The sequence below is a fragment of the Paraburkholderia phenoliruptrix genome (assembly GCF_047325075.1).
Taxonomy (GTDB): domain Bacteria; phylum Pseudomonadota; class Gammaproteobacteria; order Burkholderiales; family Burkholderiaceae; genus Paraburkholderia; species Paraburkholderia phenoliruptrix.
In genome coordinates this window covers 3143050-3256578 of the sequence record NZ_CP168531.1, presented here as the reverse complement: position 1 = coordinate 3256578, position 113529 = coordinate 3143050, and the positions used below count along the sequence as shown (strand labels likewise).

Genomic DNA, 113529 nt, shown 5'->3' with positions numbered 1-113529 from the left:
CGAGCAGTACAAGCAGTTCTATCAGCATCTGTCGCACGATCACCAGGACCCGCTCACGTGGACGCATAACCGCGTGGAAGGCCGCAGCGAGTACACGCAGTTGCTGTACGTGCCGAGTCACGCGCCGTTCGACCTGTGGAATCGCGATCACCGCGGCGGCCTCAAGCTGTATGTGAAGCGCGTGTTCATCATGGACGACGCGGAGCAATTGCTGCCGTCGTATCTGCGTTTCGTGAAGGGCGTGGTCGATTCGAGCGACCTGCCGCTCAACGTGTCCCGCGAAATTCTGCAGGAAAGCCGCGACGTCAAGGCGATCCGCGAGGGCGTGACCAAGCGCGCGCTGTCGATGCTGGAAGAATTGGCCAACTCCGAGAACGAAGCCGACCGCGAGAAGTACGCCGGCTTCTGGAAAGAGTTCGGCCAGGTGCTGAAGGAAGGCATCGGCGAAGATTTCGCGAACCGCGAGCGGATTGCGAAGCTCGTGCGCTTTGCTTCCACGCATACTGAAACGCCCGAGCAGAACGTGTCGCTGTCGGACTACGTCGCGCGCATGAAGCCCGAGCAGACGAAGATCTATTACGTGACCGCCGACACGTGGCAGGCGGCAACGCACAGCCCGCATCTCGAAGTGTTCCGCAAGAAGGGCGTGGAAGTGCTGCTGCTGACCGATCGCGTGGACGAATGGATGCTGTCGTTCCTGAACGAATTCGACGGCAAGCCGTTGCAAAGCGTGGCGCGCGGCGACCTCGATCTCGGCGCGCTGAACGATGAGGAAAAAAAGGCGCAGGAAAAGGTCAGCGAAGAGCTGAAGCCGCTCGTCGAGAAGATGAAGGAAGCGCTGAAGGACAAGGCAAAGGACGTGCGCCTCACGTTCCGCCTGACCGATTCGCCTTCCTGCCTCGTTGCCGACGACGGCGAAATGAGCGGCTACCTGCAGCGCATGCTGAAGGCGGCGGGTCAGCAGGCGCCCTCGTTCCATCCGATTCTCGAAGTGAATCCGGAGCACGCGCTCGTGAAGGGCTTGCATGCCGACAGTGCCAACTTCGACGACTGGTGCCACCTGCTGTTCGACCAGGCGTTGCTGGCTGAAGGCGGCGCGCTGGACGATCCGGCGAGCTTCGTGAAGCGCACCAACGCTTTGTTGCTCGCGCGCGCGAACTGAGCGCGATTGCGCAGCGTCGGCAGACGCGCCATGCAACAACTGAAAATGCGCTGCTTCGGCAGCGCATTTTTTTTGCCTTGCAGTGCCCGCAACCGTATCACCCAGCGGGTAAAGTCGGGCTTCGTCTTACGGCTTGCGTTATGTGCTACACCATCAGCCCATGCAAATGCCGCACTTGTGCAAGTACGCTGCCGGCCAGCTCCTTCGCCTCAAAACTCGAGTGCGGATCGCCCAGTACTTTCGCCGCAAGGCTCCCAATTCCCGCACTGGTTTGCTTTGAGGTGTGGTGCTGCGCGAGTGCGGATCCGGCCAGCTCTTTCTCGATATGCGTGGCGCCCGGACGACGCAAGATGACCGAAGCAAGATGCGCAATGCGGTCAGATGTTTCCTTCACGTTAGTCGTATTCAACCTGATCCCTGCTGATAATTGTTGATTTGCTGGATGCCGCGAGCGCTTTTTCGCACGGGGCGTAAATCATTATGGTTAACTAACTAAAACTTATCAACGACCATAAATTGAGATTGATTTATGAGACGCGGCGCGCGGCATTATCTTGAGAAATCCCGCTTTGAACTGGAGACGTGAGAACCACGCGGGTTCTTTACGTCGGTTTTTGTATAAGCTGCGTGCGCCGAAGTGGTGAGTGGTTAAAACGCGCTCACTCGCTCACTCACACGCGCGCCGCGGCATCTTCTGAATGTTTATGTCCGATTTCGCTCTGGCTGACTCCCCCGTTGTGGTCACTGTGACAACGCCTCGGGAGACGGTGTATCTTCTGTGGTCGATCCTGCGTGAGGAGGGCTTCGAGGCGGCCGTTTCGCGTGCCGCCGAACTGGCCGCCGCGGGCGTCACGCCGCAGTTGCACGCGGACCTGCATGCGAGCGCGGGGCACTTCGAGCAGGCGTACCACAGCGCCTCGCAGGCACAAGCCGAGGCGAATGGCGCGCGCCATGCCCGTCTTGCGTTGTTCGCCGACGCGTCGGGCCGCGGCGAGGTCGCGCGACATCACAGTGATATGGCGGTCGCCGCGCAGCCGCCCGCCGCGACGCTCGAATGGATCGTCTGGCTGATCAACCACTGCGGCGCGCATTCGGCAGCGGCGCACATGCTGCGCGCCTATCAGCGGCGCGAGCCCCGGGACGCACGCGGGCCGTGGTGGCTCGCCATCTCACTTGGCGCGCTGGACGGGCCCGGCGTCCGCGATGAGCGCCGCACGGCGCTCGCCCGCGCGCATGCGCTTGACCCTGCCGTCGCTCCCGCGTTGCCGCTCCAGCTTGCTCTGGCATTGCGCGAGGCGCGCGACTGGCCCGCGCTCGAGCAGGTTTGCCGCGAAGCGCTGGCGCGCAACCCGGCGGACGCGGAAATGGCGTGGCAGCTCAGTCACGCGCAATGGCAACGCAACGACGCGCCCGCGGCAGAGGCGACCATGCGTGCCGCCCACGCTGCGTCGCCGGGCAATGCGGACGTGCTGGCGGCCATCGGTTTCTACTTGTGCGAGCAGGCGCGCTATGAAGACAGCGAGGCCATGCTGCGTGAAGCGCTCTCAGTCAATCCGAACGCGGTGACGCCAGCAGTCGATCTCGCGGATCTCGAACTGCGGCGTGGCGCGTGGACAAGCGGCTGGAAGCGTTTCGAGGCGCGCCTCGCGCGCGACGACCGCGAGCCGAACAACATCGTTTCGGTCATGACGCGCCTGTGTCCGCGCTGGCAAGGCGAGACGCTCGCGGGCAAGACGCTCGTCGTGCACAGCGAACTAGGCAACGGCGACGACATCCATATGGTGCGCTATGTGCCGCAGCTCGCTGCACGTGTGCACGAGCAGGGCGGCAGACTGGTGCTGTGTGTGAGGAAGTCGTTGCACGCGCTGCTCAAGCGCTTCTACGAGGACTGCGTGTCGATCGAGGACGGGCCCCTCGGCGCCCCGAATTTCAGCTTGCCGATGATGAGCCTGCCGCTGGTGCTGGATCTGCAGCCGCAGCAGGTACGCGGCGATGCCTACCTGCACGCCGATCCCGGCAAGGTCGCCGTGTGGCGCGAGCGGCTGCACGGGCAGCAGCCGCAGGCAAAGTTGCACGTCGGGCTGGTGTGGGCCGGCAGCCCGACGCATCGTCGTGACGACAGGCGCTCCATTGCCCGCACAGCGCTTGAACCGCTGCTGTCGCTCGCCGACGTTGCGTTCTATTCGCTCACGCCGGGACGAGCGGCCGACGTGGCTGTCATGAACGCACAGGGCTATTCCGTCTGCGACATGACAGCGGATTACCCGACAGGATTTGACGACGTCGCGGCGCATCTCTGCGCGCTCGATGCGCTTGTCACGATTGACAGTGCGCCGCTGCATTTGGGCGGCGCGCTCGGGCGCCCCGTGTTCGGAATGCTCGATCACGTGTCGCATTGGGCTTGGGGCAATGACGAGACGCAAGCGTGGTACGACTCGCTCGAATTTTTCCGGCAGCCGGAGCCTGGGCAATGGGCTCCGGTGGTCGAGCGAGTCACGGCGCGTCTGAAGGCGCTGATGGCTGCGGGCGCAGGCAACGTCAGTCCGGACTCGCCGGCGCATCCCGTCGTGAACGGTTAGCGGCGGCACAGCCATGATCGATCAAAGCTTATCAGGTTCGTCCGGCCATTCATCCAGCGATGCGTCCACCCATGCATGCAGCAATCAGGCACTGCCGAATGATGCAGACGCACTGCATCAGCTCGGCCTTGCCTATTTTCGTGAGGGCGCTATCGACCGCGCGTGCGAGCAGCTCGATCAGGCACTGCATGCCGCGCCGCAGCGTGCGGATTTCTGGGAGCACCGCGGCTTGCTTGCCGCGTTAAGCGGCGAGCGGATCGCGGCGGAGGCGTACTACTATCGGGCGTTGAGCATCAGCGGGGGCAGTGCCAGCCTGCATCGGAATCTGGCGGATTGCCTGAAGCTTTCCGGTCGACTCGACGAGGCGCGTCGGCACTATTTGAACGCACTCGGTTTCGAACCGGCGTTGCACCATGCCGTTCGCGCGCTCGCGCAGATCTGTACGGAGCAGGCGCGGCATGCCGAAGCGGCCGACTTCTGGCTGCGTGCATGGGCGCTCGACACCTCGAGCATCGCGGACGCGTTTGCGCTGATTGCGGCGTTGTCAAAGGCCGCGCGCGATGCCGAGCTCGACGCCCTGTTGCCTGCACTGCGCGCCCGCTGCGCCGCAGACGCCGCCGCGCTCCAGCAGCTTGCCTTTGCTCTGAACAGCGCCCAGCGTTTTGCCGACGCGCTCAGTGTCGCGAGACAAGGGCTTGCAGTCGATCGGCAGGACGCATGGTTGCATCACAATGCATCGTTCGCGCTCAATATGCTCGGCGAATTCGAAGACATGCATATGCACGCCGCCGAGGGCGCGCGTCTTCTGCCGGGCAACGCGCTGATGCAGTTCAATCTCGCCGCGGCGCAACTGCGCGCGGGCGATTTCGAGCGAGGCTGGGTGCAGTACCGCTGGCATGACGCATTGCCCGAAAACCACGACCTCGTTCGCCCGGATTATCCCGAATGGCAAGGCGAGCGGGTGTTCGGCTGCCGGTTCCTGCTGATCGGGGAGCAGGGGCTGGGCGATCAGATCCAGTTTCTGCGCATGGCCCACTGGCTGCATCGGCGTGGCGCCCAGGTAGACGTGTGGGTCGAGGAGCCGCTGGGCGAGGTCGCGCGCCATGCTGCCGGCGTGCACGCGGCGTGGACTACGGCGCCGCCAGGTCCCTACGACTTCTGGTGCCGCATGCTGCGCATGCCCGCACAGATGAATCTCCAGCTGTCCATGTTGCCGCTCGCCACGGCATATTTGCGCGCCGAGCCTTCGAACGTGCAGCGTTGGCGTAGCCGTTTGGAGGCGCGCGGCACCGGGCCGGCGCAGTATGCGTCCGAAAAGCGCGTCGGCATTGTGTGGGCAGGCAACCCGGCATATGGGCTGGATCGTTATCGGTCTATTCCGCTCGCGCAATGGCGGGGGCTTTTTGACCAGGCCGGCGTGCGTTGGTTTTCGCTACAGAAGGGCGATGCGCAACTGGACGCCGCAGCATCGTTCGACCATATCGACATGCGGTGCCTTGGCCCCGAGATTCACGACTTTGCTGATACGCTCGCGATCATTCAATCGCTCGATCTGGTGATTACGGTGGACACCGCCGTTGCGCATCTGGCGGGCGCATGCGGCACGCCGGTCTGGGTGCTGGTGCCGACATTCACGGATTGGCGCTGGATGGTCGCGCGCGACGATAGTCCGTGGTATCCGTCAATGCGTCTTTTCAGGCAGCGCGAGTTGAACCAATGGAGACCGGTGCTGGCTGACGTCGCAAAGGCGCTCAAGGAGTACGTTGAACGGTGAACCGGATGTGTGAGGCTCATCCGGCTTCAAAGGTCGATGCGGGCCGGAGCCGACCCAGCCTGGGCTTGGCCTGGCTTGGCCTGGCCAAGCGGCGGTCTTTACTTCTTACCCATCAAGGTGTCCATCGTCTCCCCACGCACGACGATTTCCGTGCGACGGTTGAGCGCACGTCCCTCGGGCGTGTCGTTGCTCGCCACCGGATTGTTGTACGCGTTGCCCTTCGTGCGGATACGCTCCATCGGCACGCCGCGTGCGACGAGCGCGTAGCCCACGGCGACCGCGCGCGCTTCGGAGAGCTGCTGGTTGTATTCGAGCGTGCCGACGTTGTCCGTATAGCCTTCAACGATGATCGGTTTCTTGCTGCGCTTGAGCAGCACGGCGGAGCGGTCGACCACCGCGCTCGCGTCGGGGCGCACTTCCGACTTGTTGAAATCGAACAGCGCTGTTTCGGGCAGCTTGACGGCGACGCCGTTCGCGACGGGCGCGACCTCGATGCCCGCGGCCTTGTTCAACGACATCTCCGTATCGCGGTTGAGCGGCGCCGTGCAGCCCGCCATGAACAGCACCGACATTGCGAAGGCGCTGGTAGCCAGAAGTTTTTTCATGTTTGTCCTCTCGTTCGTATGCGGATGGGAAGGCGAGCCCATCGACAGCGGGCCATCGCCGGTTCGTAAAGCACGGAGGTTTTATCGCGCGCGGCGGTGGGCGGAGAATCGGACCTTTCCGAAAGAGGCGGCTTCGCGCTGGCTTTTGATAGCGATCAGGCGGTCATCGTCCAATGCCGGAAAAGGCGCCCGTGGGCGTGGCAATGGTCTGACAGGCGCGCCGTTATAATCCGATCCCATGCCTATCCGTTTCGATGCCGCCGACGCGCACTGGCGCGTCGCTCCCTTGCCCGGTTTGAGCGCCCCGCAGAAAGACTGGTTGACCCGCGGCGGTTCCTTGACCGCGCATCTGCGCGTGCTCGGCGCGGTCGCCGTGCGCGTCACGCGTGAAGCCGTGGCGTTGCCTTGGGCTGACGAGCATGCGGCGCTCGGTCTTCACGCGCGCGCGCCGGTGTGGGTGCGCGAGGTCGTGCTGTCCGTCGACGGGGTGCCGTTTGTCGCCGCGCACAGCGTTGCGCCTCTCGCCGCAAGCGTCGGCGTGTGGCAGGCTACGCGGCGCTTGCGCACGCGCCCGCTTGCCGAGCTGCTGTATAGCGACAGCAGCGTCGCGCGTTCGGCACTGGTCAGCCGCCGCGTGACCGGACGGCATCCGCTGCACAGGCTGGCCGCGCGTGAGGTTGGCGGAACGCCGCCGCATGCGATGGTTGCCCGCCGCTCGGTGTTCGAGCGGCATGGCGCACCGCTGATGGTCACCGAATGCTTTTTGCCGGCGCTATGGGTGCATCCCGCGTCGCGGTCGCCGGCGGCGGGCGAAGTGGGTAGTCCGGCTGCCGCCGAGACCGCCCATTGCGCCGATCCTGCGCATGCAGTGCACCCGCGCCATCGCGAGCACGGTCGCCCGCTGGAGCACAGGGCTTCTCGCGCGCATTTCACGGCGCATTCCACGGGGCATCCCGCCGCCCCTGCCGCCGGCGAACGGAGCCGCTGATGTTGCGCGGTTTCCCGCCTGTCGTCGCCGCCGACACGCATACGCTCGTTCTCGGCAGCTTTCCCGGTGAGGCGTCGCTCGCGGCGACGCAGTACTATGCGCATCCGCGAAACCAGTTCTGGCGGCTTCTCGGCGCGGTGCTCGACGAGCCGCTCGCCGAACTCGTCTACGAAGAGCGGCTGCGGCGGCTCCTGTCGCACGGCATCGGCGTGTGGGACGTGCTGGCTGCCTGCCATCGCGAGGGCAGTCTCGATGCGGCGATCCGCAATGCCCAGCCGAACGACTTCGCGTCCTTGCGGGACCACGCGCCGTTGCTCAGAAAGGTCTGCTTCAACGGCAAGACGGCGGGCCGCTTCGCGCCGGTGATCGGCGCGGCGGGCTATACGACGCTCGTCTTGCCTTCGTCGAGTCCGGCCAATGCTATGCTCTCGTTCGATCAAAAATTGCGCCTGTGGCGCGACATCCTTACATGACGAAACTCATCAAGCGCGCTTCGGCTGAAGCGCGTGCATTCCGCAATCGCACCGCCGACGGCGCGGGCAAACGGGGAGCGGTGCGCAACAGCCATCGCGCGGCGCGCGAGGACGACCTGCACGACGCGCCGCAAATCGACACGCCACGCAAGCCGCGTTTTGCGCCCGTCACCTTCTCGGAAGAGGGCGGCGTGCGCTATCTGCATTTCGGCACGGAATGGGTGCAAGGCGCGATGCGCCTGCGCAAGCCGGATCACATCGAACTCGAATACGCGCAGCAGATGATGGCCTGGCTGCTCTTCATCGAAACGCCGAGGCGCATCGTGCAGCTCGGTCTCGGCGCCGCGGCGCTGACCAAGTTCGCGCACCGCTTTCTGAAGCGCGCGAAGGTCGAGGCGGTCGAGGTCAACCCGGCCGTCGTGGTGGCCGCGCGCACCATGTTCGAGTTGCCGCCGGACGACGCGCGCCTCACGGTGCATGAGACCGACGCGTGGGACTTCGTCAACGACCGCGCGAACCATGGCACGATCGGCGCATTGCAAATCGACATTTACGACGCGACGGCGCGCGGCCCGGTGCTCGACAGCGTGGGCTTTTATCGCGCGGCGCGCGCGTGTCTGACGGACGCGGGCGTGGTCACGGTGAATCTGTTCGGCGATCACCCGAGCTTCGTGCGCAACATGAAGCGTCTGAACGAAGCGTTCGACGGCCGTGTGCTCGCGCTGCCCGAAGTGCATGACGGCAACCGCATTGCCATCGCGTTCTCGGGCCCCGCGCTCGAGGTGCCTTTTACGGCACTGCAGGCGCGCGCCAAACTGATCGAAAGCGAGCTCGGCTTGCCGGCACGCAAGTGGATCAAGGGACTGCAGGAGTCGACGGGACAGACGGGCGCGTCGTTCGTCATCTGATCGAGGCGCGCATCGAGCGGCCGGGCAGCCATGGCCCGGCCTGATGCAGGAAGCCGCTAAGCGGAAATCGTGAAGCCAGAACCGTCGCATCCACGCGACGGCACACCACGTCCTGATCCATCTCGCATCGAGGCGGTGATGCGCGCTTTCGCCGTCTCCTTCGAAGGCCGCCAAGGCCATGAAAGAAGGCGCTCGCGCGCTGGCTACCGCGCCGTGCGGCAGCATACGCCGCGCCACCTCTTCCCGAAACACGCTCCGCTGAAACGCCGTGCGGCCGGCTTCAGCAGCCGCGCCGCCGCCTCGGGTCGTCCCTGCTTGACCGCACGTTCGCGGCTCCTATACTCTTTCGAAGCTTTCGGGGCACTCGTGTCCCATGCGGGGCGATCCTCCGCGGGCGTGCTACCGCGAGGCGGCTCTCCGCTTTGGGGGTTCACCACCCGTCGAACACGGGCCAACATTTCAATAATAGGGAAGAGGAGACGTCATGGCTCACGACGCCGACGCGAACAAAGCCAGCAAGCACTGGCTCTGGTTGTTGCTGTTGCCCTGGATCGCCATGGTCTGGGTGCCGTCGTATAACAAGGTCGAACCGGTGCTGTTCGACTTTCCGTTCTTCTACTGGTATCAGCTCCTGTGGGTGCTGATCAGCGCGGTCATCACGGCGATCGTGTACTTCAAGACCAGGACGCGCTCGTCGGGCCGTCCGCAGGGGGACGCACGATAATGAACGCCATCGCAACTTTCGTCTTCGTTCTGTTTTTCATCGGCGTCACGATTCTCGGCTTCATCGCGGCGCACTGGCGGCGCGGCGACCTCGCCCATCTCGAGGAGTGGGGCCTCGGCGGCCGGCGCTTCGGCACCATCGTGACGTGGTTTCTGCTGGGCGGCGATCTCTATACGGCCTACACGTTCATTGCCGTGCCGGCGCTCGTATTCGGTGCGGGCGCAACGGGTTTCTTCGCACTGCCGTACACGATCCTGATCTATCCGTTCGCGTTCGTCGTGTTTCCGAAGCTGTGGAGCATCGCGAAGCGTCAGGGCTATGTGACCTCGGCGGACTTCGTGTCGGCTCGCTACGGCAGCCGCATGCTCGCGCTCGCCATCGCCGTGACCGGCATCGTCGCGACGATGCCCTACATCGCGCTGCAACTCGTCGGCATCGAAGTGGTGATCGGCGCGCTCGGCTTCGACACCAAGGGCTTTGTCGGCGACCTGCCGCTCATCATTGCATTTGCGATTCTTGCGGCCTACACCTACACGTCGGGTCTGCGCGCGCCGGCCATGATTGCCGTGGTCAAGGACATCCTGATCTACATCACGATCTTCGCCGCGATCATTGTGATTCCGCCGCAACTGGGCGGCTTCGGCCACATCTTCGGCGCCGTGCCGCCAGCCAAGCTGCTGCTGAAGGCGCCGGACGTATCGAGTTTGAACGGCTACAGCGCGTATGCGACGCTCGCGGTCGGTTCGGCGCTTGCGCTCTTCCTGTATCCGCACTCGATCACGGCGGTGCTGTCGTCGAAATCGGGTAACACGATCCGCCGCAATATGGCGATGCTGCCGGCTTATTCGCTCGTGCTCGGCCTGCTCGCGCTGCTCGGCTTCATGGCGCTCGCTTCGGGCGTGAAGGACATGCCGGAATTCGCGCCGTACTTCAAGGCCTTTGGCCCGAACTTCGCGGTGCCTGCCCTGTTCCTGCACTTCTTCCCGTCCTGGTTCGTAGGCGTGGCGTTCGCGGCGATCGGCATCGGCGCGCTGGTGCCGGCGGCGATCATGTCGATCGCGGCAGCCAACCTGTACACGCGCAACATCCATAAGGAGTTCGTCAACCGCAACATGACGCACGACCAGGAGACCAACGTCGCGAAGCTGGTCTCGCTGATCGTGAAAGTTGGCGCGGTGGCGTTCATTCTGGGCTTGCCGCTCACGTATGCCATTCAGTTGCAGTTGCTGGGCGGTATCTGGATCATTCAGACGCTGCCGGCTATCGTGCTCGGACTCTACACGCGCGTGCTCGACTATCGCGGCCTGTTGCTCGGCTGGGCGGCCGGCATCGCGACGGGCACGTGGATGGCGATTTCGCTCAAACTCGCCGGCTCGATCTTTACGATTCACCTGTTCGGCATGGCCATTCCGGGTTATGCCGCAGTGTGGTCGCTGATCGTGAACCTGGTCGTGGCGGTCGTGGTGAGCCTGCTGGTGCGTGCGTTCGGCATGCAGCGCGCCGAAGACCGGACGCGTCCCGAAGACTATCTGGACGTGGTCGAAAGCTAAAAGGCAGTGCAATAAGACAAACGCCCGCGGACGAAAACTCCGCGGGCGTTTGTATTTCATGCGCACTCCAGGGCACGATAGCGGAACTTCCTACGAACGCGTTGCCCGCTCCCGCCATGGCTTCTGCCGATTCCCGCCCCGTCGTTGCTCGCCGTTCGGCGGCGAGCCGCATGGTTCGCGCGGTCACGTCGCCGTATTACCGCTATCGGCACGCAAAAGTCCTGCACAGTCTGCGCGTCGGCGTTGCCATGCTGTTCTCGATTCTGGCGACCACCGGTATCGACATTCCGCACGGCATCTGGTCTTCCGTGACGTTGCTGGTTGTGATCGGCGGCTTGCAGCATCACGGCAATATCCGCAAGAAAGCGGCGGAGCGGGCGGTGGGCACGCTGCTGGGTGCCTCGATCGGGCTGCTGCTGATTGTGCAGCAGAATTTCATCGGCTCGCTGCCGCTCACCTACGTGCTGATGTCTGTCGTTGCGGCGATCTGCGGATGGTTCGCGATCGGCGCATCCGGGTATATCGGGCTCCTGACGGCTATCACCATGTGTATCGTCGCGGGGCACGGCGACAATCTGATCGACGTCGGCCTCTGGCGCACGCTGAACGTGCTGATCGGCATTGTGATTGCGCTCGCGTTTTCCTTCGCGTTGCCGTTGCACGCCACTTATTCGTGGCGTTACGGGCTCGCCGCCAATCTGCGCGAATGCGCGCGCATCTACACGCGTTTGCTGGAAGGCGAGACGATCAGCGAAGAGGAGCAGGTGAAGCGCTTTCTCGAGATCAACCGGCGGCTTGTGCAGCTGCGCTCGCTGATGCCTTCGGTGGCGAAGGAAATCGACGTGCCGCAGGCGAAGCTCGAGGAGATCCAGCGCTTGCATCGTTCGGTGCTCAGTTCGTTGGAATTGCTGGCGACGGGCCCGCTGATGCAGGCCGACGCCGCCGCCCGCACCGCCTACGCGCACCAATGCGGCGCCGAGGTGCGGGAAGTCCGCGGAATTTTGCTGGCGATTGCGCGCGGCCTGCGCTTTGGGCGCGCGACGCATTTCGGGATTCCGGCGGGTGAGGCGGTGGGGGCGGGCGCGGCAGGTGCGGCGGCGAGTGTTCCGGTGGGCGGCCTGCCGACGACGGGCGCTCCCGCAGCGAACGCTCTGCCAGCTTCAGTTTCGGAGCCGGGCATTCCAGCCGTGCCGCCGCCCGCGCCCGCTGACACCACCCTAACGCTGCCGCCTCATCTGCAAGGACCGTACTGGCTCGGGCAGCGCCTCGCTGAGCAGGTGGAGCGCTTGCGCGCGGCGCTTCTCGAAACCGAGCCTAACTGGAATATCGAGCGGCACTCGCGGGTCTTGCAGAAGGTTTAGGCGGCTCTGCCGCTCACCGACGTCTCACCAGGCGGCAGCGTCACCATCCACATCAGGCCGAAGCGGTCTACCACCATGCCGAAACCCTTGCTCCAGAAGGTTTCGCCCCACGGCATGACGATCTGGCCGCCGTCGGCGAGCGCGTTGAAGTATTTTTGCGCCGACGCCGTGTCGTCTGCTGTCAGCGAGAGACTGAAGCCGTTCAGCGGCTTCGCGTCCTGATCGCAGTGGCCGTCGGACGCCATCCATTGGGTGGAGCCCATCTGCACGTTCGCGTGCATGATTTTCTCTTCGACGCCGGCACGCGGCGGGTTCTGCGCATCGGGCGGCGCGTCCTTGAAACGCATCATGAACGTGACCTCGGCGCCGAGGTGCTGGCGGTAATAATCGAGCGCTTCTTCGCAACGCCCGTTGAAGAATACGTACGGTTGAACTTCCATCGTCGTCTCCCGAAATATGGATCTGGAACGCCCTATGCCGGACGGCAAGACAAACAGCGGGCGTGCAGACCATTTTAGGCAACGGCGTTCGGGCGATTGTGACTTTGTGTCGTTGAGAAAAGACGGACAGCGAGAGAGTGTGGCGCGACAAGCTGAGGCGAAGCGCTGGTGTGACGAGCTGGCGAAATTCAGTGGCTGAGCCGCGAAGCAAACGCTCACGGACGCGCACCGACGCGCACACACGGTAAACGGCGGGTAAACGGCGGGTAAACGGCGCGCGGCCCCGATCTACACGATTCGGGGCCGCGTGTTGCGCTCGCACCGCGGCTATGTGCCATCGCGGCCATGGTCGCCGCAAGCAGCGGCAACAGGAAGCGCCTACGCGCCTTAACGCAGCGCTTCGATCAGCTTTTCCAGCTTGATTGCGTCGGCGGCAAATGCGCGGATGCCTTCCGCAAGCTTTTCCGTTGCCATGGCCTCGTCGTTGACGAGGAAGCGGAACGACGGCTCGTCGACCGGCACGCGCTCGATGTTCGCGTCTTTCGAGCTGTCCGGCGAGAGCTTGCGCTCGACCTTGTCCGTGCTTTCATGCAGCTTTTGCAGCAGGTCCGGGCTGATGGTCAGCAGATCGCAGCCGGCCAGTTCCAGAATCTGACCGGTGCTGCGGAAGCTCGCGCCCATCACCTCCGTCTTGTAGCCGAACTTCTTGTAGTACGCGTAGATGCGGCGCACCGACTGCACGCCCGGGTCGTTCGCGCCGCCGTCTTTCGCTTCGTCCCACGCGCTGCCGGCATTTTTCTTATACCAGTCGTAAATACGGCCTACGAACGGCGAGATCAGCTTCGCGCCTGCCTCCGCGCACGCCGCGGCCTGAGCGAGCGAGAACAGCAGCGTCATATTGCAGTTGATGCCTTCCTTTTGCAGCACTTCGGCGGCGCGCACGCCTTCCCACGTGGAAGCCAGCTTGATCAGCACGCGCTCGCGGTCGATGCCGTGATCCTTGTAGAGCGCAATCAGTTCGCGGCCCTTGGCGATCGAGCCCTGCACGTCGAACGAGAGACGCGCATCGACTTCCGTCGACACACGCCCCGGGATGATCTTCAGAATCTCGGTGCCGAATGCGATCAGCAACTGGTCGATGATCGCGCCCAACGGCTTGGATGCATGATCTTTCACCGTCTTTTCGAGCAGCGGACGGTAGTCGTCCTTTTGCACGGCCTTCAGAATGAGCGACGGATTGGTGGTCGCGTCCTGCGGCTTGTACTGCGCGAGCTGCTGGAAGTCGCCGGTATCGGCCACGACCGTGGTGTATTGCTTGAGTTGATCGAGTGCGGTTGTCATATTCGTGCCTTCAGGGCGCATGCGCCATGGTTCAGGAGAATGAGTTGCCGCCGGACTGAAAGACCGCTTCAGATCCGGTGGCCGCGAGTTACGCTGCAGCGCCTGCCCGGGTTGCCGCGGGCTCGGCATGATCTTGCCGGGAAACGCTGCCGGATGCTTCTATTTTATGGCGGATCGCCTGATGCAGTATTGACAGCGTGCGCTGCCGATCCGTTCACGCTATTTCAGGCAGGGGCGGCGGCAGTCCAGCTGGGCGGCCAGTCCTGCAGTCCGGCAGTCCGGCAGTCCGGCAGTCCGGCAGTCCGCGCGGCCCGGCCGCGCCGCCTCATGCTCGCCGCGCGTTCAGCACCACTTGTGTCACCACGCCCGCAACCAGCCCCCAGAATGCCGAGCCGATGGACAGCAGCGTGAGTCCGGACGCCGTCACCATGAAGGTGACGAGCGCCGCTTCGCGCTGCCGCGCGTCCTGCATCGCGTTGGTCAGGCCACTCATGATTGAGCCGAACAGCGCGAGCGCCGCCACCGAGACGACCAGTTCGCGCGGGAACGCCGCGAACAGCGCCGCAATCGTCGCGCCGAACACGCCCGCGATCAGATAGAAAATGCCGCACCACACGGCAGCCGTGTAGCGCTTGTCGCGGTTGGGGTGCGCTTCGGGCCCGGTGCAGATCGCCGCCGTGATCGCGGCAAGATTGATGCCGTGCGAGCCGAACGGCGCGAGCAGCAGCGACGCGAGGCCGGTCGTCGAAATCAGCGGAGCCGACGGCGTGGTGTAGCCGTCCGCGCGCAGCACCGCGATGCCAGGCACGTTCTGCGACGCCATCGCGACGACGAAGAGCGGAATGCCGATGCTGATGCTGGCGGCAAGCGAAAACGCCGGCATCGTGAACACCGGATGCGCAATCGCCACCTGGAAGTGGCTGAAGTCGAGTAATCCGAGTGCGCCCGCGGCGAGGGTGCCGGCAATCAGCGTCAGCGGAATCGCGTAGCGCGGCGCGATGCGTTTGCCGACCAGATAGGTCACAAACATCGTCAGCACGAGCGCGGTCTGGAACTGCGCGGCGCGAAATATCTCAATGCCGATCTCGAACAGGATGCCAGCCAGCAAGGCGGCGGCGATGCCTGCCGGAATTTTCTTCATCAGCGTGTCGAACCAGCCTGTCAGGCCGACAACCGTCAGCAGCAGCGCGCAGACGATAAACGCGCCGATCACCTCCGCGTACGGCACGTGCGGCAGCGACGAGACGAGGAGCGCCGCGCCGGGCGTCGACCACGCGATCACGATGGGCGCGCGAAACCGCAGCGAGAGACCGATCGTGCAGAGCGCCATGCCGATCGACAACGCCCAGATCCACGACGAAATCTGTGCATTCGTCAGATGCGCGGCCTGACCGGCCTGAAACATCAGCACGAGAGAACTGGTGTAGCCCGTCATCATTGCGACGAAGCCGGCGACGATAGCGGACAGCGAGGTGTCGGCGAGTGGATTGAAGCGGCCGGGCGGAATGCCGGCGGTGGCCAGTTCAGGCGATGACGAGCGGCGCATGCAAATACTTCTTGTCGTTGACGGTGGAGCGGGGAGGGCTATTTGCTCAGCATGCGCATGGCGGCCTCGAGGCCGGCGAGCGTGAGCGGGTACATGCGGTGGCCGAGCACTTCGCGAATCGCGCTGACCGACTGACGATAGGCCCACAGGCCTTCCGGTTCGGGATTGAGCCACGCATGATGCGGAAAATGGTCCGCGAGGCGGCGCAGCCACACGGCGCCCGCCTCCGCGTTGTTGTATTCGACCGAGCCGCCGGGCTGCAACACTTCATACGGGCTCATGGTTGCGTCGCCGACGAATATGAGCTTGTAGTCCGGCGTGAACTTGTGCAGCACGTCCCACGTCGGCGTGCGCTCGGCGTGACGGCGGCGATTGTTCTTCCACAGGAAGTCGTACACGCAGTTGTGGAAGTAGTAGAACTCGAGGTGCTTGAACTCGGCCTTCGCGGCGGAGAAGAGTTCTTCCGTGCGCTTGATGTGATCGTCCATCGAGCCGCCTACGTCGAGCAGCATCAGCACCTTCACATTGTTGTGGCGCTCGGGCACCATCTTCAGGTCGAGCCAGCCGGCGTTCGCGGCGGTGCTGCGGATCGTGTCGGGCAGATCGAGCTCTTCCGCCGCGCCTTCGCGCGCGAAGCGCCGCAGGCGGCGCAGCGCGACCTTGATGTTGCGCGTGCCGATTTCCACCTGGTCGTCGTAATCGCGGTAGGCGCGCGCTTCCCACACCTTGACGGCCGTGCGGTTGCCGGCCGAGTCGCCGCCGATGCGCACGCCCTCCGGGTTATAGCCGCCATTGCCGAAGGGCGAGGTGCCGCCGGTGCCGATCCACTTATTGCCGCCTTCGTGCCGCTCTTTCTGTTCGTCGAACAGTTGCTTCAAACGTTCCATGAGCTTGTCGATGCCACCCATGGCCTCGATCTGCGCTTTTTCTTCCGGCGACAGATCGCGTTGCAGCTTTTTCTTCAGCCAGTCGAGCGGCACCTCGAAGGCGAGTTCCGAGGTTTGGGCGACGCCGTTGAAATAGGCGCCGAACGCCTGGTCGAACTTGTCGAAATACTGCTCGTCCTTCACGAGCGTCATGCGCGCGAGGTAGTAGAAGTCGTCGAGCGACGGCGCGATCACCTTCGCCTTGAGCGCCTCGAGCAGCGTCAGATATTCCTTCACCGACACGGGCAGCTTCGCGGCGCGCAGCGAGTAGAAGAAGTCGATCAGCATGCTGGGTCCTCTGCGGCGCGAGCACTCAATGGGAAGTCAACGGTTGTTGCGGTTCATGAAGATGAGCCGCTCGAACAGGCTCACGTCCTGCTCGTTCTTCAACAGCGCGCCGGCAAGCGGCGGAATGATCTGCTTCTGGTCCTCCGAGCGCAGCGCTTCAGGCGGAATGTCTTCGGCGAGCAGCAGCTTGAGCCAGTCGAGCAGTTCGGACGTGGACGGCTTCTTTTTCAGCCCCGCCACGTTGCGCAATTCGAAGAAGCTCTGCATGGCGGCGGCCAGCAGTTCCTTCTTGATGCCGGGGTAATGCACCTCGACGATCTGCTGCATCGTGGCCGGGTCGGGGAACTTGATGTAATGGAAAAAGCAGCGGCGCAAAAACGCGTCGGGCAGCTCTTTCTCGTTGTTCGAGGTGATGATGACGAGCGGCCGCTGCTTTGCGCGCACGAGTTCGCGCGTTTCGTACACGTAGAACTCCATGCGGTCGAGTTCGCGCAGCAGGTCGTTCGGAAATTCGATGTCGGCCTTGTCGATTTCGTCGATCAGGAGCACGGTTTGCTCCTCCGACTCGAACGCCTGCCACAGCACGCCCTTGACGATGTAGTTGCGGATGTCCTTGACGCGCTCGTCGCCGAGCTGCGAATCGCGCAGGCGCGACACCGCGTCATATTCGTAGAGGCCCTGCTGTGCCTTGGTGGTGGACTTGATATGCCACTGCAGAAGCGGCATGCCGAGCGCCGCGGCGACTTCTTCGGCCAGCATGGTCTTCCCGGTGCCGGGCTCGCCTTTGATGAGGAGCGGGCGCTTGAGCGTCATCGCGGCGTTGACCGCGAGCTTGAGGTCGTGGGTGGCGACGTATTGCGATGAGCCTTCGAAACGCATGGCGAGGTGCTCTCTGGCGAGGGAAAAAACCCAGTATAAGTCAGAAGCCCTGTTGGCCTGAAACGGGCTCGCGTAAGGTTGCAGCCGCGTTGGCTGCGTTGCTGTCCGTCGGCTGCCGGCGCTGCTGCGCTGGTGGCGCGCCGCCCGCGCGCAGGCGGCGCGCGAGTGGCGGACATGGGGTACGCAAGCGGCGCCGCACGCGGCCGCTCGCGGCGGGCCGGCGCCCACGCCCCGCGCGGTGGACGTTCGGCGCGGCGACGCGGTACAATTAGCCCGATTTTTTTGGCCTGCGTGGCTCCCTATAAGAAAAACGGCGCGGGCCGTTGCCTTTTTGGGCGCCCGTTTCCCCTCAAGCCAGGTTACATGCTATGAACAAATTCGTCGGCAAACACGTCGTGATCGCAGCGCTGTCGGTGCTCGCGGGCTATGCGGCCAGTGCGCAGGCAGCGGATGTCGTCGGCAACGCGAAAGCGGGCCAAGGCAAGGTCGCGATGTGTATTGGCTGCCACGGCATCCCTGAATATCGCACGGCTTACCCTGAGGTGTACCGCGTGCCCATGCTGGGCGGCCAGAATCAGGCGTACCTCGAAAATGCCCTGCGCGGCTACAAGAAGGGCGACCGCCACTTCGAAACGATGCACGCCATCACCGCGTCGCTATCGGATCAGGACATCGCCGACATCGCTGCTTACTACGCAGCGCAAAATTCCTCGTCGAAGAGCAATCCCGACAAGTAACCGGCTGCGGTTATCGAACCAGTCAACGGCTACTCATTTCGCGGGACAGGAGAATTCATGAATAAGCCCCAACAGGCACTCCACACGGTGTTCAAGGCTGCATGCGCGTCGGCGGCAGTATTCGGTCTGGTTGCAGCGAGCGTCGCCCATGCGGCCGACGCCGGCAACGGCAAGGTGCTGTCCGAGAGCCACAATTGCGCGGCATGTCACGGCCCGAACCTGAACAAGCCGGTGAGCCCGGAATATCCGAAGCTCGCGGGTCAGCATTCCGACTACGTCTACTGGGCGCTGCGTCAATATCAGATGGGTAACGGCAACCCGCACATGGGCCGCAATAACGCGATCATGCAAGCCCAGGTGCAAAGCCTGTCGCAAAGCGACATGAAGGACCTGGCAGCTTATATCGAGTCGCTGAAGGGCGATCTCGTGCAGAAGAAGTAGGCGCGCCGCGTACCGTCCACATTGACCGCGCGGCTGCGCGGTTGCGCCGGCCATTGCAAACACCCCGCTTAGTGCGGGGTGTTTTGCTTTGAGGCGCGGCTTTTATGTCTGGCGCTTTTATACCTCTGGATGTCGCGCGATCCGGCTAGTCCCGCGTCGCGCGGCGCTCGATCCGTTGCAGATAGGCGTCCGTGTCCGGCGGCAGGCCCGTGCGCTGCGCTTCCCAGATGGTTTCGCCGAGGCACTCCATGATCGCGTGCTGTGCGTCGTGCGTCGAACCGAGCCGGGCGGCGAGGCGCTCGTGCGCGGCGCGGATGCCGGGCGGCTGGTCGATCGACAACTGTTCGCTGATGGCGAGGTGCATCGACAGATGCAGGAACGGATTGGTCTGCCCGCGCTCGGGCGAGTAGTCTTGCGCCTGGGCCGCCTCGGCGTCGGTCAGCTCGGCGTGATACTCGGGATGCTCGCTGATCCAGTCGGCGGCGATCGCTTCGAGCGGCGTCAGGATCTCGCCCTGGCGCTGCTTGCGCCAGGTCTCGGTGAAGAATTGACGGACTTCGTCGCGGCTGGGATTGAACATCGTGGGATCGGTGTCTTGAGTGGAGAGTGAAAGCATGCCGCGCACGCGGGCCACGGCGAGCCGCCAGGGCGATGCAGTCAACCGGCGCCGCTCGCGAGGCCCGCTGCTTCAGGCGCAGCGCACCATTTTACGCGCCGCTGCGGCGGCCCGCTGAGGGTGCTTGCGCTCAAAGATCGGGCGGCGGCGTCTTCGGCCGGAATTCGCACAGCGGCTCGATCACGCAATGCCAGCACTCGGGCCGGCGCGCCTTGCACACATAGCGGCCGTGCAGGATCAGCCAGTGATGCGCGTCCTGTTTGAACTCGGCGGGCGTGAATTTTTCGAGCGCGGCTTCGACCGCGCGGACGTCCTTGCCGGGCGCCAGTCCCGTTCGATTCGCAACCCGAAAGATATGCGTGTCGACGGCGATAGTCGGATGCCCGAACGCGGTGTTCAGAATCACGTTGGCCGTCTTGCGTCCCACGCCCGGCAGGCTTTCGAGCGCCTCGCGGTCCTCCGGCACCTCGCCGCCGTACTGGTCGAGCAGAATGCGGCAAGTGGCGATCACGTTCTTTGCCTTGTTGCGGTACAGGCCGATCGTCTTGATGTAGTTCGCGACGCCTTCCTCGCCGAGTTCGAGCACCTTCTGCGGCGTGTTCGCGACCGGGAACATCTTGCGCATCGCTTTGTTGACCGACACGTCCGTGGCCTGCGCGGACAGCAGCACGGCAATCAGCAGCTCGAAGGGCGTGGTGTACTCGAGCTCCGTGGTGGGATGCGGATTGAGACTCTGAAGCGTTTCGTAGATGGCGCGGCGTTTGTTCGCGTTCATGCTGAGCGGGCGAAGACGGTTGCGGTTAGCGCGGGTTGCGCGTGTCAGCCGGGGCCGGCGGCGTAGAAGCGTTGACGGTGTCAGTGGTGTCTGCAGCTTCGGGGCTGTCGTTGCGCGCAAGGCCCAGACGGCGGCGGCGGGCTTCGGCGGCGTCGATCTGCGCCTGCACGTCGGCGCTGACATGCTCGGTATTCAGCGGCCCCTGGCCCTTGGCTGCCAGTTCTTCCTTCTTCTTGCGCGCACGTTGGAGTGCAGCCTGAATGATCGCGCGTTTCTTCGCCTCGGCGTCGTTGGCGGCAGGCGCAGCCGGGGCGGGCGATGCCGCCGAGCTTGCCGCATTGCCGGGCTGAATATCCACAGCGGCACTGGCCGCGGCAGCGCTGCTTCGCCGCGCCGCAACACGCGCTTCGGCGGCTTCGCGCTCGCGCGCGAGACGCGCCTCGCGCCGGTTATGCCGCTCGCGCGCGGCCTCGGCCTGGGCCTCGCTCCACGCGTCCCACCCGGTCGCCTCGCCGGTGACGGGCGGCATGGAAATGCAATCGACCGGGCAGGGCGGCACGCACAGGTCGCAACCCGTGCACAGTTCGGCGACGACCGTGTGCATGTGTTTCGGTGCCCCAACTATTGCGTCGACCGGACAGGCCTGCATGCACAGCGTGCAGCCGATGCAGATCTGTTCGTCGATAACCGCCAGTGGACGCGGCCGTTCGACGCCATTGGCAGGGTTAAGCGCAATCACCGGCTTGCCGAGCACGGCCGCCAGGCGCGCGACGCCTTGCTGACCGCCCGGCGGGCACTGGTTGTAGTTGGCTTCGCCGCGTGCGACGGCCTCCGCATACGGACGACAGGCCGGATAACCGCACTTGGTGCATTGCGTCTGGGGAAGCAGATCTTCGATGCGATCTGCGAGTGTCTTGATCTGGATCACGGTCACGATGTGGGGCCAGGCGGGACTCGGCGGGCGGCCGCACAGCTTGAACTAAATAGCACATTATCGCCGATTTCCCCAATTGCCATCGGCAATCCATGTGCCATAATCGAAGCGCCTTTTTCGAAAGACCGCAGAAGGGTTTTCCCCCAACCAGCCCGTCCAGTGCTGTCGGTGCAAGGCCCGAGGAGAGGCCGGCGGTGCGATCCGGATAACGCGGCTCACGAAGACCATGCCACCATGAATCAGCCGAAAATCAAAAGAGATCCTGAAGGCACCCGGCGTCGCATTCTGCTTGCGGCCGCCGAAGAGTTTGCAAATGGTGGGCTATTCGGCGCGCGCGTCGATCAGATCGCCCGCCGCGCGGAGACGAATGAACGCATGCTCTACTACTACTTCGGTAGTAAGGAGCAGCTATTCACGGCGGTACTTGAGCACGCGTTCAGCGCGCTCAACGAAGCGGAGCGCACGCTCGAGCTGAACGGCATTGCACCCGTGGAAGCCGTCACGCGCCTTGCGCATTTCGTGTGGGACTACTACCGCGATCATCCCGAGCTGCTGCGTCTCGTCAACAACGAGAATCTGCACGAGGCGCGTTATATGCAGAAGTCGACGCGCATCCGCGAAATGATTTCGCCGATCGTCGCCACGCTCGGCGGCATTCTCGAGCGAGGCCAGCGCGCCGGTCTGTTCCGTACCAATGTCGATCCACTGCGTCTATACGTGACGCTTTCGGGCATGGGCTACTACATCGTGTCCAACCGCTACACGCTCGAAGCCACGCTCGGCCGCGATTTCAGCAGTCCGGCCGAACGCAGCGAAGTGATCCAGATGAACACGGAGCTGCTGCTCGCGTATCTGTTGCGAAAGTAGCAGGAACGCCGGTGCCGGCTTCGCGCAGGTGAGCGCACTGCCTGGCAGCGAGGCGTTGCCGCTCGCCCTCCAGGCGCTCGACCTGTGTGCGCGACGTAGAGGCGTCCGACGTGAAAAAACGGCCTCCGTATGGAGGCCGTTTTGTTGTTATCGGCTGCTTCGGCTTGTGGGTTGCGCGTGAGGTTGCGGGTGAGGAGCGCGCGGCTCGCACGCGAACCGGCCGCTCATACCTCGGCCTTTTCCTTCACCGCCCTGGTCGCCTTGTTGTGTTCGAGGATGAAGTCACGCAACTGCGGATAGATGATCGTGCGCCAGCGGCGGCCCGAAAAAATGCCGTAGTGGCCGCACTTTTCCGCAGTGAAGTGACGTTTGTTCTTCTCCGGAATGCCCGTGCACAGTTCGTGTGCGGCATAGGTCTGGCCGTCGCCGGAAATATCGTCCAGCTCGCCTTCGATCGTGAAGAGCGCCGTTCGGGTAATGTCCTGCGGCCGCACGCGTTCGCCGGCCACATCCCACGTGCCTTCCGCCAAACTGAACTCCTGGAATACGACGCGGATCGTGTCGAGGTAGTAATCGGCGTCCATGTCGAGCACCGCGTTGTACTCGTCGTAGAAGCGGCGATGCGCTTCCGCGTCGTCTTCGTCGCCGCGCAGCAGGCTTTGATAGAAGTCCCAGTGCGACGCTGCGTGACGCTCCGGATTCATCGCGACGAAACCGGTGTGCTGCAGGAAGCCCGGATAGACCTTGCGGCCCACGCCCGGATAGTTCGGCGGCACCGTGAAGATCACGTTGTTCTCGAACCACTCGTAGGAGTGCTGCGTGGCAAGCGAATTCACCGACGTTGGGCTCTTGCGTGCGTCGATGGGGCCGCCCATCATCGTCATGGTGCGCGGCGTGTCTTCGCCGCGGCTCGCCAGCAGCGAAATGGCCGCGAGCACCGGCACGGTCGGCTGGCAGACCGAGATCACGTGCAGATTCTTTGCACCAATATGGCGGATGAATTCCTGAATGTACGCAACGTAGTCGTCCAGATGAAACTCGCCGTCTTCGAGCGGCACCATGCGCGCGTCGATCCAGTCGGTCAGGTAGACCTTGTGGTCCTGCAACAACGTGCGCACTGTGTCACGCAGCAGCGTGGCATGGTGGCCCGACAACGGCGCGCACACCAGCACGACCGGCTCGTCTTTCAGCTGGCTTACGGCCTCGCTGTCGTCCGCGAAACGCTTGAAGCGCAGCAGGCGGCAAAACGGCTTTTCGATAATCGTTTGCTCGATGATCGGAATGTTGTGGCCGTCCTTGACGATCTGATGCAGGTTGAACTCCGGCTTCTCATAGTCCTTGCCGAGCCGGTAGAGCAGTTCGTAACCGGCCGAAAGGCGTGTGGCGCCGGGCACATAGGCCAACGGGCTCGCGGGATTCGCGAACGATTTGGACGCGGCCTGAGCCCAGGCGGTAAGCGGGCTCAGCATAGCCCGCTGGAATTCGTGCAGTTGATAGAGCATGGGTGCTCCGTTTTAAGCGGTTCGCATGGGGCTTCGCAAACACGCGTGTGGCGTTGCGGCAGGCCATATTGGTTGTTGGCACATTGTTATCGGCCGACAGACGGTTCGATCATATAGAAACAAGTGGAATTGTGCAATGCAGCAATTGTGCGATGTCGATCCGTAAAAGTGTCATGGAATCATGCTACTGGCGATGCTGCCGTGCCGCTATCCGGGCTTGCCGCAGCCTTAAGTTCAGCATGATCCGTGCCGTTATGGGAAGGCTGCCCCGTCGCCCGCGCCATCGCCTGCTCGTGCTTCATCAGGTTGAGGCCCGTGTTGACGAGCGCCACGTGCGAGAACGCCTGCGGGAAATTGCCGACGAGGCGCTTATGCGCCGGGTCGTATTCCTCCGCGAGGAGCCCCACGTCGTTGCAGAGGCCGAGCAGCCGCTCGTACATGGCGATAGCCTCGTCGAGGCGGCCCTGCAACGCCAGGTTATCCACCATCCAGAACGAACAAGCGAGAAACGTGCCTTCCCCGGGCGGCAGGCCGTCGTCGAATTCGGTGGTGCGGTAGCGCATCACAAAGCCGTCGTGCATCAAGTCCCGCTCGATCGCCTCCACGGTGCCCTTGACGCGCGGATCGTGCGGCGGCAGGAAGCCGACGAGCGGCAGCAGCAGCACGCTGGCGTCGAGCTGGTCGCTGCCGTAGGCCTGAGAAAACGCACGACGCGAAGGATTCCACGCCTTCTCGCAGACTTCCGCGTGGATCTGCGCGCGGATGGCGCGCCATTCGTCGAGCGGCCCTTCCAGATTGAACATTTCCGCCGATGCCAGCGCGCGGTCGAACGCGACCCACGCCATGACCTTCGAGAAAGTGAAATGCTGCCGGCCGCCGCGCGTTTCCCAGATGCCTTCGTCGGGTTGCTGCCAGATGGTAGCGAGGTGGCGCAGCAACTCGCGTTGCACGTTCCACGCCGTGTCGTCCGCCTGCAGGCCGCCCACCCGCGCGAGATGCAGCGCGTTCATCACTTCGCCGTAGACGTCCAGCTGGCGCTGGCCGACCGCATTGTTGCCGATGCGCACCGGCTTTGCGCCGCAATAGCCCGGCAGCCAGTCCACCTCGGACTCGGGCAGGCGCCGCTCGCCGGCGAGCCCATACATGATCTGCAACTGGTCGGGCGCGCCCGCCATCACGCGGCCGAGCCAGCTGCGCCAGGCGCGCGCCTCGTCGTAGTAACCGCCGCGCATCAGCGCGAGGAGCGTGATGGTGGCGTCGCGCAGCCAGCAGTAGCGGTAGTCCCAGTTGCGCGTGCCGCCCAGCTGTTCCGGCAGCGACGTGGTGGGCGCGGCGACGATGCCGCCCGTCGGCTCATACGCGAGCGCCCGCAGCGTGATCAGAGAGCGGCGGATCGGCTCCGCCCATCTTCCTTCGATGGTGCCGCGCGCTGTCCATTCGAGCCAGTGATTCTCCGTGCGCGCGAGCGCCGTGTGCGGATCGCGCGCGGGCGGCAGCCGCAGATGCGAGGCCGCGTAAGCAAGCGAAAAGGGCACGCGCTCGCCTTCGCTGACAGTGAATTCGGCGACCGTTTTCATGTTCTCGCCGCGCAGTTCCACAGGGGTGCGCAGCACGGCGTTATCCGGACCGACGATCGCGCGGATGCCGCTCTCGTGTTTCAGCCGGTCCACCCAGGGAATGGAAAAGCCGTAATCGAAGCGCAGCACCAGCTCCATTTTCATGCGCACGGTGCCGCGCTTGCCGAGCACAATGCGCACCATTTCCGACCAGCCGTTGCCCGGCGGCATGAAGTCGACGAGCGTGACGGCGCCGTCCGCCGTCTCGAAGTCCGTTTCAAGGATCAGCGTTTCGCCGCGATAACGGCGCGTGATTCTGGCGGGCGTGTCCGTGTCGGGGCAGATCAGCCAGCGGCCGTGCTCCGGCGTGCCGAGCAGCGCGGCAAAGCAGGCGCCGGAGTCGAAGCGCGGCCAGCAGAGCCAGTCGACGGAACCTTCGCGGGAGACGAGCGCGGCCGTGTGGCCGTCGCCGATGAGCGCATAGTCTTCGATGAGTGCGGGCATGGCCGTGCGTATCAATACCTGAAGGACATTTCGGTAGCGGGCTCGGCGAAATCCGCCAGGCCCCATTGGTTGTTCTGTCGGGACTCGCGCGATGCCGTTTGGTTCACCACCACACAATGCGGCAAAACGCGGGTTGTAATTGTCAAATTGGTGCCTACAATCAGTAATCCAGCCGACGCCTAAAACTTCCGGGTTTGCGAACCCGGCTCGCTCATCGCGCATGCACACGCCGTTTGGAGGACGAAAGCCATGCTGAATCCGTCAAAATCCGACTGCATCACGATTCTCTCCGCCGCGAGCGAACTCGCGGACGACTCCATGCTTCCGCTCGATCATGGGCGCCTCGGTCTCACGCTCAACGGCATGCAGGCGGCCGCGAGCTTTCTGATCGAACGCGCATGCTTCCGGCGCTATCAGGAAGGTGACGGCCATTATGCCGTCGGTGCGCTCTCGTTGCAGGGGCGTTGGCGCCTGGAACAGCTTTCGAACGGCTGACCCCGGCGCTTGCCGCAAGGGCGTGCGTGTCCGGGGCCGAGCCCGGATGCGATGTGCCGTCCGAACCTATGGTATCTCTCGCGAACGCGCAGCAATGACCGGCACGCTTGTGCCGGCGAGCATCTGCGTGCGAGTTCTTTCGTCCATCCCTTCTTCACTGCCGGCGCACTTCGCGCGCCGCGGCGCACCTGCGGCAAGCTGATCCGCAGCATTCACGCCTCGTTACCGACGACCCAACGCCGACCCAACGCCGACGGCAGCCGGGCCGTCCCGCGCCCGGCCGCCGTCGTCAGAAGTGCGACGAGCCCATGCCGAAAATGCCGATGATCCCGATGATGATCAGATAAAGCGCGACGATGTAATTCAACAGCCGCGGCATGACGAGAATCAGAATGCCGGCAATCAACGAAACCAGCGGACCCAGGCTGAGTGTGATGTTCATGAAGACTCCGTAGTGTGGTGAGACGCGGTGAGAAAAGTGCAGGCAGGGCTGCTTATTGCTATCAAGGTTGCTACCAGGGCAACTGCCATGCCGCCGGCCGGCTGTCGCGCGACCGGCTCGCTGCCGCAGCACCGCCTGCTTCACTGCATGATCCGTTGCAACGCTTTTATACTTGCCCGACAAGAACAACGCTCGAGCGCCGCGCGGCAGACCAGAGGCACGATTACAACCGCTTTACGCCATTTATCCCTGTAGAGGAGGTCGTATGCTTCGTCGTCACCGGGCCGCTGTGCATGCCGCGCGAGGTTTTAACCGGTCTTCTTCGTATTTCGACGCTGATTCCATTTCACGGCGTGCGCGCATGGTCATTCGCATGCACGCCGCCCGCTCGATCATAAAAGGTTTCGCGCTCATGGTCTCGATTGTCGCTTCGCCCGCGTTTGCGCAAGATGCCGGTGCCGTTCCCGCCGACGGCGTCTACGACATGCTGGTCGGCACGTATACCGGCGGCAAGAGCGAAGGCTTGTACGTCTATCGCTTCGACACGAAGACGGGCGACGCCACGCGCGTGTCGGTCGCGCAGACGGTGAACCCGTCGTACCTGGTGGTGAGCCGCGACCGCCGCTTCGTCTACGCGGTCAACGAGTTGCCCGGCGACAACGGGCCGGCCAGCCAGCGCGGCGGCGTCAGCGCATTCCGCTTCGATGCCGCGAGCGGCCAGTTGAGCTTCCTCAACAAGGTTTCCGCCGACGGCAACGACCCGTGCTACCTGAGCCTTTCGCCGGACGGCAAATATCTGCTCGTCGCGAATTATTCGGTGGCGGCCGATCCCGGCGGCAGCTTCGCCGTGCTTCCCGTGCAGGGCGACGGCCAGTTGGGCGCGTCGGTGCTGACCGTGCATCACGAGGGCGGCGGCCCGGTGAAAGAGCGTCAGGACAATTCGCACGTGCACTCCACCGTGTTTTCACCGGACGGGCACTATCTCTTCGCGCAGGATCTCGGGGCCGACAAGCTGTACTCGTACCGCTATACGCCAGACGGCAGCCGCGGCCTGTTCGGCCCGACCGACTGGCGCTACACCCAGGAGAAGCCGGGCACGGGCCCGCGGCACCTCGTGTTCGGCGCCGACGGCAAACACGCCTATCTCACGAGCGAACTCGCCGCAACCGTCAGCACGTTTGACTACGCCGACGGCAAGCTCACGCAGGTCCAGACCATTTCGCTGACCGAGCCCGGCTTCAAGGGCAAGGTGGGCGCGGCGGCGATTCATCTGTCGCCGGACGGGCGGTTTCTCTACGCCACGAATCGCGGCGACGCGAACGAGATCGTGATCTTTTCCGTCGATCCCGCCAATGGGCATCTCCGGAAGATCGGGCATCAATCGAGTCTCGGCAAAGCGCCGCGCGAGTTTGCGATCGATCCGACCGGCAAGTGGCTGATCGTCGGCAATCAGAACAGCGATTCGGTGTATGTGTTCAGGCGCAACGAGCAGAGCGGTCTGCTCGAAGCGAATCCGAAGCGCATCGAGATCGGCTCGCCAGTGGACTTCAAGCTGGTGTCGCCGTCGTAAGCGAGGGTTGCGCTTGCCGAATGAAAAAGGGGCCGCGTTTTGCGGCCCGTTTTTCGTGGTTGCGTGGTTGCGTGGCTGGCGAAGCTGGTGGGGTCGGCTCGCGTGGCTGGCGTGGTGAGTGAGGCTGTTGCGCTTCGCCTGCCTCGCGTGCTGAATGCGACGAGTGCTGCGCCGGCACGCGAGTCGACCTGAACGCGCGTCGAGCCGCATGTCGAGCCTGCCCGCAGACTATTCCGCAGGCCCAGGCGCCAGCACCTCGCGGCTGCCGTTAATCCCCATTGCCGACACGAGCCCCGCCGTCTCCATCTGCTCGACGAGACGCGCCGCGCGGTTATAGCCGATGCGCAACTGCCGCTGCACCGACGAGATCGACGCGCGCCGCGTGCGCACCACAAACGCCACGGCTTCGTCGTAAAGCGGATCGGCTTCGGCATCGGGCGAGTCGCCGAACAGATCCTGCGCGGCGCTGCCCTCGGCGGCCGGACCGTCGAGGATGCCTTCCTCGTATTGCGGTTCGCCGAACTGCTTCAGATACTCGACGATCGCGTGCACTTCCTCGTCCGCGACGAACGCGCCGTGCACGCGCTGCGGGTAGCCCGTGCCGGGCGGCAGGAACAGCATGTCGCCCTGGCCGAGCAGCGACTCGGCGCCCATCTGGTCGAGAATCGTGCGCGAGTCGATTTTCGACGATACCTGGAAGGCGACGCGCGTCGGAATATTGGCCTTGATGAGCCCGGTGATCACGTCCACCGAGGGCCGCTGCGTCGCCAGAATCAGGTGAATGCCGGCCGCGCGCGCCTTCTGCGCGAGCCGCGCGATCAGTTCCTCGATCTTCTTGCCGGCCACCATCATCAGGTCGGCCAGTTCGTCGATCACGACGACGATGAGCGGCAGTGGCGCGAGCGGCTCGGGCGCTTCCGGCGTCAGAGAAAACGGATTGCCCAGCTTCTTGCCTTTCGCTTCCGTATCCCGAATTTTCTGATTGAAGCCTGCGAGATTGCGCACGCCGACGGCGGACATCAGCCGATAGCGCTTTTCCATTTCGCCGACGCACCAGTTGAGCGCATTCGCGGCGAGCTTCATGTCCGTGACGACGGGCGCAAGCAGGTGCGGAATGCCCTCGTAGACCGACAGCTCGAGCATTTTCGGGTCGATCATGATGAGGCGCACTTCCTCGGGCGTCGCCTTGAAGAGCAGCGAGCAGATCATCGCATTGATCGCCACCGACTTGCCCGAACCGGTCGTGCCCGCGACCAGCATATGCGGCGCCTTGGCGAGGTCGGCGACAACCGGATGACCGGTGATGTCCTTGCCCATCGCCAGGGTCAATTGCGAATGCGAGTTCTGATAGACGCTCGCCTCCAGAATTTCGGAGAGGCGAATGGTCTGGCGCTTCGCGTTCGGCAATTCGAGACCCATGCAGGTCTTGCCGGGAATCGTTTCGACGACGCGGATCGACGTAAGGCCGAGGCCGCGCGACAGATCCTTCATCAGGCCGACGATCTGGCTGCCGCGCACGCCCAGCGCCGGTTCCACTTCGAAGCGGGTGATGACCGGACCGGCCGACGCGCCGACCACCGTCACCGGAACCTTGAACTCCTGCAGCCGCTGTTCGATCAGGAGGCCGGTTTCGATCAGCTTTTCCTCGGAGACCGGCTCGACATGGGTGTCCGCGGGGGCGAGCAGATCGAGCGTGGGCAGTTCCACCATGGAAGCCGCCGGCGCATGAAACTCGAAGCCGTTGGTCGGGCCGTGACCGCGCAGCGGCGCGCGCTGCGCGGCGGGTTCGGGCGCTGGGTCGGATTGGGGCTCGGGATTCGATGGTGCGCAAGCCTCAGCCGGCGAGACTGGAAGCGCTGCGGGTGCAACCGGGGGCGGTTGGACGGGGGAAACCGTCGGCGCAGCAGGGAAGTCGGCTTGCTCGCGCGGTTCGGCATGGCCCGGCGCGTGCGCTTGCGGCCCGAGACCCGGGAAACGGACCACGTTCGATGACGCCGGCGGCGTGGCGCCTCGCGTCGGCGCGGCCGCGAGACCGGCCGCCGCGGGGCCGTCGCTGTCGGCGGACGGCGCTTCGGCATCCGCGAGGGCAGGCAGCAGCGGCGGCTTGCTATTGGCCGGCAATGACGACGCGGCTGCGCTTGCGGCCGCAGTTGTGTTGGCGCCGGCGGCGTGGGACATCGGCGGGTCGTTATCCGATGCTGTGAACTGCCGCTCGTCCACGGGCGGCGCGGCTGATATTTCGGCTTGCGGATCGCGGCGCAAAATGCCATCGGGGGCAGCGCTTGCGACATCGCGCTCGTCTTCTTGCGGCTCTTCCGACCATGCAGCCCCATCTTCTTCCCACGGCCGTGTCTGCGACGGCGCGTCCGTTTGCTCAAACCGGCTCGCGAAGATTCCGAACGGGGTGCGAGCCAATGTCGGTGGGGCGCCGTGCACCGTTGCACTGGCCGGCGATGTGACCGTCGGTGCGGGCACCGACGCGGGCTCGGACGCACCGGCTGCGGTCGCTTCCGTGGTGTCGGTCACCGTTTGTGCAGCGGGCGCAATCATGACCGGTGCTGCGGGAGTCGGCGCGCCGGGGGTCGCATGAGTTGCAGCTGTATCCGTCAACGCGCCGGTCGGCGGTTGAATCAGGGGCGGCTCCATCGGCCATTGGGCAACGGGTTCCGCACGGCTTGCCGCTGACGGCTGTGGCTCGCTCACCAACGCCGTGTGATCTGGTGTTTCGACAGCCGTTTGCGGCGACGTTCCGCCCGGCGCTGAAGGCGCAGATTCAACAGTCGGCGCAACCGGAGCGTAAGCGGCATCATGGCCCACGGCTTGATGCTTCGCCGTTCCGTCAGCCGCCGCATTCATGTCTGGCGACGGCGCCGCGACCGCGCCGCCTGGCCAGGCCATCTCGCTGGCAACGCCGGCCGCGTCCGATGGCGCCACGCTCACGCCCGCGATCTTCCCGCCTTCCGCGCTGGTGCTGCGCGCGAGGCTGACACCGGCGATATCCGTCCAACGCGCAGCGTTTTCCGCAATGCTGCGCAGCGTTTCCTGCACGCTGGCAGGCGGCGTGACTTTCTCCGCGGCGGCCATAGGCCGCGTATAACTTGGCGCCGGCGAGGACGGACGACGGGCGCCCGAGGTCATCGCGGTCGCGTCGTTTGCACCCGAAGCAGACGGCAAGCCCTGTGCGGACGATGCCGCGCGATTGAAGGGCATCGCAGCACGGTTGGCTGCAGGACGTCCATGAACGGCCGCGCCCGCGGGCATCGTGCCAGTCGCCGCGCCGGCGCCGCTTCCTGACGCGGCATGAGCCGCTTTAGCGCCCGTTCCCACAGCACCGGCAGCGACTCCCGCAGCGCTCAGAGCAATGCCCGCCGATCCACCGTGGCCTCGCTCACGAGTCGCGCGGCCGACAGCGGGCAAGCCGGCTCCGCCAGCACCGGCTTTCGCTGACGCCCGCGCGGGGGACACGCCCGTCCGCGGATTCGTCTCGCGCAGCCATCCCGCCGGTGCGACGGGCTCGGCCGGCGCCCATGTCGATTTGCCGGCGGCGGACCCATGCATAGGGGGAGGCGGCGGTGTCTGCCGCACGGGCGTCGCGCTACCCGTGCGCAAAACCGGCTCGACCTGCGAAGGCCGGGCGCGCGTCGCACCCCGCCCGGCGTGCCAGCCTTGCGCCGCCGCCCGGGTTGCGGTATCGCGGGCCGCCGCATCGCGGGGCGCCGTATCGCGGGCCGCCGTCTCGTGGCCGGCAGCCGCTGCCGCCGCGCCGCCGAAACCCGCACTCAGCCCAGCGCCGTGATTGGCGCCCGCACCAGCACCACCCGCAGCGCGTCCTTTGACAGGCGGCCGCCAGACAGTCGGCCGCGCATAGCGACCCTTGCGTTTGGGCGCCATCGTGTTGATCGGGCCGGACATGCGCGGCGGCGCGCCGTCATCGACGCTGCGATGGCGGCGTGCCTCGTCGTCGCGTTTGGCCAGACCGCGCGAAGCCAGTCCGAGACCGAACGCGCCGTCGGCCCACAGCAGAAATTCGCGCCAGCGAAAGCCGATCAGCCACGGCAGGCTGACGACGAAGAGCGCGAGCGCCGCGAGCGGCGTGCCGATAGGGCCGAGCAGATGGCCGAGCGCCGCCGCGAGCGCGTGGCCGATTGCGTTGCCGCCGCCGGCCGCGCCGGTCAGCGACGCCTCGAGCGTGCAGCTTGCCAGCATCGCGCAGACGAAGCCGAGCCACAGCCGGATGGTGCCCGGACCGCGCAAACCGGCGCCGCCCGGCAGCATCGACTTGATGAGCCGCCAGAGGAGAGGAATGAACCAGACGGCCGACCCGCCGAACCAGCCGAAAACTACCGTGTGCATACTAGACATCGACGAATGACGGATTGGCGAAAACGCAATCCGTCGAGTTTAAACCGGCGAAGCCAAAGGCTTCGAAGGCGGGCGCAAGTATGCCTGCGACCTCGTGCAAAGCGTGCCGGCGCGCCGGACCATCCGTGTGCCGTTGCGCCTCGCCGCTTGTTTGCGACTCATTCACCACTCATGACCGCTCTTTGACAACCGTTTGACCGCTCACTTGCCACTGTCGCCGCTGCGCTCGAACACGAGCGTATCGCCGTTGTCGAGCACGAGCTGCATCTGCTGCGGCGCGCGCATCTGCACGCCGGTGCGTTCGATATGCGTGAGCGCATTCAGATAGGCGCTCTCGATCTGTCCGCCCGCCGTCGCGCAGGCCATGCGCGTGCCGCCCAGTGTGCCGAAGGAGAGCTTGCCGTCCTTCAGCGCGTACGAGCCCATGTAGCGGTTGCAGCCGGAAAAACCGCTCGCGTGACGCTGGCCGCCGGCCGTCGACAGCGTGAGCGTGATCGGCGCGCCGAGGTTCGCGAACGGAACCGTGCGCACCTTGCCGTCCGCCTGTTTCCATGCGGTGAGCGTCCAGCTGGTGTCGTCGAGCAATTGGGTGGCGGCCGGGTTGAACGGGTCGGGCGCGGGTGCTTCCGAGTCCGGATGTTTCGGCATCGCGCAGGCGCCGACGAGCACCGCGACGCCGAGCGCGGCGAGGGCCGTGCGCGCGTGGGGGGCGAGGCGCGCAAGACGTCGCGTGGACAAGCGTGGTTGCATGGCGTCGTTCCTCTTCAAACTGGCAAAGGCGTAAGGGTAACGCACTCGGCACCCCGCGCGCGAGCCGCGGCGAGGGGCACGCATGTTAACATCGTGCTCTATCCAATCCCACCCTCATCCGACTTTTATCTGGAGACCCCATGCAGATCGGCCAACGGATCGGCACGCCCCTTTCTGAATCCGCCACGCGCGTCATGCTGCTCGGCGCGGGCGAACTCGGCAAGGAAGTGATCATCGCGCTGCAGCGGCTGGGCGTCGAAGTGATCGCCGTCGACCGTTATCCGAATGCGCCGGGGCACCAGGTCGCGCATCGCTCGCATGTGATCGACATGACCGACCGCGCCGCGCTGCGCGCGCTCGTCGAACAGGAACGTCCGCATCTGATCGTTCCGGAAATCGAGGCCATTGCCACGGACGCGCTGGCCGCAATAGAAAGCGACGGCATCGCCGAAGTGATCCCGACCGCGCGCGCCACGCAGCTCACCATGAACCGCGAGGGCATCCGCCGCCTCGCCGCCGAGGAGCTGGGTTTGCCGACTTCGCCGTACGCATTCGCCGATTCGCTCGACGAACTGCGCGCCGGCATCGCCCAAGTCGGCTACCCGTGCGTGGTGAAGCCGGTCATGTCGTCCTCGGGCAAGGGGCAGTCGGTGCTGCGCAGCGAGGCCGACGTCGAGCCGGCCTGGCAATACGCCATGGCGGGCGGCCGCGTGAATCATGGCCGCGTGATCGTCGAGGGTTTTATCGACTTCGAATACGAGATCACGCAGTTGACAGTGCGCGCGGTCGCGCCGTCGACCGGCGAGGTCGCCACGTACTTCTGCGATCCGATCGGCCACGTGCAGGTGGCGGGCGACTACGTCGAGTCGTGGCAGCCGCAGCCGATGAGCCCGCTCGCGCTCGAACGCTCACGCGAAGTCGCCCACAAGGTGACGGCCGCGCTCGGCGGGCGGGGGCTCTTCGGCGTGGAACTTTTCGTGCGCGGCGATGACGTATGGTTCTCGGAAGTGAGCCCGCGTCCGCACGACACGGGTCTCGTCACGCTGTGCTCGCAGCGCTTTTCGGAATTCGAACTGCACGCGCGCGCGATTCTCGGCTTGCCGGTGGATACGTCGCTGCGGGCGCCTGGTGCGTCGGCCGTGATTTACGGCGGGCTCGAAGAGACCGGCATTGCGTTCGAAGGCGTTGCCGCGGCGCTCGCCGTGCCGAATGCGGATCTGCGGCTTTTCGGCAAGCCGGAGAGCTTCGTCAAGCGGCGCATGGGCGTAGCGCTCGCCACCGGCGCGAATATCGACGAAGCGCGCTCGCGCGCGAAAGAGGCCGCGGCGGCGGTGCGTCCCGTGTCGGGGAAATCGGCGTCGTGATGTGGGTGGCGTTTGCCGGCGAGGCGCGCAGTCGGAATGATTCGAGCCCGTCGAACAGACCGCGGGCTCATTGAAGTCGAGGTAGGTATGGTGCAGGAATCGCGTAACGAAGCGCGGCGCAGTGCAAGGTGGCGCGCCGCGGCCGGCCCGCTGCGCACGCTTCGCGCGCTCGGCCTCATGTTCGCGCTCGGTGCGGGATTGACCGGCTGCGGGCTCGCGGCCGCGCCATGCCGCATTGCGTCGGCGGGCCTGAAGATCGTGCCGGTGGTCGGGCACGTGGCCGCCGCGCCGACCGATGCCTGTGCCGACGTCATCGACCCTTGATCCGCCACGAGCGAGGCATTCCATGAAGAAATGGCTGCTTGCAGCGAGCCTCGCGGCGATCTGCGGCGGGGCGTTCGCCGCGCCCTTGCATCTCGACGACGTCCAGACCAAGAATCGCCAAATACGCAAGTACACCTGCGCGACCGGCAGAATTCTGCATGTCACTTACTGGAACACGGCCAACGGCCAGAGCTTCGCGCTCGTGCCGGTGAAGGGTAAGCAACTGCTGTTCGTCAATACGATCGCGGCGTCCGGCGCGAAATATCAGGCCGGCAGCTATACGTGGTGGACCAAGGGCCCGCGCGCCGATCTCTACGACGCCACCGCCGGCGAGAATGCGCCGCCGATGCTGTCCGACTGCATCACGCTCAATCGCTGAGTGCCGCGCGGCGGCTTCCTGACTGCCGCGAGTTTCCTCTCCCGCCGCGCGGTAGGGTCAAGCTGCGCGCATCATTTCCCCCCGAGTAGTAAGCTGTCCGCAGTGGCTTAAGGCCAGCCGCCGCGAGCGTCGCCTGCCGCTACTGCCGTCTTTGCTGTCGTTGCTGTGTCCCTGCTGGTTCTGTCGTCCGTTTCGGCTCACCGCACGGCAAGGCTGTGCGCCCGCGTCCGTCCCATCAAGCGAGACCCTCCATGAAAGCATCCGACCTGTTCGTCAAATCGCTGGAAGCCGAAGGTGTCGAGTATGTGTTCGGCATCCCCGGTGAAGAAAATCTCGATCTGCTCGAATCGCTGCGCCGCTCGAAAATCCGCCTGATCCTGACGCGTCACGAACAGGCGGCGGGCTTCATGGCCGCGACCTACGGACGCCTGACGGGCCGCACGGGCGTGTGTCTCGCGACGCTCGGCCCGGGCGCCACCAACTTCGTGACGGCCGCCGCCTACGCGCAGCTGGGCGGCATGCCGATGCTGATGGTGACCGGCCAGAAGCCGATCAAGTCGAGCAAGCAGGGCCATTTCCAGATCGTCGACGTGGTGAGGATGATGGAACCGCTCACCAAGTACACGCGCCAGATCGTGTCGATCGCGAATATCCCGGCAGCCGTGCGCGAGGCCGTGCGGCAGGCGGAAGAAGAACGCCCCGGCGCCACGCATCTGGAGCTGCCCGAGGACGTCGCGCACGAGGAAGGCGACGGCAAGCCGATTCCGAAGAGCTACAGCCGCCGCCCGATCGCGGAGGAAAAGGCGGTGGCGCGCGCCGTGGAGGCGATCACGCGCGCGAAGCATCCGCTCCTCATGATCGGCGCGGGCGGCAATCGCAAGACCACGACGAAGATGCTGCGCGAGTTCGTCGACCAGATCGGCATTCCCTTTTTCACCACGCAGATGGGCAAGGGCGTGATCGACGAATCGCATCCCATGTGGCTCGGCAACGCGACTTTGTCCGACGGCGACTTCGTGCACCGCGCGATCGATCACGCCGACTGCATCATCAATGTCGGGCACGACGTCATCGAAAAGCCGCCGTTTTTCATGCGCAGCGGCGACGCCGAGAAGACGGTGATTCATGTGAACTTCCTCGGCGCGGAGGTCGACACGGTTTATTTCCCGCAGATCGAAGTGGTCGGCGACATTGCCAACGCGGTCTGGCAACTGAAGGAAAGTCTGAAGGAGCGCCAGGAGCATTGGGACTTCGCGCGTTTCAAGGAGATCAAGGAGCATTTCGAAGCGCACCTCGTAAAAGGCCAGCACGACGACCGCTTTCCGATGTATCCCGTGCGCCTTGTCAACGACGTGTACGAGACCACGCCCGCGGACGGCATCGTGTGTCTGGACAACGGCATGTACAAGATCTGGTTCGCCCGCTACTACCGCGCGCACGAGCCGAATTCGCTGCTGCTCGACAACGCGCTGGCTTCGATGGGCGCCGGTTTGCCGTCAGCGATCGCCACCAAGATCGTGCACCCGGACCGCAAGGTCATGGCCGTGTGCGGCGACGGCGGCTTCATGATGAACTCGCAGGAACTCGAAACGGCGGTGCGCCTGAAGCTCGATCTCGTGATCCTGATCTTGCGCGACGACGCGTTCGGCATGATCCGCTGGAAGCAGGAGAACATGAACTTCCCCGACTACGGCATGACGCTCGCGAACCCGGATTTCGTCGCGTATGCGCAAAGCTACGGCGCGAAGGGGCATCGGATCGGCTCGGCGGCGGAATTTGCGCCGCTCGTGCGCGAATGTTTTGCGACGCCCGGCGTGCACGTGATCGACGTGCCCATCGACTATTCGGATAACGAGCGCGTGCTGAATCGCGAGATCAAGCGGCTCTCCGCGCAATTGTGAGCGGCGTGTGAGCGGCGTGGGCTCGCGTGCGGGCCGGCTGCTGCTGTCATCTATCGGAAGGAGAACGCGTCATGCTGAACCAGACCTACCCGTACTACCTGGCGAACGAAGCGGTGGCTGCAAACACGGATCTCGAAGTCACCGACAAATTCAGCGGCGAAGTGGCGACGCGCGTCGCGATGGCCGACGCGGCCGCCATCGACAAGGCGATTGGCTTCGCGGTGGACGCGCTGCCCGCACTGCGCGCGTTTCCGCCGTTCAAGCGCCAGGCGGTGCTCGAACATTGCGTGAAGCGCTTTCGCGAACGTTACGACGAACTGGCGCTCGCGCTGTGCATCGAGGCGGGCAAGCCGATCAACGACTCGAAGGGCGAAGTCACGCGGCTGATCGACACGTTCAAGGTGGCGGCGGAGGAGGCGGTGCGCATCGACGGCGAGATTGTGAATCTGGAAATTTCGCCGCGCGCGAAGGGCTACCACGGCTATGTGAAGCGCGTGCCGATCGGGCCGTGCTCGTTCATCTCGCCGTTCAATTTTCCGCTGAACCTGACCGCGCACAAGGTCGCGCCGGCGATCGCGGCGGGCGTGCCCTTCGTGCTCAAGCCGGCGAGCCGCACGCCGGTCGGGGCGCTGATCATGGGCGAGATTCTGGCGGAAACCGATCTGCCGAAGGGCGCGTTCTCCATTCTGCCCGCGCATCGCGACGGCGCGGACCTCTTCACCACCGACGAGCGCTTCAAGCTGCTGTCGTTCACGGGCTCGCCGGCAGTGGGCTGGGAGCTGAAGAAGAAGGCCGGCAAGAAGAAGGTGATTCTCGAACTCGGCGGCAACGCGGCGGCCATCGTCGACGGCGATCAGGGCGGCAAGCTCGACTACGTGGTCGACCGCCTCGCGTTCGGCGCGTTCTATCAGTCGGGGCAAAGCTGTATCGGCGTGCAGCGCATTCTCGTGCACGCCAGTCTCTACGATGCGCTGCGCGAGAAACTGATCGCCAAAACGAAGTCGCTCGTGATGGGCGATCCGAAGGACGAAAAAACGTTCGTCGGGCCCATGATCTCGGAATCGGAGTCGAAACGCCTCGCCGGCTGGATGGAGAGCGCCGTGCAGGCGGGCGCGCAGATTATCGCGGGCGGCAAGGTGGAGGGCGCGATGTTCGAGGCCACGCTGCTCGAAGGCGTGAAGCGCGACACGGACCTGTATCGCAAGGAAGCCTTCGGCCCGGTCGCCATACTGGAACGTTTCGCCGATTTCGACGAGGCGCTCGCCGCCGTCAACGACAGCGATTTCGGCCTGCAGGCGGGCGTGTTCACCGATTCGCTCGCACATGCGCACCGCGCGTGGGACGAACTGGAAGTCGGCGGCGTGGTGATCAACGACGTGCCGTCGTTCCGCGTGGACAATATGCCGTACGGCGGCGTGAAGGAATCCGGTCTGGGGCGCGAAGGTGTGCGCTACGCGATCGAGGACATGACCGAGCTGCGGCTCATGGTCATGCGCGAGACGTGGTGAGGCAGGGCGCGACGCCGTCTGCGTCCGCAGGGTCGGCAGCACCCGGCCGCGCAAAAATGGCGCGTGCTGGCTTTGTCATGCACCTGTCGTTTGCGCTCAGTACGCTCGCACCAGATCGCGCAGGTTCGCGGGGCGATTCGGCCGGTGCCGTGGGGCGAACGGCTGCCACGATGGCCGCCCAGGCAGAAAGCCCGTGCATGCGCCATGAGTGTTTTTGCTGAAGTGCTACAATACCGGCCTTTCCGGCGGATGTTTCCGCCGGCCGGAGCCGGCCGCATCCTTTCCCGCAATAGCAACGGGTCCGTGCGGAACGCCGTGGCTCCGCCTTCATCCTGATGCCTTCGGCGGTTCCAACCGCTGCCGCGCGCACGCGCCAAGCGCAACGCGCCGACGCATTTTTAGCGAAAGCCACCATGTCCGACACAGCCGTCACGCCCAGCACTGCGACTTTTGATCAATTCGGTCTCGCGCCCGACATCCTGAAAGCGGTCAAGGAATCGGGCTACACCACGCCCACGCCGATCCAGGCACAGGCGATTCCTGTCGTGCTGGCGGGCCGCGACGTGATGGGCGCCGCGCAAACCGGCACCGGCAAGACGGCGAGCTTTTCGCTGCCGATCATCCAGCGCCTGTTGCCGCACGCGAGCACGAGCGCTTCGCCCGCCCGCCACCCGGTGCGCGCGCTGATTCTCACGCCGACCCGGGAGCTGGCCGATCAGGTTGCCGCGAACGTGCAGTCGTATGCAAAGCACACGGCGCTGCGCAGCGCCGTGGTGTTCGGCGGCGTCGACATGAATCCGCAGTCCGACCAGTTGCGCCGCGGCGTCGAAATTCTGATTGCCACGCCGGGCCGCCTGCTCGATCACGTGCAACAGAAAACTGCCAACCTGGGTCAGGTGCAGATTCTCGTGCTCGACGAAGCGGACCGGATGCTCGACATGGGCTTCCTGCCGGACCTGCAGCGCATTCTGAATCTGTTGCCGAAAGAGCGCCAAACGCTGCTGTTTTCGGCCACGTTTTCGGGCGAAATCAAGAAGCTCGCCGCCACCTACCTGCGCAATCCGCAAACCATTGAAGTCGCGCGCAGCAACTCCACGGCGACCAACGTCACGCAGATCGTCTATGAAGTGGCCGAGGGCGACAAGACCGGTGCCGTCGTCCAGCTGATTCGCGAGCGCAATCTGAAGCAGGTGATCGTGTTCTGCAACAGCAAGATAGGCGCGAGCCGCCTTGCGCGCAGTCTGGAGCGCGACGGTGTGGTCGCGACGGCGATCCACGGCGACCGCTCGCAAAACGAGCGCATGCAGGCGCTGGACGCCTTCAAGCGCGGCGAGATCGAGGCGCTGGTCGCGACAGACGTGGCGGCGCGCGGTCTCGACATTGCCGAGTTGCCGGCCGTGATCAATTTCGATCTGCCCTTCAACGCGGAAGACTATGTGCACCGTATTGGCCGTACCGGCCGCGCGGGCGCTTCCGGCGACGCGCTGTCCCTCTTCAGCCCGAACGAGAAAAAGCAGCTGGCGGATATCGAGAAGCTGATCAAACGTCCGCTCGAGGTGCAGCGCCTGACCGTGGATACGCCGGTGCGTCATCATCACGAAGAACGCGCGCCGCGGCGCGAACGCAGCGAGGGCCGCGACGAACGCGGCGGCCGCCGCCGCGCGGGCGCGCCGTCGGGTTCGTTCGACCGGCCGCATCATCACCGCGCGCAGCCCGTGGACGATTTCTTCCTGAAGCCGTATGAACCGTCGCCCGCTTCGGTTCGCAAGGTGGAAGAGGCGGAGGCCGCCCGCTCGGCGCCGCAGAAGCCGTCTTCGAAGCAGCCGCTCGCCGCGTTGCTGGGCGGCTTCGGCATGCCGCGCAAGTCGTCGTAAGTGTCTGTCTGTTGCGGGCTTTGCGTGGTGCTCGCCTGCCTCAGGATGGCGAGCCAAGTGGCTTTGAGGCTGGCTGGACGCTCATTCAGGTGCGGTGATCTTGACTGAGCCGCTCGGTGCCACAATCACGTGCTCAGGCGTATCTTTTTAGACCATGCCGCCGTGGCCGCGGCGTAGAAATCGTCCAGCGTAGTGGGTGCCAAGCCGCTCCCGCTGGTCTCCTCGAGGTTCAATCCCAAGTGCCGTGCCGCTGCCATCAGCGCTTGAAGCGGCTCCTGGCAGTCAAGCGCCGTTGCACCGGTCTGCTTGCTCAATTTTTCGCCCTGCTCGTTTGTCACCACCGGCACATGCAGATAGCGGGGCGTCGGCACGCCGAGACACCGCTGCAGACAGATTTGCCGCGCGGTCGAGTCGAGCAGATCCGCGCCGCGCACAATGTGCGTGATACCCGCATCGGCGTCGTCCACCACCACCGCCAGTTGATACGCCCATTGGTCGTCCGCGCGTCTCAGCACGAAATCGCCCACTTCGGTCGCGAGGTTCTGCGTTTGCTTGCCCTGCCAGCGGTCTTCGAAACCGACGACGGCCGCCTCGCCGTCCGGCACACGTAGGCGCCACGCCCGCGCCGGCTTGCCGTGCAGGCCGTTGCGGCACGTGCCAGGATAGGCGAGTGTGGTGTTGCGCGCATGCGCATGCAGGAGCGAGTCGGCGATTTCCTTGCGCGTGCAGCCGCACGGATAGACGAAGCCGGCGGCCTTCAGCTGTTCCAGCGCTTCCTGATAACGCGCGATGCGCGTGCTTTGCCAGACGGGCGGCTCGTCGGCGCGCATGCCGAAGCGCTCCAGCGTGGCGAGAATGTCTTGCGCGGCGCCCGGCACCGTGCGCGGTCCGTCGATGTCTTCCACGCGAACGAGCCAGGTGCCCCCATGCGCGCGCGCGTCGAGCCAGCTTGCGAGCGCGCTCACGAGCGAGCCGACATGCAGCGGGCCGGTAGGCGACGGCGCGAAGCGTCCGCGATAGTTCATGAATCGATGCGTTGGAGGTTTATTCGCATTGAGCCGCGACGGGCTCCGGCCACAACCTGCCACAACTCGTCGCGAGAGTCAGGCCGCGCGAGCCGCCTTGTTGTCCGGATGACAGTGCGGGCAGGTCTTGCCGGCTACATACATTGGCGACTTCTGCTCCTCAGGCGTCACGACCGCGCGGCAGCCGAAACACTGCACGGTGGCCGTCGGCTGAAGCTGCGGATTCAGCGCGGTGCGGTAGTCGAAGACAAAGCAGTCGCCGTGATAATGGGCGCCGCCCACTTCCTCGAAATACTTGAGGATGCCGCCTTCGAGTTGATAGACGTTCTCGATCCCCACGTCTTTCATGTGGATCGCGGCCTTCTCGCAGCGAATGCCGCCCGTGCAGAAGGAGACGACCGTCTTGCCTTCGAGGTCGGCGCGGTTCTGCTCGATCACTTCCGGAAACTCGCTGAATTTGGTGATGCGGTAGTCGAGCGCGTTGTCGAACGTGCCGACGTCCACTTCGAACGCGTTACGCGTGTCGAGCATGACGACGGGGCGGCCTTCGTCGTCGTGACCGCGGTCGAGCCACGCTTTGAGCGTGGGAGCGTCGACGAACGGCGCACGGCCCAATTCCGGACGAATGGCCGGCTTCTTCATGGTGATGATTTCGCGCTTGAGCTTGACGAGCATGCGCGTGAACGGCTGCTTCTCCGACAGGCTCTCCTTGAATTGCAGGTTCGCGAATTTCCCCTCGAAGAGCGGATCGTGACGGATGTAGTCGATGAAAGCGTCGGTGTTCTCGCGCGTGCCGGCGACGAACAGATTGATGCCTTCGGGCGCGAGCAGCACGGTGCCGCGCAGGCCGAGCGCGTTGCAGCGTTCGGTGACGTGCGGGCGCCAGGCGGCGGTGTCTTCGATGGTCGCGAAATGATACGCGGCGAGATTGACGATACTCATGGATGCAAAGCGGTAATAAGTGGCGGCTTGGGGCGGGCCCGGCCGGATTGCGGCGCGGATTCCGCCGCCGCAGGGGCGCAAGCCCGAGGTTTCTTCTGGCCTGAGGGCATTCCGATGCCTCCAACGCCCGTTCTGCCGCCCCTTGGGATTCGGCGAAACCGCTATTATCCCTCAACCCGGCGGTTTCCTTGAGTCGGCCGAATGGCCAGTCGGTTGCGCTAGCGCAAAGGGCGACAGAATTTCAGCGGATCTTTTCCGTACGCGGCCAACAAAATTCGAAAAATTGCCGTGGATGCGGCGCAGCGCGGCGGCGTCCTAAGCCGGACGGCCAGGCGGGTGTTTTGCGCTGAAATCTGCGGGAGGGTGGAGTTACAATGTCGCCCATGTCAGATCCCCGCTTCGTCCATCTCCGCCTCCACTCCGAATTTTCGATCGCCGACGGCATCGTGCGTCTTGACGACGTCGTCAAGGCGGCCGCCAAAGACGGTCAAGGGGCACTCGCCCTGACCGACCTCGGCAACGCGTTCGGCCTCGTCCGTTTCTACAAGGAAGCGCGCGGCAAAGGGGTCAAACCCATTGCCGGCTGCGACGTCTGGATCACCAATCCGGACGACCGCGACAAACCTTCGCGCCTGTTGCTGCTGGTGAAGGACCGGCGCGGCTATCTGAACCTCTGCGAGTTGCTGAGCAAGGCCTCGCTCACGAACCAGTATCGGGGCCGTGCGGAAGTCGAGGCCGGCTGGCTCGAGTCGGGGCTCGGCGAAGGCCTGCTCGCGTTGTCGGGCGCCCAGCAGGGCGACATCGGCCTTGCGCTGGCCGCGGGCAACGAGGAGGCGGCGAAGCGCAACGCGCTGCATTGGGCGAAGGTGTTTCCGGGCGGCTTCTATATCGAGTTGCAGCGTTGCGGTCAGCCGGGCGGCGAGCAGTACGTGCAGCAGGCGGTGGCGCTCGCGGCGTCGTTGAAACTGCCGGTGGTCGCCACGCACCCCATGCAGTTCATGACGCCCGACGACTTCACCGCGCACGAAGCGCGCGTGTGCATTTCCGAAGGCGACATTCTTGCGAATCCGCGGCGCCAGAAGCGGTTTACGCCTGAGCAATATTTCCGCACGCAGGACGAGATGGCCGCGCTTTTTGCGGATATTCCGTCGGCGCTCGCCAACTCGGTCGAAATCGCGAAACGCTGCAATCTCACGCTCGAACTGGGTAAGCCGAAGCTGCCGCTCTTTCCGACGCCCGACGGCATGTCGCTCGACGACTACCTCGTGCATCTGTCGAAAGAGGGCCTGGAAAAACGCCTCGAACAGTTGTATCCAGACGAAGCGGAGCGCGCCGCGCAGCGCGAGACCTATTACCAGCGCCTCGAATTCGAGTGCGGCACGATCATCAAGATGGGCTTTCCGGGCTACTTCCTGATCGTCGCGGACTTTATCAACTGGGCGAAGAACAACGGCGTGCCGGTGGGGCCGGGCCGGGGCTCGGGCGCGGGCTCGCTCGTCGCCTATGCGCTTGGCGTGACCGACCTCGATCCGCTGCGCTACAACCTGCTGTTCGAGCGTTTCCTGAATCCCGAACGCGTGTCGATGCCAGACTTCGACATCGACTTTTGCCAGCACGGCCGCGACCGCGTGATCCAGTACGTGAAGGAAAAGTACGGCGCCGACGCCGTCTCGCAAATCGCGACCTTCGGCACGATGGCGGCGAAGGCGGCGGTGCGCGACATCGGTCGCGTGCTCGATCTTGGCTACATGTTCACGGACGGCATTGCGAAGCTGATTCCGTTCAAGCCCGGCAAGCATGTCACGATTGCCGACGCGATGAAGGAAGAGCCGCTCCTGCAGGAGCGCTTCGACAACGAAGACGAAGTGCACCAGCTGCTCGAACTCGCGCAGCGCGTGGAAGGCCTGACGCGTAACGTCGGCATGCACGCGGGCGGCGTGCTGATCGCGCCGGGCAAGCTGACCGATTTCTGCCCGCTCTACACGCAAGGCGACGAGAGCGGCGTGGTGAGCCAGTACGACAAGGACGACGTCGAAGCCGTCGGTCTCGTCAAGTTCGACTTTCTGGGTCTAACCACGCTCACCATCCTCGACTGGGCCGAGCGTTATATCCGCCGTCTCGATCCGTCGAAGAAAGACTGGTCGCTCGGGCAGGTGCCGCTCGACGACCCGGCGTCGTTCTCGATCCTCAAGAAAGCGAACACCGTCGCCGTGTTTCAGCTGGAAAGCCGCGGCATGCAAGGCATGCTGAAGGACGCGCAGCCCGACCGCTTTGAAGACATCATCGCGCTCGTCGCGTTGTATCGTCCGGGGCCGATGGACCTGATCCCGAGCTTCTGCGCGCGTAAGCACGGCCGCGAAGTGGTCGAGTATCCGGACCCGCGTGTCGAACCTGTTCTGAAAGAGACCTACGGCATCATGGTCTACCAGGAGCAGGTGATGCAGATGGCGCAGATCATCGGCGGCTATTCGCTGGGCGGCGCCGACTTGCTGCGCCGGGCCATGGGTAAGAAAAAGCCCGAAGAAATGGCCCAGCACCGCGAGCTTTTTGCGGAAGGCGCGGCAAAAAACGGTCTGACGCGCGAGAAGTCCGACGAAATCTTCGACTTGATGGAGAAGTTCGCGGGCTATGGCTTCAACAAGTCGCACGCGGCCGCTTACGCGCTGCTTGCGTACTACACCGCGTGGCTGAAGGCGCACCATCCGGCGGAATTCATGGCGGCGAATATGTCGCTCGCCATGGACGACACGGACAAGGTGAAGATCCTGTTCGAAGACTGCATCGTCAACAAGATGGCCGTGCTGCCGCCGGACATCAATCTGTCGGCGTATCGCTTCGAGCCGGTCGCGGAGGCGGACGGCAAGCGCTCGAGGACCATTCGCTACGGCCTCGGCGCGATCAAGGGCAGCGGTCAGAACGCGATTGAAGAAATCCTGCGGGCGCGCGAAGACGGCCCGTTTATCGACATCTTCGATTTCTGCAACCGGATTGACCGCCGCGTCGTCAATCGCCGCACGATTGAAGCGTTGATCCGCGCGGGCGCGTTCGACAGCTTGCATCAGAACCGCGCGCAGCTCATCGCCTCGGTGTCGCTCGCCATGGAAGCCGCCGAGCAGGCGAGCGCCAATGCATTGCAGGCGGGCCTCTTCGATATGGGCGACGCGCCTTCGCAAGGGCACGAACTGGTGGACGAACCGGAGTGGCCCGAAAAGAAGAAGCTTCAGGAAGAAAAGGCCGCGCTCGGTTTCTACCTGTCGGGCCACCTGTTCGACGCCTACAAGGACGAGGTGCGCCGCTTCGTGCGCCAGAAGATCGGCGAGCTGAAAGAAGGGCGCGACAAACTGGTGGCGGGCATCATCGCATCGCTGCGCACGCAGATGACTCAACGCGGCAAGATGCTCATCGCGCTGCTCGACGACGGCACCGGTCAATGCGAAGTGACGGTGTTCAACGAAATCTTCGAGGCGAACAAGCAGTTGTTCAAGGAAGACGAGCTGCTTGTCGTGCAAGGCCAGGCGCGTAACGACGCGTTCACGGGCGGCATCCGCTTCACGGTGGAAACGGTCATGGATCTGGGCCGCGCGCGCTGCCGCTATGCCGAGGCCGTGAAGGTGAAGATGAACGGCAACGCGGACGCGCAGGCGTTACGGCGCGTCCTCGAAGCGCACAGCGCGGGCAAGGACGAGCCTCAAGCAGCGCCGGCGCCTGCCGCTGCCGCGCGCGGCAACGGCGGCGGTCGCAATGGTGGTCAGGGCGGCGGCTTTGGCGGCTACGGCGACAACAATGGCCGTCAGCGTCAGCCGGTGCATATTCCGAATGGGCTCGCGGTTCAGGTCGTGTACCGCAGCGAGAATGCCGAGGGCGAAATGCGTCTTGGCGACGCGTGGCGCGTCAAGCCGACCGACGAACTGCTCGCCGACCTGCGCGGCCAATTCGCCGGCAGCGCGATTGAGATTGTCTATTGAGCAGTGGCCGGAGCAGCGGGCACGGGGGCCGTGCCGCTGTTAATCGGACTTGACCGCGGGACTTGAAACGCGACTTCAAACGCAACTTCAAACGCAACTTCAAACACGATTCCAAACACGACTCGGAGCGCGCCTTCTAGCCCTACTTCGAGCGCGACGCTTCCGCGAGTCGCGCAAGCTTCAAAAACCGGTAGTACACGGTTTCAGCGTTGAATACGGCGATCATGAAACCGGCGCGGCCGTCGAGAAAACCTCGTCGCAGCAAATAAGTTCGCACGAACGCCCAGGCACCGCGAAGCAGCGCCTTGCCGAAGCTGCCGCGTTGGCCTGCCGCATGACGCTGCAGCGCGCCGGCGGTCGAATAGGCATCGAGCTTGCGCAGTACCCCCTCGAAGTTCTCATACGAGTAGTGCATCAGCTTGCCGGTCAGGCGTTGGGCGGGAGTGTCGAAAACAAGCCGTTCGTGAACGAGGTCGTCGGAAAAACGTGCGGCGCCACGTTTGAAGAGGCGCGGAATCCAGTCCGGATACCAGCCGCTGTGATGAATCCAGTGTCCGCAAAAACTCGACAGCCGGTCCACCGCATAAACATCTGCCGTGGGTGCCGCGAGCGCCGCGCGAATGGCGGCCGCCAGTTCCGGCGAGACGATCTCGTCGGCGTCGAGCGACAGAATCCAGCTTGTGGTGAGCGCGTCCACTGCGCGGTTCTTTTGCGGACCGAAACCCGGCCAGTCGCTCTGCTCGATGACGAGAGCGCCGTGCGCGCGGGCAATGTCGGCGGTGCCGTCGGTACTGCCGCCGTCGATCACGACAATCTGGTCGGCAAAGGCCACCGACTGCAGGCATTCGGCCAGCCGCGCCGCCGCGTTTTTAGTGATGATGGCGACGCCGAGGGTGGTGGATTGCATACCTGAAGGGCTGATTGCGAATGGCGTGAAGGTGAAGAGGGAACGACCTGGCGAAGCGCGCCACCAAGCGCGCGACCAAGCGCCGCGGGTCGCGCAAGTATACACACACGGCGCACTCTTTCCGCGTACCCCGAAGCCGTCGCCAAAACGTCAGCCGGCCATCAACGTCAACCGTTTACAATGCTTCTTTTCGATCTTCGCGCCGCGGGGCAGCCGGTCGCCGGCGCGAATCTCGTCCCGCATTTCCAGAGGATTCCTTGAGCGCGAAGCCAACGTTAAGCAAACCCATCGGTGGAGGTGAGGCGTCGTCGCCCTCCGTCGTTTTCCGGCGCCTGTGGCCGTTCGTCAAGCCGCTCCTGTGGGTGATCGTCGGGGCCGTTATCGCGATGGCGGCCAGCGCGGCCACGGACGCCGCCATCCCCGCGCTGCTCAAGCCGCTCCTCGACAAGGGTTTCGGCGCCCATGCGAGCGACAACGCGAAATGGTTCGTGCCCGTCGCCGTGATCGGCCTCGCACTGATCCGCGGCGTGGCGCAATACGCGTCCGGCTATCTGCTCGCCTATGTCTCCAACAAGATCCTGCTCGAATTGCGGCTACGCATGTTCGACCGCATGATTCACACGAGCGTCGCCTTTTTCCAGCGCGAAACAGCGAGCACGGTCATCAACGCGATTGTCTTCGAGGTCAATCAGATCCTCAACGTGCTGCTGAGCGTCATGGTTACGCTGGTGCGCGACTCGCTCACTGTGATCTTTCTGCTCGGCTATCTGTTCTATCTGAACTGGCGCCTGACGCTGATCGTTGCCGTGCTGCTGCCGGGTATCGGCTGGCTGGTCGGCAAGATCAATCGCCGGCTGCGGCGGCTTAACCGCGAGCATCAGCTGTTGACGAACGAGCTGTCCTATATCGTCGAGGAGACCGTGGGCGGCTACAAGGTCGTCAAGGTTCATAACGGCGAGAAGTACGAGATCGACCGCTTCACGTCGATGAGCAAGCGCCTGCGCGGTTACGCGATGCGCATGACGGTTTCCGGCGGCCTTGCCCAGCCGTTGACGCAGTTCCTCGCGTCGATCGCGCTCGCGGTTGTGATCACGATCGCGGTGGTGCAGTCGTCGTCGGATCAGACCACGGTCGGCGGTTTTGTCGCTTTCGTCACGTCCATGCTGCTCATCATTTCGCCGCTCAAGCACCTGATGGACGTGAACCAGCCGCTGCAGCGGGGCATGACGGCGGCCGAGCTTATCTTCGGTCTGATCGACGAACCGGCGGAGCCCGCGGGCGGCGGCAAGCCGCTCGAGCGCGCGCGCGGCGAAGTCGAGTTCCGCAACGTCTCCTTCACGTACAGCACCAACGCCACGCACAATCGCCATACGCTCGACCAGGTGTCGTTCAGGGTGGCGCCGGGTGAAATGGTGGCGCTCGCGGGCCCGTCGGGCAGCGGCAAGACCACCCTCGTGAACCTGCTGCCGCGCTTTTTCGATCCGACCGGCGGGGAGATTCTCGTCGACGGCGTCGCGCTGACCGAATACGATCTGCACGCGTTGCGCAGCCAGATCGCGATGGTGAGCCAGGACGTCGTGCTCTTCAACGACACGGTGGCCAACAACGTCGCATACGGTCAGACCGCGGATCGCGACCGGGTGGAGGCGGCGCTGCGTGCGGCCAACCTGTGGGACACGGTGGCCGCCATGCCCAACGGCATCGACACGCTCGTGGGCGACAACGGCATGATGCTGTCGGGCGGGCAACGGCAGCGTCTCGCGATCGCGCGTGCCATCTACAAGGACGCGCCTATCCTGATTCTCGACGAAGCCACGTCGGCGCTGGATTCCGAGTCTGAGCGCCACGTGCAGGCCGCGCTCGAAACGCTGATGAAGGGCCGCACCACGCTCGTCATCGCGCACCGGCTGTCGACCATCGAGCGCGCGAACCGCATCCTTGTGATGGAGGCGGGGCGTATCGTCGAGCGCGGCAGCCATCGCGAGTTGCTGGCGCAGAACGGGCTGTATGCGCATCTGCATCGCATTCAGTTTCAGCAGAACGCCGCGTGATGGGACGGCGCGCCGGCCGCCGTGCCGCAGCCGGAACGGGGCTGTGCGCCGGTTGCGCCTGCGCGACACGCCGATGCAGCGAAAGCCGCCGAGCGCCATCCGGGCTTTGCGCCTCGCTAACTAAAATCTGCGGCCCGGATGCGGGGGCGGGGCGAGCCCGGGCACGGCGCGGCTCGACAGCAAGCAGCACCGGCCGCCCACACGCGCTTACGGATTTCGCCATCGCGCCCCTTGCGCCCCTCGTACGCCTTTCCCGCCGAATTCCCCGCTGAACTCCCTTACCGCCTCTTGTCAAACCGTCATTTAGTCGGTTTTTCGGTACAGTGTTGTGTTTTTGAAGCGTTTTGTTTGCGCTTTTCTCACATTGGCCGCATCCTGACGGCCTTGCACCGTCCCGCGCCGCGGAGATTCCTTTTTACATGCATCACGACGACAACCTAAACGAGCCGCTGGTTTCCATAGCGCTCGCGACGTACAACGGCCGCACCTATCTCCCGGAGCTGCTCGCTTCGCTCGAGGCGCAAAGCTGGCCGAATCTCGAAGTGGTGGTTTCCGACGACGCTTCCACCGACGGCACGCCCGAACTTCTCGCCGCCTACGCCGGGCGCATTCCGGTGCGCCTCGTGGCGAGCGGCGAACGGGTCGGCATTGTGCGCAATTTCGAGCGGGCGCTGGCCGCTTGCCGCGGCGACTACGTTGCGCTCGCCGATCAGGACGACGTGTGGGCGCCGGAAAAGATCGCCGACCTGATGCGCGAGGTCCGCGAGGCCGAGCAGGCGCGCGGCCGGGCCACGCCGGCGCTGGCCTTCTGCGACATCGAGCTGGTGGACGCGAAGCTGTGCTGCGTGTCGACGTCGCTTTTCGACATCACCGCAAAATCGCGCCGCGCCGAGCGTCTGCGCGATTTCCTGCTGAGCAACCACGTGCCGGGCTGCGCGATGCTCGTCAATCGCGCGACGCTCGAACGCGCGTTGCCTTTCCCGGCGGGCATCGTCATGCATGACTGGTGGCTGGCGATGGTCGTCGCGGCATTCGGCGAGATCCGTCACGTGGCGGCGCCTCATCTGAAATATCGTCAACACGACGGCAATGCGGTCGGCGCGAGCGCGACCAATCAGCGACCGACGAGCGCCGCACGCGGCGAATGCAGCGCCGCGGCAGCACAGCGGCGAGGCGCGAGCAGGCGGCGCCAGATCGACGGCATCGCGGATCAGATCCGCCTCTTTGCGCGGCGCTTCGGCGCGGAACTGCCGGCCCACGCCCGCGAAGACATGAATGCCTTTTCGCGCGGCATCGAAAACTGGCGCGGCGCGGTCGAATTCGTGCTGATCAGCCACACCGGCGAGAGCTTCCTGCGCGCACTAAAGATGATGCGGCGCTTGCGCAAGAGCGTGCTGAGCTTCGGCGTGGAGGCGCACTGTCCGCCTTTCGCGCAGCGCTTGCGGCGCCGGCGCAGCGCGTCCTGACGGCGGGCGCGAAGGCGCCGCCTATTCCAGGGTCTCCGACAGAACGCGGCGCTGCTGAGATGCGGCGCCAGGCCTTATCCCCGCCGCTTGCGCAAGGTCCGCTTCAGCCACAATCCGGGCGCATAAACTGCCGGACAGCTGGCATATAGAAACATCCGGATGCGCAGCCCGAGTTTGACGCCCGGGCTCCGCGCGAGCAGCCCGGCGCGCTCGGCGAGACTTCCCGCCTCGAACATCGCGCGAATGAACTGCTCGCGCGCGAGCTTCGGCGCCATGGCCGTGCGCATGCGCTCGCCGACGCCGGCAATCTCCGCGTCGCGCTGCAACTGCGCGAGTTCCGCGAGTCCATAGCGGTTGCTTTGCCGCATGCGGGCGATGAGTTCATCCACCGATCCATAACGGCGCTTGCGCGAGAGCCCGCCGCGCCGGTAGCGCACGAGCGGCTCGCGCAGGCTCAGCGCGCCGCCGGACAGGATCGCGCGCAGCACCATGATCTGATCTTCGGCGGCGGCGCCCGGCAACATCGGCCCGAAGCGCTCGAAGAGCCGCCGCGACCACGCATGCGCCGCGCCGATGAGCCACGGGCGCGCGTTCAGCCAGTCGTCGAAGCTGCGATAGCCGTCCAGTTCCGTGGGACTCATGCGCTCGTGAATATTTCCGGCTTCGTCCATGTCGGCGAGGTCGGTCGCGATCAGATCCGGCCGCCGGTCGTGCGCGAGCCAGAAGTCGACCACCCGCTCGCAGCGGTCGGGTGCCGAGATGTCGTCTCCGGCCGCGACGAACAGCAGCTCGCCGTTCGCCATCTGCGCGAGTTGCGAGAGGTGCGCGCTGATGCCCTGATTCGCCTCATTGCGGCGCACGACGACGCGGTGCGGTCCCTTGTAACCGGCCACGGCCGCCTGAATGGCGGCGAAGGTCGAGTCGCGCGAGGCGTCGTCTGAAATGATGATTTCGAGCGGCTCGTAGGTTTGCGCGAGCGCGCCTTTCACGGCGTCGGCGATCTGCTGTTGCTGGTTGTAGGCGATCAGCAGCATCGACGCGAGCGGGCGCTGCGGGGCCGACGCGGTGGACGCGGCAGGGGAGGACGGGAGCGGCGGACTATCGGTCATGAATTCGGCAAAGGTGCGATTGGGCTCGATTCTAATCGGTGCCGAGGCGGCTGCGTCATGCCGGGCGCCGGTGCGCATCCTTTACAATTGCGCTAGTTCGAAAACCGGCGTGGGGCGCACCTGCCGCCGGAGCGCCTCATTCCATCACCGAGACTTCTTCTTTGTCCGAGCCGATCCGCCCACCCCTCACCGACATCGCCCTGACCGCCCAGGCGCTGAAAAACAGCGGCGGCGCCGAGCGCTACACGCGCGACGTGATCGCGGGCCTGCATCGGATGGGTGTGCGGCCCACGCTTTTTGCCCGCGAGATCGACCGCGCGCTGCCTGAAGCGGCGTGGGTCGACGCCCAACCGCTGAACGTGCGTTGGGCGCCGCGCAAACTGCGCAATCTGGCATTCGACTGGCGCCTCGCGCAGCGCCTGAAGCGCCGCCGTCCCGCCTGCGTGTTTTCGATCAATCACTCGACGCATGCCGACGTCGCGCTGTGCGGCGGCACGCATCCGGGCTCGCTGGAAGCGGCAGGCCGCGCCGCGCGCCGCAGCGACCGGTGGCAGATCGAGCTGGAGCGGCGCGTCTACACGCACGCGCTCTCGATCGTCGCGCATTCGCAGTTAATGAGCCGTGAGTTGCAGCGCTTTTACGGCGTGCCTGCCGAACGCATCGACGTGATTTATCCGCCGGTCGACACCGAGCGCTTCCGGCCGCTGTCCGATGATGCCCGCGCCGCGGTCCGCCGGCACTTCCATCTGCCGGAAGACCGCGTGATCTTCGTGTTCTCGTCGACGAGTCACGAGCGCAAAGGCTATCCGCTGCTGGAGGCTTTCTTTTCGCAGACCACGCTGCCGGTTTGCCTCGCCGTAGCTGGAAGGCCGGTGCCGCGAACCGGCGAGACGATTCGCTACGTCGGTTATTGCCACGAGATCGAGAAGCTGTTCGCCGCGGCGGATTTCACCGTGGTCGCGTCCGCGTATGAGCCGTTCGGGCTCGTGGGCGTGGAGTCGGTCATGTGTGGCACGCCGCTTGTGATTGCCGACAATGTCGGTTCGGCGGAAACCGTGAAGGGCGCCGCGAAGATCGAGTTTTCGCGACAGGAGGCGGGCAGCTTCGAGCGCGCGATTCATGCGGCGCTCGAACGGGTGCGGCAAGGCGGCGCGAGAATCGCGGATCCGCTCGCGAGCCTCGTCTACGACCCGAGCGTCGACGCCCACGTCGCCGCGTTGTATGAACGCTTCAGGCGCTAAAGCGCGCAGCGCAATGCATGCGGTGCCCTGAGGCACACCCGGGCTTTCTAATGTGCCCGCAGCCTCAACGCGCGCGGCGCTCGCCCTGCAATTCGCCCGATTGCTGCAGTTCGCGTTTGCGGGAATCGATCACCGCGAGGAAGGTCGCGACCAGCAGCGCGAGCAACACCGTCACCATGATCGGCACGAGCACGTCGATGGTCAGTCCGAAGATGACCGTGCTCGTCGCCACCGCCAGTCCGGCGTAGGAGGCCGCGCGGATCGCCGGGTCGCTCGAACGGCGGTGCCGCCAGAAATACACCGACATCCCATGGTAAAAAAGCAGCAGGCACGCCACGCCCACCGCGCCCATTTCGGCGAGCGTCGAAAAGAAGTCGCTATGCGCGCGCTCGTTGACGATTTCGTTCTTCACCTCGCCGCGCTTCGCCATCGCGCCCAGTTCGTTCACGAGGTGGCCCTTGCCGATGCCATAAACGGGGTGATGCTCGAAGATCATCCGCGACGCGTTCCATAACTGCAGCCGCAGGCCGACGGACGTGTAGTCCTCGCCTTGATGCAGCATCGAAAAGTCGGTGGTGGCTTCGCTGATGCGTTTCTGGATGCGTTCGGTTGAAAGCAGCGCGCCGGCCGCGATCACGATCGCGACGCTCGCGACCAGCAGGCGCTTCTTGTGCGCAAACCACTGATACTGCATGCCGAGCAGCACGACGAACACCGGCACGGCCAGCCAGCCGCCGCGTGTGCCCGACAGATAGGACGCGTAGCCGCCCGCCGCGAGAGCGATGAGCCGCGCGCCGGCAATGCGCCAGTCGCGCGGACCGTCCCAGCCAAGCGTGAACGCGGACAGGAACGCCAGCAGCAGCGCCGTATCGCCGAACGGAATGGCGTTCGTATATGAATTATTGAGACGATTGGCGTCGGTCCAGCCACCGGCCGGTTGATCGACGACCGCCCAGATGCCCACGGCCAGAGCGCCCGCGGCACAGCCCCAGCCGATCATCCGCAGATGCCGCGACGGCAACTGCCGCAGCAGCAGGAACACCGGCAGCGCGAGCACGAAGCGCGACAGCGCGTCGAACTGCCTCGGCAGCCAGTAACCCAGCACCACTTGCTGAACGCCGATTCCGACGACGAACGCGAGCATGCCGATAGTGAACCACCGGTAAGTGCGCAAGCCGGAGAAATAGCCAGGCGTGCGGCGGTTTGCGACGGCGGCGCCCAGCGCGAGCGCGAGAATGGCGAAGAAGCAGTAACCGGTGCCGCCGCGCCAGACGAGATTGACCGCGGGCGCAAGAAACAGCAGGGCGGCAGTGAGCCAGACCAGACTGGGTGCAAAAATCATAGGGCGACTTTTTGTATTGACACTACCGTTCCGGGTGGAACTGCGAAGGGCCGGATCCATCGTTGGGATTTTTAAGACGGTAGGGCGATTGCGATTATAACCGTGCACTGCCTTGCAAAAAGCTTGCGTGGCGCCCGTGAGATCGCCCGCAACGCCGGGCGGCGGCCACGGCCCGGCGCCGCATGGGCCGCGTTTGTCGTGCGCGAAGACGCGGGCGGTACAATCCCCGCCACACTCATGGCCGGCGCGCGGCCGCAACCGCGTGCGCAACCCGCTCAACGGACAGAACCGATGTTCTCAATCATCATCCCGACCTGGAACAACCTGCCTTATCTGCGCCTCGTGATCGAGAGCCTGCGCCGTCATTCGACGCACGCGCATCAGATCATCGTGCACGTCAACGACGGCTCCGACGGCACGCTCGCCTGGGTGCGCGACGAGGGCATCGAGCACACGGCGTCGCCGGGCAACATCGGCATCTGTCACGCGGTGAACATTGCGGCGGCGCGTGCCACGCGCGACTACATCGTCTATATGAACGACGACATGTACTGCTGCCCCGGCTGGGACGAGGCGTTGGTGAAGCGCCTGCCGCACATGCCCGCCGACAATCTGTTCATGCTGTCCGGCACCATGATCGAACCGGTCGATTCGGGCAATCCGTGCGTGGTCGTGCAGAACTTCGGCCGCGACGTGGAGACGTTCCGGGCCGACGAACTGGTCGCCGCGACGCCGCGGCTCGTGCGGGCGGACTGGCGCGGTGCGACATGGCCGCCCACGCTCGTGCACCGGGACTGGTGGCACAAGGTCGGCGGTTACAGCAGCGAGCTGAGTCCCGGCATGAGCAGCGACAACGATTTTTCGATGAAACTGTGGGACGCCGGTTGCCGCGTGTTCCTCGGCGTCGGCGACAGTCTGGTTTATCACTTCCAGCAGAAGAGCACCGGCAAGATCGTCAAAAATGATGGCCGCCGCCAGTTCCTGAACAAGTGGGGGATGACGCAGGCCACCTTCGACCGCTATTACTTGCGGCGCGGCACGGCGGTGGACGGCGGGCCGGCGGTGAGCGAGCCCGAGCGCACCGGACGCTTGCGGCGCGCGCTGCTGAAGTCGCGCATCAAGCGCGCGTTCGGCTGATGGCCTTTGAACTGAGGCTTTGAACCGATAGGTGCGGCCCACGCGGGCCGCAAAGCACGTGGCGTCAAACGCCGCCGGTGACGAGCGGCAGCACGGTCAGATCCGGATGCGTGCCCTCGACGATGCTGCGTCCCACATGCACGCCCTCGTAAAGCGCGTCGTCCCTGCTGGCGAAGCTTTCTTCGCCGTCCGCGTGGAAGGACACTGCATGTCCGGGAATCGACGGATCGGCCCCCGGATGACAGACGTAACCGACATACGTGTAGCGATTCTTCGCGGGGTTTGCGGTGTTCGGCGGCGCGTTGAACTCGTTGGTTTCGCCCGGTGCATTTTTTTGCAAGGGCGCCACGTGAATCTCGAATCCCTCGTAATCGACCGTTTCCCAGGGTGCGGTTTCGTCGGCCATGGCCGCCTCCGTCTTCGTCGCGCATATCAAAAAGTCTAGGTGATTTCGTGAGGAAGCGCGCTGCCCGGCGGACACTGCGAAACCACTACGGCTTCACTGCGCCGAGTTGCCTGAGCAGCGTCAGGTTGTCCTCCAGGTGCCAGTTTTCGACGATGCGCCCCTCGTTCACGCGATACAGATCGCGGGAGACTGGACATAGCGGCGCTCCGGAGACAAGTTGACGACGTGGTCCGCATTCTCCGGATTACTGCGAGCTTTGATAATGCGTCTTCCGCTTGAAGCATTTTCTCATGACGCTTGAAAATGTTTGCCGCGAACCCGTCATGTTGCGTCAGTTTTCCTCGCGTCCGACCAGACATCGGCCAATTGGCCACCGTGATCGCCCGACGCGCGCCGTCATATAGAATGACGCGCTTTGCCTGTCAGACACTTCGCCTATGTGGTTCAAAAACCTGCAGCTTCATCGTCTTCCCGCGCCGTGGTCCGTCACGGCGGAACAAATGGAAAAGTGGCTCGCGCCGCACGCGTTCGCGCCCGGCAATAGTGTCGAAATGCAAAGCCACGGCTGGGCATCGCCGCGCGACAACGACTCGCTCGTCTACGCGCTCAACGGCCAGATGCTGCTCACGTTTCGCGCCGAAAAGAAGCTGTTGCCCGCTTCGGTCGTCACGCAGGTGACGAAGGCGCGCGCTGCCGAACTTGAGGAGCAACAGGGTTTCAAACCCGGGCGCAAGCAGATGCGCGAACTCAAGGAGCAGGTGACCGATGAACTGCTGCCGCGCGCGTTCAGCATTCGCCGCGATACGCGCGTGTGGATCGATTGCCGCAATGGCTGGCTTGTGATCGACGCGGCGTCGCAGGCGGTCGCCGACGAAGTGCGCGGCCTGCTGGTGAAATCGGTCGATCAACTGCCGCTCGGAACCGTGCGCGTCGCGCAATCGCCGGTTGCGGCCATGACGGAATGGCTGCTTTCGGGCGACGGTCCCGCCGGCTTTACCGTGGACCAGGACACCGAGTTGCGCTCGCCGACAGAAGGCAACGCCACGGTCCGCTACGTCGGCCACACGTTGGATGCGGAAGACATGCGCCGTCATATCGAGGCCGGCAAGCAATGCATGCGGCTCGCGATGACATGGAAGGACCGCGTGTCCTTCGTGCTGACGCCTTCGCTCACGATCAAGCGGATTGCGCCGCTCGACGTGTTGAAGGAAGCGGGCGATCCGACCGCGCAAAACGACGACGAACGCTTCGACTCCGACTTCACGTTGATGACCGCAGAGCTGGACAAGATGCTCGGCGATCTGCTGGATGCGTTGGGTGGGGAGCGGGGCGAGGGGATGTTGCGGGCGGCTTGAAGGGAGGTCGCCGGGTGATTTCTGGTTTTGCTCCTGCGGGGACCGTTGGTCTGTGTTGATGAATGGTTTGGCGGGCATGCGCGGGCTTTTTGCGATGACCGAACCCTTGTCCGGTCATCGATGCACGTCACTCGCCTCCCACGCCCGGCTTGCGCGGCAAACCCTCACGCACACCAGGCAAACCCTTATCCCAACGCCGCCATCGCCTGTTCGATCTCCTCCTTGCTCAGGTCGCGCTTGTGTGTCGCCAAAGACCAGTTGTGCCCGAACGGGTCTTTCAACTGACCGTAGCGGTCGCCCCAGAACATGTCGGCGACCGGCACCTTGACGGTCGCGCCGGCATCGACAGCCTGCTGGAAACTGGCGTCCACATCTTCGACATAGTGGTGAATCGTCACCGGCGTGCCTTGCAGATGGTTCGGGCCGAAACACTGGTGTTCGGGCCATTCGTCGGTGAGCATCAGCATCGAATCGCCGATTTTCAGGCACGCGTGCATCACCTTGCCGTCCGGCCCCGGCAGGCGGAACTGCTCGACGGCGTTGAAGGCTTTCTTGTAAAACTCAATGGCTTCTGCGGCATTCGCGCAGATCAGATACGGCGTGAGCGAGTGCATCCCGTCCGGGATCGGTTTGACAGCGGGGCTGGTCATGACGGCGGCTCCTTGAAGTAACAGGTTCGTGGATTGAAAGTCCGACTGTTTCAGCCAGGCCTTCAACGTTACGACGAGCACCGCACCGCCGAATCGACACTCCGGAAAAAATATTTTCGAGCCCGTCAGCCGCCAGCCGTCAGCCTGCCGGGCTATCCTCGTCAGCAGGCGCGGCGGGCGCCGGCGCGGAACCCGGCGCAGGCGCCGCCCCGCCCGTCGGCGCGCCGAGTATGCTGATCTGGAAAGTGGGCGTGCCCGCGAGCGACTGCAGCGTCGCGTCCTCGGGAATATGCTCGAGAAGCGGCAGAATCACCGAACCGCCGATGACTGCGCGCCGGCTGTTGTCCCCCGGCCGCAGTCCCCAGACGTCCTGATACACCACCGGCACGGCGATGCCGTTGCGCGTCGTATTGCCGATGTAAAGCATCACGTGCCCGCCGATATAGATCAGCGTGCGCAGCGGCACGCCGTGCTCGGCCAGATAGTCGAGCCGTTGTGCGGGCGTCGAGGCCGACAGGTCGATCATGCGCCCGGCGCTCATCTGCGTGGACGAATGGCGCGGCAGCCACACGCCGAATGCCGCGAACATGCTTTGCAACTCCGACGAACAGTCGTTGTAGAGGCCGCTGTTGCCCCAGCCGTAGGGCCGGCCGATGAGCGCTTTCATGAGCGTCGCCAGATGGCGCGGCGTGGCGGCGAGCGGGATCGGCGCGATCTGTGTGTCGTCGAGTTCCGCGGTGCGGATGAGCGCCTCGCCTTCGGTGTCGCGCGCGGGCACGAGCACCGTGAGCGACGTTGGCGGCGGAACGGCGGCATCACTGCCGAGGTCGCCGTTGTTCGAGTTCGCCGCAGCCCGACCTGCAGCCGAAAGCCCGCCACGCTTCGCCACCCCTTGCGCGGCATTGCCCGGCGACGCCGCCACCAGCGGCAGCAGCGTCCCGGCGGGCGCCTCGAAGCGAAACACGCCGCGGCTGTCGCGCACCGGCACGAAAGCGCCGATTACCGCACCCAGCGATTTCGCGCTCGCGGCACGCCACGCATCGACAAAACGCTCGCTCGCCATGCCGACACCGTCGCTGCGCACCCAGCCCTGGACGTCGGGCGTCTGCACGTAACGCCATGCACCGTCCACGCTCGTGCCGAGCACATACAGCGGCGTGCCGGGCCGCACCGCCGAAATCTGCAGATTGTCGAACGGATAGCCTTCGCCGGCGAGGCGGTGATCGTAGAAGGAAGGGTCGGTGGTGGGCAGCTCGCGCACCATCAGATTGGTCGTCGCGATGGCCCGCCGCAACGGCTGATAGGCCGGCGCCTCGGTGAATTGCGCGACGTTCATGTTTCGCGCGATGGCGTCGATCCACGCCTTGTCGTGCGGACGGAAATTCTGGCCGTAACCAACGGCCGCACCGCTTTTGCCCGTATTGTCGAACCTGTCGATGCGGCGTTGCTGCAACGCGGCGATATCCGCGCCTTGCTGGCGATACACGCGCATCGTCACATACGCGGAATTCCACGGCGACGGCGCGCTCGTACCCGTGCCGAAGTACCGTGCGTAGAGGGCCTGAAAATGCGCCTGCTGGTCGGCGGCGCTCAGGAACGGCTGGTCGTAGCCGGCACTGTCGGGCTCGAGCCAGTGATCCACGTTCTGATCGTAAGCGCCGAGCGGAAAGAGCCCGACGGTGTCGACGGGCACGCGCGCGTCGCGCGTCTGCGAGGGATTGCTGCACGCAGCAAGCGCGACGAGCGACGCCGCCGCCACGGACGCCGCGACGGCGCGCCAGCCGCCCTGCAACGCAGGGGCAATGCGTGCGTCGCGAAGCGGGCGGGGAAGGCGGAGAATGCGCACCACACTAACAACGCGCGCGGATCGAAAAACGCGGGCAACGCGAAAAGGAACGGCTAGACGCATGAGTTCGGCAAAGAGAGTCCAAGGGCACGATGATACGGCGTTGCGCGTTCCATTACACTTGATCGCAAGCTAGACCCACGCTTTTCCAGACCCGAGGGAGCAGAGCATGCAAACGAGTGCACGTAATCAGTTCGCAGGCGAGGTAGTCGACATCACGCACGGCGCAGTGAACGACGAGGTCACGCTGCGCACCGCGGACGGCCTGGAAATCGTCGCGATAATCACTCACGGCAGCGCGACGACGCTCGGGCTGTCCGCGGGCAAGCGGGCCTTTGCGCTGGTGAAGGCATCGTCCGTCATCGTGATGGTCGACGTCTCGAAGAACCAGGTGTCGGCGCGCAACTGCATCGCGGGCACCGTGACTCGCGTCACCAAAGGCGCGGTCAACTCCGAAGTGACAATCGAGGCGGGCGGCGCGCAGATTGCCGCAATCGTGACCAACGAGAGCGTCGAGCGGCTCGGCCTCGCAGCGGGGAAAGCGGCGAGCGCCATCTTCAAGGCGTCTAGCGTGATTGTCGGCGTGGAGTCGTAGTGGCCGCACTCCAGTGATCGCGCAAGCGGCTTGCTTTACACTGGACCGCGCGGTTGCATCGTTTGTTTGTTTTGCCGTTTCTGGCCTTTACCACGGACCCACCATGTTCGACGTCTCCTCCGCCTCGCATTTGCCGAAGGCCGCGCATTACGAAGAGCTTGTTGCGCAGGCGCGCGCGCTCCTCGCCGACGAAACCGACTGGATCGCCAACGCTGCGAATTTCTCGTCGTTCGTCTTTCATTCGTTGAGCGATCTGAACTGGGCGGGTTTCTATTTTCACGACGGCCGCGAGCTGGTGGTCGGCCCTTTCCAGGGCAAGCCGGCGTGCGTGCGCATTCCGCTCGGCAAAGGCGTGTGCGGCACCGCGGCGCAAACACGCGAAACGCAGATCGTGCGCGACGTCCACGAGTTTCCCGGCCATATTGCGTGCGATTCGGCGTCGCAATCGGAAATCGTCGTGCCGCTCGTCGCGCCCGACGGCACGCTGATCGGCGTGTGGGATGTCGATAGTCCGGTCCTCGCGCGCTTCGACGAAGAAGACGCCAAGGGCATGCAGGCGCTGTGCGCGGTGTTCATCGAGGCGGCATTGCCGCGCGCGTCGTAGTCACTGCACACACGGCTCGTTTCAGAATAACAAGGCGGCGATGCAAGCTCAGTTCCCACTCGCAGTAGAAACGCCCGAGGCCGCGCTAGCCGCCGCTCCCTTCGGCATGTTTATCTGCGATGGCAACGGCACGTTCCAGACCGTCAACGCGGCGCTGGAAAAGCTCACGGGACTGAGCGCCGATGAACTGGTCGGCCGGCGCGGTTTTGAATCGCTGCACGATCCGGCCGAACTCGCAAGGCGCCGCGCCGAGCTGCCGTGCCTCGCGGCGATCGGCGCGCGGTACGAGGGCGAATGGACTTACCGGCGACGCAGCGGCACGCCGGTGCGTGTCGTGCTGGCGCTATCGCCGCTATCGCCGCCATTGCCCATGTCCGGCGCCGCGGCGCGCCAGCCAGGCGAGGTGCTTTACGTCGGTGTGGTCGTCGACATGACGCGCTACGCGCAATCCGAAGCTCGCCTTTGGTACCTCTCGCATCACGACGGCGTGACCCGTCTGCCGAATCAGACGCTCTTCACCGAGCGCCTCGAGCTGACCATCGCACGCTGTCAGCGCAGCCACAGTGCGTTCACGGTGCTGATCGCAGAGCTCGGTCATTTGCGCAAGCTGCGCGACGCGCTCGGCTTGCATGCGGCCGAGCTCGTGCTGCAGATCGTCGGCGAGCGCTTGCGCGGGCTCTTTCCGAACGACGGCACGATTGCTTCGATCGGCGGCTCGCAGTTCGCGCTGTTGACCAACGAAACCGGCGCTGCCGCGGATGCGTTCGCGGCCGAGGCGCTCGGCCGGATTGCCGAGCCGATCGACTATGGCGGCACCGCGCTCAATATCGTTGCGAGCATCGGCATCGTCGCCTATCCGGACGACGGCGACGATGCCGCTACGCTGATGCGGCGCGCGGGCGTCGCGTTGTCGGCGGCGGCCGCGGTGCACGGCAATGCGGTCCGCCGTTTTTCGACCGCGCTAGAAGGGCAGGCGGCGCGCCGCTTCCAGATCGAGACGATGCTGCGCGAAGCGTTGCAACGCCAGCAACTGCATCTCGTGTATCAGCCGCAGGTGACGCTCGCCAACGGACGGATCGTGCAAGTCGAAACGCTACTGCGCTGGAACCATCCGCAGCGCGGCATGATCAGTCCGGCGGAATTCGTGCCGGTCGCCGAAGAGTCCGGGTTGATCGAGCAGATCGGCGAGTGGGTGATCCGCACCGCATGCCGCGAGGCCGGCAAGCTGCTGCGGCAGACCGGCAACCTGCCGCGTGTCGCGATCAATGTGTCGCCGCAGCAGTTTCAGCGCGCGGATCTGTTCGAGACGATTCGCGAGGCACTCGACGATGCCGCGCTGCATCCGTCGTACCTCGAAGTGGAAATCACCGAAGGTGCATTGCTCGGCGACACTGAACAGGCGCTGCACACGCTGCACGCTTTGCGCGACCTGGGCGTGGAAATTGCCGTCGACGACTTCGGCACAGGCTATTCGAGTCTCGCGTATCTGACGCGTTTTCCGCTGAACCGTTTGAAGATTGACCGCTCGTTCGTCACGCGCATGAGCGGCGATCCGCAATGCCTTGCGCTGGTCGGCGCGATCATCGCGATGGCGCACGCGCTCAAGTTGCGCGTCACGGCGGAGGGCGTCGAAACGCCCGAGCAGGCCGCACAATTGCAGGCGCTTGGCTGCGACGAGGCGCAAGGCTTCTGGTTCTCGCGGCCGGTGACGGCCTCGGGGTTGCGGAATCTGATCGGGCCGCTGGGCGCGGGTTAGCGCTGTGTGTCGTGAGGACGCTCGCGCTGAAGCGGCGCATGACTACATCAGTACGATGTCGTACTGCTCCTGACTCAGATTCGATTCGACCTGCAACGACACGGGCTTGCCGATAAAATCGATCAGCATCGCGAGATGCTGCGACTCTTCTTCGAGAAAGAGATCGATCACCTGCTGCGACGCCACCACGCGAAACTCGCGCGGATTGAATTGCCGCGACTCGCGCAGAATCTCGCGCAGCACGTCGTAGCAAACGGTACGCGGCGTCTTCACCTGGCCCTTGCCCTGGCAAACCGGGCACGGCTCGCACAACACATGCGCAAGCGACTCGCGTGTGCGCTTGCGCGTCATCTCGACCAGCCCGAGCTGCGAAAAACCATTCACCGTGACCCGCGTGCGGTCGCGCGACAACGCGCGCTTCAGTTCGCCCAGCACCTGATCGCGGTGCTCGACGTTCTCCATATCGATGAAGTCGATGATGATCACGCCGCCAAGATTGCGCAGCCGCAACTGGCGCGCAATGGTGTGCGCCGCTTCGAGGTTGGTCTTGAAGATGGTGTCGTCGAAATTGCGTGCGCCGACGTAGCCACCCGTATTCACGTCGATGGTGGTCATGGCCTCCGTCTGGTCGATCACCAGATAGCCGCCCGACTTCAGATCCACCCGGCGCGATAACGCGCGCTGAATCTCGGCCTCGATGTTGTACAGGTCGAAGAGCGGCCGCTCGCCGGTGTAGTGATGCAGTTTTGCGGAGACGGCCGGCGTGAACTCGGCTGCGAAATCGGCGAGCATCTGATAGGTTTCGCGCGAATCGACCTGAATGCGCGAGGTCTCGTCGTTGACGAAGTCGCGCAGCACGCGCTGCGCCAGATTCAGGTCCTGATAGAGCAGACTGGTGGGCGGCATGCGCTGGCCTTGCGACAGAATCGTCGCCCAGGTCTTGCGCAGATACGCGACGTCGGCGGCCAGTTCTTCGCTCGTCGCGTCTTCGGCGATGGTGCGCACGATGTAGCCGCCTTTCTCGTCGGCGGGCAGCACGGCGGTCAGCCGCGCGCGCACCGCCTCACGTTCGGCTTCGCTCTCGATCTTCTGCGAAATGCCGATATGCGGCTCCTGCGGCAGATACACGAGCGTGCGCCCGGCAATGCTCACTTGCGTGGAAAGCCGCGCGCCCTTCGTTCCGATCGGATCCTTCACGACCTGAACCATGAGCGTCTGGCCCTCGAACACGATCTTTTCGATGGGCTGATGCGGGCTTTGGTGTTGCGGTTCGCCGGCAATGCGCGGATGCCAGATGTCGGCTACGTGCAAAAACGCGGCGCGTTCGAGACCGATGTCGATAAACGCGGATTGCATGCCCGGCAACACGCGCACGACCTTGCCGAGATAGACGTTGCCGACGCGGCCCCGCGACAGCGTTCGTTCGACGTGAAGTTCCTGGACGGCGCCTTGCTGGACGAGCGCGACGCGCGTTTCCTGCGGCGTGACATTGATCAGGATTTCTTCATTCATGGTGTTGTTCTAGAAGTCGATGCGCGCTGCACGCAGTAGGGCAGCGGTTTCAAAAAGCGGCAAACCCATGATACCTGAATAGGACCCGTCGATATGCTCGATAAACTCCGCGGCGCGTCCCTGCACGCCGTACGCGCCCGCCTTGCCGAGCGGCTCGCCGCTTGCCACGTAGCGGCGAATCGCGTCTGCGTGCAGCGCAGCAAAACGCACCTTCGACACCGACAGCGCCGTGGGCAGCAACTCGCCGTGCGCGTCCACCACGGCGACGGCGGTGAGCACTTCGTGGTCGCGGCCCGCGAGGCGCGTGAGCATCGCCGCGGCGTCGTCGGCGTCGAGCGGTTTGCCGAGAATCGTGTCGTCGATCGTGACCGTTGTGTCCGCAACCAGAATGGGTCGCGCGACATGGCCGCCTGCCACGAGGCGCGCACGCGCGGCGCGCGCCTTTGCTACGCACACACGTTGCACGTAGTCGTGCGCGCGCTCACCGGGCAGTTCGGCTTCGAGGGCTTCGGCGTCTTCATCGGGGCGCGGCAGCAGCAGTTCGAAGCGCACGCCGACCTGTTGCAGCAACTCCTGGCGGCGCGGACTCTGCGACGCGAGATAGACGAACGGATGCAGCGAAGCGGCGGATGTCGGCATGAAGAAGTCTCTTTGAGGTCTCGTTGAAACGGATCACATGAGGGCGGCGGTGCATCGCGGCTGTGCCCCGCATGGCCGTGTCGTGCATGGCGCAATGACGCAGGCGACGCCCGGTTCACGCGGGCAGGCGCAATGAAAGCGCGGCGCTGTGCGCACCCGCAGCGTCACTGTGAACGGCCGCGCCGCGCCTGCCGAGGCATGCGCCGCAGGACCGCCGGTGTTCGCTCACGCGCGATGATAGGGGTGATTTTGCGTGATGGTCCACGCGCGGTAAAGCTGCTCGGCGAGCAGCACGCGCACCATCGCATGCGGCAACGTGAGGCTGGAGACGCGCAGCAGCATGTCGGCGCGCGCCTTCAGCTGGGGGTCGAGCCCGTCCGCGCCGCCGATCAGAAACGCGACGTCGCGGCCGTCCTGCTGCCAGCCGGGCAGGGCGCCCGCAAGCTGCATGGTGGTCCAGTCCTTGCCGCGTTCGTCGAGCGCGACGATGCGCGCGTTCTTCGGCAGCGCGGCTTCGATCTTCGCGCGCTCGGCGGCCATCACGCTTTCGGCCGGCCGGCCCGACGAGCGCTGCTCGGGCTTGATCTCGCGCAGCTCGATGCGCAGTTCCGGCGGCATGCGTTTCGCGTATTCGTCGAAGCCGGTGGCGATCCAGTCCGGCATCTTGTGGCCGACGGCGAGAATGTGCAGTTTCATGAATGCTCGCAAGCTCGGGCCGCGGACTGATGCCGCGAGCCGGTCAGCCGCTTACTTGCGGCGCGCCGCGGTCTTGCGCGCGGGTTTCTTCGCGGCCGGCGCTTCTTCGTCCTCGTCCTCTTCGTCGGGCTCGCTCGAGCGCGCGCCGCCGAACGGATCAGGCGTGGACAGCTTGATGCGCACCGGCTTCTCGCCCCAGATTTCCTCGAGGTTGTAGTACTGGCGCAGCGCCGGCTGCAGGATGTGGACGATCGCGTCGCCGCAATCCACCAGCACCCATTCGCCGATGTCCTCGCCTTCCGTGCTGACGATCTCGCCGCCGGCTTCCTTCACGCCTTCGCGCACGCTCGAGGCGAGCGCCTTGGTTTGCCGGTTCGAGGTGCCGCTCGCGACGATCACGCGATCGAACAGCGCGGTCAGATGGCTGGTGTTGAACACCCTGATGTCTTGCGCCTTGACGTCTTCGAGAGCGTCGACGATCACGCGTTGCAGTTTGCGAATATCCATGAGGTTACCGGTGGTACAAATGATGTTGAAGGATGTAGTCCCACACCGCGGTGGGGACATGGCTTGCGGCCTCGCCGTGCGGTTCGCCGCCTGCGTGAGCAAGCCGCTGGCTCACCTGCTCGCGCAGATGCGCGCGAATGTCGGTGGCCGAGACATTGAACGCAAGCGTCGTGTCGATCAGCAAGTGGCCGCAAGGCGTGGCTTGCAGAACCTCGGCGCTGGCGCGGCGCGCCTCGATTTCTCTGGCGACGGCAGGCGCGATCGACGCGAGGTCGAAACCCGGCCGCGTGGCCGCGCAAATGTGCGCGAAGTCGAACAGGCGCCGCCAGTCGCGCCAGGTGTCGAGATGCACCAGCTGATCCGCGCCGATCAGCAAGGCGATCGATGCGTCGCTGCCTTCGCGCTCGCGCCAGCGCTGCAGCGTGTCGACGGTGTAGGTCGGACCTTCGTGCTCGATTTCGTCGGTGGCGACGCGCACCGTCACGCCCGGCAGCTTCAGTTCGCTCGCCGCCGCGCGCGTCATGGCGAGCCGATGCACGGCCGGCGAGACGTCCGCTTTCTGCCAGGGCTGACCGGCCGGCAGCAGCACCAGTTCGGTCAGTTGCAGCACGTGGGCGAAACGCCGCGCAAGCGCGAGGTGGCCGTCGTGGATCGGGTCGAAGGTGCCGCCGAGCAAACCGATCCGGCGAGGCAGCGCAGCGGGTTGAGCGATCGGCTTCAGGTCAGAATCCTTTGTCGTGGCGACGGGTCGGGCAGTGCGCGCGTTCGGGCGTCCGAAGCGCTCACACCCACTCGCGCGGCACGAGAAAATCGCTGTAAAGGCGCGCTTCCGGCGTGCCCGGCTCGGGCTGCCAGTTGTAGCGCCAGTTCACCACAGGCGGCATCGACATCAGAATCGATTCGGTGCGTCCGCCGCTCTGCAGCCCAAACAGTGTGCCACGGTCGAAGACCAGGTTGAACTCGACGTAGCGTCCGCGCCGGTAAGCCTGGAATTCGCGCTCCGCCTCGCCGTACGGCAGGTTGCGGCGCTTTTCGATGATCGGTAGATACGCCTTGAGAAATCCCTCGCCCACGCTTTTCAGCATCGCGAACGATTGATCGAAGCCCGGCGCCGAGTAGTCGTCGAAAAAAATCCCGCCGATGCCGCGCGGCTCGTTTCTGTGCTTGAGGAAGAAGTACTCGTCGCACCAGCGCTTGAACTTCGGATAGAGGTCCGCGCCGTAGGGCGCGAGCGCGTCGCGGCAGGTGCGGTGAAAGTGCTGCGCGTCTTCCTCATAGCCGTAGTAGGGCGTCAGATCCATGCCGCCGCCGAACCAGAACACGGGTTCTTCGCCGGCTTTGGTCGCGACCAGCAGGCGCACGTTCATATGCACGGTCGGACAGTGCGGATTGTGCGGATGCAGCACGAGCGATACGCCCATCGCTTCGAAGCCGCGCCCGGCCAACTGCGGACGTGCAGCGCTCGCGGAACCCGGCAACGCGTCGCCGCTTACATCCGAAAAACCGATGCCCGCGCGCTCGAAGAAATGGCCGCCTTCGAGAATCCGCGTGCAGCCACCGCCGCGCAGCTTTTCGCCGGGCGCGCGCTGCCATGTGTCGGTGGCGAAGGGCTTGCCGTCGAAGGCGCCCAGCGCGTGTGCGATGTCGGTTTGCAGGCCTTGCAGCCAGCTGCGCACGGCCTGTGCGTCGTAGCTCGAATCGGTCATGGATGCAGGTACTGAGGGCGGCACGCGGTGCCGCCGGTTCGTCGTGAAGCGCCGCGTGGCGGCTGTCCCGGGCGGTTGGAGCGGCTCGGGCGGTTCAAGGCAAAGCGCGGCGGCGCAGCGAAACACGCGTTGCCGCCAACCCGCAGTGTAACGCCGCGGTCGCGGCAGTCCGGGCGCGGCGGCCCGCTGCCCCGGTGCTTTCCTCAGTGCTTTCCTTCGGTTTTCGCGTCGTGCTTGCGGTTCAGCGCGCGATAGCCGATGTCGCGCCGGTACTGCATGCCGTCGAAGGAAATCTGGTTGATCGTTTCGTACGCGACCGACTGCGCGCTGCGCACCGAGTCGGCGAGACCCACCACGCACAGTACGCGCCCGCCCGACGTGACGAGCTTGCCGTCTTTCAGCGTGGTGCCCGCATGAAAGGTGACCGAATCCGCGGTTTCAGCGGGAATGTCGTTGATGCGGTCGCCCTTGCGTGGCGCGTCCGGATAATTGTGCGCGGCCAGCACGACGCCGAGCGCGGTGCGGCGATCCCACTCCAGTTCGACCGTATCGAGCGTGCCGGCGATGGCCTGTTCGACCACCTTCGAATAGTCGCCCTTCAAACGCGCCATGATGGGCTGCGTCTCCGGGTCGCCCATGCGGCAGTTGAATTCGAGCGTCTTCGGATTGCCTTGCGCGTCGATCATCAGGCCGGCGTACAGGAAACCGGTGTAGCGAATGCCTTCTTTCTCCATGCCGCGCACCGTCGGCAGGATGATTTCGCGCATCACGCGCGCGTGCAGTTGCGGCGTGACGATCGGCGCGGGCGAGTACGCGCCCATGCCGCCCGTGTTCGGGCCCTGATCGCCGTCGAGCAAACGCTTGTGGTCCTGGCTCGACGCGAGCGGCAGCACGTGCTTGCCGTCGACCATGACGATGAAGCTCGCTTCCTCGCCGGCGAGGAATTCCTCGATCACGACGCGTGCGCCGGCATCGCCGAGCTTGTTGTCCGACAGCATCATGTCCACCGCGGCGTGCGCTTCTTCCAGCGTTTGCGCGACCACCACGCCCTTGCCGGCGGCGAGGCCGTCGGCCTTGATCACGATCGGCGCGCCCTTGGCGTCGAGGTACGCGTGCGCGGCGGCGACATCGGCGAAAGTTTCGTACTCGGCTGTCGGGATGGCGTGACGCTTCATGAACGCCTTCGCGAAGTCCTTCGAACTTTCGAGCTGCGCCGCTTCTTTGGTCGGCCCGAAGATTTTCAGTCCGCGCGAGCGGAACAGATTGACGATGCCCGCGGCGAGCGGCGCTTCCGGTCCCACCAGCGTAAAGGCGATCTGCTCTTTCTCGACAAAATCGGCGAGCGCGGCCGGCTCGGTGATGTCGACGTTGCGCAGCCGCTCGTCCTGTGCGGTGCCGCCGTTGCCAGGTGCCACGTAGACGAGCTGGACCCGCGGCGATTGCGCGAGCTTCCATGCGAGCGCATGTTCGCGACCGCCGGACCCGACGACGAGTAACTTCATGTGAATCCCCGAGACTTAAAAACCATAAACGGCGCGCCGTATGAGGCGGCGAGCCGTGCAATAACAATGAGCCCCGCCATGTTCGCCGCCCGCGAAGGCGGGCAGAGCGCAGGGCGAACCCGAATGGAGGCGGCGTTTGCCCGACGCGCCTGGCCGGCTACGCCCGTTCAGCAGCAACGATGAAGCGCACCGGCGGGCACGGCCACGAGAGCGGCCCGGCCGGTGTCATGACCTGACGGCTTCATTCGTCGGCGATCGCGGCGTTTGTATAGACTTCCTGCACGTCGTCCAGATTTTCCAGCGCGTCGAGCAGCTTCTGCATCTTTACGGCGTCGTCGCCGGTGAACTCGACTTCCGTCTGAGGTTTCATCGTAACCTCGGCCACTTCGGCCTTGAAGCCCGCGGCTTCGAGCGCGGCCTTCACCTTCGGGAAGTCGTTCGGCGGACACAGCACTTCAATGCTGCCGTCTTCGTTCGTTACCACGTCGTCGGCACCGGCTTCGAGCGCGGCTTCCATCAGCTTGTCTTCGGGCGTGCCCGGCGCGAACAGGAACTGGCCGACGTGATCGAACATGAACGACACGGAGCCGTCCGTGCCCATGTTGCCGCCGTTCTTCGAGAACGCGTGACGCACTTCCGCCACGGTGCGCGTGCGGTTGTCGGTCATGGTGTCGACGATCACCGCCGCACCGCCGATGCCGTAGCCTTCGTAGCGGATTTCTTCGTAGTTCGCACCGTCGACACCGCCCACGCCGCGCTGGATCGCGCGGTTGACGTTGTCTTTGGGCATGTTGGCGTCGTACGCCTTTTCGACGGCGAGCCGCAGACGCGGATTCGAGTCGATGTCGCCGCCGCCCATGCGCGCCGCGACCTGAATTTCCTTGATGAGCCGCGTCCAGACCTTGCCGCGCTTGGCGTCGGCCGCTGCCTTCTTATGCTTGATGTTGGCCCATTTCGAATGACCCGCCATACCTTTCTCCGTCGCGCGCGCCAGCAAGGCGCTCGCATTGTGCAATTGTCGTTGCGATTTTCCGGGCGCAAGCAGAAAGGGGCGCCTCGATTCAAATTCGCCGCGCCTCACGTTGCACGCCAGGCCGCTCTGGGAGCGGATTCGAATTTTATCACGGCGCGGGGGCGCGGCAGAGACCGGCGTGGCTCGAAACTGCACGAAAAGTGTGCGTTTGCGGCGCGAATCGCGCGCCGCAGGGCCGTTTTTCAGGCAAACCTCAGTTCTTGGTTCCGAACAGCCGGTCGCCTGCGTCGCCGAGGCCCGGCACGATGTACGCGTGTTCGTTCAGATGCGAATCGAGCGATGCGACGAAGAGCTTCACGTCCGGATGCGCGTCCTGGAACACCTGCACGCCTTCCGGCGCGGCGACGAGCGCGAGGAACAGGATGTTCTCCGCCGCCACGTTGCGGCGCTTGAGCACGTCGACCGCGTGCACGGCGGAATAGCCGGTCGCAACCATCGGGTCGCACAGAATGAACACCCGGTCTTCGAGGTCGGGCAGGCGCACGAGGTATTCCACCGGCCGGTGGTCGTCCGAGCGATACACGCCGATGTGGCCCACCCGCGCCGACGGCACCAGCTCCAGCAGGCCGTCCGACATGCCGATGCCCGCGCGCAGCACCGGCACGATGGCGAGCTTCTTGCCGGCGATCACCGGCGCGTCGATCTCGACGAGCGGCGTATTCAGGCGGCGCGTGGTCATTGGCAGATTGCGGGTGATCTCATAGCCCATCAGCAGCGTGATTTCGCGCAGCAGCTCGCGGAACGTGCGCGTGGACGTGTCCCGGTCGCGCATGTGCGACAGCTTGTGCTGGATCAGCGGGTGATCGAGGATGAAAAGATTGGGAAAACGGCTGTCCTGGGTCATGGCGGGCGCACAAGCGGCGGGAAAAAGGCAAATTCGGGCAATCCGAGGTCGATTCAGGCTGGCTTCGAGGTCGACCCGGGAATCGGTTCGGCGCGCCGCCCGGCCGGCGAGCACAACGTGCGACGACCGGCGAACGCGCCACCGCGCAAGTTTACCGAAAGAGTGGCGTCCGAAGATACCGAAGATTGCAGCGGCCCGGCGCAGTCCGGCACCGATTCTTCTAGAATCGGGGGAAACTTTGCAATCATCGGCGACACGCCAGCGAGGAGAACGCATACATGGACATGGGAATCGCGGGGCGCACGGCGCTCGTTTGCGCGGCGAGCAAGGGCTTGGGGCGCGGCTGCGCCGAGGCGCTCGCGGCTGAAGGCGTGAATCTGACGATCGTCGCGCGCACGGCCGCGACGCTCGAGGCGACGGCCGACCAGATCCGCCGGCAAAGCGGTGTCGAAGTGAAGACGGTGGCCTGCGACATCACTACGCCTGAAGGCCGGGCCGCGGCGCTCGCCGCGTGTCCGCAGCCGGACATCCTCGTCAATAATGCGGGCGGCCCGCCGCCCGGCGATTTCCGCAACTTCACGCACGACGACTGGATTCGCGCGCTGGAAAGCAACATGCTGACGCCGATCGAACTGATCCGCGCGACCATCGACGGCATGAGCGCGCGAGGCTACGGGCGCATCGTCAACATCACGAGTTCCGCGGTGAAGGCGCCCATCGACGTGCTCGGCCTCTCCAACGGCGCGCGTTCGGGGCTGACCGGCTTCGTCGCGGGGCTTGCGCGCAAGATGGCGCCCACCGGCGTGACGATCAACAATCTGCTCCCGGGCATGTTCGACACGGACCGGATCGCCGTGACCATGGCGGCCACGGCAAAATCCCACAACATTTCCGTGGACGAAGCGCGCCAGCAGCGCATGAAGGCGATTCCCGCCGGCCGCTTCGGCACGCCCGACGAATTCGGCCGCGCCTGTGCCTTTTTGTGCAGCGTGCACGCGGGCTACATCACGGGACAGAACTGGTTGATCGACGGCGGCGCGTATCCGGGTACATTCTAGGCGTGCACGTGTAGGCACTTTCCCGGCGCGCCGGCAGTTCTTCGCAGCACCTGCGGCAGCCATTCGTGCCGCAAACAACAACGACAATCACAACGGTTTCAGGAGTCTTACGTCATGACCACCCGCATTGCGTTGATCGCGCACGATCACAAGAAGGACGACATCGTCGCGCTGGCCGGCGAATACGTCGACACGCTCAGGCGCTGCGACATCATCGCGACCGGCACGACCGGCGGGCGCATCAGCGACGCGCATGGCCTGCAGGTCGAGCGCATGCTGTCGGGCCCGCACGGCGGCGACTTGCAGATCGGCGCGCAACTGGCGGAAGGCCGCGTCGACATGGTCATCTTTCTGCGCGATCCGATGACGCCGCAACCGCACGAGCCGGACATCAACGCACTCGTGCGCGCCTGCGACGTGCACAACATTCCGTGCGCGACCAATATTTCGACCGCGCGCATGATTCTCGACGTGCTCACGTTGCGGTTCACGCAGGAGGCCTGAGGCGGCGTGCCTGGAAGTCATCGGCAACAAGTGCATGCCAGCACAACCAGAGCGCATTCCCTATCAAGGAGACGTTGAATGGTCAAAGCAATCCGATTCGATAAAACCGGCGGCCCCGAGGTCATGAAATGGGTCGACGTCGAAGTAGGCGACCCCGCCGCGGGCGAAATTCGCGTCCGTCAGACGGCGGTCGGGCTCAACTATATCGACGTATATTTCCGCACCGGCCTGTATCCGTTGCCGCTGCCGGGCGGCCTCGGCATGGAAGCCGCGGGCGAAGTGACGGCGGTCGGCGCAGGCGTGAGCCATCTGCAAGCGGGCGATCGCGTCGCCTATGTGGCGAGGCCGCCGGGCGCGTATGCGCAGGAGCGCGTGCTGCCGGCGGCACAGGTCATCAAGCTGCCGGACACGATCAGCGACGAGCAGGCGGCCTCGGTGATGCTGCAAGGCCTCACCGCGCAGTATCTGCTGCGCCGCACGTATCCGGTGAAAGCGGGCGACACGATCCTGATTCAGGCCGCGGCGGGCGGCGTCGGCCTGCTGGTGTGCCAGTGGGCAAAGGCGCTGGGCGCGACTGTGATCGGCACGGTCGGCTCGGACGAGAAGGCGGAGATCGCCCGCGCGCACGGCTGCGACCACGCCATCGTCTATACGCGCGAAAACTTCACGAAGCGCGTGCGCGAGATCACTAACGGCGCGGGCGTGCCGGTGGTATACGACTCGATCGGTAAAGATACGTTTACCGGCTCGCTCGATTGCCTCGCGCCGCTCGGCATGTTCGTGAGCTTCGGCAATGCGTCGGGACCGCTGCCGCCCATCGACTCGTCCGAATTCGCCGGACGCGGCTCGCTGTTCTTCACGCGCCCGACGCTGTTTACGTATATGGGCAAGCGCAGCGACTACGAGGCAATGGCCGCCGAACTCTTCGACGTGCTGAGTTCCGGCAAGGTGAAGACGAGCATCAACCAGCGCTACGCACTCGCCGACGTCGGTCGGGCGCATGCGGACCTCGAAGCGCGCAAGACCACAGGCTCGACCATTCTGCTGCCGTAGCCTTTCCCCGCTTGCGTCGTCCAACCCGGGGCCGTTCCATCTCGCGATGGAGCGGCCTTCGTCTTTTCTGCATGTCGTTTACACGATTTTTATACGGCCTCCATCAGCTTTGATCAGGCCTTTACGCGCGTGCGCCTATCGTTGCAGCTATCCAAAGTCCGTGAATGGAGAACAAAAATGGATGTGCTGTACGTCGGGGCCATCGCGCTCTTTACCGCGCTGACCGTTGCACTGATTGCCGGCTGCGAGAAGCTGCTGCTGACTCGCCGCGGACAGGGAGCGCGCTCATGAACTGGATCTTGTGGATGTCGGGCGCGGCGACCGCGCTGCTGTTCGCCTACCTGGTCTATGCGCTGTTGCGCGCGGAGGACATCGAATGAATGCGAACAATGTCCTGCAGGCGGGGCTCTTCATTGTCGTGCTGCTTGCCGCAGCGGTGCCGCTGTCGCGCTACCTCGGCGGCGTCATGGACGGCAGCGCGCGCGTGCTGCGCTTTGGCGGACCGGTCGAGCGGCTCCTGTACCGCATGGCCGGCGTGGATCCGTCGAGCGAAATGAGTTGGAAGCACTATGCAATCGCCACGGTCGCGTTCAACGCGCTCGGCGTCGTCTTCCTTTATCTGCTGTTGCGCGTGCAAGGCATGCTGCCCGGCAACCCCCAGCAGCTCGGCCCGATGACGGTGGACGGCGCGTTCAACACCGCCATCAGTTTCGTGACCAACACCAACTGGCAGGATTACACGCCCGAGCAGACGGTCGGTTATCTGACGCAGATGCTCGGCTTCACGGTGCAGAACTTCCTGTCGGCGGCGACCGGCATCGTGGTCGTGATCGCGCTGATTCGCGGCTTTGCTCGCCATACCGCGCAAACCATCGGCAACTTCTGGGTCGACCTGACGCGCGTCACGCTTTATGTGCTGCTGCCGATGTCGGTCGTTCTCGCCGCTCTGCTGATGAGCCAGGGCGTGATCCAGAATTTCAAGGCCTACGAAAACGTGCCCACGCTGCAGACGACGAGCTATGCCGCGCCCAAACTCGACGCGCAAGGCAATCCGCTGAAGGATGCGAAGGGCAACGCGCTGACGGTCAACACGCCGGTCAAGACGCAGACCATTGCGATGGGCCCCGTTGCTTCGCAGGAAGCCATCAAGATGCTCGGCACGAACGGCGGCGGCTTTTTCAACGGCAATTCGGCGCATCCGTTTGAAAATCCCACACCGTTCTCCAACTTCCTGCAAATGTTCGCCATCCTGATTATTCCGGCGGCACTCGCACTGGTGTTCGGCCGCATGATCGCGGACCGCAAGCAGGGCGTCGCGGTGCTTGCTGCGATGACGCTCGCGTTCGGCGTCTGCGTATTCGGCGAGATCGGCGCGGAGCAGGGCGGCAATCCGGCGCTCGCGGCGTTGCACGTCGATCAGTCGGCGAATGCGATGCAGTCGGGCGGCAACGCCGAGGGCAAGGAGACACGCTTCGGCATTGCCCAGTCGGGCATCTTCACGGTGGCGACCACGGCAGCCTCGTGCGGCGCAGTCGTCAATATGCACGACTCGCTCACGCCGCTCGGCGGCCTCTATCCGCTTCTTTTGATGCAGCTTGGCGAAGTGATCTTCGGCGGCGTCGGCTCAGGGCTGTACGGCATGCTCGTGTTCGCGCTGCTCGCGGTCTTCGTGGCGGGCTTGATGATCGGACGAACGCCTGAGTATGTCGGCAAGAAGATCGAAGCCTATGAAATGAAGATGGTATCCATAGTCGTGCTGTTGACGCCGCTACTCGTACTGGTGGGCACCTCGATCGCGGTGCTGAGCGACGCGGGCAAGGCGGGCATTGCCAATCCGGGCGCGCATGGATTTTCCGAAATCCTCTACGCGTTCAGCTCGGCGGCCAACAACAACGGCAGCGCGTTCGCGGGCCTCACCGTGGGCACGCCGTTCTACAACTGGCTGACAGCCATCGCGATGTGGTTCGGCCGCTTCGGCACGATCGTTCCGGTGCTCGCGATTGCCGGCTCGCTCGCGGCCAAGAAGCGCATCGGCGTGACGGGCGGCACCTTGCCGACGCATGGACCGCTCTTCGTCGTGCTGCTGCTCGGCACCGTGCTGCTGGTCGGCGCGCTCACTTATGTACCGGCGCTTGCGCTCGGCCCCGGCGTCGAACATCTGATGATGATGGGCGCTCATTGACGCGGGCTCACGGGCCTGCGCGAGGCAACGAGTCGACGCGTGTTCCAGCGCGTCAGCAGCCAATGCGACATTCGAGGATTCAATGACTGAACACCATGCAACGAGGTCCATGTTCGACCCGGCGCTGCTGCGCCCGGCGATCGCGGACTCATTCAGGAAGCTCACGCCGCGCACGCAGTTCCGCAATCCGGTGATGTTCTGCGTGTATGTAGGCAGTATTCTGACCACCATCCTGTGGATCGCCGCGCTCGCCGGCGAGGCGGAGGCGCCGGCGGGTTTCATTCTCGCGGTCACGCTGTGGCTGTGGTTTACGGTGCTGTTCGCAAACTTCGCCGAGGCGCTTGCCGAGGGCCGCTCGAAGGCTCAGGCCGCGTCGCTGCGCAGCGCCAAGAAAGATGTGATGGCGAAGAAGCTCAACGAGCCGCATCCCAAGTCGCCGATCCGTATTGTCACCGCGTCGGACTTGCGCCGCGGCGACGTCGTGCTGGTCGAAACCGGCGACGTGATTCCCGCGGACGGCGAAGTGCTCGAGGGCGTGGCCTCCGTCGACGAATCGGCGATCACCGGTGAATCCGCGCCGGTGATCCGCGAGTCGGGCGGCGACTTTTCGTCGGTGACGGGCGGCACGCGCGTGCTGTCCGACTGGATCGTCGTGCGCGTGACGGCCAATCCGGGCGAGGCGTTTCTCGACCGCATGATCGCGATGGTGGAAGGCGCGAAGCGTCAGAAGACGCCCAACGAAATCGCGCTGACCATTCTGCTGGTTGCCCTGACCATCGTGATGCTGCTCGCGACCGCGACCTTGCTGCCGTTCTCGATGTTTGCCGTGGAAGCGGCACATCTGGCGAATTCGGCGGGACACGTCGTGACGATTACCGCCTTGGTCGCGCTGCTCGTGTGCCTGATTCCGACCACGATCGGCGGATTGCTGTCGGCCATCGGCGTGGCCGGCATGAGCCGCATGATGCAGGCGAACGTGATCGCGACGTCGGGCCGCGCGGTGGAAGCGGCCGGCGACGTCGACGTGCTGCTGCTCGACAAGACCGGCACGATCACGCTCGGCAACCGGCAGGCGTCGCGCTTCATTCCGGCGCCGGGGCTCACCGAAGAAGCGCTCGCGGACGCGGCGCAACTTTCGTCGCTCGCCGACGAGACGCCCGAGGGCCGCAGCATCGTCGTGCTTGCAAAAGAGCGCTTCAACATCCGGCAACGCGATATGGCGTCGCTGCACGCGGAGTTTCTCGCGTTCACCGCGCAAACGCGCATGAGCGGCGTCGATCTGTCGCCTAAGGACGCGCCTTCCGCTGCGCCGCGCCGCGAGATCCGCAAAGGCGCGGCCGACGCGGTCCGGCATTACGTCGAAGCGAACGGCGGCCGTTTCCCGAACGAAGTCAGCACGGCGGTGGCCGACGTCGCGCGGCGCGGCAGCACGCCGCTCGTCGTCGCGGAAAAGGGCGAGCAGGGTGCGCGCGTGCTCGGTGTGATCGAGTTGAAGGACGTGGTGAAAGGCGGCATCAAGGAGCGCTTTGCCGAATTGCGCAAGATGGGCATCAAAACGGTGATGGTGACGGGCGACAACCGGTTGACCGCCGCGGCGATCGCGGCGGAAGCCGGCGTGGACGATTTCCTCGCGGAAGCCACGCCAGAAGCCAAGCTCGCGACGATCCGCGCGCATCAGGCGGAAGGCCGGCTCGTGGCAATGACCGGCGACGGCACCAACGACGCCCCCGCGCTGGCGCAGGCCGACGTCGCAGTGGCGATGAACACCGGCACGCAAGCCGCGAAGGAAGCCGGCAACATGGTCGACCTGGACTCGAATCCGACCAAGCTCATCGAGATCGTCGAAATCGGCAAGCAGATGCTGATGACGCGCGGCTCGCTCACCACGTTCTCGATCGCGAACGATCTCGCCAAGTACTTCGCAATCATTCCGGCTGCGTTCGCGACCACGTATCCGGCGCTCAATGCGCTGAACGTCATGCATCTCGCTACGCCCACCTCCGCGATCATGTCGGCGGTGATTTTCAACGCGCTCATCATCGTGCTGCTGATTCCGCTGGCGCTCAAGGGCGTGCGTTATCGCGCGCTCGGCGCAGCCGTGCTGCTGCGGCGCAATCTGCTCGTGTACGGACTGGGCGGGATCCTCGTGCCGTTCGTCGGCATCAAGTTGATCGATATGGTGCTCGCCGCATTCGGCTGGGTCTGATAAACGGCAAGCTACAAGGAAACTATCATCATGAAGAATCTGTTGCGTCCGTTGATCGTCGTTTTTGCGGTGCTGAGCGCCGTGACGGGTCTCGCTTATCCGGCGTTGATGACCGCCGTCGGCCAGACGCTCTTTCGCGACGAGGCGAACGGCAGTCTGATCGAACAGGACGGCAAGGTGGTCGGCTCGAAGCTGATCGGCCAGCAGTTCGACGCGCCGCAATACTTCTGGGGACGGCTGTCGGCGACGAGCCCGATGCCGTACAACGCGCAGAATTCGGGCGGCTCGAACCTGGGGCCGACCAATCCCGCGTTGCTCGACGAAGTGAAAGGCCGCATCGACGCATTGAAGGCCGCGGGCACCGACCTGTCGAAGCCGGTGCCGGTCGATCTCGTGACGTCTTCGGGCAGCGGTCTCGATCCCGAGATGAGCCCGGCGGCTGCCGCGTATCAGGTCGAACGGGTGGCGAAAGCGCGCGGGCTCGCGCCGAATGAAGTACAGGCGCTGGTCGACCGTTATACGAGCGCGCGTCAATTCGGCGTGCTGGGCGAGCCGCGAGTGAACGTGCTGCAACTGAACCTCGCGCTTGACGAAAGGAAGCGCGGTTGAGCCCCGCGCTCATGGAGAGCCGTTACGTTCGGCGCGGTTCGCGGTGCGTGGGTCGTGGTCCGCGGTTCTGCCGCGGCGCGGACCGTGGCGTGGCGGGAGACCATTTGCCCCCAAGCCGCCGCCGTGCCACCATTGCACGCACCACCGCGCGCACGATGACAACACGCAAGCATGAACCGCCCCGATCCTGACGAACTGCTCGACAAGCTGCAGCGCGACGAAGAAAAGCGTCAGCGCGGCAAGCTGAAGATTTTCTTCGGCGCGTCCGCGGGCGTCGGTAAAACCTATGCGATGTTGCAAGCCGCGCGCCGCCGTCGGGACGAAGGCGCCGACGTCGTGGTCGGCATCGCCGAAACGCACGGGCGCAGTGAGACGGCTGCGCTGCTCGAAGGGCTCGACGTGCTGCCGCTCGCGCAGATCGAATACCGCGGCCGCAAGCTCGGCGAGTTCGATCTCGACGCGGCGCTGGCCCGCAAGCCGCAACTGATTCTCGTCGACGAACTCGCGCATTCGAACGTGCAGGGCGCGCGGCATCTGAAGCGCTGGCAGGACGTGTACGAACTGCTCGACGCGGGCATTGACGTCTACACCACGGTCAACGTGCAGCACCTCGAAAGCCTGAACGACGTGGTGGGGCAAATCACCGGCATTCGCGTGTGGGAGACGGTGCCCGACCGCGTATTCGATCGCGCGGACGAAGTGACGCTCGTCGATCTGCCCGCGGAGGAACTGCTCGATCGCATGCGCGACGGCAAGGTGTATCTCGCGCAACAGGCCGAGCGCGCGGTGCGCAACTTCTTTCGCAAAGGCAATCTGATTGCGCTGCGCGAGCTGGCGCTGCGCCGCACTGCTGATCGTGTCGACGCGCAAATGCGCGAGTACCGCGCGGATCGTTCGATCGAACGGATCTGGCAGGCGCGCGAGCGCCTCTTGGTGTGTGTCGGCCCCGGCCCCGAGGCGCCCGCGCTCGTGCGCGCGGCAGCGCGTCTTGCGGCGAGTCTGAAGGCGGACTGGATCGCCGTGTATGTCGAAACGCCCGCGTTGCAGCGTTTGCCCGACGCGCGCCGCGAACGCACGCTCAACGCGTTGAAGCTCGCGGCCGAGCTGGGTGCCGAGACCGCGACGCTGGCGGGCACGGACGCGGTCGCGGCGCTGACGGGTTATGCGCAGGCTCGCAATGTGTCGAGGCTGGTGGCGGGCGCATCGAACCGCGCGGGCATCGGGCGCCGGCTGCGCCGGCCGCTCGGCGAGCGCCTCGCCGAGCAGGGCGGTCATGCCGACGTCACGTTGATTCGCGTAGCGTCGGAAGGCGGCAGCGGCGAGCAGCGCCATCTGCTGAACACCACGGCAAACGCCTGGCGCGACGCATTGAGCGCCGCGCGCGAGCGTCGCTCGCCGCCGCGCGCATACGGTTTCGCCTTCGCGATTTGCGCGGGCATTACGGCCGTGGCGAGCCAGTTGATGGCGCGTATCGATCTGACGAATCTCGTCATGCTGTATCTGCTCGGCGTGGTCTTCACGGCGGTGAAGTTGGGCCGCGGGCCCGGCGTGCTGCTGTCGTTCCTGAGCGTGGCCGCGTTCGACTTCTTCTTCGTGCCGCCGCGCCTGTCGCTGTCGGTGTCGGACACCCAATATCTGCTGACATTCTTCGGCATGTTGCTGACCTCGCTCGTCATCAGCCATCTCACGTCGAGCTTGCGGCGCGAGGCGCGGGTCGCGCGGCGCCGCGAGCAGCGCACCGGTGCCATGTATGCGATGGCGCGCGAACTCGCGGCAGCGCTGACCATGGAGCAGATTGTCGGCATCGGCAGCCGTCACGTGAGCGAGGTGTTCGGCGCGCGCGTCGCGATCCTGCTGCCTGACAGCGCGGATCAGGTGAAGCAGAAGATCGAGGACCCCGACGCCGCGATCACGCTGGAAGGCGATCACCTCGACACCGACGTCGGCCAGTGGGTCTACGATCATCAGAAACCGGCCGGCCACGGCACCGACACGCTGCCCGCCGCCGCCGCCCTGTATCTGCCGCTCAAGGCGCCCATGCGCACGCGCGGCGTGCTCGCCGTGGTGCTGCGCGACGAACGCGAACTGAACGCGCCCGAGCAGCAGCGCATGCTCGACGCATTTGCGGCACAGATCGCGCTGGCGCTGGAGCGCGTGCATTACGTGGACATCGCGCGCGATGCACTCGTCAATATGGAATCCGAACGATTGCGCAACTCGCTGCTGTCTGCCATTTCGCACGATTTGCGCACGCCGCTCACGACCATCGTCGGGTTTTCGTCGATGCTCGCCCAATCGCGCGAGCAGAGCGGCGACACGCGGCGCGACGATGAGCTCGTGGACGCGATCCACGAAGAAGCCTTGCGGATGACCGGCATCGTCACGAACCTGCTCGACATGGCGCGCCTGCAGGCGGGCAGTCTGCAGCTGAACCGCCAATGGACGCTGCTCGAAGAAACCGTGGGCGCCGCGCTGCGCGCCTGCCGGCGCGTGCTTGCAGGCCACCCGGTGCAGGTCGACCTCGCCGCGGACTTGCCGCTCCTGCATCTGGACGCCGTGTTGATGGAGCGGCTCTTCTCGAACCTCTTCGAGAACGCGGCCAAGTACACGGCGCCGGGTACGCCGATAACAATCGGCGCGCAACGTTTCGACGCGGACGGCAAGTCGTTCGTGCGCGTCACCGTCGACGATAACGGACCGGGCCTGCCTACCGGCATGGAAACGCGCGTGTTCGAGAAGTTCACGCGCGGCGAGAAAGAGTCGGCGAAGCCCGGCATCGGCCTCGGTCTCGCGATTTGCCGCGCAATTGTGGAAGCGCACGGCGGCGGCATCGGCGCCGTGAATCGCATGCCGGCTTGCCCGGCGGGCGGCGCGGCGCAAGCCGCGGGCCGCGTGGAAGGCGCACGTTTCTGGTTTACGCTGCCGGTGGAAACGCCGCCCGACGTGTCGGACGCCCCGGATGCATTGGAGGACGAAACCGTCGACAATCTGTCTGCGAACCCGCCCTCCCATCAGTTGGCCAAACCCGCCCATGAGTGACCCGAGCATTACCGTTGTTCTCATCGAAGACGAAAAGCAGATTCGCCGATTCGTGCGGACGGCGCTGGAAGGCGAGGGCATCGTCGTGCATGACGCCGAGACCGGCAAGCAGGGTCTCGTGGAAGCCGCGACGCGCAAGCCCGACCTCGTGATCGTCGATCTCGGCCTGCCGGACACGGACGGGCTCGACGTGATCCGCGAATTGCGCGGGTGGAGCGAGATGCCGGTGATCGTGCTGTCGGCGCGCACGCAGGAGAGCGAGAAAGTCGCGGCGCTCGACGCCGGCGCCGACGACTACCTGACCAAGCCGTTCGGCGTGTCGGAGCTGCTCGCGCGGATTCGCGCGCATCTGCGGCGGCGCAATCAGGGCGGCGCGACCGAGTCGCCGCAGGTGCGCTTCGGCGCGGTAAGCGTGGATCTCGCGTTGCGCCAGGTCACGCGCGAAGGCGCGGCGGTGCATCTGACGCCGATCGAATACCGGCTGCTGGCCACGCTGGTACGTCACGCCGGCCGCGTGCTCACGCACCGGCAACTGCTGCGCGACGTGTGGGGGCCGTCGCACGTGGAAAGCCACCACTATCTGCGTATCTATATGGCGCATTTGCGCGGCAAGCTGGAGCGCGATCCGGCGCAACCCGAGCACATCGTGACGGAAACGGGCGTGGGCTACCGGCTGGTCGGCGTCGCCTGAGCAGGGCAGTGTGCGCAGCGCCGGGCAGGATTGCGGCGGCGTCGTTATAATTACGTTTCGTAAGGACGGCCTTGCGCTTTTCACAAACGGGGACGGCCCCATCTGATCATGGAGCTGTTTCATGTCCTGGATTCTTCTGTTCATCGCCGGTCTGCTCGAAGTCGCCTGGGCGGCCGGTCTCAAGAGTTCCGAAGGTTTCACCCGCCTCTGGCCTTCCGTTTTCACGCTCATCACCGCCGCTGGCAGCTTCGTGCTGCTGGCCATGGCCATGCGGCAGTTGCCGCTCGGCACGGCCTACGCGGTCTGGACCGGCATCGGCGCGGTCGGCGCCTTCATTTTCGGCATCGTGATGATGGGTGAAGCGCTGACGGTCGCTCGCGTAGCGAGCGCGGCGCTGATCGTCGTCGGGCTGGTGGGGCTCAAGCTCTCGTCCGGGCACTGACACGGCCGCACGAGGCCGCCGAGGCGCCTGTCATGACCCGACGTAGTGGTTCATGGCAGGCACGGACAGGCGCGGCGGCCGGCGTCGGGGCGTCCCGCAGCTCGCCATTTTGCAAGCCACTCTGCGTTCTGCGAATTAAGGTGGCTATAATGAGATGGAAACCAACCTGAAATTGCCCGCGGCCTGCTCGGCGCGGCCGGCTTGGCGCGGGTCTGACGACTTCCGTGTGGCGGCTCATCCCTGATTGGCCCCCGCAGTCGCGGCGCGCGCAGCGAGCCTGGAGGCGGCCATGCTTGAATCACTTTCGCTTGCTGCGGGGCTCTCATGGGGCAGCGGCCTGCGCCTCTATCTGACGGTCCTGCTGGCCGGCGTGTTCGAGCGTCTCGGTCTGATTCATCTTCCCGACACGTTGTCCGCGCTGTCCTCGCCGTGGGTGATCGGCGTGGCGGGCGTGCTGACCGTCACCGAATTTCTCGCCGACAAAATCCCCGCGTTCGATTCGCTATGGGACGCGATCCACACTTTCATCCGCATTCCGGCCGGCGCGGTGCTCGCGGCCGGCGCGCTCGGCCATGCGGATCCGGCGCTGCTGACGGTCGCCGCGCTCGCGGGCGGCACGCTCGCGGGCACCGCGCATCTCACGAAAGCGGGCACGCGCGCGCTGATCAATCTGTCGCCGGAACCGGTATCGAACATTGTCACCTCCACTGCTGAAGACGGTTTCGTATTCGGCGGCATTCTGCTCGCGCTCTTCGTGCCGCTCCTGTTCCTCGTGCTGATCGTCGGCTTTCTGGTGCTCGCCGGCTGGGTGTTGCCGCGGCTGTGGCGCGGCGTGCAGGGCGGCTTTCGCGGCATGGCGACGCATATGGTGTCGCGCCTCGCGAGGAGCCGGCACGATTGAGCGAGACGGTCAGACGTTCCCCGGCGCCGCCTGCCGCACCCGCGGCGCGGCGCTTTAGCCGCGGCGACCTGCTGCGCCAGGCGCTGCGTATGACGGCGCGCGACTGGCGCGCCGGCGAACTCACGATGCTGCTGCTCGCGCTGGTGCTCGCCGTGGCGGCGCTCGCCAGCGTCGGTTTTCTCGCCGACCGTTTGCATCAGGGGCTCGAGCGCGACGCGCGGCGCATGATCGCCGCCGACTTCATCGTGCGCGCCGATCATCCCGTCGATCCGCAGTTCGCGCGCGAGGCCGCGACGCTCGGCTTGCGTACGGCCACCACGGCAATCTTTCCGAGCATGATCAACTCGACCGGCGCGCAGCCGGTGTCGCGGCTTGCCGCGATTAAGGCGGTGTCGCCAGGTTACCCGCTTCGCGGCGCGTTGCGGATTGCCGCAGGACCGGGCGCGGCCGACCATCCGGCGCAATCCATCCCGGCGCCGGGCACCGTGTGGGTCGATCAGCAATTGCTCGATGCGCTGAAGGTGCGTGTCGGCGACACGGTGAAGGTCGGCAACCGCAACTTCGCAATCGGCGCGATGATCACGCGCGAGCTGGACCGCGGCTTTTCGTTCGTCAACTTTTCGCCGCGTCTCATGATGCGCGCCGATGAAGTGCAGTCCACCGGGCTCATCACGTTCGGCAGCCGCGTGACATACCGGCTGCTGGTGGCGGGCGCCGATGCGCCGGTGGCGCGCTTCGCGCAGTTCGCGCACGGCAAGGTGGACGGCGGCAAGATGCGCGGCGTCGCGCTGGAATCGTTGCAGGACGGCCAGCCGCAAGTGCGCCAGACGCTCGATCGCGCGGGTCATTTCCTCACGCTCGTGTCACTGCTGACCGCGCTGCTCGCGGCCGTGGCGATTGCCATGGCCGCGCACCGGTATATGCGTCGGCATCTGGACGGCTGCGCGGCCATGCGCTGTCTCGGCGTCAGTCAGGCCACGTTGCGCGCGCTGTTCACGCTCGAATTCGTCGGCGTGGGCGTCGCGGGCGGCGCGCTCGGCGTGGCGCTCGGTTTTCTCGGCCACCTCGCGCTGCTGACGTGGCTCGGCAGTCTCATCGACGTCGAATTGCCGTACCCGACGGTGTGGCCCGCGCTTCAGGGCATCGCCGCCGGACTCGTGCTGCTGCTGGGTTTCGCGTTGCCGCCGCTGTTGCCGCTTACGCGCGTGCCGCCGGTGCGGGTGCTGCGCCGCGAGTGGGGCGAAGCGGGGCGCACCGCGTGGGCCGCGTACGCGCTCGGCATTGTTTTGTTTGCCGCGCTGCTGATTGTCGCGGCGGGCGAGCTGAAGCTCGGCGGTATCGTTGCGGGCGGTTTTGCGGGCGGCTTGCTGGTGTTCGCGTGTATCGCGCGGCTCGCGTTGTGGGCGGCCTCGCGCGTGGTGCGCAGCGAGCGCGTGAATGCGGGAATCGGCTGGCGCTACGCGCTGGCGTCGCTGGAGCGGCGCAGCAGCGCGAGCGCGCTGCAGATTACGGCGCTCGGCATCGGCCTCATGTGCCTGCTGTTGATCGCGATGACGCGCAACGACCTCGTCGCCGGCTGGCGCAAGTCCACGCCGCCGGATGCGCCGAACGAGTTCATCATCGACATTCAGCCCGACCAGCGCGAAGCGGTCACGCACTATCTCGACGCGCACGGCGTGCCCGGCACGGTGCTGTCGCCGATGGTGCGCGGCCGGCTTACCGCGATCAACGGCAAGCCGGTCAATCCGGATTCGTTCAAGGGCGACGACGCGAAGCGCCTTGTGGACCGCGAGTTCAATCTGTCGTACACGACGCAGTTGCCGGACGACAATCGCCTCTCCGCCGGCACGTGGTACGGCGACACCAGGAAGCCGCAGATTTCGATCGAAGAAGGGCTCGCCAAGCTTATCAACGTAAAGCCCGGCGACGTGCTGCGCTTCGACGTTACCGGCCTGCAGATCGACGCGCCCGTCACGAGCGTGCGCAAGCTCGACTGGGGTTCGTTCAAGGTCAATTTTTTCGTGCTGATGCCGCCCGCCGCGTTGCAGGATTTCCCGGCGACGTTCATAACCAGTTTCCATTTGCCGCCGGAAAAACGCGCGACCATCGACGGTCTCATTGCCGCGTATCCGAACCTCACGGCCATCGACACCGGCCCGATCCTCGCGCAGGTTCAGCGCGTGCTCGAGCAGGTAATCGGCGCGGTGCAGTTCCTGTTCGCCTTCACGCTCGCGGCGGGCGTGCTGGTGCTGTACGCGGCGCTCGCCGGCACACGCGACGAGCGTATGCGAGAATCCGCGCTGCTGCGCGCGCTGGGCGCGTCGCACGCGCAAGTGCGCACGGTGCAGATCGCGGAGTTTGTTGCGGTCGGCGCGCTCGCCGGATTGATGGCGGCGGTCGGCGCGCAGATCATCGGTTGGGTGCTCGCGACGCGCGTGTTCCAGTTCTATCTGGACGTCGACCCGTGGCTCTTGCCGGCCGGCATGGCGGCCGGCATCGCGTGCGCCGCTGTCGGCGGCTGGCTGAGTTTGCGGCATGTGCTGTCGCGTCCCGCGTTGCAATCGCTGCGGGACGCCTGATTATTTTCGGTCGGTGAGTGTTGATGAACGAGAAGGATGACGAAGTATCGGCGGCGCAGCCGACGGCCTTCGAACTGGTGGGCGGCGAAGCGCGCGTGCGCGAACTCGTCGACCGTTTTTACGATTTGATGGATCTCGAACCCGAGTTCGCGGGCATTCGCGCGTTGCATCCCGAGTCGATGGAAGGTTCGCGCGACAAGCTGTTCTGGTTTCTATGCGGATGGCTCGGCGGCCCCGATCACTACATCAGCCGCTTCGGGGATCCGCGTTTGCGCGCGCGGCATTTGCCGTTCGCGATCGCCTCGAGCGAGCGTGACCAATGGCTGCGCTGCATGGCGTGGGCCATGGAAGACATCGGGCTCGCCGAGCCGCTCAGAGAGCGCCTGCTCGGCTCGTTCTTCGAAACGGCCGACTGGATGCGCAACCGCAATGGCTGACGCAAAGCACGCGGTAGCGGATCGCAGCGCGTATGACGCGCTCAATCGGGAAGCGCGCGAGGTGCTCGACTGCTGGTTCGGCGCGCCGGATGAGCCGGGCTTCGGCGAGGCGCGCAGGTGCTGGTTTTCCGCCGACAAATCGTTCGACGCGATGCTGCGCGAACGTTTCGGATGCCTGATCGATGCCGCGCACGACTCGCGCCTCGACGGTTGGGCGGCCACGCCGCTCGGCGCACTGGCGCTCGTGATCGTGCTCGACCAGTTTTCGCGCAACTGCCATCGCGATACGGCGCGCGCGTTCGCGGCGGATCGTAAAGCGCTGCAGGTCGCGCAGCAGATGGTGGCGAGCGGGGCGGACAGGCTGTTGCCGGGCGTGCATCATCGCGCGTTCGCTTATTTGCCGTTCGAACACGACGAAGCGCTGGCGAGCCAGCGGGCGTCGCTGCGTCTTTTCAAAGCGCTCGCCGACGAGCCGGGCGGCGAGCCGTATTATCCGTTCGCCGTGCGGCACGCACAGATCATCGAGCGCTTTGGACGTTTTCCCCATCGCAATGCGGTGCTCGGGCGCGAGTCGACCGCCGAGGAAATCGCTTTCTTGCGTGAGCCGGGCTCGTCGTTCCAGTCGCGGGCGAAGCGGGCCACTAAGCGCACAACGAAAGGACAACAAAGCGGGTGATGAAGCAGGCCACTAAGCGGACCACTAGGCAGGCCACAACGCGGGCAGCGAAGGGACAACAAAGCGAGTGATGAAGCAGGCCACTAAGCGGGCCACCAGGCGAACAACTGGGCGGCCAACTAAGCCCGCGCGCGGGCGTGAGCCGTCGGGCATCTAATTGCGGCCAGCGTCTCCCGCTCCCGCCGGCTTCGCTGCCGGCGTGCGCACGAACACGCGCAGCAACTCGTCGGTATCGCCCGGCCGCGCGCCCGTCCAGAAGAGCCTCCAGTTGCCGGCCGGCAGGAAGGCGTTGCTGCGGCGGCTTTCGACGATAAGCCACGTGCACTCGCTCGTGCGCGTGTTTGCCGTCGGATGATGTTCGATGCCCGCGAAGTAGTCGAGCATCGGCGCTTCGGATTCGCCTAATCCGACGCTCGCCATGCAGTCGCCGTCATTCCACTCCGCGCTCAGGGCCGCGCCGAGATTCTCGAACACCGAGCGATAACTCTTCGCATAGTCGAGCCAGGGCAGGAGCAGCGTGCTCACGAGTCCCCACGCGACGATCGCGCCCGCGCACCAGGAGAGCGCCCCGCGCCATTTGCCCGCGTACTTGAAGACGGGCAGTAGCCAGAGCCAGCCGAGCGTCATCAACAGCGCCGCGACAATCAGGCCGGGTTTCACCGGCAGCACCCAGTCGAGCGGCAGCCATCGGCCGAGCCGGTGCAGCGACGTGTGCGCATCGACCGGGCCGCTCATGATCGACCACACGATCCACGCGAGCGCCGCCATGCTGCCGAACAGCACCCGGCTCGTCATGTCCCACACCGTGGCGAGCCGCTGCGGCAGCCGCTCGACGCCTTGCATCGCCAGCAGGGCAAGCGGCGCGATGAACGGCAGGATGTACAGCTCGCGGATCGTCGCCGAGTTTTGCAGCACGGCGAAACCGACGCCTGCGAAAATCGCCGGCAACGCGACGCGCGGATCGCGCCAGCGCCGCCATGCGCCGCCCGCGAGGGCGGCCAGCGCAAGCGGCACCGTCGGAAAACCGACCGTAAGCACGGTGCGCAGCACGAAGAAGCGGCTTTCGCTTTCGGAGCCGAGCTCGGCGACCGAAAAACCGAAAAAGCGGCCGACGTTGTTGTCCCACAGCCAGACCTTGAAGAGCGGCTCGGAGCGCAGATAGAAGGAGATCGGCCAGATCAGCAAAAACGGCGCGCAGACGAGCGCCGCCAGGCCGAGGGCCGCGGCGAAGCTGCGGCTGCGGCACGCGCGATACAGCACCAGCGCCGCGCAGGTGGTCGCGCCGAACACCAGCGGCACGAACAGACCCTTCGCGAGAAACGCCACGCCGACGCCTGCGCCGAACATCGCGGCGCCGCTGAAAATCGCGTGCCGGCGTTCGCGGGCGGCGTCGGCGGACAGACGGGCGGGGTCGCCGTCGTCACGAAGATGCGCGAGCACGAGTTCGAAGAGCCCGCAGAAGCCGACGGCCGCGCCGGCCATCAGCGCGACGTCGGTCATCATGTCGTGCACGTGCTTGACGACGACGAGCGTGCCGCCGAAGAGCGCCACGCTGCCGATCACGCGCACGTCGAACCAGCTCGGCGCATCCACCGCGCGGCGCGCGACGCGGGCCGTGTAGTAGACGGTCAGGCCCGCGAACAGCGCGCTCGCGAGCCGTGCCGCGTCGTGCAGCGGCAGATAGCGGCCGAACATCCACGCAAGGCCCGCGGCCACCCAGTCGTAGACCGGCGGCTTTTCGACGAACGGCTGGCCGGCGTTGGTGGGCACGACGAGATCGCCGGTGTCGAGCATGTGCTTGACGATGCCGAACGTGTAGGTTTCGTCCTGCTTCCACGGATCGTGGCCGAGCGTGCCCGGCAGCAGCCACGCGCAGAGAATCGCCAGCGCGACGAGCCACATCAGCGGGCGGGCCGTGCTGAGCGCGCGCCAGCGTTCACCGCCGCGGCTTGCGCGATCCGCAGCCGGCGCATCGAGACCGGGCTTGTCGGCCGGGCCGGATGCTTGAGGTTGGGAAGCCTGGGTGGGTCGGGCAGGCGCCGCTGCTGCGGCGGTCTGAGCGCCGGCGGCAAAGACGCTATGCGGGCTGTTCGGCCCGTGCCCGGCGGCGCTCGCCGCCCGCGCCTCGTCTGCACTGTCGCTGAGGCCGCCCGGCGCGGACACCGCTGCCGCGGCGTTCCCCTTGCGCCACGGTGCGGAAGACTTTTCTTGCATGAAACGATCTCTGGTCGCGGTGCGCAGCATCAGCTTCGCGCGCACGATGTTCTAGCTTGCGTCGCGCAAGGTCGCGCGATCGTCGCGATTGTAGTCTCTCATTATTACGGTGGATTACAAGCGCGAATACGCATAAAGGCGGCAAGCGGGCGTGTCGCCGTCATAGCGCGGCGATGCAGGGCGCGCCGGTCAGGCGTCGATGGACAAGGGCAACGGCAAGGGAACAGGCGCGGCGCCCGGCTTTGGGGCGGCGCGCGTGAACCGAAGCGGGAAGGGCGGCTAGCGGCCGCCGGACACGTCGAGCAACGCGCCGGTGACGTACGACGCGGCGTCGCTCATCAGCCAGGCGATGGTCTCGGCGACCTCGTCGGCGCCACCGGGACGGCCCAACGGTGTGGCCGCGCCGAGCTGGGCGGCGCGCTCCGGCTTGCCGCCGCTCGCATGAATCTCGGTATCGATGAGACCGGGCCGTACCGCATTCACGCGCACGCCGCGCGGCCCGAGTTCCTTCGCGAGACCGAGCGTCAGGGTGTCGACCGCGCCTTTGGAGCCCGCGTAGTCGACGTACTCGTTGGGCGACCCCAAACGCGCCGCCGCCGACGACACATTCACGATCACACCGCCCGCGCCGCCGCGATCCGTCGACATGCGCCGCGCGGCTTCGCGCGCGCAGAGATACGCGCCCAGCACGTTGACGTTGAACATGCGCGTGAGCCGCGCGAGATCCATGTCGGCGAGCGGCATGGACGGCGCCACGATGCCCGCGTTGTTGACGAGCGCGTCGAGCCGGCCGAACTGCGCCTGAACGGCGTCGAACATGGCGAGCACGTCGGCTTCGCTCGCGACGTCGCCCGCAATGGGCAGCGCGCGTCCGCCGGCCCGCTCGACTTCGGCGACGGTTTCTTGCGCCGCTGCCAGGTTCTGCGCGTAGTTCACGCCGACCGACCAGCCGCGCGCGCCAAGCAGGCGCGCGGTCGCCCGGCCTATGCCGCGGCTGCCGCCGGTGATCAGAACGGTTCGGGTCATCGCAGCCTCGGCGTACAGGTAGAGTAAGCGCTAAAAAGGGGCCGGCCGGGCGCCGGTTCTTACGCGGCAGCCGTCAGTCAGACGGCTTCACGCCTGATCGCCCACTTGTCGGCGGCGGGCGGCTGATAGCGTTGCAGCTTGCCGATCAGTCCGGCGGGATCGGCGTCGATCTGCAGAATGTCGAGATACGTATAGCGCATGAAGCCTTCCTCCACCGTGTGCTGCAACAGCTTGATCAACGGATCGTAAAAGCCGTCGATATTGAGCAGTGCCACCGGTTTCTGGTGGTAGCCGAGCTGCGCCCACGTGTACACCTCGAAGAACTCCTCGAGCGTACCCGCGCCGCCCGGCATGGCGACGAACGCGTCGGACAGATCGGCCATCATCTTCTTGCGCTGATGCATGTCGGGCACCACATGCAGCTCCGTCAGACCGTTATGGCCGACTTCCTTGTTGACGAGCAGCTCGGGAATCACGCCGATCGCGCGGCCGCCTTCGGCCATGACCGTGTCGGCGATCACGCCCATCAGACCCACCTTGCCGCCGCCGTAGACGAGCGCGAGATTGGCTTCGACGAGCGCGCGCCCGAATGCGCGCGCCGCTTCGGCATACAACGGTTTGACTCCATTCGAGGAGCCGCAATACACACACACCGACTTCATGGAAAACGTCCTATTCATTGCGAGGCGCGGCGCCTTCCTTCGGCGGCAAATAGTCGTAGAACTCGCGCTTTTCCAGCTTGCCCGACACGAGATCGTCGAAAATCTGCCGCGAGCGGCCGCGCAGATAAGGCGCCATCAACGACACGATCTGCACGCTCACCTGATGCAGCTCCGCGCGGATCGCTTCCTGCTCGTTGTATTTGCGCGGATTCATCACGAACTGATACGACAGCCAATACGTTGCGATCACACCGATATTGGTCGCGATCACTTGCAGTTCCTGCGGCGTGGCGACCATTTCGCCGTCCGCCACGAGCTGATCGCAAAACTGGCTCGCAAAGCGCACCTTGTGGCTGATGATCTGCTTGAAGTGCGTTTCCAGCGTGCGATTGCGCGCGAGCAGGTCGTTCAGGTCGCGATAGAGGAAGCGGTAGCGCCACGTGAAATCGACCATGTACTGCAGGTACGACCACATTTCGTCGATGGTCGCGCGGTGGTCGTCGGGAAAACGCAGACGCTTTTCGATCTCCTGCTCGAACTGGCTGAAGATGCTGTTGATGATGTCGTCTTTGTTGCGGAAGTGGTAGTACAGGTTGCCTGGACTGATTTCCATTTCCTCGGCGATCGTCGTCGTCGTGACGTTCGGCTCGCCGATTTCGTTGAACAGTTTCAACGACAGTTCGAGTATCCGTTCGCGCGTGCGGCGGGGAGGTTTGGCTTCCATGTCGTCCGGCCCTGGTTACGCCGGGTTGGGCGCGCGGCGGCGTGCCGCTGCTGTATGGACCACCCGGACGCGGTTGCTATTTTAAGACTGCCGGACGATTATAAACCGAGCGTTCTAATCCCAAGCGGATACTCAGGGTTTTCATTATTCCGGACGACGTAACGCATTTCGCATGCGACTTTGCGCGCGTCGCGTCGCGTTCTGCCGTCGCCGCTGCAGAGTCAAAACCAGGCCTTCACCCAGCGCACGACGAGCGGGCCGACGATCAGCCCCCACGTCATCAGGCACATGCCGAGCGCGACCATCACCGCGGCGCTGCCCAGGTCCTTCGCGCGGCGCGACAGCTCGTGCCGTTCGAGCGAAATCCGGTCGATGGCGGCTTCCACGCTCGAATTGAGCAACTCGACAATCAGCACCAGCAGCACCGAGCCGAGCAGCAGCACGCGCGCGACCGGCTCGACCGGCACCAGCAGCCCGCACGGCAGCAGAATCGCAGCGAGTGTCAGCTCCTGACGGAACGCGCTCTCCTCGCGGATCGCGACGCTAAAACCCGCGAGCGAGTTTTTCATCGCGTGCCAGGCGCGAGTGAGGCCGCGATTGCCCTTGTACGGATTGAAGGGCAGCGGCGCGAGCGGATCGTCGGGGCTGAGTGGTTCGTGCTGCATTTCGTTCGACGCGTTCGACGCGTGCCCGGGGTGGGCGCTGGCTTCGCCATGCCCGCCATGTCCGCTGCGGCCATTGAGGCCGTGTCCGTCGGCATCAGCCGGCCCGGCGGTCTCGCGGACGTCGTCGAATGGTTCGACGCCCGCGCTGTCGTGCTCCGTGTGACGAGCGTCGCGGGCGGGCACGGCGCGCAGCGCGCCGTTTGAGGACGCGCGGCTCGCGTGGGAGGATCGGCTTCGCATGGGCAACCCGGCACGCCGCGTCACGCGGCGGCGCTTTCCTCGCGATACGATGCGCGCGGCAGCGGCTTCAGATGCGAGGCGAACTGTTCCGAGGCCGCCGCCCACGAGAAGCGCTCGGCCCACGCACGCGCATGCGTGCGGTCGATCTTGAGCGCTTCCAGACACGCCTCGCGCAGGTCTTCGTTCATCGCACCGGCGCCGCCGTCGCCGAGAACGTCGATCGGGCCGGTGACCGGATAGGCCGCCACCGGCGTGCCGCACGCGAGCGCTTCGAGCAGCACGAGCCCGAACGTGTCGGTGCGGCTCGGGAACACGAATACGTCCGCGGCCGCGTAGACCTTCGCGAGTTCAGCCTGCGTCAGCACGCCGAGATAGTTCGCCTGCGGATAGCGCGACTTCAATTCGGCGAGCGCCGGGCCTTCGCCCGCGACCCATTTCGAGCCCGGCAAGTCGAGCTTCAGGAAGGCCTCGACGTTTTTCTCCACGGCGACCCGCCCCACGTACAGGAAGATCGGCCGCGCGGTGTTGAGCACCTTGGAGTCCATCGGATGAAAAATGTCGAGGTCGACGCCGCGCGTCCACAGCACGACGTTCGTGAAGCCGTACTTCTCGAGGTCGCTCTTCACGACGGGCGTGGGCGCCATCACGGCGAGCGACGGCTTGTGGAACCAGTGCAGGAACCGGTACGTCGCGGCGAGCGGAATGCCGAAGCGGGCCTGCACGTACTCGGGAAAGCGCGTGTGATAAGCCGTCGTGAAGGGCAGCTTGTGCTGGATCGCGTAGGCGCGCGCGGCCATGCCGAGCGGACCTTCGGTGGCGATATGCAGCGCGTCGGGGCCGAACGCGTCGATACGCTCGCGCAGCTTGCGGCGCGGCAGGAGCGAGAGACGAATTTCCGGGTAAGTCGGGCAGGGGATGGTTCTGAATTCGAGCGGCGTCAGCAGATCGACCCGGTGGCCGAGTTCGCTGAGTTCGCGCGTGGTGTTCTTGAGCGTGCGCACGACGCCGTTGACCTGCGGTTCCCATGCGTCGGTGACGATCATGATCTTCATCGATTCGTTCCTCGCTTGTGTTCTCGATTGCGTCCTCGACCGTTTTCTCGATCCGGACGACAGAAGTTGAAAGGGTTACGCGGTCGCCCGGGCCTTCTGCACGCCCGCTTGCGGCGAGCGCATCACGGTCCAGTAGATCACCTTGAGTTCGCCTTCATACGTTTCGACGAGCGCCGACAGGCTTTCGACCCAGTCGCCGTCGTTGCAATACAGCACGCCGTCGATATCGCGAATCTCGGCTTTGTGGATGTGCCCGCAGACCACGCCGTCGCAGCCGCGGCGGCGCGCTTCGTCGGTCATCACGCGTTCGAACGACGAGATGAAGTTCACCGCGTTCTTCACCTGGTGCTTCAGGTATTGCGACAGCGACCAGTACGGAAAGCCGAGCCGGCTGCGGATCCGGTTGAACCAGCGGTTCAGGATCAGGATCATCGTGTAGAGCGTGTCGCCGAGATAGGCGAGCCATTTGGCGTGCTGGATCACGCCGTCGAACAGATCGCCGTGCACGATCCACAGGCGCTTGCCGGCGAGCGTCGTGTGAAATGCCTCGCCGCGCACGTGGATGTCGCCGAACGCGAGGTCGCAGAACTGGCGCGCGGCTTCGTCGTGATTGCCGGGCACATAGACGACCTGGGTGCCTTTGCGCGCCTTCCTCAGCACCTTCTGCACGACGTCGTTGTGCGCCTGCGGCCAGTACCAGCCTTTCTTCAACTGCCAGCCGTCGATGATGTCGCCGACGAGGTACAGATACTCCGATTCGTTGTGGCGCAGAAAATCGAGCAGATACGGCGCCTGGCAGCCGCTCGAGCCGAGATGGATGTCCGAGAGCCAGATGGTGCGGTAGCGATGCGGCTCGGCGTGATCGTCGTCGTGCTGGCCGGTGTGGCTGTCGAGCGGCAGCGGCGCGACGGGCAGCGGCAAGCCGTGGCTATGACTGGGTTCGGGGCGGAACGCGACGGGGTCGACGCTCGGGCCGGTCTGGCGGAACAGGGAAGTCGCGGACGTTCTGGAGTCCATGGCTCACGCGTCGAGTTGCAGTGCCCGTATTGGGCCTACGGCGCGTGACTATGCCGTGACAGTCATGAGAAGTTCTTATTACTGCGGGCGCGGCCGCCGCCCGGCGCGGCCCGTAAGAGGCCGGTTGGCGTGGCCTTTATGACACGACGGTCACGGGCGGTACCTCGCGCGTGACGTCGATCAAGCGGGTTCCGGCAAGCCGGTCGTGCAGGAACTGCCGGCTCGCACCGAGGCAGCCGGTCGCCGCCCACAGCACGAACCAGATTCCCGCGATGGCGAGCGTCTGCGGCAAGCGCAGTCCGAGGAGCGGATGCAGCGCGAGCGGCGGCAGAAACCAGAGCCATGCCAGCAGATAGCGCGCGATGGCGCGCCACGCGGAGAGCGGCGCGCCGTCGGTGGCGACCACGCGCAGGCGCCAGGTTTTCATCGGCAGGGTCTGGCCGCTGTGGGTCCAGAACCACACGAAATACAGACCCACCACGAGTCCGATCCACGCCGCAAGAAGGTTGTGATGCGTGAGCCCGTTGCGTTGCTGCGTGAGCGTGCTGAACAGATAACCCGCGACAAATACCACGCCGAACAGCAGCAGCGCTTCGTAAAGCAGTGCGGCGAGGCGGCGGCGAACGGATGGCGGCTTGCTGGGCGAGGAGGGCGCAAGGGGCGCCGCCGCTGGCGAGCCGGTGCTCGCGCTCGACGCCGGATCGGCATGCGTGTCGAGTGGGGAAGTCGCGCGTGGTTCGGACATAGGCGAGCGCGGCCTATGAACCATTGAAGATGGACGGTGCTTCCGCCGGCGACACCGGCAGCGGCGTGGCCGGCACGAAACTGCCGGCCGCCGGAACGCCCGGCAGCGAGGCCGGGCTCGGCAACGACGCGGCCGCCCCCGCGCCCGCCGACGGCGTGCCGCTCGCGGCGGCGCGCTCGCGCGCATTGACCAGCCGGTCGAGTCCCTTGATTTCGCTGCGACCCGACGGCGGCGCGCTGACTACGCTCGGACGCCGCTTATGCTCGCTCGCGGCGAGCCGCTGCTTGGTTTCCTCGGGCAGTTGCTGATAGGCCTTCCAGGCGTTCTGGCGCGTTTCGCGCGGCAACTGCTTGGAGACCTGATAGTTCTCACGCGCGACGCGCCGCTGGTCCGGCGTCATGCGGATCCATTCGGTCATCCGGTCGTGCAGGCGTTTTTGGCCTTCGGGCGATAACTTCGAGTAACGCGACGCGATCTTCAGCCATTTACGCTTGCGCTCGTCGCTGAAGGAATCCCACTGCGCCTCGAACGGCGCAAGGGCGATATGTTCGGCCGAGCTGAGGCGCGACCACGCAAGCGGGCTGGTGCTGCCCGGCAGGCTCGGCAGCTCCACGCCGAGTGCAGGCGCGGGCGCAGGCGCCGCGCCATTGCCGTTCGCGGCAGGCGCGCCGACGGGCGAGGGGCTCGGGTAAAAGCGCGGATAGGTGGCGGCAAACGACACGAGCGCCGCTATCGCGCATCCGAAAACAACGGCCAGACCGCGCTTGTAGCTCACCCGAACGATCTCCCGCTCAGTGCGCGCGCGAAAGATACGCGTTGAAGCCGTGGTCGAGATAGGCATTGAGCGGCAAGTCGTCGCTTAACATGGCGGCATCGATATCGGCGAGTTCGGCCGTGCGCTGCTGATCTTCCCAGTATGCAATGCCGACGAGGCTCACGACGAGCGCGGCGAGCGGCCACGCGAGCGCGAAGCGGCGCAGCGGCGAGCGGCGCCGCTGCGGGCGCGGCGCCTCAGAGAGGCCGGCGGGAATGCCGGCGAAGGCCGGCACGAACACCGGCGCGCTGACGGTTTCGGACTTCTTGCGGGCAAGCGCGGCACGGCGGGCGGCGGCCAGCCGGTCGACGGCGGCGGACGGAATGCCGGCCGCGTTTTCGTCGAGCGCGCGGCGCACCTGGCGGGCGAACTCGAGTTCTTTTGTTTCGAGGGAGCTCATAGCGTGATTCCTTTGGCCTTGAGCGCTTGCGCCAGCGTGTGCGTGGCCCGCGAGCAGTGCGTCTTCACACTGCCCTCCGAGCAGCCCATTGCGGCGGCAGTCTCAGCGACATCCATATCTTCCCAATAACGCATGAGAAACGCCTCCCGTTGACGTGCCGGCAACTTTTGGATTTCGTCGTCGATTATTTGTAGGACCTGTTCGCGCTCGAGTTTGCGCTCATTACTCTCGGCGCCCGTGGAGCCCTGCTCGAGCTCGAAGGTTTCGAGCGGATCGAACTCCTCGTCCTCGGCATTACCGAGCGACGAGAACAGGCTCACCCAGGTATTGCGTACTTTGGCACGCCGGAAATAGTCGTGCGTCGCATTCTGCAGAATACGCTGAAACAGCAGCGGAAGCTCGGCGGCGGGACGGTCGCCGTATTTTTCGGCGAGTTTGATCATCGCGTCCTGCACGATATCCAGCGAGGCGTCGTCGTCCCGCACGGCGTAGACCGTCTGCTTGAATGCGCGCCTTTCGACGCCCGCCAGAAAGTCGGCGAGTTCCTTGTCTGATGCCATCCGTTGGGGGTCGGCGCAGCGAGCGTGCGCGTAATCGGTCGAAAAATGTCGTAAAACTCGCGGATGCTAACAAATTTTTGCCTAACCCGGGGCAAAACGTGCGGCGGGCCAGGTCGTCCCGGGGCGGGGCGTCGGTCAGAAACGGCCCTTGCCGGTGGGCGTTCGGGCAATATTTGCTTGACCGCGCGGGCGTCTGACGCTATCGTCGCTGGTTCGCAACATAAGTGACTTGTCTCATTGAGGTGTGGCCCAAGAAGCTCACCTGTCAACTGGACGCGCCGCTTGAACCCGAGCCACAAGCCCGGCAGAGAGCACCCGATCAATTTTTTGCCGAAAATTCGAAAGGTGAATTGAATGAATATGCCCAGCGCGGAATTCTCCACGTCGGATACGACTCCACACCACGAAGCTGACTCTATCGGCGCCACCGTGCTCATGAAGGCACTGGCCGACGAAGACGTCGAGTTCATCTGGGGTTATCCCGGCGGCTCGGTACTCTACATTTACGACGAGCTGTACAAGCAGGACAAGTTCGAGCACATCCTCGTGCGCCACGAGCAGGCCGCGGTCCATGCAGCGGACGCCTACGCGCGTTCCACCGGCAAGGTCGGCGTGTGCCTCGTGACCTCCGGCCCCGGCGTCACGAATGCGGTGACCGGCATCGCCACCGCCTACATGGACTCGATCCCGATGGTCGTGATCAGCGGCCAGGTGCCGACTGCCGCGATCGGCCAGGACGCGTTCCAGGAGTGCGACACGGTCGGCATTACGCGCCCCTGCGTGAAGCACAACTTCCTCGTGAAGGACGTGCGCGACCTCGCCGCCACCGTCAAGAAAGCGTTCTACATTGCCCGTACCGGCCGTCCCGGCCCGGTGCTGATCGACATTCCGAAAGACGTGTCGAAGGCGCCGTGCCAGTACGAGCCGATCAAAACCGTGTCGCTGCGCTCGTACAATCCGGTGACCAAGGGCCACTCCGGCCAGATCCGCAAGGCGGTGTCGCTGCTGCTCTCGGCAAAGCGTCCGTATATCTACACCGGCGGCGGCATCATTCTCGCGGACGCGTCGCGCGAGCTGAACCAGTTCGCCGATCTGCTCGGCTACCCGATCACGAATACGCTGATGGGTCTGGGCGGTTACCGCGCGAGCGACAAGAAATTTCTCGGCATGCTCGGCATGCACGGCACGTACGAAGCCAACATGGCGATGCAGCACTGCGACGTGCTGATCGCGATCGGCGCGCGCTTCGACGACCGCGTGATCGGCGACCCGTCGCACTTCGCGTCGCGCCCGCGCAAGATCATCCATATCGACATCGATCCTTCGTCCATTTCGAAGCGCGTCAAGGTCGACATTCCGATTGTCGGCGACGTGAAGGAAGTGCTGAAGGAGCTGATCGAGCAGTTGCAGACGGCCGAGCATGGCCCGGACACCGCGGCGCTCGCCGACTGGTGGAAGGACATCGAGGCCTGGCGCGCGAAAGACTGCCTCAAGTTCGACCGCAAGAGCGACATCATCAAGCCGCAGTACGTGGTGGAAAAGGCGTGGGAGCTGACCGACGGCAATGCGTTCGTCTGTTCCGACGTCGGCCAGCACCAGATGTGGGCCGCGCAGTTCTACCGGTTCAACAAGCCGCGCCGCTGGATCAACTCGGGCGGCCTCGGCACTATGGGCTTCGGCCTGCCGGCTGCGATGGGCGTGAAGATGGCGCACCCCGACGACGACGTGCTCTGCATCACGGGCGAAGGCTCGATCCAGATGTGCATCCAGGAACTGTCGACCTGCAAGCAGTACGACACGCCTGTGAAAATCATCTCGCTCAATAACCGCTATCTGGGCATGGTGCGCCAGTGGCAGCAGATCGAATACAGCAAGCGCTATTCGCATTCGTACATGGATGCGCTGCCGGATTTCGTGAAGCTCGCCGAAGCGTACGGCCACGTGGGCATGCGTATCGAACGCACGGCCGACGTCGAGCCCGCGCTGAAGGAAGCGCTGCGCCTGAAAGATCGCACGGTGTTTCTCGACTTCCAGACCGACCCCACCGAAAACGTCTGGCCGATGGTCCAGGCCGGCAAGGGCATCACCGAGATGCTCATGGGTTCGGAAGATCTATAACGACGGCTGCTAGCGCCGGCTTCGCCACGCGCGTCTCCAAAAAAGACGCAGCAGGAAGAAGCGGCGCGCAACCGTTCGCAGACATCGACACAACATCTGGAAGAAGCGAAACATGAGACACATTATTTCCGTCCTGCTGGAAAACGAACCGGGCGCGCTCTCACGCGTGGTGGGTCTCTTCTCCGCACGCGGCTACAACATTGAAACCTTGACGGTGGCTCCGACCGAAGACCGTTCGCTGTCGCGCATGACCATCGTCTCCATTGGCTCGGACGACGTGATCGAACAGATCACGAAGCATCTGAACCGCCTGATCGAGGTGGTGAAAGTGGTCGACCTGACAGAGGGCGCCCACATTGAGCGCGAGCTGATGTTGATCAAGGTGAGGGCGGTCGGCAAGGAACGTGAGGAGATGAAGCGGATGTCGGATATTTTCCGCGGCCGCATCATCGACGTCACCGAAAAGACTTACACGATCGAACTGACGGGCGCGAGCGACAAGCTCGACGCCTTCATCGAAGGACTCGACGCCACTGCGATTCTCGAGACCGTCCGCACGGGCAGCTCGGGCATCGGCCGCGGCGAGCGCATTCTGAAGGTGTAACGCGCGGCGTCCCGATCCGGGCCGGATGGGGCTCATCACTATCCGGCCTTGCAGCACAACATTCGCAGTATTGAATCTCTCTGAATCATCGAATTTAGCCAAGGAACCGACATGAAAGTTTTCTACGACAAGGACGCCGATCTCTCCCTCATCAAGGGCAAGCAGGTCACCATCATCGGCTATGGCTCGCAAGGCCATGCGCACGCGCTGAACCTGAAGGAAAGCGGCGTGAACATCACGGTCGGTCTGCGCAAGGGCGGCGCATCGTGGAGCAAGGCTGAGAATGCCGGCCTGCAAGTGAAGGAAGTGGCGGAAGCCGTGAAGGGCGCGGACGTCGTCATGATGCTGCTGCCCGACGAGCAGATCGCCGACGTGTACGCGAAGGAAGTCCACGCGAACATCAAGCAGGGCGCGGCGCTCGCGTTCGCGCACGGCTTTAACGTGCACTACGGCCAGGTGATCCCGCGCGCCGATCTGGACGTGATCATGATCGCGCCGAAGGCGCCGGGCCACACGGTGCGCGGCACGTACACGCAAGGCGGTGGCGTGCCCCACCTGATCGCAGTCGCGCAGGACAAATCGGGCGCGGCGCGCGACATCGCGCTGTCGTACGCAGCGGCGAACGGCGGCGGCCGTGCCGGCATCATCGAAACGAACTTCCGCGAAGAAACCGAAACCGACCTGTTCGGCGAACAGGCCGTGCTGTGCGGCGGTACCGTCGACCTCATCAAGGCCGGCTTCGAAACGCTGGTTGAAGCCGGCTACGCGCCGGAAATGGCGTACTTCGAGTGCCTGCACGAACTGAAGCTGATCGTCGACCTGATCTACGAAGGCGGCATCGCGAACATGAACTACTCGATCTCGAACAACGCCGAATACGGCGAGTACGTGACGGGTCCGCGCATCGTGACGGCTGAAACGAAGAAGGCGATGAAAGCCGTGCTGACCGACATCCAGACGGGCGAGTACGCAAAGAGCTTCATCATCGAAAACAAGGCCGGCGCACCGACGCTGCAATCGCGCCGCCGTCTGACGGCCGAGCACCAGATCGAGCAGGTCGGCTCGAAGCTGCGCGCCATGATGCCGTGGATCGCGAAGAACAAGCTGGTCGACCAGTCGAAGAACTAAGAAGTCCGTTTTATCGCACGAAGCCGGCGCGGCGCACCGCCGCAGGCGTCGGTCATGCAAAAAGCCGCCCAAGGGTGCTGAACCCTGGGCGGCTTTTGCTATCCTACGGTTTTACAAAAATACTGAAGCCATCCATGAATTACCCACATCCGATCATCGCGCGAGAAGGCTGGCCGTTCATCGCCATCGCGGCCGTCGTTGCATTACTGGTTCACGCTTTCGCGGGGTTCGGCTTTGCTTGGATCTTCTGGCTGATCCTGATCTTCATCGTGCAGTTTTTCCGCGATCCGGCGCGCCCCATTCCCACGCAGGCGAACGCCGTGCTGTGCCCGGCCGACGGCCGCATCGTCGCCGTCGAAACCGCGCATGATCCGTATGCCAATCGTGAAGCGCTGAAAATCAGCGTGTTCATGAACGTATTCAACGTGCATTCGCAGCGCTCGCCGGTCGACGGCGCAATCTCCAAGGTCGAATATTTTCCCGGCGCTTATCTGAACGCGGCGGTGGACAAGGCCTCGCTCGAAAACGAGCGCAATGCGATCGTGATCGAAATGGCCGGCGGCCAGACTGTCACGTCCGTGCAGATCGCCGGCCTGATCGCGCGGCGCATTCTTTGCTATGTGCGTGCAGGTGAGCCGCTTACGCGCGGTCAACGGTATGGCTTTATCCGCTTCGGCTCGCGCGTCGACGTGTATTTGCCGGTGGGCAGCCGTCCGCGGGTGTCGATCGGCGAGAAAGTGTCGGCGTCGTCCACGATCCTCGCTGAACTCTGAAGCGGCACAAAGGAGGTTGTCCGAATGGCCGCATTCAAACCGCGCCGACCGCGCAACAGTGGACCGCTGCCGCGTCCGTTTCGCCGCAACAAGCCGATCGTCGCGGAGTCGCCGGCCGTAGACAGCCGGCGCGCGCAGCGTCAGCAATTCCTGCGAAAGCGCGGCATTTATCTGCTGCCGAACGCCTTCACCACGGCGGCGCTCTTCTGCGGCTTCTTTGCCGTCGTGCAGGCTATGAACGTGCGCTTCGAGGTCGCGGCCATCGCGATTTTCGTCGCCATGGTGCTCGACGGCATGGACGGCCGCGTGGCTCGCATGACGCACACGCAAAGCGCGTTCGGCGAGCAGTTCGACAGTCTCTCCGACATGGTGTCGTTCGGCGTCGCGCCGGCGCTCGTCATGTATGAGTGGATCCTGAAAGATCTCGGCCGCTGGGGCTGGCTCGCGGCTTTCGTCTACTGTTCGGGCGCGGCGCTGCGGCTCGCGCGTTTCAATACGAACATCGGTGTGGTCGACAAGCGGTTTTTCCAGGGCATGCCGAGTCCGGCGGCCGCGGCGCTGATCGCGGGCTTCGTGTGGCTCGCCACCGACAACCGCGTGCCGCTCAAGCTCGTCTGGCTGCCGTGGGTCGCGTTTGTGCTGACCATCTACGCGGGCGTGACCATGGTGTCCAACGCGCCGTTTTATAGCGGCAAGGCGCTCGACGTGCGGCATCGTGTGCCGTTCGGCGTGATTCTGCTCGTGGTGGTCGCGTTCGTGCTGGTGTCGTCGGATCCGCCTTTGATGCTGTTCGGCCTGTTCGTGCTGTACGGGCTGTCTGGCTATGTGTTCTGGGGTTATCAGGCGCTGCGGGGCAGGGCGAATCCGGCTCGCTCGGTCGCGCACGACCGGTAGCGGCCGGCGTCGCGACAGTCGTTGTAACTGTCGTCCGGCAGGCCAGGCACTCAACAACGGCGTCCTTCGGGGCGCCGTTTCTTTTTGACGAGCGCGCTTGCGAGGCGATTTGCCAACCCGTGCGACACGTTCGCGAAGCGCTTGCCAGGCAGGCCCGGCGCCAATTGCACGGCAGGTGGAATGCCGCTATAGTCGTTGGATGACTGCGTCCACGTTCCTTTTTCCGTCGGCGCCGCGGCTACGGAGCCAGGCCGGCATAAAACTTCGCTGACGGGCCTGCCAGCCCCGCGGCAACCACGCTAACCGGCCGTGCAGCTGTTCGCCTCGCTCATGCTCGAGCGCCGTCCGCGATGTTTGACATGCCGTTGAAATGCCGTTGACATGACGCTGAGGTGATGCCGAGTTGTCACCGCCGTGGCGCTGGGCGCGACCGCATCCCGATTTCCTATCCGATTCCCCCAATTAAAGTACTCCGCAGGAGACCCGACATGTCCGACAAACTGATCATATTCGACACTACGCTGCGTGACGGCGAGCAATCGCCCGGCGCGTCGATGACGAAAGAAGAAAAAATCCGTATCGCGAAGCAACTCGAGCGGATGAAAGTCGACGTGATCGAAGCGGGCTTCGCGGCAAGCTCCAACGGCGACTTCGACGCCATTCACACCATTGCCGGGCTGATCAAGGACAGTACCATCTGCTCGCTTGCGCGCGCGAACGACAAGGACATTCAACGCGCGGCCGACGCGCTGAAGCCCGCCGAGCGTTTCCGCATTCACACGTTCATCGCGACCTCGCCGCTGCACATGGAAAAGAAGCTGCGCATGACGCCGGACCAGGTGTTCGAGCAGGCGAAGCTGGCGGTGCGCTTCGCGCGCAAATTCACGGACGACGTCGAGTTTTCGCCGGAAGACGGCAGCCGCTCGGACATGGACTTCCTGTGCCGCGTGCTGGAAGCGGTGATCGCCGAAGGCGCGACCACCATCAACATTGCAGACACGGTCGGTTATGGCGTGCCGGAGCTGTACGGCAATCTCGTCAAGACGTTGCGCGAGCGCATTCCGAACTCGCACAAGGCCGTGTTCTCGGTGCATTGCCATAACGACCTCGGCATGGCGGTCGCCAATTCGCTGGCGGGCGTGCAGATCGGCGGCGCACGTCAGGTGGAGTGCACGATCAACGGTCTCGGCGAGCGGGCGGGCAATACGTCGCTCGAGGAAATCGTGATGGCCGTGAAGACCCGCAAGGACTATTTCGGGCTCGAACTCGGCCTCGATACCACGCAGATCGTGCCGGCGTCGAAGCTCGTGTCCCAGATCACCGGTTTCGTCGTGCAGCCGAACAAGGCCGTGGTGGGCGCAAACGCGTTCGCGCACGCGTCGGGCATTCACCAGGACGGCGTGCTGAAGGCGCGCGACACGTACGAAATCATGCGCGCGGAAGACGTGGGCTGGAGCGCGAACAAGATCGTGCTCGGCAAGTTGTCGGGCCGCAATGCGTTCAAGCAGCGCCTGCAGGAACTGGGCATCGCGCTCGACAGCGAAGCCGAACTCAATACCGCGTTCGCGCGCTTCAAGGAACTGGCCGACCGCAAGGCGGAGATTTTCGACGAGGACATCATCGCGATCGTCACGGAGGAATCGGCTGAGGCGCAGGAGAAGGAGCACTACAAGTTCGTGTCGCTGTCGCAGCATTCGGAGACCGGCGAGCAGCCGCAGGCGAAGATCGTGTTCGCAGTGGACGGCAAGGAAATCACCGGCGAAGCGCGCGGCAACGGTCCGGTGGACGCCACGCTCAACGCGATCGAAACGGAAGTGGGCAGCGGTTCGGAGCTGCTGCTTTACTCGGTGAACGCGATCACCACGGGCACCCAGGCGCAGGGCGAGGTGACCGTGCGGCTGTCGAAGAGCGGGCGCATCGTCAATGGTGTCGGCACCGATCCGGACATTGTCGCGGCGTCGGCGAAAGCGTATATCTCGGCGCTCAACAAGCTGTATTCGAACTCCGACAAGCTTAACCCGCAGCGCTCGGAGTGAAGCCGGGCAGCGTGGCGGGCTGAAGCGGCGAGGCGCGATTTGTCTGCTTGCGGCGTCAAGCGCCGCGGACCGGCAAGCAGCGCCAGGCATGAAGAAGCGGCGCCGGCCAACGCGAGGCGGCGCCAACCAGCGGCAATCGGCGCTAACCAGCAGCAACGGCGCCAGCCCGCGCCAATCGCTGCTAGCCCGCAGCCACCGTACTAACGCGCCCCAACCAACGTCAAGCCCCGCGCCTCAAACGGCGCGGGGTTTTGTTATGCGGCGGGCGCGTCGTGCTTACCCGCCGCCGTCTCCCCACGTTACTCGGTTGCCGCGCGTCGCATCGGCCAGCCACGCGCAGCGCGCGCCTGCGTGCGGACCTGATGCCGCACTTCCACCGCGATGCCGCGGCGGGGCGCCTCGTCGACGAAGCTGTCGAGCATTTCACGCACGTCGTGATCGACGAAATCGGCGCGCGTCGCGTCGACGATCAGCGTGGCGCCGTCCGGAATTTGCTGCAGGTAGTGCTTGAGCGGCACTTTGCCGAGGAACGACACATCCTTGCGAAACGACAGCAGATAGTGATCGCCGTGCTGCGCGAGCACGATAGGGCGCCGCAGATTCGCATACAGCGCGAGCAGCACGCTGCACAGAATACCGAGCACAATGCCGATCAGCAGATCGGTCGCGAGCACGCCGACCAGCGTGACGATAAACGGCGCGAACGGCGCAAAGCCCTGCCTCGCGACCGCGACGAACAGTGACGGCTTGGCGAGCTTCAGCCCCGTGAAAATCAGGATCGCGGCAAGACAGGCGAGCGGGATGAGGTTGATGATGCTCGTCAACGCGAACACGCTCACGAGCAGGAGCACGCCGTGAATGATCGCCGACAGCCGGCTTTGCGCGCCGGCATGCACGTTCGCCGAACTGCGCACGATCACCGCCGTGATCGGCAGCCCGCCGATCGCGCCTGCAATCAGATTGCCCACGCCTTGCGCCTTCAGTTCACGATCCGGCGGCGCGGGGCGGCGTTCGGGGTCGATCTGCTCGACCGCTTCGAGGCTCAGCAAGGTTTCGAGGCTGGCCACGATCGCAAGCGTGATTGCCACGCGCCACACGTCCGGGTTGACGAGTTGGGCGAAATGCGGGCCAAAGTCAGCCCATTCGAGCGCGACGCTCAAGGCCGCGAACGATTCGAGCGACGGCAGCGCGACGCGATGTTCGGCCGGCGGCGCGAGCGACGGCGCGAGCATGGTCAGGAGCAGCGTCGCGCCGATCCCGAGCAGCACGACCGCGAGCGGCGCGGGCACAATGCGCACCAGCGCGAAGCGGCGCATGGGTCGCGTCTCCCAGGCCAGCAAGATCGCAAGCGACAGCAGCGTGATGACGCAGGCCACCGCCGAGATCGTGCCGAACGGGGCCGTGATTGTGCCGCCCGCTGACGCCGCGCCTTCGGCTGGCCCATTCACGAGCCCGAGCGCGAGCGGGAACTGCTTGACGATCAGCAGGATGCCGATGGCGGCAAGCATGCCCTTGATGACGGGCGACGGCACGTACGCGGCAAAGCGGCCGGCCTTCAGCATACCGAAGCCGAACTGGATCGCGCCGGACAGCAGCACCGCCGCGAGGAACGCGGAAAAGCTGCCGAGCTGCGCAATCCCGTCGACGACAATCACGACGAGACCCGCCGCCGGTCCGCTCACGCTCAGCCGCGAGCCGCTCAGGACCGCGACGACCAGCCCGCCGACGATGCCCGACACGAGCCCGGCGAACGGCTCGACGCCGGATGCATTGGCAATGCCGAGGCACAGCGGCAGCGCTACGAGAAATACGACGGTGCCCGCAAGGGCGTCGCGCTGAAATGTCGAAAAGAAAGCTCGAAGATTCATGATGTCGGTGCAGAAATAAGTGATGCCTGTGTAAGACGAAGGCTGAACCAGAGGGTGGCGTCGGTGGCTCATCGAGGCGCATCCCGGCGCATCGAGGGCGGCGAGGCGCTAAGCGCTGTGCGCGGCTGTCTCGCAGGTCATCGCGTCGTCGGCTTCGTAGCCGGACGTGAGCACCTTGAGGCGTCCGTCTTCGAGCGCGAAGATCCAGCCGTGCACGAGCGGCGCGGGCTCGGCGTCGCGCACGATCGGGTTCGCGCGCAGCTGGCGCACCTGTTCGAGCACGTTGAGTTCGGCCAGCCGGTCGACGCGCTCGCGTTCGCTCGCTTTTGCGTCGAGCTCGTCGCGATGCGCTCTCGCCAGCGAACACAGCGGCGCGATGCGGCGGTTCACATGCGGCAGCCCCGGATCGGGCGGCAGGAGCGACGCGCGCACGCCGCCGCAGCCGTAATGCCCGCAGACGATCACATGACCGACCTTCAGCACGCGCACCGCGTATTCGAGAACGCTCGCGGAGTTGTCGTCGTCGGAATGAAAGAGGTTGGCGATGTTACGGTGGACGAACAGGTCGCCCGGCTCGCAATGCGTGATGGTTTCGGCGGGCACGCGGCTGTCCGAGCAGCCGATCCACAGCACGTGCGGATTCTGACCTCGCGCCAGATCGCGGAAAAATTCGGGGTTGCGCTCGGCGGTGTCATGCGCCCATGCGACGTTGGCGACGAGAAGGCGTTTAGGACGATTCATCGATAGCGGCTCCAGAAAGGGGCGCATCGTCCGGTGCAGGAATCACGGCGGTGCCGCGTGGCCGCACTTCTTTTGAAGCGACGGCCAGCACCGGATCGATGCTTACAAAAGCCTTTCTATCAAAAAATTAATCGTCTGTGTGTGAAATAAAATTCGTTGCGATGCGAAATAAATAAAAAAAAGCCGCTTCGCGAGCGGCTTTCGGAGATGCGCGTCGATTGAATGACAGCGCGGGCTAGAACAGGTTCCGGCGATCGGGATCATGCAGCGGATCGGGCGTTTTCTGCGTGAGACGCAGCACACCCTGGTCGTCGAAATAGAAGCTGAACATCATGTACCAGACGTTGTCCTCGAGATAGCGATAGGTCCAGACTTCGCGCTTCATCAACGGGAAGTAAGACGTTTCGACCGGGCGCCCGAAATTCACCAGCACGTCGCCCTTGGTCCACTTGCCGACTTCGGCGCGATAGAACTCGCTCGGCTGCAAGACCTGGCGCACGTTGACGATCTTGCCGGAGGCGTCGATGTCGGCCGCGGTGGTGGTTTCACCCATCGGCTGCGTGGGCCACATCAGGCGCTTGCCGCCGTTCGGCAGATCGTAGCTTTCGCGCGGCGGGCCGAGACGCGCGACGATTGTCGACTCGTCGGCGCCAGCCTGGTACTGCTGCCAGGGCTGTGCGCAGCCGGCCAGCGCGAGCGCGCTCAAGGCTGCGAGCGCCGCGCGGCGCAGGCGCCCGGCAGGTCCCGCAGCCGGCGCCTCCGTCGAGGCCGCCTTGCGGTGATGGCGGTTGAACATGAATTCCTCCAGTGACTTTTCAAATAGCGGTTTTTATCGTCAACACAGAGCATTTTGACACGCGGCGCTGTAAAAAATTTGCCCGTTCGCGCGCGGGCCGGCGTGTAGGGAAGCGTCTCGCGCGGCTTGCTTATTGCGTCGCCCGCGCCCTATGATCCGCGCTTTGACGAACCAGACGGAAACGGGCGATGAGGAAGTGGCAACGGAAGACGGCAGTGGTCCTGGCGGCAATTTCTGTGGCAGTGATGGCGGCGGCCGGCGGGGCTCGCGCGGCGCAGACCGTCCAGACGGCCCAGACGGCCCAGACGGCCAGCGCCGCTGAAACGGCGCGGAAGCCTACCGGCGCGCCGATCCAGCTTGCGCTGATCGAGGGCATGTCCGGTCCGTTTGCGAACGCCGGCGCGGCGGTGGAGCGCAATCTGCGCTTCGGTGTCGAGCAGGTCAACGCGCGCGGCGGTGTGCAGCTCGCCGACGGCGCGCATCCGCTCGAGCTGGTGGTGCTGGACAGCAAGGGCGGCACCGAAGAAGCGCTCACGCAACTGCGCGCGGCGGCCGATCGGCACATTGGCTATATCCTGCAGGGCAACAGTTCAGCGGTCGCGGCAGCGCTCATCGGCGCCATCGACAAGCAGAACAGCCGCGAGCCGGGCAACCGCGAGCTGTTCCTTAACTATTCCGCCGACGACCCCGCGCTCACCAATGCGAGCTGCAGCTTCTGGCACTTCCGCTTCGACGCGCATGCGGGCATGCGCATGGACGCGCTTGCTGACGTGATCCAGCGCGACAAGGCGGTCAAGAAGGTCTATCTGCTGAACCAGGACTACAGCTTCGGGCACGACGTGAGCAGTCTCGCGCGCTCGGCGCTGCGGGCGAAGCGCCCGGACATCGCAGTGGTCGGCGACGAGTTCCATCCGATAGGCCGCGTGAAGGACTTCGCGCCGTACGTCGCGAAAATGCGCGCGAGCGGTGCCGATGCCGTGATCACGGGCAACTGGGGCAACGACCTGACGCTGCTCGTGAAAGCGGCGCGCGAGCAAGGCCTCGACACGAAGTTCTACACGTTCTATGGGAACAGTCTCGGCGCGCCGGCCGCGCTCGGCGAGGCGGGCGTCGGGCGCGTGATCGCGGTGGCGGACTGGCATCCGAACGCGGGCGGCGCGGCCTCCGATGCGTGGTATCAGGCGTTCCGCGCGCGTTTCCCGGCGGCGCGGGACGACTATCCGGTGCTGCGCATGACGTTGATGATCGAAACCCTGGCCGCGGCGATGAACCGCGCGAAAACCGCTGATCCGACGGCGGTCGCGCGCGCGCTGGAAGGCATTCGGTTCGACAACGGCTTTCACGCGTCGTGGATGCGGGCGGACGACCATCAACTCATCCAGCCCCTTTACGTGATGGAAATGGACAAGGCCGGCACGCGCGGCGTGCGTTTCGACAACGAAGGCTCCGGGTTCGGCTTTCGTACGGTGCTTGCATTGCCGGCGGAGCGCACGGTGCCGCCGACAGTCTGCACGATGAAGCGGCCGTAAGTCTGCATCGGTGGACGCCGCCGTGCCGTGATGCCGCCGCCGCGCGCGGATGCCACGCGGATGCCATTTCGCCCGGCGCGGCGGGGTTCGCGGCGGGATTGCACTGTGCTACAATACGCGTCCCGTTGCGTTGCCGGCAGTACACGAGCTGTCCGAAAAGCGGTTTTACAGCAGTTTGTAAAGCAGCAGGTTGGAAAGCAGTTTGCGGCGCCAGTTTGCACGGGTAATCCACGGCACGGCCTTTCTTCCGTGACCGCCTGTCTAGTTCTCAAGGAAATCGACATGTCCGCAGTTGACACAAGCAAGAAGTCCGAAGTCGTCGCGCAATTCGCACGCGCAGCCAACGATACCGGCTCCCCCGAAGTTCAGGTCGCGCTGCTCACGACCCGCATCAACGAACTGACCGTTCACTTCAAGGCACACGCGAAAGATCATCACAGCCGCCGCGGTCTGCTGCGCATGGTGAGCCGCCGCCGCAAGCTGCTCGACTACCTGAAGGGTAAGGACGCGGACCGTTACCGCGCTCTGATCGAGAAGCTGGGTCTGCGTAAGTAAGCGGCCGGTAATCGGCCAGTCGTTCAGCAAGATGCCTGTGTCAGTTCCGCTGATGCAGGCATTTTGTTTTTGCGCGGCGTGCATCGCGTGAGGTGCGCCGCCGGGCTTCGCAGCGGCGTGTCGGTTCGCGCGGCGGGCTCGCAGCAGTGAAGGCAGTAACAGGCAATAACAGGCAGCAGAAAATAGCAGCAGAACGCAGCACAAAGCAGTAGAAAAAGCAGAAATAGAAACATGGCCGGGCTTCAGGGCGGAGCTTTGTGTCATTCCAGCGGTTCGCGCGCCTCGCCGGCTTTCGCACGACCGGCGACGCAGCATGCGGCTCTCTGGAATGGCATAACACACCTCTTCCCATGCGGCGCCGGTCCTGGCGTTGCCGCGCCGCTTCTGTTCCGCGCGGCATTACGATGAGGAAAAGCAATGACTATGTTCAGCAAGGTCGTCAAAGAATTTAAGTGGGGACAACACAACGTTCGCCTCGAAACCGGTGAAATCGCTCGCCAGGCGAGCGGCGCAGTCATCGTCGACGTCGAAGACACCGTGGTTCTGGCAACCGTGGTCGGCGCCAAGACGGCGAAGCCGGGCCAGGACTTCTTCCCGCTGACGGTCGACTATCTCGAGAAGACCTACGCTGCCGGCAAGATTCCGGGCGGGTTCTTCCGCCGCGAAGGCCGTCCGTCGGAAGGCGAAACGCTGATTTCGCGCCTGATCGACCGTCCGCTGCGTCCGCTGTTCCCGGAAGGCTTTTACAACGAAGTGCAGGTCGTCATTCACGTTCTGTCGCTGAACCCGGACATCCCCGCCGACATTCCCGCGCTGATCGGCGCGTCGGCGGCGCTCGCGGTGTCCGGTCTGCCGTTCAACGGCCCGGTCGGCGCAGCGCGTGTGGCTTACATCAACAACGAATACGTGCTGAACCCGACGCGTCCGCAAATGAAGGACTCGGCGCTCGACCTCGTGGTCGCCGGTACGGAACGCGCGGTGCTGATGGTGGAATCGGAAGCGCAGCAGCTGAGCGAAGAAGTGATGCTCGGCGCCGTGGTATTCGGCCATGAGCAGATGCAAGTCGCGATCGACGCCATCCACGATCTGGTCCGCGAAGGCGGCAAGCCGGAATGGGATTGGCAACCGGCCGCGAAGAACGAGCCGCTGATCGCGCGCGTGACGGAACTGGCGCAAGCCGACCTGCTCGCGGCTTATCAGATCCGCGACAAGCAGGCGCGGTCGACCAAGCTGAAGGAAGTCTACGCAGCGGTGTCGGCGAAGCTGGAAGAAGAAGCCGCCGCAAGCGGCACGGTGGCGGCCGACAAGGCGACCGTCGGCAATGTGCTGTTCGACATCGAAGCGAAGATCGTCCGTACGCAGATCCTGAACGGCGAGCCGCGTATCGACGGACGCGACACCCGCACGGTGCGCCCGATCGAGATCCGCACCGGCGTGCTGCCGCGCACCCACGGCTCGGCGCTCTTCACGCGCGGCGAAACGCAGGCGCTGGTGGTGGCCACGCTCGGCACGAAGGGCGACGAGCAGAACATCGACGCGCTCGAAGGCGAGTACCGCGAACGTTTCATGCTTCACTACAACATGCCCCCGTTCGCGACCGGCGAAACGGGTCGCGTCGGCTCGCCGAAGCGCCGCGAAATCGGTCACGGCCGCCTGGCGAAGCGCGCGCTGGCCGCGTGCCTGCCGAGCGCCGACGAATTCGGCTACTCGATCCGCGTCGTGTCGGAAATCACGGAATCGAACGGTTCTTCGTCGATGGCTTCGGTGTGCGGCGGCTGCCTCGCGCTGATGGACGCCGGCGTGCCGATGAAGGCGCACGTCGCCGGCATCGCCATGGGCCTGATTCTCGAAGGCAACAAGTTCGCTGTGCTGACCGACATCCTCGGCGACGAAGATCACCTCGGCGACATGGACTTCAAGGTGGCGGGCACGGAGCAGGGCGTGACCGCGCTGCAGATGGACATCAAGATCCAGGGCATCACGAAGGAAATCATGCAGGTCGCCCTCGCGCAGGCGAAGGAAGGCCGCATGCATATCCTCGGCAAGATGACTTCGGCGGTGTCGGGCGCGAACACGCAATTGTCGGAGTTCGCACCGCGCATGATCACCATCAAGATCAACCCGGAAAAGATCCGCGACGTGATCGGCAAGGGCGGTTCGGTGATCCGCGCGCTGACGGAAGAAACCGGCACGACGATCGATATTTCCGACGACGGCGTCGTGACCATCGCAAGCACCAGCAGCGAAGGCATGGCCGAAGCGAAAAAGCGTATCGAGAACATCACGCTGGAAGTCGAAGTGGGCCAGGTCTACGAGGGCACGGTGCTCAAGCTGCTCGATTTCGGCGCGATCGTGAACATCCTGCCGGGCAAGGACGGTCTGCTGCACATCTCCGAAATCGCCAACGAGCGTGTCAAGGACATCAACGACTACCTGAAGGACGGCCAGCAGGTGAAAGTCAAGGTCATCCAGACGGACGAGAAGGGCCGCGTGCGTTTGTCCGCGAAGGCGTTGTTGAACGACGCCGCGTCGGGTGCGCCGCAAGGCGAGCCGACGCCGCAGTAAAGCGGTAGTGGCACAACGGCCGGCAGCGCGAAGGCGCGCCGGCCGTTTTTCATGGTGGACGCAGGGTGAATTGCGTTGCGGATGGCTGCGGGGCGCTCAAACGGGCCCAAAGGCGCCCAAACGGTACGCTGCTTGCATCGGGGCG

At 64.9% G+C, this 113529-nt stretch carries 99 protein-coding genes and 1 pseudogene (1 of these 100 only partly in view); 53 read left to right on the top strand and 47 right to left on the bottom strand.

Features of this window, described 5'->3' with window-relative positions; all coding sequences use genetic code 11:
* Window positions 1–1162, top strand: the 3' portion of a protein-coding gene (htpG, locus tag ACEN8U_RS26460; RefSeq protein ID WP_310106078.1) for a molecular chaperone HtpG. It extends 737 nt beyond the left edge of the window; the window shows 1162 of its 1899 coding nt (coding positions 738–1899); the start codon falls outside the window, past its left edge; it ends in the stop codon at window positions 1160–1162.
* Between the two features lie 145 nt (window positions 1163–1307).
* On the opposite strand, the gene ACEN8U_RS26455 is transcribed toward htpG, so the two are convergent.
* On the bottom strand, window positions 1308–1571 hold the full coding sequence (locus ACEN8U_RS26455) for a hypothetical protein (protein ID WP_013587634.1): 264 nt from the start codon (window positions 1569–1571) through the stop codon (window positions 1308–1310).
* A gap of 295 nt (window positions 1572–1866) precedes the next feature.
* On the opposite strand from ACEN8U_RS26455, the gene ACEN8U_RS26450 reads away from it, so the two are divergent.
* Entirely contained in the window at window positions 1867–3741 is a 1875-nt protein-coding gene (locus ACEN8U_RS26450) for a tetratricopeptide repeat-containing glycosyltransferase family protein (RefSeq protein ID WP_310106081.1), read from the top strand.
* A gap of 13 nt (window positions 3742–3754) precedes the next feature.
* A complete protein-coding gene (locus ACEN8U_RS26445; RefSeq protein WP_310106084.1) occupies window positions 3755–5515 on the top strand; it encodes a hypothetical protein in 1761 nt (586 codons plus the stop codon).
* A 98-nt stretch (window positions 5516–5613) separates the two neighbouring features.
* Here ACEN8U_RS26445 and ACEN8U_RS26440 read toward each other — a convergent pair whose 3' ends face one another.
* Entirely contained in the window at window positions 5614–6120 is a 507-nt protein-coding gene (locus ACEN8U_RS26440; RefSeq protein ID WP_310106087.1) for an OmpA family protein, read from the bottom strand.
* A gap of 238 nt (window positions 6121–6358) precedes the next feature.
* On the opposite strand from ACEN8U_RS26440, the gene ACEN8U_RS26435 reads away from it, so the two are divergent.
* The 6 genes from ACEN8U_RS26435 to ACEN8U_RS26410 all read left to right on the top strand — a co-directional run bounded on the left by ACEN8U_RS26435 (window position 6359) and on the right by ACEN8U_RS26410 (window position 12124).
* On the top strand, window positions 6359–7108 hold the full coding sequence (locus ACEN8U_RS26435) for a chorismate--pyruvate lyase family protein (protein ID WP_310106090.1): 750 nt from the start codon (window positions 6359–6361) through the stop codon (window positions 7106–7108).
* Window positions 7108–7581, top strand: a complete 474-nt coding sequence (locus ACEN8U_RS26430) for a DNA-deoxyinosine glycosylase (RefSeq protein ID WP_013587639.1) — start codon at window positions 7108–7110, stop codon at window positions 7579–7581. Before ACEN8U_RS26435 ends, ACEN8U_RS26430 begins: the two co-directional genes overlap by 1 nt.
* A complete protein-coding gene (locus ACEN8U_RS26425; RefSeq protein WP_310106091.1) occupies window positions 7578–8489 on the top strand; it encodes a spermidine synthase in 912 nt (303 codons plus the stop codon). Before ACEN8U_RS26430 ends, ACEN8U_RS26425 begins: the two co-directional genes overlap by 4 nt.
* Before the next feature lie 484 nt (window positions 8490–8973).
* Entirely contained in the window at window positions 8974–9213 is a 240-nt protein-coding gene (locus ACEN8U_RS26420; RefSeq protein WP_013587641.1) for a DUF3311 domain-containing protein, read from the top strand.
* Window positions 9213–10763, top strand: coding sequence for a monocarboxylate uptake permease MctP (mctP, locus tag ACEN8U_RS26415; RefSeq protein ID WP_013587642.1), 1551 nt, complete (start codon window positions 9213–9215; stop codon window positions 10761–10763). Before ACEN8U_RS26420 ends, mctP begins: the two co-directional genes overlap by 1 nt.
* A 116-nt stretch (window positions 10764–10879) precedes the next feature.
* On the top strand, window positions 10880–12124 hold the full coding sequence (locus ACEN8U_RS26410) for an FUSC family protein (protein WP_310106093.1): 1245 nt from the start codon (window positions 10880–10882) through the stop codon (window positions 12122–12124).
* On the opposite strand, the gene ACEN8U_RS26405 is transcribed toward ACEN8U_RS26410, so the two are convergent.
* From ACEN8U_RS26405 to ACEN8U_RS26385, 5 genes are all read right to left on the bottom strand, one after another.
* Entirely contained in the window at window positions 12121–12564 is a 444-nt protein-coding gene (locus tag ACEN8U_RS26405; protein ID WP_013587644.1) for a VOC family protein, read from the bottom strand. The two genes, ACEN8U_RS26410 and ACEN8U_RS26405, sit on opposite strands and share 4 nt — an antisense overlap.
* A 387-nt stretch (window positions 12565–12951) precedes the next feature.
* A complete protein-coding gene (gene tal / locus ACEN8U_RS26400) occupies window positions 12952–13905 on the bottom strand; it encodes a transaldolase (protein WP_310106096.1) in 954 nt (317 codons plus the stop codon).
* A 325-nt stretch (window positions 13906–14230) separates the two neighbouring features.
* Complete coding sequence (locus ACEN8U_RS26395; protein ID WP_310106099.1) at window positions 14231–15451, bottom strand: benzoate/H(+) symporter BenE family transporter; 1221 nt, start codon at window positions 15449–15451, stop codon at window positions 14231–14233.
* 38 nt (window positions 15452–15489) lie between these two features.
* Window positions 15490–16665, bottom strand: a complete 1176-nt coding sequence (locus ACEN8U_RS26390) for a VWA domain-containing protein (protein WP_310106102.1) — start codon at window positions 16663–16665, stop codon at window positions 15490–15492.
* A 36-nt stretch (window positions 16666–16701) separates the two neighbouring features.
* Window positions 16702–17544 (bottom strand): MoxR family ATPase, encoded by an 843-nt coding sequence (locus ACEN8U_RS26385; RefSeq protein WP_310106105.1) that lies wholly within the window; start codon window positions 17542–17544, stop codon window positions 16702–16704.
* A 368-nt stretch (window positions 17545–17912) separates the two neighbouring features.
* Between ACEN8U_RS26385 and ACEN8U_RS26380 the strand changes: the two genes are divergently transcribed.
* A complete protein-coding gene (locus ACEN8U_RS26380) occupies window positions 17913–18281 on the top strand; it encodes a c-type cytochrome (protein ID WP_013338619.1) in 369 nt (122 codons plus the stop codon).
* A 57-nt stretch (window positions 18282–18338) separates the two neighbouring features.
* Entirely contained in the window at window positions 18339–18722 is a 384-nt protein-coding gene (locus tag ACEN8U_RS26375; protein ID WP_013587649.1) for a c-type cytochrome, read from the top strand.
* A 145-nt stretch (window positions 18723–18867) separates the two neighbouring features.
* On the opposite strand, the gene ACEN8U_RS26370 is transcribed toward ACEN8U_RS26375, so the two are convergent.
* From ACEN8U_RS26370 to rsxB, 3 genes are all read right to left on the bottom strand, one after another.
* Window positions 18868–19302 (bottom strand): DUF1841 family protein, encoded by a 435-nt coding sequence (locus ACEN8U_RS26370; RefSeq protein WP_013587650.1) that lies wholly within the window; start codon window positions 19300–19302, stop codon window positions 18868–18870.
* 166 nt (window positions 19303–19468) lie between these two features.
* Window positions 19469–20113, bottom strand: coding sequence for an endonuclease III (nth, locus tag ACEN8U_RS26365; protein ID WP_310106109.1), 645 nt, complete (start codon window positions 20111–20113; stop codon window positions 19469–19471).
* A 25-nt stretch (window positions 20114–20138) separates the two neighbouring features.
* On the bottom strand, window positions 20139–21047 hold the full coding sequence (rsxB, locus tag ACEN8U_RS26360) for an electron transport complex subunit RsxB (protein WP_310106112.1): 909 nt from the start codon (window positions 21045–21047) through the stop codon (window positions 20139–20141).
* A gap of 234 nt (window positions 21048–21281) precedes the next feature.
* Between rsxB and ACEN8U_RS26355 the strand changes: the two genes are divergently transcribed.
* Window positions 21282–21914, top strand: a complete 633-nt coding sequence (locus ACEN8U_RS26355) for a TetR/AcrR family transcriptional regulator (RefSeq protein WP_013587653.1) — start codon at window positions 21282–21284, stop codon at window positions 21912–21914.
* A gap of 224 nt (window positions 21915–22138) precedes the next feature.
* On the opposite strand, the gene ACEN8U_RS26350 is transcribed toward ACEN8U_RS26355, so the two are convergent.
* Window positions 22139–23416, bottom strand: coding sequence for a polyhydroxyalkanoate depolymerase (locus ACEN8U_RS26350; RefSeq protein ID WP_013587654.1), 1278 nt, complete (start codon window positions 23414–23416; stop codon window positions 22139–22141).
* 179 nt (window positions 23417–23595) lie between these two features.
* Complete coding sequence (locus ACEN8U_RS26345) at window positions 23596–25476, bottom strand: glycoside hydrolase family 15 protein (protein WP_310106115.1); 1881 nt, start codon at window positions 25474–25476, stop codon at window positions 23596–23598.
* A 249-nt stretch (window positions 25477–25725) separates the two neighbouring features.
* Here ACEN8U_RS26345 and ACEN8U_RS26340 point away from each other — a divergent pair, with 249 nt between their 5' ends.
* Window positions 25726–25971 carry a hypothetical protein gene (locus ACEN8U_RS26340; protein ID WP_013587656.1) on the top strand — a complete coding sequence of 82 codons (246 nt, stop codon included), beginning with the start codon at window positions 25726–25728 and terminating at the stop codon, window positions 25969–25971.
* Window positions 25972–26260: 289 nt separating this feature from the next.
* Here the strand turns inward: ACEN8U_RS26340 and ACEN8U_RS26335 are convergent, their stop codons facing one another.
* The gene (locus ACEN8U_RS26335) at window positions 26261–26413 is read right to left on the bottom strand and encodes a DUF3096 domain-containing protein (RefSeq protein ID WP_013587657.1); all 153 of its coding nucleotides are present in this window, start codon (window positions 26411–26413) and stop codon (window positions 26261–26263) included.
* A gap of 265 nt (window positions 26414–26678) precedes the next feature.
* Between ACEN8U_RS26335 and ACEN8U_RS26330 the strand changes: the two genes are divergently transcribed.
* Entirely contained in the window at window positions 26679–27983 is a 1305-nt protein-coding gene (locus ACEN8U_RS26330; protein ID WP_310106116.1) for a lactonase family protein, read from the top strand.
* A 228-nt stretch (window positions 27984–28211) separates the two neighbouring features.
* Here ACEN8U_RS26330 and ACEN8U_RS26325 read toward each other — a convergent pair whose 3' ends face one another.
* Both ACEN8U_RS26325 and ACEN8U_RS26320 read right to left on the bottom strand, forming a co-directional pair.
* Complete coding sequence (locus tag ACEN8U_RS26325) at window positions 28212–32336, bottom strand: DNA translocase FtsK (RefSeq protein WP_310106119.1); 4125 nt, start codon at window positions 32334–32336, stop codon at window positions 28212–28214.
* Window positions 32337–32546: 210 nt separating this feature from the next.
* On the bottom strand, window positions 32547–33095 hold the full coding sequence (locus tag ACEN8U_RS26320; protein ID WP_013587660.1) for an META domain-containing protein: 549 nt from the start codon (window positions 33093–33095) through the stop codon (window positions 32547–32549).
* 140 nt (window positions 33096–33235) lie between these two features.
* Between ACEN8U_RS26320 and purT the strand changes: the two genes are divergently transcribed.
* From purT to ACEN8U_RS26290, 6 genes are all read left to right on the top strand, one after another.
* Complete coding sequence (purT, locus tag ACEN8U_RS26315; protein WP_310106122.1) at window positions 33236–34459, top strand: formate-dependent phosphoribosylglycinamide formyltransferase; 1224 nt, start codon at window positions 33236–33238, stop codon at window positions 34457–34459.
* An 87-nt stretch (window positions 34460–34546) separates the two neighbouring features.
* The gene (locus tag ACEN8U_RS26310) at window positions 34547–34783 is read left to right on the top strand and encodes a DUF6726 family protein (protein ID WP_310106127.1); all 237 of its coding nucleotides are present in this window, start codon (window positions 34547–34549) and stop codon (window positions 34781–34783) included.
* Window positions 34784–34805: 22 nt separating this feature from the next.
* Window positions 34806–35162: an MliC family protein gene (locus ACEN8U_RS26305; RefSeq protein ID WP_310106129.1), complete on the top strand. Its 357-nt coding sequence runs from the start codon at window positions 34806–34808 to the stop codon at window positions 35160–35162.
* A 251-nt stretch (window positions 35163–35413) separates the two neighbouring features.
* Window positions 35414–37063 carry an acetolactate synthase large subunit gene (locus tag ACEN8U_RS26300; protein WP_013587664.1) on the top strand — a complete coding sequence of 550 codons (1650 nt, stop codon included), beginning with the start codon at window positions 35414–35416 and terminating at the stop codon, window positions 37061–37063.
* Between the two features lie 71 nt (window positions 37064–37134).
* Window positions 37135–38571: an aldehyde dehydrogenase family protein gene (locus ACEN8U_RS26295; RefSeq protein ID WP_013587665.1), complete on the top strand. Its 1437-nt coding sequence runs from the start codon at window positions 37135–37137 to the stop codon at window positions 38569–38571.
* 413 nt (window positions 38572–38984) lie between these two features.
* A complete protein-coding gene (locus ACEN8U_RS26290; protein WP_013587666.1) occupies window positions 38985–40445 on the top strand; it encodes a DEAD/DEAH box helicase in 1461 nt (486 codons plus the stop codon).
* A 125-nt stretch (window positions 40446–40570) separates the two neighbouring features.
* On the opposite strand, the gene gluQRS is transcribed toward ACEN8U_RS26290, so the two are convergent.
* Window positions 40571–41470, bottom strand: coding sequence for a tRNA glutamyl-Q(34) synthetase GluQRS (gluQRS, locus tag ACEN8U_RS26285; RefSeq protein ID WP_310106132.1), 900 nt, complete (start codon window positions 41468–41470; stop codon window positions 40571–40573).
* A gap of 78 nt (window positions 41471–41548) precedes the next feature.
* Window positions 41549–42412 (bottom strand): sulfurtransferase, encoded by an 864-nt coding sequence (locus ACEN8U_RS26280; protein ID WP_310106135.1) that lies wholly within the window; start codon window positions 42410–42412, stop codon window positions 41549–41551.
* A 374-nt stretch (window positions 42413–42786) separates the two neighbouring features.
* Here ACEN8U_RS26280 and dnaE point away from each other — a divergent pair, with 374 nt between their 5' ends.
* On the top strand, window positions 42787–46377 hold the full coding sequence (gene dnaE, locus ACEN8U_RS26275; RefSeq protein WP_310106137.1) for a DNA polymerase III subunit alpha: 3591 nt from the start codon (window positions 42787–42789) through the stop codon (window positions 46375–46377).
* Window positions 46378–46519: 142 nt separating this feature from the next.
* Here the strand turns inward: dnaE and ACEN8U_RS26270 are convergent, their stop codons facing one another.
* Entirely contained in the window at window positions 46520–47284 is a 765-nt protein-coding gene (locus tag ACEN8U_RS26270) for a glycosyltransferase family 2 protein (RefSeq protein ID WP_310106140.1), read from the bottom strand.
* Between the two features lie 257 nt (window positions 47285–47541).
* Here ACEN8U_RS26270 and msbA point away from each other — a divergent pair, with 257 nt between their 5' ends.
* On the top strand, window positions 47542–49335 hold the full coding sequence (gene msbA / locus ACEN8U_RS26265; protein WP_013587671.1) for a lipid A export permease/ATP-binding protein MsbA: 1794 nt from the start codon (window positions 47542–47544) through the stop codon (window positions 49333–49335).
* Window positions 49336–49754: 419 nt separating this feature from the next.
* Window positions 49755–50801 (top strand): glycosyltransferase family 2 protein, encoded by a 1047-nt coding sequence (locus tag ACEN8U_RS26260; RefSeq protein WP_310106143.1) that lies wholly within the window; start codon window positions 49755–49757, stop codon window positions 50799–50801.
* A 74-nt stretch (window positions 50802–50875) separates the two neighbouring features.
* Here ACEN8U_RS26260 and ACEN8U_RS26255 read toward each other — a convergent pair whose 3' ends face one another.
* Window positions 50876–51910: a glycosyltransferase gene (locus tag ACEN8U_RS26255; protein ID WP_310106146.1), complete on the bottom strand. Its 1035-nt coding sequence runs from the start codon at window positions 51908–51910 to the stop codon at window positions 50876–50878.
* A gap of 161 nt (window positions 51911–52071) precedes the next feature.
* Between ACEN8U_RS26255 and ACEN8U_RS26250 the strand changes: the two genes are divergently transcribed.
* A complete protein-coding gene (locus tag ACEN8U_RS26250; protein WP_310106149.1) occupies window positions 52072–53151 on the top strand; it encodes a glycosyltransferase family 4 protein in 1080 nt (359 codons plus the stop codon).
* Window positions 53152–53215: 64 nt separating this feature from the next.
* On the opposite strand, the gene ACEN8U_RS26245 is transcribed toward ACEN8U_RS26250, so the two are convergent.
* The gene (locus ACEN8U_RS26245) at window positions 53216–54493 is read right to left on the bottom strand and encodes an O-antigen ligase family protein (RefSeq protein WP_310106152.1); all 1278 of its coding nucleotides are present in this window, start codon (window positions 54491–54493) and stop codon (window positions 53216–53218) included.
* A 291-nt stretch (window positions 54494–54784) separates the two neighbouring features.
* Between ACEN8U_RS26245 and ACEN8U_RS26240 the strand changes: the two genes are divergently transcribed.
* Entirely contained in the window at window positions 54785–55630 is an 846-nt protein-coding gene (locus ACEN8U_RS26240; RefSeq protein WP_310106155.1) for a glycosyltransferase family 2 protein, read from the top strand.
* Window positions 55631–55694: 64 nt separating this feature from the next.
* Here the strand turns inward: ACEN8U_RS26240 and ACEN8U_RS26235 are convergent, their stop codons facing one another.
* Both ACEN8U_RS26235 and ACEN8U_RS26230 read right to left on the bottom strand, forming a co-directional pair.
* Entirely contained in the window at window positions 55695–56036 is a 342-nt protein-coding gene (locus ACEN8U_RS26235) for a hypothetical protein (RefSeq protein WP_013587677.1), read from the bottom strand.
* An 85-nt stretch (window positions 56037–56121) separates the two neighbouring features.
* Window positions 56122–56217, bottom strand: a pseudogene (locus ACEN8U_RS26230) (ester cyclase); the annotation flags it as partial.
* 256 nt (window positions 56218–56473) lie between these two features.
* On the opposite strand from ACEN8U_RS26230, the gene ACEN8U_RS26225 reads away from it, so the two are divergent.
* A complete protein-coding gene (locus tag ACEN8U_RS26225; protein WP_310106159.1) occupies window positions 56474–57391 on the top strand; it encodes a recombination-associated protein RdgC in 918 nt (305 codons plus the stop codon).
* A 185-nt stretch (window positions 57392–57576) separates the two neighbouring features.
* Here the strand turns inward: ACEN8U_RS26225 and ACEN8U_RS26220 are convergent, their stop codons facing one another.
* Entirely contained in the window at window positions 57577–58041 is a 465-nt protein-coding gene (locus ACEN8U_RS26220) for a VOC family protein (RefSeq protein ID WP_013587683.1), read from the bottom strand.
* Between the two features lie 139 nt (window positions 58042–58180).
* Window positions 58181–59950, bottom strand: coding sequence for an SH3 domain-containing protein (locus ACEN8U_RS26215; protein ID WP_413657825.1), 1770 nt, complete (start codon window positions 59948–59950; stop codon window positions 58181–58183).
* A gap of 106 nt (window positions 59951–60056) precedes the next feature.
* Here ACEN8U_RS26215 and ACEN8U_RS26210 point away from each other — a divergent pair, with 106 nt between their 5' ends.
* The 3 genes from ACEN8U_RS26210 to ACEN8U_RS26200 all read left to right on the top strand — a co-directional run bounded on the left by ACEN8U_RS26210 (window position 60057) and on the right by ACEN8U_RS26200 (window position 62842).
* Window positions 60057–60482 carry a TOBE domain-containing protein gene (locus ACEN8U_RS26210; protein ID WP_310106165.1) on the top strand — a complete coding sequence of 142 codons (426 nt, stop codon included), beginning with the start codon at window positions 60057–60059 and terminating at the stop codon, window positions 60480–60482.
* 103 nt (window positions 60483–60585) lie between these two features.
* Complete coding sequence (locus tag ACEN8U_RS26205) at window positions 60586–61086, top strand: GAF domain-containing protein (protein WP_310106168.1); 501 nt, start codon at window positions 60586–60588, stop codon at window positions 61084–61086.
* Between the two features lie 40 nt (window positions 61087–61126).
* A complete protein-coding gene (locus ACEN8U_RS26200; protein ID WP_310106170.1) occupies window positions 61127–62842 on the top strand; it encodes a putative bifunctional diguanylate cyclase/phosphodiesterase in 1716 nt (571 codons plus the stop codon).
* A 42-nt stretch (window positions 62843–62884) separates the two neighbouring features.
* Here ACEN8U_RS26200 and rng read toward each other — a convergent pair whose 3' ends face one another.
* From rng to upp, 9 genes are all read right to left on the bottom strand, one after another.
* A complete protein-coding gene (rng, locus tag ACEN8U_RS26195; protein WP_013587727.1) occupies window positions 62885–64354 on the bottom strand; it encodes a ribonuclease G in 1470 nt (489 codons plus the stop codon).
* A 9-nt stretch (window positions 64355–64363) separates the two neighbouring features.
* Window positions 64364–64993 carry a Maf family protein gene (locus tag ACEN8U_RS26190; RefSeq protein ID WP_310106173.1) on the bottom strand — a complete coding sequence of 210 codons (630 nt, stop codon included), beginning with the start codon at window positions 64991–64993 and terminating at the stop codon, window positions 64364–64366.
* A gap of 225 nt (window positions 64994–65218) precedes the next feature.
* On the bottom strand, window positions 65219–65689 hold the full coding sequence (gene rlmH, locus ACEN8U_RS26185) for a 23S rRNA (pseudouridine(1915)-N(3))-methyltransferase RlmH (protein ID WP_310106176.1): 471 nt from the start codon (window positions 65687–65689) through the stop codon (window positions 65219–65221).
* Between the two features lie 51 nt (window positions 65690–65740).
* A complete protein-coding gene (rsfS, locus tag ACEN8U_RS26180) occupies window positions 65741–66196 on the bottom strand; it encodes a ribosome silencing factor (protein ID WP_013587729.1) in 456 nt (151 codons plus the stop codon).
* 4 nt (window positions 66197–66200) lie between these two features.
* Window positions 66201–66890, bottom strand: coding sequence for a nicotinate-nucleotide adenylyltransferase (locus tag ACEN8U_RS26175; RefSeq protein WP_310106380.1), 690 nt, complete (start codon window positions 66888–66890; stop codon window positions 66201–66203).
* Window positions 66891–66978: 88 nt separating this feature from the next.
* A complete protein-coding gene (gene hemF / locus ACEN8U_RS26170; protein WP_310106178.1) occupies window positions 66979–67902 on the bottom strand; it encodes an oxygen-dependent coproporphyrinogen oxidase in 924 nt (307 codons plus the stop codon).
* Window positions 67903–68105: 203 nt separating this feature from the next.
* Window positions 68106–69404, bottom strand: a complete 1299-nt coding sequence (purD, locus tag ACEN8U_RS26165; RefSeq protein WP_028360530.1) for a phosphoribosylamine--glycine ligase — start codon at window positions 69402–69404, stop codon at window positions 68106–68108.
* A gap of 241 nt (window positions 69405–69645) precedes the next feature.
* Window positions 69646–70374, bottom strand: a complete 729-nt coding sequence (locus ACEN8U_RS26160; RefSeq protein WP_013339911.1) for a YebC/PmpR family DNA-binding transcriptional regulator — start codon at window positions 70372–70374, stop codon at window positions 69646–69648.
* Window positions 70375–70630: 256 nt separating this feature from the next.
* On the bottom strand, window positions 70631–71281 hold the full coding sequence (gene upp / locus ACEN8U_RS26155) for a uracil phosphoribosyltransferase (RefSeq protein WP_013587733.1): 651 nt from the start codon (window positions 71279–71281) through the stop codon (window positions 70631–70633).
* 278 nt (window positions 71282–71559) lie between these two features.
* On the opposite strand from upp, the gene ACEN8U_RS26150 reads away from it, so the two are divergent.
* The 15 genes from ACEN8U_RS26150 (at window position 71560) to ACEN8U_RS26080 (ending at window position 87658) form a co-directional block, all read left to right on the top strand.
* The gene (locus ACEN8U_RS26150; RefSeq protein ID WP_013587734.1) at window positions 71560–72339 is read left to right on the top strand and encodes an SDR family oxidoreductase; all 780 of its coding nucleotides are present in this window, start codon (window positions 71560–71562) and stop codon (window positions 72337–72339) included.
* Window positions 72340–72453: 114 nt separating this feature from the next.
* Window positions 72454–72843, top strand: a complete 390-nt coding sequence (locus tag ACEN8U_RS26145) for a methylglyoxal synthase (RefSeq protein WP_310106182.1) — start codon at window positions 72454–72456, stop codon at window positions 72841–72843.
* A 78-nt stretch (window positions 72844–72921) separates the two neighbouring features.
* Window positions 72922–73896, top strand: a complete 975-nt coding sequence (locus tag ACEN8U_RS26140) for a quinone oxidoreductase (RefSeq protein WP_310106185.1) — start codon at window positions 72922–72924, stop codon at window positions 73894–73896.
* A gap of 177 nt (window positions 73897–74073) precedes the next feature.
* Window positions 74074–74187, top strand: a complete 114-nt coding sequence (locus tag ACEN8U_RS26135) for a hypothetical protein (protein ID WP_028360532.1) — start codon at window positions 74074–74076, stop codon at window positions 74185–74187.
* Window positions 74184–74276 carry a K(+)-transporting ATPase subunit F gene (kdpF, locus tag ACEN8U_RS26130; protein ID WP_025602389.1) on the top strand — a complete coding sequence of 31 codons (93 nt, stop codon included), beginning with the start codon at window positions 74184–74186 and terminating at the stop codon, window positions 74274–74276. Before ACEN8U_RS26135 ends, kdpF begins: the two co-directional genes overlap by 4 nt.
* On the top strand, window positions 74273–76078 hold the full coding sequence (kdpA, locus tag ACEN8U_RS26125) for a potassium-transporting ATPase subunit KdpA (protein ID WP_310106191.1): 1806 nt from the start codon (window positions 74273–74275) through the stop codon (window positions 76076–76078). Before kdpF ends, kdpA begins: the two co-directional genes overlap by 4 nt.
* A gap of 82 nt (window positions 76079–76160) precedes the next feature.
* Entirely contained in the window at window positions 76161–78284 is a 2124-nt protein-coding gene (kdpB, locus tag ACEN8U_RS26120) for a potassium-transporting ATPase subunit KdpB (protein ID WP_310106193.1), read from the top strand.
* A gap of 30 nt (window positions 78285–78314) precedes the next feature.
* Window positions 78315–78893 (top strand): potassium-transporting ATPase subunit KdpC, encoded by a 579-nt coding sequence (kdpC, locus tag ACEN8U_RS26115; protein ID WP_310106195.1) that lies wholly within the window; start codon window positions 78315–78317, stop codon window positions 78891–78893.
* Window positions 78894–79064: 171 nt separating this feature from the next.
* Window positions 79065–81932: a DUF4118 domain-containing protein gene (locus tag ACEN8U_RS26110; protein WP_310106197.1), complete on the top strand. Its 2868-nt coding sequence runs from the start codon at window positions 79065–79067 to the stop codon at window positions 81930–81932.
* Window positions 81925–82623: a two-component system response regulator KdpE gene (gene kdpE / locus ACEN8U_RS26105; protein WP_368579023.1), complete on the top strand. Its 699-nt coding sequence runs from the start codon at window positions 81925–81927 to the stop codon at window positions 82621–82623. The genes ACEN8U_RS26110 and kdpE overlap by 8 nt, the downstream gene beginning before the upstream one ends.
* Window positions 82624–82744: 121 nt before the next feature.
* Window positions 82745–83065 (top strand): quaternary ammonium compound efflux SMR transporter SugE, encoded by a 321-nt coding sequence (sugE, locus tag ACEN8U_RS26100; RefSeq protein ID WP_310106201.1) that lies wholly within the window; start codon window positions 82745–82747, stop codon window positions 83063–83065.
* A gap of 289 nt (window positions 83066–83354) precedes the next feature.
* On the top strand, window positions 83355–83966 hold the full coding sequence (locus ACEN8U_RS26095) for a DUF4126 domain-containing protein (protein WP_013587744.1): 612 nt from the start codon (window positions 83355–83357) through the stop codon (window positions 83964–83966).
* A complete protein-coding gene (locus ACEN8U_RS26090; protein ID WP_374725910.1) occupies window positions 83963–86545 on the top strand; it encodes an ABC transporter permease in 2583 nt (860 codons plus the stop codon). The genes ACEN8U_RS26095 and ACEN8U_RS26090 overlap by 4 nt, the downstream gene beginning before the upstream one ends.
* A 23-nt stretch (window positions 86546–86568) precedes the next feature.
* Window positions 86569–86982, top strand: a complete 414-nt coding sequence (locus ACEN8U_RS26085; protein WP_310106203.1) for a group II truncated hemoglobin — start codon at window positions 86569–86571, stop codon at window positions 86980–86982.
* Entirely contained in the window at window positions 86975–87658 is a 684-nt protein-coding gene (locus tag ACEN8U_RS26080; RefSeq protein WP_310106205.1) for a DUF924 family protein, read from the top strand. The genes ACEN8U_RS26085 and ACEN8U_RS26080 overlap by 8 nt, the downstream gene beginning before the upstream one ends.
* A 153-nt stretch (window positions 87659–87811) precedes the next feature.
* On the opposite strand, the gene ACEN8U_RS26075 is transcribed toward ACEN8U_RS26080, so the two are convergent.
* From ACEN8U_RS26075 to ACEN8U_RS26025, 11 genes are all read right to left on the bottom strand, one after another.
* Window positions 87812–89872: a glycosyl transferase gene (locus tag ACEN8U_RS26075; RefSeq protein WP_310106208.1), complete on the bottom strand. Its 2061-nt coding sequence runs from the start codon at window positions 89870–89872 to the stop codon at window positions 87812–87814.
* Window positions 89873–90151: 279 nt separating this feature from the next.
* Window positions 90152–90898 (bottom strand): SDR family oxidoreductase, encoded by a 747-nt coding sequence (locus ACEN8U_RS26070; RefSeq protein WP_310106211.1) that lies wholly within the window; start codon window positions 90896–90898, stop codon window positions 90152–90154.
* 77 nt (window positions 90899–90975) lie between these two features.
* Window positions 90976–91560 (bottom strand): TIGR00730 family Rossman fold protein, encoded by a 585-nt coding sequence (locus ACEN8U_RS26065; RefSeq protein WP_310106386.1) that lies wholly within the window; start codon window positions 91558–91560, stop codon window positions 90976–90978.
* Between the two features lie 10 nt (window positions 91561–91570).
* A complete protein-coding gene (locus ACEN8U_RS26060; protein ID WP_013587751.1) occupies window positions 91571–92284 on the bottom strand; it encodes a TetR/AcrR family transcriptional regulator in 714 nt (237 codons plus the stop codon).
* 221 nt (window positions 92285–92505) lie between these two features.
* Entirely contained in the window at window positions 92506–93189 is a 684-nt protein-coding gene (locus tag ACEN8U_RS26055) for a diacylglycerol kinase (RefSeq protein WP_310106213.1), read from the bottom strand.
* A gap of 20 nt (window positions 93190–93209) precedes the next feature.
* Window positions 93210–94241, bottom strand: a complete 1032-nt coding sequence (locus tag ACEN8U_RS26050) for a glycosyltransferase family 1 protein (RefSeq protein WP_310106215.1) — start codon at window positions 94239–94241, stop codon at window positions 93210–93212.
* A 75-nt stretch (window positions 94242–94316) separates the two neighbouring features.
* Complete coding sequence (locus ACEN8U_RS26045; protein WP_310106219.1) at window positions 94317–95258, bottom strand: UDP-2,3-diacylglucosamine diphosphatase; 942 nt, start codon at window positions 95256–95258, stop codon at window positions 94317–94319.
* 136 nt (window positions 95259–95394) lie between these two features.
* Complete coding sequence (locus tag ACEN8U_RS26040) at window positions 95395–96003, bottom strand: RDD family protein (protein WP_310106221.1); 609 nt, start codon at window positions 96001–96003, stop codon at window positions 95395–95397.
* 13 nt (window positions 96004–96016) lie between these two features.
* A complete protein-coding gene (locus ACEN8U_RS26035; RefSeq protein WP_310106223.1) occupies window positions 96017–96778 on the bottom strand; it encodes a DUF3106 domain-containing protein in 762 nt (253 codons plus the stop codon).
* A 16-nt stretch (window positions 96779–96794) separates the two neighbouring features.
* On the bottom strand, window positions 96795–97217 hold the full coding sequence (locus tag ACEN8U_RS26030; protein WP_310106225.1) for a DUF3619 family protein: 423 nt from the start codon (window positions 97215–97217) through the stop codon (window positions 96795–96797).
* Complete coding sequence (locus ACEN8U_RS26025) at window positions 97214–97777, bottom strand: RNA polymerase sigma factor (protein WP_310106227.1); 564 nt, start codon at window positions 97775–97777, stop codon at window positions 97214–97216. Before ACEN8U_RS26025 ends, ACEN8U_RS26030 begins: the two co-directional genes overlap by 4 nt.
* Before the next feature lie 354 nt (window positions 97778–98131).
* On the opposite strand from ACEN8U_RS26025, the gene ACEN8U_RS26020 reads away from it, so the two are divergent.
* The 6 genes from ACEN8U_RS26020 to ACEN8U_RS25995 all read left to right on the top strand — a co-directional run bounded on the left by ACEN8U_RS26020 (window position 98132) and on the right by ACEN8U_RS25995 (window position 105330).
* Entirely contained in the window at window positions 98132–99895 is a 1764-nt protein-coding gene (locus tag ACEN8U_RS26020) for an acetolactate synthase 3 catalytic subunit (RefSeq protein WP_013587759.1), read from the top strand.
* Between the two features lie 112 nt (window positions 99896–100007).
* Entirely contained in the window at window positions 100008–100499 is a 492-nt protein-coding gene (ilvN, locus tag ACEN8U_RS26015; RefSeq protein WP_007175629.1) for an acetolactate synthase small subunit, read from the top strand.
* Window positions 100500–100610: 111 nt separating this feature from the next.
* Window positions 100611–101627 carry a ketol-acid reductoisomerase gene (gene ilvC / locus ACEN8U_RS26010; RefSeq protein ID WP_013587760.1) on the top strand — a complete coding sequence of 339 codons (1017 nt, stop codon included), beginning with the start codon at window positions 100611–100613 and terminating at the stop codon, window positions 101625–101627.
* A gap of 134 nt (window positions 101628–101761) precedes the next feature.
* Entirely contained in the window at window positions 101762–102400 is a 639-nt protein-coding gene (locus tag ACEN8U_RS26005) for a phosphatidylserine decarboxylase (RefSeq protein ID WP_310106231.1), read from the top strand.
* Between the two features lie 24 nt (window positions 102401–102424).
* Entirely contained in the window at window positions 102425–103294 is an 870-nt protein-coding gene (gene pssA / locus ACEN8U_RS26000) for a CDP-diacylglycerol--serine O-phosphatidyltransferase (protein ID WP_013587763.1), read from the top strand.
* A gap of 488 nt (window positions 103295–103782) precedes the next feature.
* Complete coding sequence (locus ACEN8U_RS25995; RefSeq protein ID WP_013587764.1) at window positions 103783–105330, top strand: 2-isopropylmalate synthase; 1548 nt, start codon at window positions 103783–103785, stop codon at window positions 105328–105330.
* Window positions 105331–105629: 299 nt separating this feature from the next.
* Here the strand turns inward: ACEN8U_RS25995 and ACEN8U_RS25990 are convergent, their stop codons facing one another.
* From ACEN8U_RS25990 to ACEN8U_RS25980, 3 genes are all read right to left on the bottom strand, one after another.
* Complete coding sequence (locus ACEN8U_RS25990; RefSeq protein WP_310106233.1) at window positions 105630–107198, bottom strand: SulP family inorganic anion transporter; 1569 nt, start codon at window positions 107196–107198, stop codon at window positions 105630–105632.
* A gap of 108 nt (window positions 107199–107306) precedes the next feature.
* Window positions 107307–107939: a carbonic anhydrase gene (locus ACEN8U_RS25985; RefSeq protein WP_035486986.1), complete on the bottom strand. Its 633-nt coding sequence runs from the start codon at window positions 107937–107939 to the stop codon at window positions 107307–107309.
* 235 nt (window positions 107940–108174) lie between these two features.
* Entirely contained in the window at window positions 108175–108735 is a 561-nt protein-coding gene (locus ACEN8U_RS25980) for a hypothetical protein (RefSeq protein WP_310106235.1), read from the bottom strand.
* 188 nt (window positions 108736–108923) lie between these two features.
* Here ACEN8U_RS25980 and ACEN8U_RS25975 point away from each other — a divergent pair, with 188 nt between their 5' ends.
* The 3 genes from ACEN8U_RS25975 to pnp all read left to right on the top strand — a co-directional run bounded on the left by ACEN8U_RS25975 (window position 108924) and on the right by pnp (window position 113384).
* Entirely contained in the window at window positions 108924–110264 is a 1341-nt protein-coding gene (locus tag ACEN8U_RS25975; protein WP_310106238.1) for a branched-chain amino acid ABC transporter substrate-binding protein, read from the top strand.
* 282 nt (window positions 110265–110546) lie between these two features.
* Window positions 110547–110819, top strand: a complete 273-nt coding sequence (gene rpsO / locus ACEN8U_RS25970) for a 30S ribosomal protein S15 (protein ID WP_006048211.1) — start codon at window positions 110547–110549, stop codon at window positions 110817–110819.
* 417 nt (window positions 110820–111236) lie between these two features.
* Entirely contained in the window at window positions 111237–113384 is a 2148-nt protein-coding gene (pnp, locus tag ACEN8U_RS25965; RefSeq protein WP_310106241.1) for a polyribonucleotide nucleotidyltransferase, read from the top strand.
* Window positions 113385–113529: the final 145 nt, after the last annotated feature.

Excerpts from the sequence above, each read along its gene's own strand:
- rsfS (WP_013587729.1), bottom strand. The coding sequence starts at position 66,196 with ATGGATATTCGCAAACTGCAACGCGTGATCGTCGACGCTCTCGAAGAC.
- ACEN8U_RS25985 (WP_035486986.1), bottom strand. The coding sequence starts at position 107,939 with ATGAATCGTCCTAAACGCCTTCTCGTCGCCAACGTCGCATGGGCGCAT.
- ACEN8U_RS26350 (WP_013587654.1), bottom strand. The coding sequence starts at position 23,416 with ATGCTCTATCAACTGCACGAATTCCAGCGGGCTATGCTGAGCCCGCTT.
- ACEN8U_RS26160 (WP_013339911.1), bottom strand. The coding sequence starts at position 70,374 with ATGGCGGGTCATTCGAAATGGGCCAACATCAAGCATAAGAAGGCAGCG.
- ACEN8U_RS26450 (WP_310106081.1), top strand. The coding sequence starts at position 1,867 with ATGTCCGATTTCGCTCTGGCTGACTCCCCCGTTGTGGTCACTGTGACA.
- ACEN8U_RS26440 (WP_310106087.1), bottom strand. The coding sequence starts at position 6,120 with ATGAAAAAACTTCTGGCTACCAGCGCCTTCGCAATGTCGGTGCTGTTC.
- ACEN8U_RS26445 (WP_310106084.1), top strand. The coding sequence starts at position 3,755 with ATGATCGATCAAAGCTTATCAGGTTCGTCCGGCCATTCATCCAGCGAT.
- ACEN8U_RS26425 (WP_310106091.1), top strand. The coding sequence starts at position 7,578 with ATGACGAAACTCATCAAGCGCGCTTCGGCTGAAGCGCGTGCATTCCGC.
- ACEN8U_RS26370 (WP_013587650.1), bottom strand. The coding sequence starts at position 19,302 with ATGTTCAATCCCAGCCGCGACGAAGTCCGTCAATTCTTCACCGAGACC.
- ACEN8U_RS26345 (WP_310106115.1), bottom strand. The coding sequence starts at position 25,476 with ATGCCCGCACTCATCGAAGACTATGCGCTCATCGGCGACGGCCACACG.
- ACEN8U_RS26260 (WP_310106143.1), top strand. The coding sequence starts at position 49,755 with ATGCATCACGACGACAACCTAAACGAGCCGCTGGTTTCCATAGCGCTC.
- ACEN8U_RS26080 (WP_310106205.1), top strand. The coding sequence starts at position 86,975 with ATGGCTGACGCAAAGCACGCGGTAGCGGATCGCAGCGCGTATGACGCG.
- ACEN8U_RS26430 (WP_013587639.1), top strand. The coding sequence starts at position 7,108 with ATGTTGCGCGGTTTCCCGCCTGTCGTCGCCGCCGACACGCATACGCTC.
- ACEN8U_RS26085 (WP_310106203.1), top strand. The coding sequence starts at position 86,569 with ATGAACGAGAAGGATGACGAAGTATCGGCGGCGCAGCCGACGGCCTTC.
- ACEN8U_RS25980 (WP_310106235.1), bottom strand. The coding sequence starts at position 108,735 with ATGTTCAACCGCCATCACCGCAAGGCGGCCTCGACGGAGGCGCCGGCT.
- ACEN8U_RS26395 (WP_310106099.1), bottom strand. The coding sequence starts at position 15,451 with ATGCGCCGCTCGTCATCGCCTGAACTGGCCACCGCCGGCATTCCGCCC.
- kdpA (WP_310106191.1), top strand. The coding sequence starts at position 74,273 with ATGAATGCGAACAATGTCCTGCAGGCGGGGCTCTTCATTGTCGTGCTG.
- ACEN8U_RS26065 (WP_310106386.1), bottom strand. The coding sequence starts at position 91,560 with ATGAAGTCGGTGTGTGTGTATTGCGGCTCCTCGAATGGAGTCAAACCG.
- ACEN8U_RS26030 (WP_310106225.1), bottom strand. The coding sequence starts at position 97,217 with ATGAGCTCCCTCGAAACAAAAGAACTCGAGTTCGCCCGCCAGGTGCGC.
- ACEN8U_RS26300 (WP_013587664.1), top strand. The coding sequence starts at position 35,414 with ATGAAAGCATCCGACCTGTTCGTCAAATCGCTGGAAGCCGAAGGTGTC.
- ACEN8U_RS26380 (WP_013338619.1), top strand. The coding sequence starts at position 17,913 with ATGAACAAATTCGTCGGCAAACACGTCGTGATCGCAGCGCTGTCGGTG.
- ACEN8U_RS26225 (WP_310106159.1), top strand. The coding sequence starts at position 56,474 with ATGTGGTTCAAAAACCTGCAGCTTCATCGTCTTCCCGCGCCGTGGTCC.
- ACEN8U_RS25975 (WP_310106238.1), top strand. The coding sequence starts at position 108,924 with ATGAGGAAGTGGCAACGGAAGACGGCAGTGGTCCTGGCGGCAATTTCT.
- ACEN8U_RS26310 (WP_310106127.1), top strand. The coding sequence starts at position 34,547 with ATGGTGCAGGAATCGCGTAACGAAGCGCGGCGCAGTGCAAGGTGGCGC.
- tal (WP_310106096.1), bottom strand. The coding sequence starts at position 13,905 with ATGACAACCGCACTCGATCAACTCAAGCAATACACCACGGTCGTGGCC.
- kdpF (WP_025602389.1), top strand. The coding sequence starts at position 74,184 with ATGAACTGGATCTTGTGGATGTCGGGCGCGGCGACCGCGCTGCTGTTC.
- dnaE (WP_310106137.1), top strand. The coding sequence starts at position 42,787 with ATGTCGCCCATGTCAGATCCCCGCTTCGTCCATCTCCGCCTCCACTCC.
- ACEN8U_RS26410 (WP_310106093.1), top strand. The coding sequence starts at position 10,880 with ATGGCTTCTGCCGATTCCCGCCCCGTCGTTGCTCGCCGTTCGGCGGCG.
- ACEN8U_RS26405 (WP_013587644.1), bottom strand. The coding sequence starts at position 12,564 with ATGGAAGTTCAACCGTACGTATTCTTCAACGGGCGTTGCGAAGAAGCG.
- ACEN8U_RS26020 (WP_013587759.1), top strand. The coding sequence starts at position 98,132 with ATGAATATGCCCAGCGCGGAATTCTCCACGTCGGATACGACTCCACAC.
- ACEN8U_RS26140 (WP_310106185.1), top strand. The coding sequence starts at position 72,922 with ATGGTCAAAGCAATCCGATTCGATAAAACCGGCGGCCCCGAGGTCATG.
- kdpB (WP_310106193.1), top strand. The coding sequence starts at position 76,161 with ATGACTGAACACCATGCAACGAGGTCCATGTTCGACCCGGCGCTGCTG.
- ACEN8U_RS26280 (WP_310106135.1), bottom strand. The coding sequence starts at position 42,412 with ATGAGTATCGTCAATCTCGCCGCGTATCATTTCGCGACCATCGAAGAC.
- ACEN8U_RS26215 (WP_413657825.1), bottom strand. The coding sequence starts at position 59,950 with ATGCGTCTAGCCGTTCCTTTTCGCGTTGCCCGCGTTTTTCGATCCGCG.
- ACEN8U_RS26210 (WP_310106165.1), top strand. The coding sequence starts at position 60,057 with ATGCAAACGAGTGCACGTAATCAGTTCGCAGGCGAGGTAGTCGACATC.
- ACEN8U_RS26060 (WP_013587751.1), bottom strand. The coding sequence starts at position 92,284 with ATGGAAGCCAAACCTCCCCGCCGCACGCGCGAACGGATACTCGAACTG.
- ilvN (WP_007175629.1), top strand. The coding sequence starts at position 100,008 with ATGAGACACATTATTTCCGTCCTGCTGGAAAACGAACCGGGCGCGCTC.
- ilvC (WP_013587760.1), top strand. The coding sequence starts at position 100,611 with ATGAAAGTTTTCTACGACAAGGACGCCGATCTCTCCCTCATCAAGGGC.
- ACEN8U_RS26355 (WP_013587653.1), top strand. The coding sequence starts at position 21,282 with ATGAATCAGCCGAAAATCAAAAGAGATCCTGAAGGCACCCGGCGTCGC.
- kdpC (WP_310106195.1), top strand. The coding sequence starts at position 78,315 with ATGAAGAATCTGTTGCGTCCGTTGATCGTCGTTTTTGCGGTGCTGAGC.
- ACEN8U_RS26135 (WP_028360532.1), top strand. The coding sequence starts at position 74,074 with ATGGATGTGCTGTACGTCGGGGCCATCGCGCTCTTTACCGCGCTGACC.
- sugE (WP_310106201.1), top strand. The coding sequence starts at position 82,745 with ATGTCCTGGATTCTTCTGTTCATCGCCGGTCTGCTCGAAGTCGCCTGG.
- ACEN8U_RS26235 (WP_013587677.1), bottom strand. The coding sequence starts at position 56,036 with ATGGCCGACGAAACCGCACCCTGGGAAACGGTCGATTACGAGGGATTC.
- ACEN8U_RS26245 (WP_310106152.1), bottom strand. The coding sequence starts at position 54,493 with ATGATTTTTGCACCCAGTCTGGTCTGGCTCACTGCCGCCCTGCTGTTT.
- ACEN8U_RS26205 (WP_310106168.1), top strand. The coding sequence starts at position 60,586 with ATGTTCGACGTCTCCTCCGCCTCGCATTTGCCGAAGGCCGCGCATTAC.
- purT (WP_310106122.1), top strand. The coding sequence starts at position 33,236 with ATGCAGATCGGCCAACGGATCGGCACGCCCCTTTCTGAATCCGCCACG.
- ACEN8U_RS26040 (WP_310106221.1), bottom strand. The coding sequence starts at position 96,003 with ATGTCCGAACCACGCGCGACTTCCCCACTCGACACGCATGCCGATCCG.
- ACEN8U_RS26220 (WP_013587683.1), bottom strand. The coding sequence starts at position 58,041 with ATGACCAGCCCCGCTGTCAAACCGATCCCGGACGGGATGCACTCGCTC.
- ACEN8U_RS26110 (WP_310106197.1), top strand. The coding sequence starts at position 79,065 with ATGAACCGCCCCGATCCTGACGAACTGCTCGACAAGCTGCAGCGCGAC.
- pnp (WP_310106241.1), top strand. The coding sequence starts at position 111,237 with ATGACTATGTTCAGCAAGGTCGTCAAAGAATTTAAGTGGGGACAACAC.
- ACEN8U_RS26025 (WP_310106227.1), bottom strand. The coding sequence starts at position 97,777 with ATGGCATCAGACAAGGAACTCGCCGACTTTCTGGCGGGCGTCGAAAGG.
- ACEN8U_RS26150 (WP_013587734.1), top strand. The coding sequence starts at position 71,560 with ATGGACATGGGAATCGCGGGGCGCACGGCGCTCGTTTGCGCGGCGAGC.
- ACEN8U_RS25995 (WP_013587764.1), top strand. The coding sequence starts at position 103,783 with ATGTCCGACAAACTGATCATATTCGACACTACGCTGCGTGACGGCGAG.
- ACEN8U_RS26255 (WP_310106146.1), bottom strand. The coding sequence starts at position 51,910 with ATGACCGATAGTCCGCCGCTCCCGTCCTCCCCTGCCGCGTCCACCGCG.
- ACEN8U_RS26290 (WP_013587666.1), top strand. The coding sequence starts at position 38,985 with ATGTCCGACACAGCCGTCACGCCCAGCACTGCGACTTTTGATCAATTC.
- ACEN8U_RS26375 (WP_013587649.1), top strand. The coding sequence starts at position 18,339 with ATGAATAAGCCCCAACAGGCACTCCACACGGTGTTCAAGGCTGCATGC.
- ACEN8U_RS26240 (WP_310106155.1), top strand. The coding sequence starts at position 54,785 with ATGTTCTCAATCATCATCCCGACCTGGAACAACCTGCCTTATCTGCGC.
- ACEN8U_RS26320 (WP_013587660.1), bottom strand. The coding sequence starts at position 33,095 with ATGCAACCACGCTTGTCCACGCGACGTCTTGCGCGCCTCGCCCCCCAC.
- ACEN8U_RS26305 (WP_310106129.1), top strand. The coding sequence starts at position 34,806 with ATGAAGAAATGGCTGCTTGCAGCGAGCCTCGCGGCGATCTGCGGCGGG.
- ACEN8U_RS26055 (WP_310106213.1), bottom strand. The coding sequence starts at position 93,189 with ATGCGAAGCCGATCCTCCCACGCGAGCCGCGCGTCCTCAAACGGCGCG.
- ACEN8U_RS26435 (WP_310106090.1), top strand. The coding sequence starts at position 6,359 with ATGCCTATCCGTTTCGATGCCGCCGACGCGCACTGGCGCGTCGCTCCC.
- ACEN8U_RS26270 (WP_310106140.1), bottom strand. The coding sequence starts at position 47,284 with ATGCAATCCACCACCCTCGGCGTCGCCATCATCACTAAAAACGCGGCG.
- nth (WP_310106109.1), bottom strand. The coding sequence starts at position 20,113 with ATGAACGCGAACAAACGCCGCGCCATCTACGAAACGCTTCAGAGTCTC.
- upp (WP_013587733.1), bottom strand. The coding sequence starts at position 71,281 with ATGACCCAGGACAGCCGTTTTCCCAATCTTTTCATCCTCGATCACCCG.
- ACEN8U_RS26145 (WP_310106182.1), top strand. The coding sequence starts at position 72,454 with ATGACCACCCGCATTGCGTTGATCGCGCACGATCACAAGAAGGACGAC.
- kdpE (WP_368579023.1), top strand. The coding sequence starts at position 81,925 with ATGAGTGACCCGAGCATTACCGTTGTTCTCATCGAAGACGAAAAGCAG.
- ACEN8U_RS26075 (WP_310106208.1), bottom strand. The coding sequence starts at position 89,872 with ATGCAAGAAAAGTCTTCCGCACCGTGGCGCAAGGGGAACGCCGCGGCA.
- ACEN8U_RS26045 (WP_310106219.1), bottom strand. The coding sequence starts at position 95,258 with ATGGACTCCAGAACGTCCGCGACTTCCCTGTTCCGCCAGACCGGCCCG.
- rlmH (WP_310106176.1), bottom strand. The coding sequence starts at position 65,689 with ATGAAACTGCACATTCTCGCCGTCGGCCACAAGATGCCGGACTGGATC.
- ACEN8U_RS26200 (WP_310106170.1), top strand. The coding sequence starts at position 61,127 with ATGCAAGCTCAGTTCCCACTCGCAGTAGAAACGCCCGAGGCCGCGCTA.
- ACEN8U_RS26325 (WP_310106119.1), bottom strand. The coding sequence starts at position 32,336 with ATGCACACGGTAGTTTTCGGCTGGTTCGGCGGGTCGGCCGTCTGGTTC.
- ACEN8U_RS26295 (WP_013587665.1), top strand. The coding sequence starts at position 37,135 with ATGCTGAACCAGACCTACCCGTACTACCTGGCGAACGAAGCGGTGGCT.
- rng (WP_013587727.1), bottom strand. The coding sequence starts at position 64,354 with ATGAATGAAGAAATCCTGATCAATGTCACGCCGCAGGAAACGCGCGTC.
- gluQRS (WP_310106132.1), bottom strand. The coding sequence starts at position 41,470 with ATGAACTATCGCGGACGCTTCGCGCCGTCGCCTACCGGCCCGCTGCAT.
- ACEN8U_RS26050 (WP_310106215.1), bottom strand. The coding sequence starts at position 94,241 with ATGAAGATCATGATCGTCACCGACGCATGGGAACCGCAGGTCAACGGC.
- ACEN8U_RS26070 (WP_310106211.1), bottom strand. The coding sequence starts at position 90,898 with ATGACCCGAACCGTTCTGATCACCGGCGGCAGCCGCGGCATAGGCCGG.
- rpsO (WP_006048211.1), top strand. The coding sequence starts at position 110,547 with ATGTCCGCAGTTGACACAAGCAAGAAGTCCGAAGTCGTCGCGCAATTC.
- ACEN8U_RS26390 (WP_310106102.1), bottom strand. The coding sequence starts at position 16,665 with ATGCTGATCGACTTCTTCTACTCGCTGCGCGCCGCGAAGCTGCCCGTG.
- mctP (WP_013587642.1), top strand. The coding sequence starts at position 9,213 with ATGAACGCCATCGCAACTTTCGTCTTCGTTCTGTTTTTCATCGGCGTC.
- purD (WP_028360530.1), bottom strand. The coding sequence starts at position 69,404 with ATGAAGTTACTCGTCGTCGGGTCCGGCGGTCGCGAACATGCGCTCGCA.
- pssA (WP_013587763.1), top strand. The coding sequence starts at position 102,425 with ATGGCCGCATTCAAACCGCGCCGACCGCGCAACAGTGGACCGCTGCCG.
- ACEN8U_RS26005 (WP_310106231.1), top strand. The coding sequence starts at position 101,762 with ATGAATTACCCACATCCGATCATCGCGCGAGAAGGCTGGCCGTTCATC.
- ACEN8U_RS26095 (WP_013587744.1), top strand. The coding sequence starts at position 83,355 with ATGCTTGAATCACTTTCGCTTGCTGCGGGGCTCTCATGGGGCAGCGGC.
- ACEN8U_RS26385 (WP_310106105.1), bottom strand. The coding sequence starts at position 17,544 with ATGCGTTTCGAAGGCTCATCGCAATACGTCGCCACCCACGACCTCAAG.
- ACEN8U_RS26420 (WP_013587641.1), top strand. The coding sequence starts at position 8,974 with ATGGCTCACGACGCCGACGCGAACAAAGCCAGCAAGCACTGGCTCTGG.
- ACEN8U_RS25990 (WP_310106233.1), bottom strand. The coding sequence starts at position 107,198 with ATGAATCTTCGAGCTTTCTTTTCGACATTTCAGCGCGACGCCCTTGCG.
- ACEN8U_RS26190 (WP_310106173.1), bottom strand. The coding sequence starts at position 64,993 with ATGCCGACATCCGCCGCTTCGCTGCATCCGTTCGTCTATCTCGCGTCG.
- hemF (WP_310106178.1), bottom strand. The coding sequence starts at position 67,902 with ATGACCGATTCGAGCTACGACGCACAGGCCGTGCGCAGCTGGCTGCAA.
- ACEN8U_RS26335 (WP_013587657.1), bottom strand. The coding sequence starts at position 26,413 with ATGAACATCACACTCAGCCTGGGTCCGCTGGTTTCGTTGATTGCCGGC.
- ACEN8U_RS26340 (WP_013587656.1), top strand. The coding sequence starts at position 25,726 with ATGCTGAATCCGTCAAAATCCGACTGCATCACGATTCTCTCCGCCGCG.
- ACEN8U_RS26330 (WP_310106116.1), top strand. The coding sequence starts at position 26,679 with ATGCTTCGTCGTCACCGGGCCGCTGTGCATGCCGCGCGAGGTTTTAAC.